A 112,191-nucleotide genomic window follows, 5' to 3' on the forward strand; every position below is an offset into this window, starting at 1 on the left:
GCCGTCGAATCCCTGCTCGGCGTCAGCGCCGCCGCCGTGGCTTCCGCCGAGCGCCTGGCCGCCCTCAACCTCAACACCGCCCGCGCCCTCATCGAGGACAGCATGAGCAGCATCAAGGCCCTGTCCGAGGCCAAGGATCCGCAGGCCTTCCTCGCCGTGCAGCAATCCCTGGTCCAGCCGGGCACCGGCAAGCTGGTCGCCTACTACCGCGGCGTGTATGAAATCGCCACGCAGAACCAGGAAGAAATCACCCGCCTGCTGGAAACCCGCTTCGCCGAGCTGAACAAGGATCTCAACGCCGCCCTGGAAGCCGCCGCCAAGTCCGCGCCGGCCGGTTCCGACGTCGCCATCGCCGCGGTCAAGAGCGCCCTGGCCGCCGCCAACGCCACCTACGACAACGTCACCAAGGCCACCCGCCAGGTCGTGGACATCACCGAGGCCAATGTGACGAACGCCACCACCGCCGCCGTCAAGGCGGTCGACGCGGTCACCAAGCAGACCCGCAAGAGCGCCTGAGCGCCCTTCCGCCGCGCCCATCCGGGCGTGGCAAAAGAAATGAATACGGGCGCCCAGCGGCGCCCGTATTCATTTCAATATCTGCGAAAACACACCGTTACCCAGCCCACAATCCACGCAACTTGGTCAGTGCCACCTGCAACCAGGACGCCCCATCGGGCGACAGCAACCATGCCAGCGCCGCACAGTTGAGCGCCACGGTGATCCAGAATGTCACCTGGAACGAGGTCTTCGCGGACTTGTGCCTCAGCATCTGCTGCGCCACCAAGGCCCCAGGCCAGCCGCCCAGCAGTCCGAACAGATGCAGCGTGCTCTCCTGCGTTCGCCACTGATTGCGCACTGCGGCAGACTTATCCAGCGCATACGCCAGAAACGCAACGACACTGGCCGCCAGGTAGAACCACAACCCCTCGATCGGCAAGCGCCCCATCCGCACCGCCAGCAGCACGAACAGCAGAAAACCGAGCGCAACGCCCAGCGCGAGCAGCTTGGGCCCCGAAAGGCGCCTCACACGATGCCTGCCGGCATAAGCCACCGCGCGTGCCCGCGCTCGCCCTTCGGCATCCTGGACGAGTTCATAGCTCACCACTTCGCCTCCTTCCGGCCGGAAACGTCGGTCCGTGAAGGCGCTGATATGCGCGAATACCTGCTCACCGCCACCTTCCGGCGTGATGAAGCCGAATCCTCTATCGTCGTTCCAGTTACTGACCTGACCTTGCCTGCGCATGTGGAGAGCCGTGGAAACCCGAAGTGGCTTTTATATATGCATGACACGCACCGGACAATGCTGCGGCCCGGGTAAACGAAAAAAAAGCGGGGCACCGATTGGTGCCCCGCTTTGCGAATCTGGCGCGCCCGGAAGGATTCGAACCTCCTACCCCCTGGTTCGTAGCCAGGTACTCTATCCAGATGAGCTACGGGCGCTCTCGAAAGAAGCGAGATTTTAGCAGCTGTTTTTGCCTCGTCAAGCTTTTTCGTTACTGGCGGAGAGGGGGGGATTCGAACCCCCGTGCCAGGTTTCCCTGACCATCCGATTTCGAGTCGGCGCCGTTATGACCGCTTCGGTACCTCTCCGCTTTCCCGGCAACTCGATGTTTCCGGGAGGGCGCATTATACGCACAAGTATCGCGCTTTGCACCAGCCCGAGGCGCTCAGGCGACGCTTGCCGGACGGGCGGTACGGGGCAGCAACTCTTCGTAGGCGCGCACCGCTTCGGCCGCGTACATGAGGGTCGGACCGCCGCCCATGTAGGCGCACACGGACAGGGTTTCCATCAGTTGTTCGCGGGTGACGCCGAGACGGATCAGCGCCTTCACATGGAAACCGATGCAGCCATCGCAGCGCGAGGCCACGCCGATGGCCAGGGCGATGAGCTCCTTGTGCAACGCCGAAAGACTGCCCTCGGCCAGCGCGCCCTTGGCCATCGCGCCGAATCCTTTCATCGTTTCGGGCGCCTCGCTTCTCAAGACTTCCAGGGCCTTGGAAAGGTCGTTGGTGATCTGCGCGAAGGATTTACCGGACATGCTTCCACTCTCAATATGTTAGAAATTACTAATATACAGATAAATGCAGAGGCAGCCTACTTCCACACGCTCTTTTGCCGCCGAAATTGATCCACGCGGTTGCCGGCCTGCCCGCGCTCGACCACAATCACCACGCCCGAATCGAACGGAACTGCTTGTGCGCCTAGCCATCGCCGCTCTCCTGGCCTCTGCCCTGCTCGCCGGCTGTACGCCGGAAGAGCCGGCGCAGCGCATCACGAACTACCGCGAGCTGGGCGAGCTCCGCGTGGCGACCCGCCACGACGCGATCTCCTTTCGTGCGGACGGGGAAAGCGCCTCGGGCTTCGAGCACGACCTGATCCTGCTGCTTGGCGAGCGGCTCGACGTACCGGTGAGTTTCGTCGTGTACCCGGACGTTCCGCGCATGCTGGCCGCGGTGATGAACGGCGAGGTGCATATGGCCGCCGCCGGGCTGGCGCGCAACGAGCGCCTGCCGCTGAAGTGGTCCGCCGCGCTGCGCGACGTGGATTACGTGCTGGTGGGCCGCGACGATACCCCCGCGCTGCGCGCCGAAAGCGACTTCAGCGGACGCATGGTGAGCGCCCGACGCGGCTCGCTGGTACTGGAAAAGGTCGAACGCCTGCGCAAGCGGGAACCCGGACTGAATCTCCATGTACCGGTCACCGAAGGCGACCAGACCCTGCTGGAGCACGTCGCCGAAGGCAGACTCGACCTGGTGGCCACCGACCGCCTGCACTTCGCCCTGGCCAAGCGCATCTTTCCCGACCTGCAGGTGGCCTGGGACCTGCCGCTGAAATCCGAGATCGCCTGGGCGCTGCCGCTCGACGAACACGATCCGCTGGCCGCCGAGGTGGACGCCTTCCTGAGGGAATCGACCGGCAGCGGACTGCTCGCACGCGTGGCCGACCGCTACTTCGGCCACGTGCAACGTCTGCGCGACCAGGACATCAACGCCTTCCTGCAGCGCACCCGCGAGTTGCTGCCGCGCTATCGCCGCCATTTCCAGGAAGCCCAGGCGCGCACCGGCATCGACTGGCGCATGCTGGCCGCGCTAGCCTACCAGGAATCGCAGTGGGACCCGCTGGCCACCTCGCGCACCGGCGTGCGCGGGATGATGATGCTGACCGCCGAAACCGCCGACCGCCTGCGCGTGCAGGATCGCCTGGATGCGCGCGAGAGCATCCTGGGCGGTGCGCGCTACCTCGCCATGCTGCGCGATGAACTGCCGGACGAGATCCACGAACCCGACCGCCTGTGGATGGCCACTGCGGCCTACAACCTGGGCATGGGCCATCTGCGCGGCGCGCGCGCCATCGCGCGCAGCATGGAACGCGACAACACTTCGTGGTGGGGCATGAAGAGCGTGCTGCCGCTGCTGTCGCGGCCGGAATACGCCTCACGCCTGAAGGCCGGCGCGGCGCGCGGCGGCGAGGCGGTGATCATGACCGAACGCATCCGCAACTACTACGACATCCTCAGCCGCATCGAACCACCCTACGTGCCGCCGCTGCAGCCGCGCAACATCGTGCTCGGGCGCGCCGCCGACTGAGCGGCGCGTCCGCACGCGGATCAGCCCGCGCGCAGCACCTCGACGCCGCCCATGTAGGGCACCAGCGCCGCCGGCACGGTGATCGAGCCGTCGGCCTGCTGGTAGTTCTCCAGCACGGCGACCAAGGTGCGCCCCACCGCAAGGCCGGAGCCGTTGAGGGTGTGCACCAGTTCGTTCTTGCCCTGCGCGTTCTTGAAGCGCGCCTGCATGCGGCGCGCCTGGAAGTCCTCGCAGTTGGAGCAGCTGGAGATTTCGCGGTAGGTGTTCTGCGCCGGCAGCCAGACCTCCAGGTCGTAGGTCTTGGCCGCGGAAAAACCCATGTCGCCGGTGCACAGGGTGATCACCCGGTACGGCAGACCAAGCTTCTGCAGGATGGCCTCGGCGTGGCCGACCATGCTCTCCAGCGCCTCGTAGCTCTTTTCCGGGTGGGTGATCTGCACCATCTCCACCTTGTCGAACTGGTGCTGGCGGATCATCCCGCGCGTGTCGCGCCCGGCGCTGCCCGCCTCGGAGCGGAAGCACGGGCTGTGCGCGGTCAGGCGGATCGGCAGATCGTCCAGCGCCAGTACCTGCTCGCGCACGGTGTTGGTCAGCGGGATCTCGGACGTGGAGATCAGGTACTGCTCCAGCCCGCTCTCGTCACCGCCGCGCAGCACCCAGAACATGTCCTCCTTGAACTTGGGCAGTTGGCCGGTACCGACCAGCACTTCGCGGTTGACGATGTAGGGCGCGTAGCACTCGGTGTAGCCGTGCTCGCCGGTCTGCACGTCGAGCATGAACTGCGCGAGCGCGCGGTGCAGGCGGGCGATCTGCCCGCGCAGGAAGGTGAAGCGCGCGCCCGACAGGCGGGCACCGGTCTCGAAGTCCAGCCCCAGCGGCGCGCCGAGGTCGACATGGTCGCGCACCTCGAAATCGAAGGCGCGCGGCGTGCCCCAGCGGCGCACTTCCACGTTGCCCGCCTCGTCCTCGCCCACCGGCACGCTTGCGTGCGGCAGGTTGGGCAGGCCGGCGGTGAATTCGCCGATGCGCTCCAGCAGCGCCGGCAGGGCCTGTTCGCAGGCCTTCAGCTCATCGCCCAGTTGACCGACCTCGGCCATCACCGCCGAGGCGTCCTCGCCACGGCTCTTGAGCTTGCCGATTTCCTTGGACAGCGCGTTGCGGCGCGCCTGCAATTCCTGCGTGCGGGTCTGCAGACGCTTGCGTTCCTCTTCCAGGGCCTGGAAGGCGGCGGCGTCCAGCGTCAGCCCGCGCGTGGCGAGGCGGGCAGCGACCTGGTCGAACTGGGAGCGAAGGAGCTGGATGTCGAGCATGAGCGTTTTCCGATCTACGTTTCAGTTCATTGGGATAGGGCCGGAAGTTGAGAGCGGGCATCAAGGAATGCCGCCATACCCCTGCCTCCAAACCACTTTCCAATGCCGCCGGCAAAATGCCGCACAGCACAATTAGCTACATGAAATCAAATATTTAAGAACAAAAATCGAGTGAAACTTTTCTTGCAATCCGTTTTCGGACGATTAATCTGAAGATATCGACGGAACCGCGCAGACGGCCCATGCAAAGGAGGAGTACCGCATGCTTTCCATTCGCGACTGCCTAGACTACTGCGACCTCACCGAAGACGAAGTTGCCCTGATCGCCGAGCACGAGGGCATCCCCGACGTTGCCGCCGCCCAAGTGGCCTGCGGGCTGGTCCAGACCCCGGAAGGGGTGCTGGTACTCACCCACTACATGCTCGACCTGATCGAACTGGCCACCGAGCGCGGCGACCTGCGCAAGGCCGAAGAGGCGCGCCGCCTGTGCGCCCGCTTCATGGCCGATCATCCCCTGCCCCACTGAGCACGCACAGCCGGCCTCAACCGGGTTTGCCCGCATCGTCCGCCTTGCCCGCCGCATTCCTCGCGGAGGGGGCGGACGCTTGCCCGCCTGCGGCGGCATCCAGACCGCGCAGCCAGGCCAGCTTTTCCGCGATGCGCGCTTCCATGCCACGCCCGGTGGGCTGGTACCAGTGCGGCTCGTCCATGCCCTCCGGCAGATAGGTCTCGCCGGCAGCGTAGGCATCCGGTTCGTCGTGCGCGTAGCGGTAGGTCTTGCCGTAGCCCAGTTCCTTCATCAGTTTGGTCGGCGCGTTGCGCAGGTGCAGCGGCACCGGGCGCGACGCGTCGGCGCCGACGAAGGCCCGGGCGGCATTATAGGCCTTGTACACCGCGTTGGATTTGGCTGCGCAGGCCATGAACACCGCCGCCTGCGCCAGGGCCAGTTCGCCCTCCGGGGAGCCCAGGCGCTCGTAGGTGGCGCAGGCATTCAGCGCGATCTCGTGCGCGCGCGGATCGGCCAGGCCGATGTCCTCCACTGCCATGCGCAGCAGGCGGCGGCCCAGGTAGTGCGGGTCGGCGCCGCCGTCGAGCATGCGGCACAGCCAGTACAGTGCGGCATCCGGATGCGAGCCGCGCACCGCCTTGTGCAAGGCGGAAATCTGGTCGTAGAAGGCCTCGCCGCCCTTGTCGAAACGGCGCAGGTTGCGCGACAGCGCCTGGTCGATGAACTCGGCGGTGACCGTGTCCGCACCGGCGGTCTCGGCGGCCACCTGGACCTGCTCGACCAGATTCATCAGGCGGCGCGCATCGCCGTCGGCGAAGCCGATCAGGCGGTCGCGCGCATCGTCGTCGAAGGCCAGCGCCGGGCAGGCCAGCCCGCGTGCGCGTTCGAACAGGCTGGCCATCGCTTCGCTGTCGAGGGCTTCCAGCACATACACCGCCGCGCGCGAGAGCAGCGCGGAATTGACTTCGAAGGACGGATTCTCGGTGGTGGCGCCGATCAGCGTCACCAGCCCCTGCTCCACATAGGGCAGGAAGGCGTCCTGCTGGGCCTTGTTGAAGCGATGCACCTCGTCGACGAACAGGATGGTGTGGCGTCCGCGAGCCTTGGCGGCCTGCGCCTGGGCGATGGCCTCGCGGATTTCCTTGACCCCGGAGAACACCGCCGAAAGCGCGACGAATTCGGCGTCGAAGCCCTTGGCCATCAGCCGCGCCAGCGTGGTCTTGCCCACGCCCGGCGGGCCCCACAGGATCATCGAATGCGGCTTGCCGGATTCGAAGGCCAGCCGCAGCGGCTTGCCGGGGCCGAGCAGATGGCGCTGCCCGGCCACCTCGTCCAGGCTCTGCGGGCGCAGGCGCTCGGCCAGCGGCACACGCGGCGGTTCGATGGCCTCGAACAGGTCGCCCATCGCCGGCCGGCGCCTATTGGCCGATCACGTCGGCGCCGGGCGGCGGGGTGAACTGGAACAGCGTGTCGTCCAGCCGCGCAGCGGTTTCCAGGCGGGTGAACACGATCACCGTGTTCTGCCCGAAGCTGTCGCGCATCTCCATGCGCTGCAGGCGGTTGCCGGCCAGGCCGAGACGCATGGATTCGAAGCCGCTGTCGGCCTGGCGCGGACGGGCGACCACCCAGGACAAGCCATCGGCGGCACCGCCGTCGCTGAGTTCGAAGGCGTCGTCCAGATCGCCGGCGCCGACCAGCACCGCCGCCGGCGTGCTGCCCAGCGCGTCGCCGAGCGCGCGCACGGTGACCTGGGCCAGATCGCGGTCCCACGACCACAGGCGTTCGCCGTCGCCCACCAGCAGTTGCTGGTAGGGCGTGTCGTAGCTCCAGCGGAAGCGCCCGGGCCGCGAGAAGGCGAACTCGCCGGCGGCCTCCTGCGGCTTGCGCCCGGAAGCCGAATGGACGATCTGCGTGAAGCTGCCCTGCGCCTGCCGGGTGTCGGCCACGAAGCGGCGCAGTTGCTCGATGCCGTCGGCCGCCAGCGCGGCGGGCGCATGCAGCGCCGGCGCCAGCACCAGCGCGGCGCAGGCCGCCAAGCGCAGCAGCGCGAAACGTCGCGGAAGATTCATGTCAATCGCCCTCCTTCGGCGGCACGATGACTTCGCGGTTGCCATTGCCGCCCATCGCGCTGACCAGCCCGGCGCGCTCCATCTGCTCGATGAGGCGGGCGGCGCGGTTGTAGCCGATGCGCAGATGGCGCTGGACCAGGGAGATGGACGGCCGGCGGGTCTTGATGACCACCTCGACGGCCTGGTCGTAGAGCGGGTCGGCCTCGTCGCCGCCCTCGCCGCCGCCACCGCCCAGCGCGGCATCCATGTCGTCCTCGGGGGCGGACAGGATGCCTTCCACGTAGTCCGGCGGCCCCAGGCTCTTCAGGTGCTCGACCACCTTGTGCACCTCTTCGTCGGCGACGAAGGCGCCATGCACACGCACCGGCAGGCCGGTGCCCGGCGGCAGGTAGAGCATGTCGCCCATGCCGAGCAGGTTCTCCGCGCCCATCTGGTCGAGGATAGTGCGCGAGTCGATCTTGCTGGACACCTGGAAGGCGATGCGGGTCGGCACGTTGGCCTTGATCAGCCCGGTGATCACATCCACCGACGGGCGCTGGGTGGCGAGGATCAGGTGGATGCCGGCGGCGCGCGCCTTCTGCGCGAGGCGGGCGATGAGCTCTTCCACCTTCTTGCCGACCACCATCATCATGTCGGCCAGCTCATCCACCACCACCACGATGTGCGGCAGCGCTTCGAGCGGTTCGGGGCTTTCCGGGGTGATCGAGAACGGATTGCCGAGCGGCGCGCCGGCCCTGGCGGCCTCGGCCACGGCCTTGTTGAAGCCCGCCAGGTTGCGCACGCCCACGGCGGCCATCAGCTTGTAGCGCTTGTCCATCTCCACCACGCACCAGTTCAGCGCGTTGGCGGCGTGCTTCATGTCGGTGACCACCGGCGCGAGCAGGTGCGGAATGCCCTCGTAGATGGACAGTTCCAGCATCTTCGGGTCGACCATGATCAGCCGCACCTTGTCCGGCTCACTCTTGTAGAGCAGCGACAGGATCATCGCGTTGATGCCCACCGACTTGCCCGAGCCGGTGGTGCCGGCCACCAGCAGGTGGGGCATCTTGGCCAGGTCGGCGACCACCGGCTGGCCGCCGATGTCCTTGCCAAGCACCACGGTGAGCGCCGAGTGCATGTCGTTGAACACCTTGGAGCCGACGATTTCCGACAGGCGCACGGTCTGCCGCTTGGGGTTGGGCAGTTCCAGCGCCATGCACGACTTGCCCGGCACAGTCTCCACCACGCGGATGGAGATCAGCGACAGGGCGCGCGCCAGATCCTTGGCCAGATTGACCACCTGGCTGCCCTTCACGCCGACGGCCGGCTCGATTTCGTAGCGCGTGATCACCGGGCCGGGATAGGCGGCCAGCACTTTCACTTCCACGCCGAATTCGCCGAGCTTGGATTCGATCAGCCGCGAGGTGAATTCCAGCGCCTCGGCCGACGGCGGCTCGCCGTCTCCACTGGGTTCGTCGAGCAGCGCGAGCGGCGGCAGCCCGCCCTGCGCCGGATCGGCGAACAGGGTCTGCTGGCGCTCCTTGTGCACGCGCTCGGATTTCTGCACTTCCACCACCGCGGGTTCGATGCGCAACTGCGGCGGCGGCGCCTCCACCGATTTGCGCCGCCTGGTTTCCACCACCGCCTCGCGTTTCTGCGCGAGCTCGCGGCCCGCGCGGCGGTCCTGCCAGGTGGCGTAGCCGCGCTGCGCGGCGAACCAGGCCTGCTCCAGCCCGAGACCGATGCGCTCGATCACGGTCAGCCAGGAGATGCCCGAGAACAGCGACAGACCGCCGGCCAGCAGGGCGAGCAGCAGCAGCGTGCCGCCGGTGAAGCCCAGGTAGCGCTGCACCGCGTTGCCCAGTTCCACGCCGATCAGCCCGCCGGGGCCGAGCGGCACGCTGGCGCCATGGGAATGGAAGCGCAGCGCTTCCAGCGCGCTGGAGCCCAGCAGGACGACGAAGAAACCGGCCAGCACGATGAAGAAGGAGCGCCGGTCGGCGAGGAATTCATGGCGCAGGCGGCGGAAACCCCAGACCAGCCCGTAGCCCAGGAAGACCACCCACCACCACGCCGAGACGCCGAACAGATACAGCAGCAGATCCGCCAGCCAGGCGCCGAAGCGCCCGCCGGGGTTGCTCACGCGGGCCACTTCGGCGGCGTGCGACCAGCCCGGATCGGCCTGGTTGTAGCCGAGCAGGATCAGCCCGACATACAGTGACATCACCCCCAGCACCAGCCACTTGGCTTCGTGCAGGAGGTGCGAGATCTTTTCGGGAAGCGGTTGGGAACGGGAGGTGGAACGAGGCAACATCGAACGGCGCGCGGCGCTTCCGGTGGCTGGATGGAGACCGATTATATGCGAAGCGTCGAGCCCCCCGCCGGCATGCTTGCCGGCGGTAACACAAAGCCGGCACGCGCGGACCTGTCAGACGTCGTTGAGGCGCTCGCGCAGCACCACGCCGCGCTCGGTTTCCTCGATCAGCCCCTGCACGCTGAGATCCTTCATCACCCGGCTGACCATCTCGCGCGAGGCGCCGATCATCTTGGCGATGTCCTGCTTGGAGATCTTGCGCACCACGATGGTCTGGCCGCCGTGTTCCTCGGCCATCTCCAGCAACAGGCGGGCCACCCGGCCGTAAACGTCCATCAGCGCCAGGCTCTCGATCTTGCGGTCGGCGTTGCGCAGGCGCTCGGCGAGGTTGCACATGATGCGCCAGGCCACCTCGAAGTTGTCCTTCATGATCTGGCGGAAGTCCTGCTTGGGGATCATCACCAGATCGGCCGGCGTCACCGCCACCACCGAGGCCGAGCGCGGCTGCTCGCCGAAGATGGCCATCTCGCCGAACAGTTCGCCCTGGCCGAGGATGGACAGGATGACCTCGCGGCCATCCTCGTCGCTGACCACCACCTTCAGGCTGCCGGTGAGCACGAAGTACACGAAATCGCTGCGATCCCCGGCGAGCACCACCGCCTGGCCACGCGGAAAGCGCCGCATCATCGAACAATGCGCCACCGAGGCGAGCACCTCGTCGGACAGGCCGTGGAACAGGGGGAAAGTCTTCAGCGCGATGGTGGAAACGGCGGTGGGCTGGCTCATGGGCACTCCGGCGGCAAAGGGTCGCGGGGACCGAGTTTGCGCAGTATAGACCAGAGCCCGTTTCGTTTCATGACACACGGCATGCGGAATACCCTATCGGCGCCCCCGGAGCACACTGGTGTCGCGACACTGGACATTGCGTCGCGCTATCGCGGCCATTGGCAGGCACCCCGGATGGGCTCGGCTATAATCCGCGCTGACTTCAATCAGACGGAAGGCCCCGCAGATCATGACCACCCAGCACTCCCGACTGCTCATCCTCGGTTCCGGCCCGGCCGGCTATACCGCCGCCGTATATGCCGCGCGTGCCAACCTCGATCCGGTGCTGATCACCGGGCTGGCCCAGGGCGGCCAGTTGATGACCACCACCGAGGTGGACAACTGGCCGGCGGATGCCGACGGCGTGATGGGCCCCGACCTGATGGCACGCTTCCAGAAGCACGCCGAGCGCTTCAACACCGAGATGATCTTCGATCACATCCACACCGCGAAGCTGCAGGAGCGCCCGTTCCGCCTGATCGGCGATGCCGGCGAGTACACCTGCGACGCGCTGATCATCGCCACCGGCGCCACCGCCAAGTACCTCGGCCTGCCGTCCGAAGAGGAATTTTCCGGGCGCGGCGTGTCGGCCTGCGCGACCTGCGACGGCTTCTTCTACAAGAACCAGGACGTCGCCGTGGTCGGCGGCGGCAACACCGCCGTGGAAGAAGCGCTGTACCTGGCCAACATCGCCAAGAAGGTCACCCTGATCCACCGCCGCGACAAGTTCCGCGCCGAGAAGATCATGATCGACAAGCTGATGTCGCGCGTGGCCGAGGGCAAGATCGAACTGGTGCTCGACAGCGAACTGGCCGAAGTGCTGGGCGACGACAGCGGCGTCACCGGCGTGCGCGTGCGCAACCTGAAGACCGGACAGCAAGGCGACATCGCCGTGCATGGCGTGTTCATCGCCATCGGCCACAAGCCCAACACCGACATCTTCGAAGGCCAGTTGGAGATGGAAGGTGGCTACCTGGTGACCCAGGGCGGGCGCGAGGGCAACGCCACCCAGACCAGCATCCCCGGCGTGTTCGCCGCCGGCGACGTGCAGGACCACATCTACCGCCAGGCGGTCACCTCGGCGGGCACCGGCTGCATGGCCGCGCTCGACGCCGAACGCTACCTGGACGCGCTCGGCAGCGCGGACTGACCCCATGCCGCGCCGGCGCGACCGTTCATCCAGACGGCCGCCCGGCGCGGACGGCGGCGCCGCTTCGCCGTTCGACGCCCTTGCCGAACTGCGCGCCAAGCCGCTGAACCCCCTGCTGCGCGCCTGGGAAGCCGCCCGCGCGCCCCGCACCGCTTCCACCGCCACCGCGCCCCAAGCCGCGGAAGCCGCGCCGAAAATCCCGCAGATCACCCCGGCCGACCTCGCCCTGCTGCACAACGCGATGGCCGACGTGCGCCCGCTGCCCGCCCGTCACGCGCGCGTCGAAAGCGCCGCCCCGCGCCCCGCGCCGGAGCCGCTGGCATTGAAACGGCGCGCCGACGAAGACGCCACGCTGCACGAATCGCTGCACACCCCGCTGAGTTTCGAGGACCGCCTGGACATCGGCGAGGAAGCCGCCTTCCTGCGCCCCGGCCTGCCGCGCCGCGTGCTCGCCGATCTGCGGCGCGGGCGCTGGGTGCTGCAGGGCGAGGTGGATCTGCACGGTCTGAACCGCGAACAGGCGCGCGAGGAACTCGCGCGCTTCCTGCACGCCAGCCTGCAGCGCGGGCGGCGCTGCGTACGGGTGATTCACGGCAAGGGATTGGGTTCGCCCGGCCGGGTGCCGGTGCTCAAGCAGCTATCGCGCGGCTGGCTCGCGCAGCGCGAGGAAATCCTGGCGTTCTGCCAGGCCGGCCCGCACGCGGGCGGATCGGGGGCGCTGCTGGTGTTGCTGCGGGCGCCGAACGGCGCCCGCGACAGAGGCTGAAGCGAGTCAGATCGGGCTCAGATCGCCGCTTCGTTGGTTTCGCCGGTACGGATGCGCACCACCTGCTCCACCGGCATCACGAAGATCTTGCCGTCGCCGATCTTGCCGGTGTGCGCGGCCTTGATGATGGCTTCGGTGGCCTGCTCGACCAGGTCGTCGCCCACCACCACCTCCACCTTGATCTTGGGCAGGAAATCCACCACGTATTCGGCGCCGCGATACAGTTCGGTATGGCCCTTCTGCCGGCCGAAGCCCTTCACCTCGGTGACGGTCAGGCCGGCGATGCCGACTTCCGACAGCGCCTCGCGCACTTCATCGAGCTTGAACGGTTTGATGATGGCTTCGATCTTTTTCATCGGATTCTCCAGTGTTGATCGGCTCGCGGCATGCCCGGACGGCACGCCGGTTCAATATTCGTCGCGGTAACGCGATGTTATCGGATAACGCCAGTCCCTGCCGAACCCGCGCGGGGTCACGCGGATGCCCACCGGGGCCTGGCGGCGCTTGTATTCGTTGCGCCGCAGCAGTTGCACGGTACGCCGCACGTCGGCTTCCGGCAGGCCGGCGGCGATGATCTCGCGCGGCGACAGGTCGCGCTCCATGTAGGCCTCGATGACCGCGTCAAGAATCTCGTAGGGCGGCAGGCTGTCCTGGTCCTTCTGGTCGGGCTTGAGCTCGGCGGACGGCGGGCGGGTGATGATGTTCTCCGGGATCACCTCGCCCTGCGTGTTGCGCCAGCGCGCCAGGCGGAACACCAGCGTCTTGTACAGGTCCTTGAGCACCGCGAAGCCGCCCGCCATGTCACCGTACAGCGTAGCGTAGCCGGTGGCCATCTCGCTTTTGTTGCCGGTGGTCAGCACGATCGCACCGGTCTTGTTGGACAGCGCCATCAGGATCATCCCGCGGATGCGGCTCTGCAGATTCTCCTCGGTGGCATCCTCGGGCAGCCCGGCGAACTGTTCGGCGAGCAGCCCGGCAAAGGTGCGCATGGCCGGTTCGATGGCGATCTCGTCGTAGCGCACGCCCAGCCCGCGCACCATCTCGCGCGAATCGTCCAGGCTCATCTGCGCGGTGTAGGGCGAGGGCATCATCACCGCGCGTACCTTGTCCGCACCCAGCGCATCCACCGCCACCGCCAGGGTCAGCGCCGAGTCGATGCCGCCCGACAGGCCGACGATCGCACCGGGGAAGCCGTTCTTGTCCAGATAGTCGCGCACGCCGAGCTTGAGCGCCTCATACACCTCGGCTTCCACGGCGCGCGGCGCGCTCACCGAAACATCCTGCCAGCCCCCGTCGCGGTAGCGCACGATGTCTACGCACTCGACGAAGGACGGCGCCTCATGGACCGGCTCGCCCGCGGCGGACAGCGCGAAGGACGCGCCGTCGAACACCAGTTCGTCCTGTCCGCCCACCAGATTGCAGTACAGCGCGGGGATGCCGGTGCTGCACGCGCGGGCACGCAGCACGTCCTGCCGGCTGACCTGCTTGTTGATGTGGAAGGGCGAGGCGTTGAGGGTCAGCAGCACTTCCGCGCCCGCCTCGCGCGCCTGCTCCGCCGGGCCCGGCTCCCAGACATCCTCGCAGATGTTGATGCCCACGCGCACGCCGTTCAACTCCACCACGCAGGGCGCCGAACCGGCATCGAAGTAGCGCACCTCGTCGAACACTTCGTAATTGGGCAGTAACTGCTTGTGGTACACCGCCACCACCCGGCCGTCGCGGATCACCGAAGCGGCGTTGTAGCGCCACCCGTCCTGCGCCTGCGGATGCCCCAGCACCAGCGCGATGCCCTGCACCTGCGGCAGGATGCGGGCGATCTCGCGTTCACAGGCGCGATAGAAATCCGGACGCAGCAGCAGATCCTCGGGCGGATAGCCGGACAGCGCGAGTTCCGGCGTGAGCAGCACGTCGGCGCCAGCGGCACGCGCGCGCGCCAGCGCGTCGAGCACGCGGTCGGCGTTCGCGGCGAGGTCGCCGACGGTGAAATTCAACTGTGCGACGGCAATGGAAAGCGTGGTATTCATGGGGCGCAACTATACCGCGTGATCCCCCGCACCGGCGCCCCCGTGTTGCACTGCAATCGTTCACAGCTTGCGTGGGCAAGCCTGTGGACAAGTGCTGGAAAGACGACCCAAGCACCTGAGGTGGAAACGATTTTCATCATCGCCTAAAAAATGAGCAACCGCCCCGCCCCCGACCGCTTGCTGCACCTGCTCGACTCGCTCGCGGAAATCGATCCAGCACGCTGGGACCACCTCGCCGGCGACGAACCCGGCCTCTCGCACGCCTATCTGCACAGCCTGGAAAGCAGCGGCTGCGTGGACGCACACAGCGGCTGGCAAACGCGCCACGCCACGCTGTGGCACGGTGGCGAACTGGTGGCCGCCATGCCCTTGTACGAGAAGCAGCACTCCTGGGGCGAGTACGTGTTCGACTGGGCCTGGGCCGAGGCCTACACGCGCCACGGCCTGGCCTACTACCCCAAGTGGCTGGCTGCCGTACCCTTCACCCCGGTGCCGGGCCGCCGCCTGCTCGGCAACTGCGCGGAAGATCGCCGGGCGCTGCTGCACGCCGTGCTGGCGATGGTGCGGGCCAGCGGACATTCCTCCTTCCATCTACTGTTTCCGGCCGACGACGAAATCCCCTGGCTGGCCGAGGCCGGGCTGATGCTGCGCCAGGGCGTGCAGTTCCACTGGCGCAACCGGGGCTACCGCGATTTCGACGGTTTCCTCGCCCTGCTGAACCACGACAAACGCAAGAAGATCCGCCAGGAACGCCGCCGCGCCGCCGCCCACGGGCTGAACACACGCTGGCTGGACGGCCATACGGCCAGCGCGGAGGACTGGGCCTTCTTTCACCGCTGCTATCGCGGCACCTACGCCCTGCACCGCTCCACGCCCTATCTGAACCTGGATTTCTTCACCATGCTGGCGAGCCGCGCGCCCGATTCGGTGCGCCTGCTGATCGCCGAGCGAACCGGCCAGCCGGTGGCCGCCGCCTTCTTCCTGCACGCGCGCGGCACGCTGCACGGACGCTACTGGGGCGCGCTGGAGGCGCTGCCCTTCCTGCACTTCGAGCTGTGTTACTACCAGGCCATCGAATACTGCATCGCCCACGGGCTGCAACGCTTCGAAGGCGGCGCGCAGGGCGAGCACAAGCTCTCGCGGGGTCTGGAGCCGGTCGCCACCTGCTCGGCACACTGGATCGCCGATCCACGCTTCCGCCGCGCGCTGGATGATTTCCTCGCACGCGAGCGCGCCGGGGTCGGCTTCTATCTGGACGAACTGGCCGAGCGCACCCCCTTCCGCTCCGCCCCATGAATGCAAAGGGCCCGCGCATGGCGGGCCCCTGCTGCGCGGGCGGCACGCGGCCGCCCGGCGCGGAGCGAATTACTTCTTGGCGTTGGCCAGACCGTCGAGGATTTCCTGACGCGCCTCGTCCACCGTGCCCCAGCCCAGCACCTTGACCCACTTGCCCGGCTCCAGGTCCTTGTAGTGCTCGAAGAAATGCACGGTCTGCTGCATCAGCAGTTCCGGCAGATCGTCGGTGGTCTGCACCTTGTTGTACAGCGGGGTCAGCTTGGACACCGGCACGGCGACGACCTTGGCGTCGGTGCCCGATTCGTCTTCCATCTTCAGCACGCCCACCGGACGGCAGCGCACCACCACGCCGGGCAGCAGCGGGAAGGGGGTGATCACCAGCACGTCCACCGGGTCACCGTCGCCGGCGACGGTATGCGGCACGTAGCCGTAGTTGATCGGGTAGCGCATCGAGGTGCCCATGAAGCGGTCGACGAAGACGGCGCCGCTGTCCTTGTCCACCTCGAACTTGATCGGATCGGCCTGCGCCGGAATCTCGATGATGACGTTGATGTCGTTCGGCACATCCTTGCCCGCAGGCACGCTCTCGAAGCCCATGTCCCTACCCTCCGGTGAAAAAAGTGGCGGGAATTATACGGGAAAGCGTCCGCCGCAAGCGGTCGTGCACCACAGCCAGCAGGCGGCGTTCATGGCCATGGCCGCCGGCCGGTGCAAGGGCGCTCCTCCTTGCGAAGAGAGCGCCATGCAGCATCACACGGGCGAATCGAACCCCGCGCCCTCCACCGCCGCGCGCAGTTGCGCCGGTTCGACGCGCGCCGGGTCGTAGCGCACCTGCGCGCTCGCGCTTTCCAGCGAAACCTGCGCGTCCTCGACGCCGGGCAGCGCCTTCAGCACGCCGGTGACGTTGCGCACGCAACCGCCGCAACTCATGCCCTCGACCTTGATCGTCACTTCCGCCATTGCCAACACTCCTGTCCGACTGGGTTGAAAAACACGCTCATCCGCGCCGCGGCCGCCAGCGCCGCAGCAGCAGGGAATTGCTCACCACCGATACCGAACTCATCGCCATCGCCGCGCCGGCCACCACCGGATTGAGGAAGCCCAGCGCCGCCAGCGGAATGCCCAGCACGTTGTAGATGAAGGCGAAGAACAGATTCTGGCGGATCTTCGCCAGCGTGGCACGCGACAGGTCGATGGCGTCGGCCACGCCCTCCAGGCTGTTGCGCACCAGGGTGATGTCGGCCGCCTCCACCGCCACGTCGGCACCCACGCCGATGGCGAAGGACACGTCGGCGGCGGCCAGCGCCGGCGCGTCGTTGATGCCGTCACCGGCCATGCCCACGCGCAGGCCGCCCGCGCCCAGGGCCTTGACCGCCTCCGCCTTGCCGTCCGGCAGCACACCGGCGCGGTATTCATCGATGCCCACCTGGCGGGCGATGGCCGCCGCGGTCACTTCATGGTCGCCGGTGAGCATCACCACGCGCAGCCCCAGCGCATGCAGGCGGGCCACCGCGCGCGGAGAATCCTCGCGCAGCGGATCGGCCACGCCGAGCAGCCCAGCGTAGGCGCCATCCACGCCCACCGCCACCAGGCTCTGCCCGGCGGCCGCCAGTTCGGCGACTGCCTCGGCCGGCACGGCCACGCCCTGTTCGGCCAGGAAGGCGGGCGCGCCCAGCACCAGCGCACGCCCTTCCACCCGGCCCTCGATGCCCTTGCCGCCGTGGCTGCGTACCGCATCGACCGCCGGCAGCGTAAGCCCGGCATGGTGCGCCTCGTCCACCACCGCACGCGCGATCGGGTGCGCGCTGCCCTGTTCGAGCGCGCCGGCCAGGCGCAGCACTTCCTCGCGCGACCAGCCGGGCGCCGGACGCACCTCGGCCACCGCCGGCTCGCCGCGGGTCAGCGTGCCGGTCTTGTCCACCGCCAGCACGCGCAGCTTCTCGGCCAGTTCCAGCGCCTCGGCGTTCTTCACCAGCATGCCGGCGCGCGCGCCCTGGCCGGTGCCGACCATGATCGCCGTGGGCGTGGCCAGCCCGAGCGCGCACGGGCAGGCGATCACCAGCACCGCCACGGCGTTGATCAGCGCCTGGGCGAAATCGCCCGACCACAGCCACCAGCCCGCCAGGGTCAGCACCGCCAGCCCCACCACCACCGGTACGAACACCGCCGAGATGCGGTCGGCCAGACGCTGCACCGGCGCCTTCGAACCCTGGGCCTGCGCCACCAGCCGGATGATGCCGGCCAGCAGCGTGGCACCGCCCACGCCGGTGGCCCGGCAGCGCAGCAGGCCCTCGCCATTGAGCGTGGCGGCGAACACGCGGTCGCCCGCCGTCTTGTCCACCGGCAGACTCTCGCCGGTGAGCATGGCCTCGTTGAGCGCGGACTGGCCGGACTCCACCATCCCATCCACCGGCACCGCATCGCCCGGGCGCACGACGAACAGATCACCCGGACGCAGCGTGGCCACCGGCACCTCGACCAGTTTGCCGTCGCGCTCCACGCGCGCCATCCTGGGCTGCAGGCGCACCAGCGCGTCGAGCGCGGCGCCGGTGCGCGCCTTGGCGCGCGCCTCCATCAGCTTGCCGAGCAGCACCAAGGTGATGATCATCGCCGAGGCTTCGAAATACACGTGCTGGTCGTGCAGGCCGAACAGCGTGACCACTGCGCTGAAGACCCAGGCCATGCTGGTCCCCAGCACCACCAGCACGTCCATGTTGGCCCCGCCGCCGCGCAGCGCCGCCCAGGCGCCGCGATAGAAACGCGCGCCGATCCAGAACTGCACCGGCGTGGCGAGCAGCAGCTGCAGCCAGCGCGGGATCAGATCGTGATGCGCTTCGCCTCCCCAGCCGCCGGCCAGCATGCCGGGCATCTGCGCGGCGAGCGGCAGCGTGAGCAGTGCAGCGATCCAGAACCGGCGCAGGTCGCGCCGCCAGGTTTCGGCATGGCGGGCGCGCTCCTGCTCGCGAATGTCCAGTCCGGCCTCGACGGCAGCGAAGCCGGCGCGCGCCACCGCCGCGATGGCGGCCTGCGGCGACGACAGCCCCGGCTGGTAGTGCAGATGCGCGCGTTCGGTGGCCAAGTTGACCGTGGCCTGCACGCCGGGCAGGCGGTTCAGCACCTTCTCCAGGCGGGTCGAGCAGGCCGCGCAGGTCATGCCGGAGATGGACAGTTCCAGTTCGGCCGGCGGCACGTCGAAGCCTGCCTTGCGGATGGCCTCCACCACGGCCTCCGGCGCGGTCTCGCCGGACAGGGCCACATGCGCGTGCTCGGCGGCCAGGTTCACGCTGGCGTCGACGCCGGGCAGGCGGTTCAATACCTTCTCGATGCGGGTGGCGCAGGCCGCGCAGGTCATGCCGGCGATCGGCAGATCCAGCTCGGCGGCGGGCAGCGCGGGCACGGGGGAACGGTCGTTCATCGGGCTTCGGCTTGCGGTCACGGTTGCAATGGTGGCAGTCTAGACCCTGTACCCAGGTACGGAGTCAACCCCGAAATGAAACCGGCCATCCCCACCCCCACCGCAGGGCTCACCATCGGCCGCCTGGCCGCCGCCGCAGGCGTCGGCGTCGAAACGGTGCGCTACTATCAGCGCCGCGGCCTGATCGGCGCCCCGGTGCGCCACAAGGGCGCCTTCGGGCTGTATGGCGACGACACACTGCAGCGCCTGCGTTTCATCCGCCGCGCCCAGACGCTGGGTTTCAGTCTCGAGGAAATCGACGGTCTGCTGGCGCTCGACGAGGAGCGCGACCGCGACAAGGCACGTGCATTGGCGCAGGCCAAGATCGCCGACATCGAAGCGCGTCTCCGGCAACTGGAGGACGTGCGCGGCGCCCTGCTCGGCCTGGTGCATTGCTGCGAGCACAGCAGCGCGCCGGCACCGTGCCCGATCCTGCAGGCGCTGGGCGAAGGCCCCGGCTCAGCAGATCACCCCGTTCCACAGCATGCCGCCCAGTGACGGAGCGTGGAACAGGCCGAACACGCCGAAGCCCATCACCACCAGACCGGCGGCGAAGCGCACCTTGCCGTTGCGCGTGACGTCGCGGAAACGCTTGAACACCAGACCGGCGAGCAGCAGGTTGGGCAGCGTGCCCAGGCCGAAGGCCAGCATCAGCCCCGCGCCGCGCGTAGCCGAACCGGTGACCAACGCGGTGGCCAGCACGCTATAGACCAGTCCACAGGGCAGGAAACCCCACAGCAGGCCGAGCGGATAGCCCTGGGCGACCGAGCGCGCCGGCAGAAAGCGCCTGGTGAGCGGCTGGATGCGCCGCCACAGGTGATGCCCGGCGCGCTCCACCGGCGCGAGCAGCCGGGTGAAGCCGGTCAGATACAGCCCCAGCGCGATCAGCATCAGGTTGGCCAGCACGTACAGGCCGAGCTGGATCGGCAGCACGCCTTCGTACAGCATGCCCACCGTGCCCAGCGCGCCGAGCAGGCCGCCGACGACGGTATAGGTGGTGATGCGCCCGAGGTTGTAGGCCAGGTGGATCGGCCACTGCCGGCGGGTCTGCCCCGGCACCTGCACGGTGAGCGCGCCGACGATGCCGCCGCACATGCCCACGCAGTGCGTGCCGCCGAGCAGGCCGATGAGGAAGACCGCGAGATAACCGGTTTCAGGCATTCGAGGACAGCCGGGGGTGTTGTCTCCAGGCGCGCATTCTACGCCTCGCGGCCAACGGGCGCCGGTCAGATCACCTTGGAGTAGCGCTTGCGCTCGCGGTCGGCACGCAGGAAGCGGTCGAACACCATGGCGATGCCGCGCACCAGCATGCGTCCCGGCGGCAGCACGGTGATCCACTCGTCGTCGACCTTGAGCAGGCCGGCCTTTTCCATTTCGCGCAGATCGGCGAGCTCTTCCGCGAAGTATTCACGGAAGTTGATCAGATGGGCGATCTGGATGGACTCGATGGACAGCTCGAAGTGGCACATCAGCGCCTGGATGATCGAGCGGCGCAGCAGGTCGTCGGCGGTCAACTCGATGCCGCGCAGCACCGGCAGCTCGTCCTGGTCGAGGATGTCGTAGTACTCGTCCAGCGTCTTGACGTTCTGCGCGTAGGTCGGCCCCACCTTGCTGATCGCCGACACGCCGAAGGCCAGCAGGTCGCACTCGGCGTGGGTGGAGTAGCCCTGGAAGTTGCGGTGCAGGCGGCCCTGGCGCTGGGCGATGGTGAGTTCGTCGTCCGGCTTGGCGAAGTGGTCCATGCCGATGTACACATAGCCCGCCTCGGTGAGCCGGCGGATGGCCAGTTGCAGGATCTGCAGCTTGGTGTCGGCGGTGGGCATGTCCACCGAGTTGATGCGGCGCTGCGGCTTGAACAGCTGCGGCAGGTGCGCGTAACTGTACAGCGAGACGCGGTCCGGAGAAATCTGCAGCACCTGCTCCAGCGTGCGGTTGAAGCTGATGATGTTCTGCTTGGGCAGGCCGTAGATCAGGTCCATCGACACGGACTTGAAGCCGGTAGCGCGCGCGGCGTCCACCACCAGCTTGGTCTCCTCGAAGCTCTGCACGCGGTTGACCGCCACCTGCACGTCGTGGGCGAAGTCCTGCACACCCACGCTCATGCGATTGAAGCCGAGGTTGGAGAGCAGTTCGACGGTGTCGAAATCGACCTTGCGCGGATCGACTTCGATGGAATACTCGCCATTGGGCACCAGGGTGAAGTGCTCGCGCACCGAATCCATCAGCTGATGCATTTCCTCGTGGGACAGGAAGGTCGGCGTGCCACCGCCCAGATGCAACTGGGTGACCTGCCGGCTTCCGCCCAGACAGGAGGCCTGCATCTCGATTTCCTTGGCCAGGTATTTCAGGTACTTGGCCGAGCGCCCGTGATCCTTGGTGATGATCTTGTTGCAGGCGCAGTAGTAACAGATCGTGTTACAAAAAGGGATGTGGAAGTATAATGACAGCGGTCGGCCCAGTCCGCCCACGGCGCGCTTCGCGAGCCAGTCGCGCAGCGATTTGGCGTTGAAGGCCTCGATGAAACGGTCCGCTGTCGGATAGGACGTGTAGCGCGGTCCGTTGATGTCGAAGCGGCGGATCAGTTGGGGGTCGAAGACGAGTTCTTTCTGGTTGCTCATGGTCGTACGGCGGCAGTCTGTTCCGTAAGATCGCAGAAAGCCGGAGTTTTGTGGTTGACGTGGATCAACGAGGCCCCGCCGATCCCGTTAGGAGACGGAGCTGATTATCGTGCAAATGAAGGCGACAGTGCCGGTCTCGATGGCCAGTCTGAAGGCCGCCTGTTCGCAGTGTAACCTCCAGGAGCTGTGCCTGCCGTTCGGGATGTCGGAGAACGAGATCGACCGCCTGGACGAACTGGTGGGCGCCCGCCGCAAGATCAAGCGCCAGCACCACCTGTACCGCGCGGGAGACCTGTTCGAGGCCATCTACGCGATCCGCGCCGGCTCGTTCAAGACCGATGTGCTGCTGGAGGACGGGCGCGAGCAGGTCACCGGCTTCCAGATGACCGGCGAGATCATCGGCCTGGACGGCATCAGCACCGAGTTCCACACCTGTAACGCGATCGCGCTGGAGGACAGCGAGGTGTGCGTGATCCCCTACGCCAAGCTGGAAGAGCTCTCGCGCGAGGTGGAGGGCCTGCAGCACCAGTTCCACAAGGTGATGAGCCGCGAGATCGTGCGCGACCACGGCGTGATGATGCTGCTCGGCTCGATGCGCGCGGAAGAACGCCTGGCGGCCTTCCTGCTCAACATGTCGCAGCGTTTCACCGCGCGCGGCTTCTCCGCCGCCGAATTCCACCTGCGCATGACCCGCGAGGAGATCGGCTCCTACCTCGGACTCAAGCTGGAAACCGTTTCACGCGCGTTCTCGCGCTTCCAGGAAGACGGGCTGGTGGCCGTGCAGCAGAAGCACATCCGCATCCTCAGCATTCCCGGGCTGAAGAAGCTGCTGCACCATCAGCCGGCCGGCTGACGCCGGCGCTCGGTCATCGAACCGCCCAGCGCGGCCATGTCCGCGGCGCTGAGCAGTTCGCGCGCCCAGGGCAGCAGTTCGCCCTCCTCGCGCTCGATATGGTGCTGGTAGCGCGCGGCGAATTCCTCCACCTGCGCGGCATCGAGCACGGCCGCTTCTCCTGCGGCAATGCGCTGCAGGACCGCGCGCAACTGCGCCCAGGCGGCGAACATGCGCTGGTGGTCCGCCAGGATCCAGTCGATCAGCGCCTGCAATGGAGCGCGCCGTCCGGTTTCCACGCGGGCGAGCAACGCCGGGAACAGATCCTCTTCCTCGTCCATGTGGTGATGCACCGCAGCCACATCGAAGTAGCGCATCACCGCCGCCGCGGCCTGGCGTGCCTGCTCGTCGGCGCCATGCGCCGGCAGCCAGGCGGCGAGCCGGGCCAGGGTCTTGAGCTGGGCCTGCACCCGCCCGTGACAGGCTTCGAGCATTTCCAGCGGCGAATCGAAACTCGGGGCGACCGAAATCAGTGAATCGTTCATGCGAACACTCCTGCGACGGCCAGGAATCCGGCCGGGTTCTTGCTGACCGCCACCGAGACGATCCAGCCGAAGACCGCCAGGGCACCGAGCAGCGCGGCGACACGCTGCACCCGGCTGCGCCCGCGGCGCAGCGCCACCATGCCCAGGGCGATGTAGAGCAGCAGGCCGAGCACCTTGGCGGTCACCCAGCCGGCGGAGAAGGGGTATTGCTGGATCAGCACGGCCAGGCCGATGGCGCTCGCCAGCAGCACGCTGTCGATCACGTGCGGCAGCACGCGCACCAGACGCGCACGCGCCAGCCGGTGGTCGCCCAGCACCCAGATGCCGCGCAGCAGGAAACCGGTGATGCTAAGCACCACGCAGGTCACGTGCAGATGTTTCAGGGCGAGGTAGAGCATGGGGTCACCCCGGACGGCCATCGGCGCGCGGTTTGAGATAGATCGGCAGGTAGCGCGCGGCCCAGGCGACGAACACCGCCAGCCAGCCGGCCACCGCCGCCAGCATCAGCCAGGACGACCATGCTCCGGGCAGCAGATCGGCAAGGATGCGCGTACCGACGACCGCCTGCAGGCACAGGAACAGCGCCCAGGTCAGCTGGTCCGCTTCCAGCGCGCGGCCGGAATGGCCCAGCGTGACCCGCGACACCATGGCGAGCAGGATGGAACCGAAGAAGCCGATGCCCAGCGCGTGCAGCGGCGCCAGCCCCAGTCCGTGCCAGCCCAGTTGGGCGCCGATGCCGCGCACGGCGAACAGCAGCAGCGCCACGCCGAGCCAGGCGAAGCCGATGTGCAGCATGCCGAGCAGACGCACGCGCTGGGCCGCCAGCGGACGCCAGTTCACGCACAGCCACAGCGCCAGCGCGCCGGCCGGCGCATCGACCAGCCAGGTCCAGGCGCTCCAGCCGGCCGCCGCCAGCGCGCCGTGCGCCAGGCTGGCGCCCAGCATCGCGCGCAGCGCCCAGGTCGGACGCACCATCACGTAGTTCGGCACGATGTTGCTGGAGAAGAACGGCACCATGCGGTGGCAGACCGAGAAGAACACCGGCAACAGGAAAGCCCAGATGCCCGCCTCGATGCCCAGCCGCGCCCAGAACGCGCCGCCGCCCAGGGCGAACACCAGCCATGCGGCGACCGACAGCCCGCCACCCGCCACCCCCAGCCAGGCGGCACGCGCGTGCAGCGGATCAGGACGCGAACGGAAGGCCACCCTCCACAATACCCGGGCGAGCAGGCCCCAGCCCACCAGCACCAGGAACAGGCCGGCAGCCAGCAGCGGCAGCCACCACAGGCCGATCGCCACCAGCACCCAGCCGGCCACCAGCAGCCGCCAGGCCGGCAGCCAGGACGCCGGTGCGATGTCGGGCATGCTCTGCCAGCGCGGCATCGCGGTGAACAGAAAGCCGAAGATGTAGAACGGAAACACCCCGCCCACCGTCAGCAGCGCATGTGCCCAGCCGGGCGGCAGGCTCCAGCCCGGGTGCGGGGCCAGCCCGGTGCGCGCGGCCAGTTCCAGCGCCCACAGCGCAAAGACCAGCAACAGCATGCAGCCGCCCGAGAGAAACATCGCCCGGTGCGGCGCGAAAAACAACGGCATGCCCGTGGCCGATGCCTGATTCGATGCCATGTTCGCTCCGCTCCTCCAAGCGCCTGCACCACCATGGGGCAGGCTAGAATACCCATCAAAAACAGGAGACCCCCATGCCCGATCCGAACATGAGCATCCCCCAACTGCTGCGTCAGATGCCGCTGTTCAGCGAACTGTCCGACGACGACATCGAACGCGTCGCGCACTACACCCGCGACCGCCATCTGGCCAAGGGCGAGATGCTGTTCCAGCGCGGCGATCCGGCACACGGCTTCTACTTCGTCGTGGACGGCCAGATCAAGCTGGCGTTCTCGTCCGCCCAGGGCAACGAGAAGGTGGTCGAGGTGATCGGCCCGCGGCAGAGCTTCGGCGAGGCGGTGATGTTCATGGACCGCCCCTACCCGGTGTTCGCCGAGGCGCTGGTCGATACCTCGCTGCTGCACGTCGGCCAGCGCGTGGTCTCCGACCTGCTCGACCAGGACGCCGCGTTCGCCCGCAAGCTGCTCGCCGGCATGGCGATCCGCCTGCACGGCATGGTGCGCGACGTGGAAACCTATTCGCTGCGCTCCAGCACCCAGCGGGTGATCGGCTACCTGCTCCAGCAGTCCGACGAGACCGCCGGCAGCGGCACCGAATTCGACCTGGCGATCAGCAAGCAGGTCATCGCCTCGCGCCTGAACCTCACCCCGGAAACGCTTTCGCGCATCTTCCACGACCTGTCCAGCGCCGGGCTGATCAGCGTGCGCGGCAAGCACATCACCCTGCACGACCCCGCCCGCCTGGCGCGCCACCAAGGCTGAAACGGCGACGCCCCGTGGCCGCCATTGTCCGCGGCCACGGGGCGCCGGCCTTGATTCGGCTCAAGCGGCCCAGGGCGTGTTCAGTGCTCCACCACGTAGCGCCCGGGCGCCGCGCCCAGGCTGGGGAAGGACTTGGTGGCCGCCGGACGTGCCTCGACCAGTTCACCGCAGCGCGGCTTCAGCCAGGCCATCCAGTCTTCCCACCAGCTTCCCGGGCGCGCCTCGGCGCGCTCGCGCCAGGCTTCGGCGGTTTCGTTGCCCGGCGTGTCGGCCACCCAGAATCTGCGCTTGGGCGGATTGACCGGCGGGTTGACGATGCCCAGGATGTGCCCGGAACTGGACAGCACGTAGCGCTTGGGCCCGGCGACGTGGCGGGTGACCAGGTGGGTCTGCTGCCACGGCGCGATGTGGTCGTCCTCGGCGGACACGGCGTACAGCGGCTGCACGATGCGCCCGAGGTCGAGCGGCTGGCCGGCCACGGTCAGCGCGTCCTTGTGCACCAGGTGGTTGTTCAGGTACAGCTCGCGCAGGTACCAGGCGTGCATGCGGTAGGGCATGCGCGTGGTGTCCATGTTCCAGTACAGCACGTCGAACGGCGGCGGCTTCTCGCCGTACAGCCAGCCGTACACTACGTAGTGCCAGATCAGGCTGTTGGAGCGCAGCAGGCGGAACGAGGCGGCCATGTCCTTGCCGTCCAGGAAGCCGGTACGCGCCATCTTGTCGGTGAGGTAGCGGATGCTGGCTTCATCGACGAACACCTCGATGTCGCCCGGCTTGTGGAAATCCACCAGGGTGGTGAACAAGGTCCAGTCCGCCACCGGCATCTCTTCCGGCCTGAAGCGCCGGTTGGCCCAGGCCATGTACATCGCCAGCGCGGTGCCGCCGATGCAGTAGCCTGCCGCATGCACGCGCGCCGCGCCGGTGAACTTGCGCGCAGTGTCGATGATGGCGTGCACGCCATCGACCAGATAATCGTCGAAGCCCACGTCGCGCATCGAGGCATCGGGGTTCTTCCAACTGGTGATGAACACGTCCAGCCCCTGGTCGAGCAGGTAGCGGATCATGCTTTTCCTCGGCACCAGATCGAGGATGTAGAACTTGTTGATCCACGGCGTGACGATGACCACCGGCTCGGCATGCACGCGCGCCTGCGTGGGCGCGTAGTGGATGACCTCCAGCAAGCGGTTGCGGAACACCACCTCGCCCGGCGTGGTGGCGAGGTTCTCGCCGACCTTGAAATCCTCCGGCGAGGTCATGCGCACATTGCCGGCCTTCATGTCCTCGAGGAAATTGCGCAAGCCCTTCACCAGGCTTTCGCCCCCGCTTTCGGCGGCCTTGCGCATGGCCACCGGGTTGGTCCAGAAGAAATTGGTGGGCGCCACCATGTTGAGCCACTTGCGCCACCAGAAGGCCGCGCGCCGACGCTCCTTGTCGGACAGCCCCGGGGTGTCGTAGAGCATGTCCTGCAGGTGGTGGGTGAAGGCCAGGTACCACTCCTTGACCAGATCCCAGCTGGGCGAATCCGTCCATACCGGGTCGGCAAAGCGCGTGTCGTCGGCATGCGGGGTCACCGGGTCCTCGCTCGGCAGGCCCAGCGCCCGCCGCCAGGTGTGCGCCTGCAGGCGCCACAGGTCGGCGGACAGGCTGGCCATGCGCACGGACAGTTCCTGCGGGTGCGCCAGCCAGGCAAGCTTGGCGTGCACGATGGGGGCGGTCATGCCCAGCGGATCGATACCACCTTCGACCGTATCGTGAATCTCGCGCAAGGCCTTGCGGATGGTTTCGGGCGGGGTCGGACTCGTGGAATGCTTCATCGGCTCACCTCCTTGCGGACCAGGGACGGCGCTCGGGCCATCCGGCCGATCATGCGCTACGCACGAGGGGGATGGCAATCGGCGCATGTCACGGTAATTCGTAGATTTCTCCGGCCACCGGCACTTCGACCCCGTTCCAGCCGAGCGTCCCGCCGATGGCGCCGGCCAGGGCCTCGGCGACGCTCTGTTCGCCATGCACGACGAAAGTGCGGCGCGGCGGCGGGCCGAAGTTGCGCAGCCAGTCGAGCAGCGCGGGCTGGTCGGCATGCGCCGACAGGCCGCCGATGGTGTAGATGTCCGCACGCACCGGAAAACGCTCGCCGAACAGGGTCACCTGCCGCGCGCCATCGACCAGCCGGCGGCCGAGCGAACCGCCGGCCTGGAAGCCGGCGATGACCACCGAACATTCCGGGCGCGGCAGGTTGTTGCGCAGGTGGTACTTGATGCGCCCGGCGTCGCACATGCCGCTGGCGGACAGGATCACCAGCCCGCCGCGCCGCTCGTTGAGGGCGATGGATTCCTCCACGTCCTGCACGAAACGCACGTTGATCCGGCCGGGGTGCTGGCGCGCCCAGGCCATCAGTTCGCCCGTCTCGCGATCCCACAGTTCATCGTGGCGCATGGTCAGTGCAGTGGCGGCGGAAGCCATCGGCGAATCAACGACGATCTCCAGCGGCCCCACCCTGCCCTGCCGCACCAGGTTGGCGAGCACGAAGATGACTTCCTGCGTGCGCCCCACGGCAAAGGCCGGAATGATCACATTGCCGCCCTTGTCGCGCAGCGTGCGGTTGAGGGCGCGGCACAATTCGTTCTCGGTTTCGGCCATCGAGCGGTGCGCCCGATTGCCGTAGGTCGACTCCACGCACAGGTAATCCGCCTGGTGGAGCACCGCCGGATCGCGCACCACGGGGCGCATCGGCTGCCCGAGGTCGCCGGAGAACACCAGGGTGCGCGGCCGGCCGCCGGTGCGCAACTCCAGTTCGATGATCGCCGAGCCGAGGATGTGCCCGGCCTCGTGGAACGTGCAGCGCACGCCGGGCGCGGGCTCGAAGGTCTTGCCGTAGGGCTGCGGGCGCAGCCGCTTCAGGCTGTCGAGCGCCTGGGCCACGGTATACAGCGGCGCGGCATCCCAGCCCCTGCGCAGGTGGCGGGCACGCTCGTGGCGGTTGGCCCATTCGGCTTCCTTCTCCTGGATATGCGCCGAATCCAGCAGCATGATTTCCAGCAGATCCACCGTGGCCTCGGTGGCATGCACCGGCCCGCGATAACCCAGCGCCACCAGGCGCGGCAGCAGGCCGGCGTGGTCGAGGTGGGCATGGGTGAGCAGCACGAAATCCAGCTCGCGCAGGTTGAAATCGAGCGCGTGCAGATTCTTGCGCGCCGCGCTGCGTCCGCCCTGGAACAAGCCACAGTCGATCAACCCGACGCCACCGTCGTACCACAGCTGGGCGCAGGAACCGGTCACCTCGCCCGCCGCCCCATGGAAGCTCAATCTCATCCAGGCCTCTCCCGCAACGCGCGCCGGGCCTCGGTCGCCCGGCGGCCGGCACGCTCGGTATAATGAATCACCACAGTCAGCGTAAGGATACACCGCCATGTTCAAACACCTGCTCGTACCCACCGACGGTTCTCCGCTGTCGGACAGCACCGTGGCGCGGGCCGTGGCTTTCGCCCGTGACGCCGGCGCGCGGATCACCTTCTTCTATGCCCAGCCGGACTTCCCCATGCCGATCTACGGCGAAGGCGCGCTGATCGACCCGACCACGCCCGAACAATTCGCCAAATCCACGGAGGAAGAGGCGCAGCGCATCCTGGCCCAGGCCAAGGCCGCCGCCGAGGCCGAAGGCGTCACCGCGGGCACCGACACGGTGGTCAATGAGGTGCCCTACGAGGCCATCATCGACGCCGCCGACCGCCTCGGCTGCGACCTGATCTTCATGGCCTCGCACGGCCGTCGCGGCATCGCCGGGCTGTTGCTGGGCAGCGAGACCCAGAAGGTGCTCACCCACAGCAAGACGCCGGTGCTGGTCTACCGCTGAGCATCACCGCGACGCCTGCATTGCGGTGCGTGGACAAGGCCTCCCCGAGCGGGAGGCCTTGTCGTTTTCGGGGGACGGTTCAGCCGCGCAGCAGCGCCGTGAGCCAGTTCCCCAGATCGCGCAGCTCCGGCAGGCATACCTGATGTCCCATCGGATAGGTGTGCCACGCCGGCCGCAATCCGCCCGCCTCCAGGCAATCCCTGGCGGCCCGGCCGAGGGCCGGCGAGACGACTTCATCCTCGTCGCCGTGTGCGGCGAACACCGGCAGGGCCGCGTGCTGCGCGAGGCAGGTCAGCAGCCCCGGACTGGGGATGTAGGTGGATAAGGCCACCACGCCCGCCACCGCTTCCGGCCGGCGCAACGCGGCCGTGTAGGCCACCGCGCCGCCCTGCGAGAAGCCGGCGAGAACGATCCGCGCGGCGGGGATGCCGCGCTCCGCTTCGCGGGCGATCAAGGCTTCCACCGTGGCGCACGATTCCAGCAGCCCGGCATTGTCGATGCGGCGCTCCTGCGGGCTGAGGCTGAGGATGTCGTACCACGCGCGCATCACGTAACCGCCATTGCAGCTCACCGGCCGCAGCGGCGCGTGGGGAAAGATGCAGCGCAGGGCCGTGCCCGCCGGCAGGCCCAGTTCATCAATGACCGGCACGAAATCGCTGCCGTCCGCGCCCAGTCCGTGCAGCCAGATCAACGCGTGGGTCGGCTCACCGGCGGTTTCCAGTTCGATACGGTCGGGCAGGAATTCGGGACGCATGTGGACTCGGTTGTATTGGGCGGATATTGCTGAAATAGGAGACCGTCTGGCACAAGGCCTCGTGGCCGGCGTCGGGCGGTCGTTCTCACTGGGCGCCGTAAGCATAGCTCTCGCCTGCGCGCTTGCGCCACATCACCCGCCTCGACAACCGCGGGGGCATTGCCTGCGGAACGCTTGCAAAGCTGCGCAGACCTGCGAACCTCATCCCGCCCGGAAAGACAAAACCCCCGGAGACCGGGGGTTTGTCATCGACTCAAGGCCCCGATGCCAGCGGGCCGTCGCCGTTCAGCAGAGCGTACCGCGAGAACTCACGGTGCGCACCGCCATGCCTTGAAGCTTAGTTGCTCTCCGCGTTCTTGGCGTCTTCGGCCATCTTGCGCACCGCGTAGCGGTAGATGTACGCACCCATCACCACCACAAAACCGATGGTGAACAGGCTCAGCAGGCCGATGTCCGTGGTCAGCAATTCATTCAATGCCATGGCGAATCTCCTTTAACAAAGGACGGTTAGGAACTGGTTGGATCGATCCTGATTTCCGTCTCTGTCGGGAGGTACGCGGCCCCGTTCATTCTCCAGCTGCGGGACTCATCTTCTATCTGGAACAGCCATCGCCCCTTGCTCAGGGGTTCGATGACCCCGGCGAATACGCCGCCGTGGCGGCGCAGCACCAGTTCCTGGTCCATCCCGCCCCGGGTGGGATGGGAAATGGTCAGGCGGATCACATCCGGCACACTGGCCGCATCCGTGGCGTTCAACTCGACGCGCAGCACGTCATCACGAATCGTCATGGCGGCATTCAGCCCGAGCGTGCCGGCGAGCGCCAGACGGTCGATGGTCATGACGATCGCCCGCCCTTCCTTGTAGTAATCATCGACCACCAGACCATCCCAGGTCTTGATCGACACGGTGAGAAAGGCCACCCCGACGATGATGGAGGTACCCGGAATGGCCAGCAGGAACCAGGGCCAGAACTGCTTGTACCAGGGCTCGGGCTTGGTGGGGGAGGAAGTGGAAGTGGCGAGCGTGTTCATGGGTCAGTGAGGCATCAGGAAGGTGGTTTCTTCACGGACGGCGACCGAGGCATCGTCGGTGGCCTGGACGTCGAAATGCAGCTTGTTGGCTCCCGGCTTGCCGGAACTCGGCGGCACCGCCACCTGCACGGTGACGGCCTGGGTGGTGGCGGGCGCCACCTCGACCCGGCCGGTGCCGCGGATGACCGCGCCATCCAGGCCACCCACGCGCACTTCGAAACTGCGCGGCCCTTCGGTCATGTTCATGACCTGCAGGCGATAGACGTTCTCGATGGTGCCGTCGGCCAGTTCGGTGGCCAGTGCGGCACGGTCGCGGATGATGTCGACCCGCAGCGTGGAGCGGGTTGCCAGCCCCCAGGCCAGGGCCACGCAGAATGCCGCCAGGATACCACCATAGATCAGTGTACGCGGACGCAGCACGTGCAGCAGGATCTCGCGCATGCCCCAGTGCTTCTTCAGGGCATTCTCGGTGGAATAGCGGATCAGTCCGCGCGGGTACTGCATCTTGTCCATGACCTGGTCACAGGCGTCGATACAGGCCGCACAGCCGATGCATTCGTACTGCAGCCCGTCGCGGATGTCGATGCCCGTGGGACAGACCTGCACGCAGATGCCGCAATCGACACAGTCGCCCTTGCCCTCGGCCCGGGGATCGATGCCCTTCTTGCGCGTGCCGCGCGGCTCTCCGCGCTCCTCGTCGTAGGTGATGACCAGCGTATCGGGGTCGAACATCACCCCCTGGAAGCGCGCGTACGGGCACATGTACTTGCATACCTGTTCGCGCAGGAGGCCGGCGAACAGGTAGGTGAAGCCGCCGTAGAACAGGATCCAGAACAGTTCCCACGGACCGAAGCTGAACGTCACGGCCGACTGCAGCAGTTCGCGCAGCGGAGAGAAATAGGCCACGAAGGTGAAGCCGGTCCACAGCGCGAACAATGCCCAGACCGCGTATTTGGAGCCGCGCCGGAACAGCTTCTGCCCGCTCATCGGCGCCTTGTCGAGCTTCATGCGGGCATTGCGATCGCCTTCGATCTTCTCCTCGATCCACATGAAGATCTCGGTATAGACCGTCTGCGGACAGGCGTAGCCGCACCACAGGCGCCCAGCGATCGCGGTGAAGAAGAACAGCGCGTAGGCCGAGATGATCAGGATGATGGCGAGGTAGAACACGTCCTGCGGCCAGAACACCCAGCCAAAGACGTAGAACTTGCGCTCCACCAAATGGAACAGGACTGCCTGTCGGTCATTCCAGACCAGCCACGGCAGCCCGTAGAAAAGCAGTTGAGTGATCCACACCAGCGCCCAGCGCCAGTTGGCGAACATGCCACTGACCGAGCGGACCTGCAGTTTCTTGCGTGCGGCGTAGAAGGTGTCGTTGCTATTGTCGGGCGGTTTGGGGGAACCGGCCGATTGGGGCTTGGGGTTTGTGCTGTTCATGATCGCTTTATTAGTAGATTCTTATTGTTCTACTTTGAAATATCCCCGGGGTTTCCCCCGGGGATGGAAGCTTCTAGCACTGACTAGGCCTTACTGGCCCTTGCTGAGGCTGATCACGTAGGCAGCCAGGATGTGCACCTTGGCTTCGCCGAGGAAGTCGGCAAAGGCGGGCATCTGGTTCTGGCGACCGTTGGTGATGGTCTCGATGATGGTAGCTTCGGACGAACCGTACAGCCACGCGCTGTCGGTCAGATCGGGCGCGCCGAGCAGGGTGTTGCCGGTGCCGTCGGCCTGGTGGCAGACCACGCACTGCTGGTCGAACAGTTCCTTGCCGCGCTGGGCGCGCAGGGAATCATTCGCCAGACCGGAGAGGGAACGCACGTAGTTGGCGACGTCCTTGATCTCCTCGCCGCTCAGAATCGAGCCGAAAGGCGTCATGACGCCGATGCGCCCGTGCAGGATGGTGGTCTTGATGGTTTCCGGCTCACCGCCCCAGTTCCACGCGCTGTCGGTCAGGTTCGGGAAGCCTTTGGCCCCCGTACCGGCAGAACCGTGGCACTGCGCGCAGTAGGTCAGGAACATGCGTTGACCCATGGCGTTGGCTTCCGGATCGGCGGCGACCGCCAGCAGATCCTGCTCCTGGAAGCGGGCGAAGATCGGACCATACAGCTGGTCGGCGCGGGCCACTTCAGCCTCGTACTGGGCAATCTGCCCACGGTGCTGGTTGGTGGTGCCGAAGCCCGGGAAGATCGCCAGATACACCACGGAGAAGATCAGGGTGGCCCAGAACAGGTACAACCACCAACGCGGCAGCGGGTTGTTGTACTCCTGCAGCGTCTCATCCCACACGTGGCCCTGCACCTCGACCTTCTCGGGGCGCTTGGTCATGTTGGCGACCAGGACAACTACACAGAACAGCAGGCTCAGGGCGACGAGGCCCATCACATACACGTTCCAGAAACCGCTAACAAAGTCAGCCATTTGTATTTCCTTCCTTGCCTTGCCGGTCCTCTTGGACCGGCGGATCGTCATCGGTCAGAGGCAGCCGCGCCGCTTCGTCGAACCCCGCCTTGGCATGCTTGCTCCAGGCCCAGATGCAGATGCCCACGAAGCAGACAAAGCCGACGACGGTGACCAGAATGCGAAAATCGTTCAGTTCCACGGCGCTTCCTCAACCCCTTACCTTACGTTCTGCAGCGCGGTGCCCAGACCCTGCAGGTAGGCCACCACAGCGTCCAGCTCGGTGAGGCCTTCCACCGCGGCCGGGGCGGCGGCGATCTCTTCCTCGCTGTACTTGTGCAGGCCGACCAGATTGAGCGCGCGCATCTTGGCCTGGATGTCGGCGACCTTGGCCGGGCGGTCCAGCCAGTAGTAGGCCGGCATGTTGGATTCCGGCACCACGTCGCGCGGGTTCAGCAGGTGGATGCGCTGCCACTCGTCGGAGTAGCGGCCACCGACGCGGGCCAGATCCGGACCGGTACGCTTGGAGCCCCACTGGAACGGATGGTCGTAGATGAACTCACCCGCCACCGAGTAGTGGCCATAGCGCTCGGTTTCGGCGCGGAACGGACGGATCATCTGCGAATGGCAGTTGTAGCAGCCTTCGCGGATGTAGATGTCGCGACCGACCAGGCGGACCGGATCGTAGGGCTTCACGTTGAGCGTGTTGCCCTTCTGGTCGATCGCCTGGGTGGTGGACTTCTGGAAGAACAGCGGAACGATTTCCACCAGACCGCCCACGCTGACGGTGAGCAGCGTGAGGACGATCATCAGGAATACGCTGCGCTCGATTTTCTCGTGCTTCGATTGAGCCATGTTGGTATCTCCGATTAGGCGTGAGCGGCAGCGGGAGCCACGACCGGGGCGTTGTATGCCTTCTGGCCGGCGATCGTCTTCACCATGTTGTAGAACATGATGAGCATGCCGACGAGGAACAGGGCGCCGCCGACCAGACGGATGGTCCAGAACGGATAGCTGGCCTTCACGCTTTCGACGAAGGAGTAGGTCAGGGTGCCGTCGGCGTTGGTGGCACGCCACATCAGGCCTTGCATCACGCCGGCGATCCACATGGAGGCGATGTAGAGCACCACGCCGATGGTCGCCACCCAGAAGTGGGTGTTGATCAGCTTGACGCTGTACATCTCGGCCTTGCCGTACAGGCGCGGCAGCAGGAAGTAGATGGAACCGATGGAGATCATCGCCACCCAGCCCAGCGCGCCGGAGTGCACGTGGCCGACGGTCCAGTCGGTGTAGTGCGACAGGGCGTTGACCGTCTTCACGGACATCATCGGGCCTTCGAAGGTCGACATGCCGTAGAACGACAGGGAGGTGATCAGGAACTTCAGGATCGGATCGGTACGCAGCTTATGCCAGGCGCCCGACAGGGTCATGATGCCGTTGATCATGCCGCCCCAGGACGGTGCCAGCAGGATCAGCGAGAACAGCATGCCGAGGGACTGGGTCCAGTCCGGCAGCGCGGTGTAGTGCAGGTGGTGCGGACCGGCCCACATGTAGGTGAAGATCAGCGCCCAGAAGTGCACCACCGACAGGCGATAGGAATACACCGGACGATCGGCCTGCTTCGGCACGAAGTAGTACATCATGCCCAGGAAGCCGGCGGTCAGGAAGAAGCCCACCGCGTTGTGGCCGTACCACCACTGCACCATGGCGTCCTGCACGCCGGCATAGGCGGAGTAGGACTTGGTCAGGCTGACCGGAATGGCGGCGCTATTGACGATGTGCAGCAGCGCGACGGTCAGGATGAACGCGCCCAGGAACCAGTTGGCGACGTAGATGTGCGAGACCTTGCGCTTGACGATGGTGCCGAAGAACACGATGGCGTAGGACACCCACACCACGGCGATCAGCAGGTCGATCGGCCATTCCAGTTCGGCGTATTCCTTGCCGGAGGTAAAGCCGAGCGGCAGCGTGACGGCCGCGAGCACGATGATCAGCTGCCAGCCCCAGAACGTGAACGCAGCGAGGCCGGGGGCGAACAGCGGAGTGTGACAGGTCCGTTGGACGATGTAGTACGACGTGGCGAACAGCGCACAACCGCCGAACGCAAAGATCACCGCATTGGTATGCAGCGGACGGAGCCGTCCATAGGACAGCCATTCGTGAACGCTCAATTCGGGCCATACGAGCTGTGCTGCGACGATCACGCCGACCAGCATGCCCACAATGCCCCACACCACCGTCATGATGGCGAACTGGCGCACGACTTTGTAGTTATAAGTCGCTTGCGATTGCATGAGTCACCTCTTTGATTGAAAACCCCTTGTAGATCCCTCCGACTTCGCGGCACCTACCCGGAAATCGACCGGGGGAAGGATACGCCGCGAACGGAACCTGAACTTGATGCAGATCAACATTGTATTGCACCACGATGGGTCATGAAAGCGCGCTCACTTGCGCGAGCCGGCGGGGCCGTGGACGAAAAAAAAGGGTGCGTGTCAAACGCACCCCCAACCCCAACAGAGAGACAAAAATCCGGTAAAACAGACCCGCCGCCCGAGGGCCGCGTGCCGTGAATAACCATGCGCCCAGTGTGCCTTAATCCTCGCCCCCCGCGTTGACCTAGATCAAATGCGCGGAGGTTCCCACCTTTGCGGCGGATTTCGTCTATTTGTCTTTCGGCGGATCCTCCGGATTTCCGTCGTCCTGCGGAGGCGGATCGCGATCGTCCATCAGCAGCCGGTACGCAGGCCCCTCCATATCGTCGAACTGCCCGGAACGCACCGACCACCAGAAAATCAGGCCGATGACGAACACCAGCAGCACCGACAGCGGGATCAGGATATAGAGACTGCCGATCAAGCCTTCCATCTGTATTCCTCAGCGCGGCGGATTGCCAGGCACGCGTTGCAGGCGCAGCGCATTGACCACCACCAGCAGCGAACTCGCGGCCATGCCGATGCCGGCCATCCACGGCGTGATCAGCCCCATCATCGCCAGCGGCACCGAAGTGAAGTTGTAGGTGAACGACCACCACAGGTTCTGGCGGATCACCGCCAGGGTGCGCCGCGACAGCCCGATGGCGCGCGACAGGCCGCTCAGGCTTTCGGAGAGCAGCACCACGTCGGCCTGGTTGCGCGCCAGATCGGTGCCGCCGCCCATCGCCACGGACACATGGGCCTGGGCCAGCACCGGCGCATCGTTCACCCCGTCGCCGACCATCGCCACCAACGCCCCGGGTTCGCGCTGGCGCGCTTCCACCCAGGCCTGCTTGTCCTGCGGCGTCATGCCGGCATGCGCCTCAACGGCGCCCACCCGCTTCGCCACCGCGCCCACTGCTGCGGGCGCGTCGCCCGACAGGATCGCGGTCGGGATGCCCTCCTGGGCGAAACGCTGGAACACCATCGGCGCGTCCTCGCGCAGCACGTCGGCCAGCCGGAACAGCGCGATCCAGCCCTGCACGGAGCCCAGCGCCACCACGGTGCCGCCGCCGGCCTCCAACCTGCCCACCAAGTCGGGCACCGGCACGCCGCTCAATTCGGCGACGAAGGACGGCCGGCCGATGCGCAGCACCTGCCCTTCCACGCGCCCTTCCACCCCCTGCCCCGTGACCGCGCGCGCCTCCGCCACCGCTGGCAGTTCGAGGCCTTCGGCGGCCAGCCGCACCCCGGCGGCCACCGCGTGCTCGGAAGCCTGTTCGAGCGCGGCGGCCAGTGCGCGCGCGCGCGGCTCGCCGCCCGCATCCAGCACCTCGACCGCGTCGACCTGCATATGCCCGTACGTCAGCGTGCCGGTCTTGTCGAACACATAGCGGTTGGCGCCGGCGAGCGCCTCGATGGCGTGCCCGCGGGTGATCAGCACGCCGGTGCGCGCCAGCGCGTCGGTGGCCACGGTGAGCGCGGTCGGCGTGGCCAGCGACAGGGCGCACGGGCAGGCCACCACCAGCACGGAGACGAACACCCACAATGCGCGCTCCGGATCGATGAACTGCCAGCCCACGTAGGTGACCGCCGCCAGCACCAGCAGCGCAACGATGAACACGCGCGCGACGCGGTCGGACTGCGTGGCGATGCGCGGCTTTTCCGCCGCCGCGCGGTCCATCAGTTGGCGGATGGCCGCCAGACGGGTGGAGTCGCCCACCTTGCGCACCTCGATCAGCAGCGGGCTGGCCACGTTGATGCTGCCGCCAGTGACTTCCACGCCCGGGCGCTTCGCCACCGGACGGCTCTCGCCGGTGAGCAATGCCTCATTGGCCTGGCTCTCGCCCTCGGCCACCACCCCGTCGGCGGGAATGACCTCGCCCGGACGCACGCGCACGCGGTCGCCGGGCACCAGTTGCGACACCGGCACCTTGTCGACCTCGCCGCCGGCGCCGATGCGTTCGGCAAACACCGGCAGCACCTTGCCCATTTCCTCCACGCCGCGCACCGCCTTCTGGCGCGCCAGCATTTCCAGGTAGCGCCCGCACAGCAGGAAGAACACGAACATGGTGACCGAGTCGAAATACACTTCCGGCCCGTTGGACAGCGTTGCCCACACACTGGCCAGGAAGGCACTGCCCACGCCGATGGCCACCGGTACGTCCATGCCCAGGCGGCGCAGGCGGAAGTCGCGCAGCGCGCGCTGGAAGAAGGGCGCGGCGGAATAGAGCACCACCGGCAGGGTAAGGATCAGGCTGGCCCAGCGCATCAGCAGCTCGATGTCGCCGGTCATCTCGCCCTCGCCCGCCATGTATACCGGCACGGCGTACATCATCACCTGCATCATGCCGAAGCCGGCGACGAACACCCGCCACAGCATGGAGCGGCGCTCGCGGTGGGCGACCTGCTCGGAGCGCTCGGCGTCGTACGGATAGGCACGGTAGCCGATGGCCTGCACCGCCGCGAGGATGTCGGAGAGCTTGATCTCGCGCTCGTCCCAGCGCACCCGCGCGCGCCGCGTGGCGTAGTTGATGTCGATGGCGCGCACGCCGGGCTGGCGCGCCACGTGCTGCTCGTTGAGCCACACGCAGGCCGCGCAGGTGATGCCTTCGAGGATCAGCGAGGCCTCGCGCTCGTGCTCGCCCACCGGGCGCACGAAGCTTTTCTGGAAATCGGGGTGGTCGAACAGGCCGAGTTCCTGCAATTCCTCGGGCATCGCCTCGCGGCGCGACTCGGGCATCGCGTCGCGATGGCGGTAGTACTCGGTGAGCTGGTTATCGACGATGGACTGCGCCACCGCCTCGCAGCCCGTGCAGCACATGCGGCGCGGTTGGCCGTCGATGCGCACGTAGTGCCGGGTTTCCTGGGGAATCGGCAGACCGCAGTGGTAACAGTCGGGATCTTCCCCGGCGGCAGCGGCGGGGTCGGCAGGCGGAACGGTTTCGCTGGCTGTGTTCATTGAGGGGGAAGATGCGCCCGGACCGGCACGAGGCAAAAAACCGGGTCGGGAAAATGGAGAAGCGCACTTTTAGCACATTTCCAAACCCTGACCAATGTGCGGCCGCAAAGGTTCGCGCAATCCGGCGCGGTGCGCGCATGCCCCTCCCCGCCATACCACCCTCGACGCACCGGCACGCCGGGTGCAATGCGCCCGTCTGTTATTTGGCGGCCATACGGATCGCGCCATCCAGGCGGATGGTTTCGCCGTTCAGATAGGCATTCTCGACGATGTGGCGCACCAGCGCGGCGAACTCCGCCGGCCGCCCCAGGCGCGAGGGGAAGGGCACCATCCTGCCGAGCGAGTCCTGCACCTCGGCGGGCATGCCGGCGAGCATGGGCGTTTCCATGATGCCCGGCGCGATGGTCATCACGCGGATGCCGTAGCGCGCCAGTTCGCGCGCCACCGGCAGGGTCAGGCCGACGATGCCGGCCTTGGAGGCGGCATAGGCGGCCTGGCCGATCTGCCCGTCGAAGGCCGCCACCGAGGCGGTGCTGATGATCACCCCGCGCTCGCCGCCCTCGTCCGGTTCCGCCTTGCTCATCGCCTCGGCGGCCAGACGCAGCATGTTGAAGCTGCCCACCAGGTTGATCTGGATGGTGCGCACGAAGGATTCCAGGCGGTGCGCGCCCTCGCGCCCCACCACCTTCTCGGCCGGCGCCACCCCGGCGCAGTTGACCAAACCATGCAGGCCGCCGAAGGCGTCCTGGGCACGTTCGACGGCTGCCCTGGCGCTGGCCTCGTCGCTCACGTCGGTGCGCACGAACAGCGCGGCCGCGCCCAGTTCGCCGGCCAGCCGCTCGCCCGCTTCCACGTTGACGTCGGCCAGCACCACCTTGCCGCCCGCCTCCACCAGCATGCGCGCGCTGGCCGCGCCCAGCCCGGAGCCACCGCCGGTGACCACGAAAATTCTGTCTTGAATCTGCATTGCCCGCTCCTCTCTTGCCGGCAGCCGGAATCGGCCGCTGCACGGACATTATGTGACGTTGACGTAAACGTCAAATAGCGTTCCCGAAAATCCTCCGACCCGAGTACGCACGATCAACCGCCGGACGATGGCTCCAGCGACCCGTCGATGCCCGCGAGGGCCTCCTCCAGCCTGCCCGCCACGCGCTCGACGAGCACCCGGCGCTCCCCATTCGCTTCGACGCGCCCGTCGAGCGCGGACCATTCCGGATGCGCGCGGGCATCCTCAAGTTCCATGCGAATCCCCTCACCGGCTTCCCCATCCAGGGCATCGCCGAAACGGCGGATCGGCGTCATCGCCGCATGGCCGCGCCGCTCCAGCGCGGCGACCAGGCACAGCCCGCGCACTGCGAGCAGCGCGACCACCGCGTCGGCCACCGTCAGGGTCCGACGGCCGCCGAGGCGGTCGGCGATCCGCCCGCCGAACTGGCGCAGGGCCTGCACGCCGCCGCCGGCCAGCGCCCCCACTGCGGTGGCCGTGCCCAGCGTCAGCCCACCGACCAGCAGGTCGACGCCGAAGCCCGCCGCCGCACCGGCCGCCACGCCGCCACCCACGCGCACGCCCGCCAGGCGCAGCGTCTCGGGGTGGAACAGATCCTCTTCCCAGCGCCCTTCGGCGAGCGGCAGGCCGGCTTCCTCCAGCGCCGTTCCGGAAAAACGGTAGAGTGCCAGCAGCGCATCCACGCAGCCTTGCTCGCGCGCCCGCACGGCCTGGTTGAGCGCGCCCACCGCCGTGTCCACCGCCACCGCGGAAGCGCGCTCCACGCTCACCCGGGCGGCCGCCACGTCCACCAGCAGTTCAGCCACCCGCAGCAGGGCGGCGGCCCTGCGCGCGCCGGCCTCGCGCGCGCGGCTGGCCGCCAGGCGGTCGAAATGGGCGCGACGCGCGTCGAGCAGCGTCGCCAGTTTGGCGTACAGCAAGGCTTCCCCGTCGCGCTCGGGGGCCACGGTGTCGAAGCGCACCACGGCATGCAGGCCCAGGCGGGCCAGCGCGGCGCGCCAGGCCGCCTCGTCGGCCACCGGCGAACCGACGAAGTTGAGCACCGGCAGCAGCGGACGCGCACACATGGCGAGAATCGCCAGTTCGTCGCGGTGCTTGGCCAGCACCGGGTCGCGCGCATCGACGACGTACAGCGCGGCATCGCTGGCCAGCATCTGGCGCAGCACTTTGGCTTCCTGCTCGAAACGCCGGTGCGCCTGCTCCAGGCCGAGAAAGCGTTCGATGCGCGCCGGGCCGTCCAGGCGCGCACCACGCGCATCGGTTTCCAGCGTTTCAAGTTCATCGAACAATGCGCTGGCGTCCTCCATGCCCGGCGTGTCGTACAGTTCCACCATCGGCACCCCGTCGGCGAGCAGGCGGGCGCCTTCCACATGACGGGTGGTGCTCGGCCGGCTGGACACCTCGCCGAAACCGCCGTCGCGGGTCAGCGTACGCATCAGGGAAGTCTTGCCGGTATTGGTATGCCCGACCAGGGCGATGCGCACCGGCGCCTGGCTTGCCGAATCAGACATCGCCGTGCTCCAGCCAGCCGAGCGCCGCGTCCGCCCCGGCGAAAATCTGCCCGGCTTCGAAGCCGGCCTCGCACAGGCCCGTCCGCCAATGTGCCGCGCGCTCCGCGTGTTCCCCGGCGGCATCGAGCAGCACACGCACCTCGCCCGCCAGGCGGGACAGTTCGGCCACCAGCCCGAGGCTTCCCCGGTCCGGCGACAGCGCCGCGCTGCACACCACCAGCAGACGCACCGGCGCCAGCGCCTCCAGCTCGGCCAATGCCTGCCTGCGCGCCTCGCGGCCGTCGATCACGCCCCAAGCCCGCGCGGGCGAGGCCGCCGGCAGCCGCGGCAGACGCTGCTCGGCAAGTTCCACGCCGAGCAGCAGCGGCGCGCCCCGTCCGTGCGCGTGCGCTGCCGCCCGCCTGGGGAAATCGAGCTCGGCCGGCGCCGCATCGCGCACACCCAGGCGTTCGCTCGGCGGCGCGATGCGCGCCACGATGCCGGCGAACTCCGCACGCAGGGGATCGAGCCGCAGCCTTTGCCGACCCAGGCGCAGACGCAATACACAGAACAGCCACAGCAGCACGCGCGGCAGTACGCCATACACCAGCACGCAACCCAGCATCCAGCCGGCCCAGGCCTGCCGCCCGGCTTCATCGGCGACCATGCCCAGACCGCTGCGCCCGATCACCGACGCATCCGGCACAGCGAAGCCGAGCAGCGCCGGCAGCGCGCCCAGCACGTCCACCAGGCGCTCCATGACCGCACCGGGCAGCACCGTGGTCTCCCAGACGAAGCCATAGCGCCGCACCGAAAAACTCATCAGCAGGCCGGCCAGCACGCCGAGCAGCAAGGCAGCCCAGGCCAGATGCACGAGCGCGCCGAGCGCCCAGCGCGTCAGGCCGTGGCGGGCATGCAGGGCAAGCTGCGCGCCCGCCAGTTCGGCCGCATCATGACCGGCCACGCACGCCATCAGCCACTGCCAGCCGCGTCCGCGCAGGCCGCCGGAAGGCGGCGCGGGCAGCCAGAACCCCGCCACCCACAGCAGCAGGCTGAACCCATGCACCCCCAGCAGCCCGCCCAGTGCCCACACCACGTTGACCGCCCGCGAGCCGTCGCCCAGCACCGCCAGCGCGCCGCCGAACCCGGTGATCGCGCACAACAGCACCACGCCCGGCAGCAACACGCGCCGCAGCGCCTGCATGCGCGCCAGGGCGTCCGCCAACCCGGTGTCCTGCGCGCGCCGCAGCATCCAGGCCCGCAAGCGCTGCCGCGCATCGCCCGGCACGGCCTGCGCGTGGGCGATGGCGGCTTCGGCATCCCGCCCACCCTGCGCGCGCGCCAGCCCGCTCAAGGCCAGTGTTTCGGCCAGCCAGACTTCTTCGAAAGGGGTCGGATTCGCGGGCAAAACAGCGGGCTCACGGCGCGGGATGGGAAAGCGCGCAGATTACCACCGATGCAGGGGGGCTATCCCACAGGCGCCGGGGCTTACCGGGCCGTCGGATGAATACGGGGGAGGCATTCGTACGATCCGTAGGCAGGGGAGGAGTTCATGAGCATGGCCGTCGGCTCATACGCTCCCGCCCTTCGGGTTCCCGCGCCGGAGGCCGCACTGCCGGCCGGGCCGGAACTCGGGCGCTGCGCGCCCTCAGACAGGCGGCCCGGACTGCCCCGGCAGAGCGGCTCCCGGCGCGGCGGTCGCGAAATCGCCGACGGCCATGCTCATGAACTCCGGAACCGGCTGCGGCCCCTACCCGCCCGCAAATGCCTGTTCATGCCCGGCAAGCCCGCTCCCACAGCAAGCAACCTGCAAAGAGAGGGCAATTGCCCGGTGGCCGCTCATGACACCACCCGCCCCACCGCCTGCCCGGCCTGCACGAGCGTGCCGGCGGCGACCTGCTGGCGCAGCACGCCGTCGGCCGGTGCGCTGAGCTGGGTTTCCATCTTCATCGCCTCCATCACGGCGATCACCTCTCCGGCCTTCACGGTGGCGCCGTCTTCCGCCTTCCAGGCCAGCAGGGAACCGGTGATCGGCGCATGCACCGCACCTGCCTGCGGCGCTTCATTGGCGGTCGCGGGCGCACTGGCCCCGGCAGGCGGTGCCACGGCCGCAGCCCCCAGCCCCTGCGCGAAACTGGCAGGCAGGCCGAGCGCCACGCGCCGGCCGTCGACTTCGATGAAGGTGCGCAGCAGCGGCACATCCTCGGCGGAATCGGGGCGCGGGGCCAGGGCGACGCGCCGGGCGAACTCGCTTTCGATCCAGCGCGTGTGCACGCGGAAGCCGTCCTCGCCGGTGAAGTCGCGTTCCTCCAGCACGGCGCGGTGGAAAGGCAGCACGCTGGCCACGCCTTCGATGCGGAATTCCGCCAAGGCGCGGCGCGCGCGCGCCAGCGCCTGCTCGCGCGTGTGGCCGGTGACGACGAGCTTGGCCATCATCGAATCGAACAGGCCGGGAATGGTGGAGCCGCTCTCCACCCCGGTATCCAGGCGTACCCCCGGCCCGGAAGGCGCGGCGAATTCGCGCACCAGGCCCGGCGTGGGCAGGTAGCCGCGCCCCGGATCTTCGGCGTTGATGCGGAATTCGATGCTGTGCCTGCTGGGCGCCGGGGTTTCCGCGATGCCCAGCGGCAGGCCGTCGGCCACGCGCAACTGCTCCACCACCAGATCGACGCCGGTGGTTTCCTCGGTGACCGGGTGCTCCACCTGCAGGCGCGTGTTGACCTCCAGGAAGGAGATCTGCCCGCCGCGGCTGAGCAGGAATTCCACCGTGCCCGCGCTGACGTAGCCGGCGGCGGCGCAGATGGCGCGCGCGGCGTCGTGGATGCGCTGGCGCTGCGCGTCGCTGAGGAAGGGCGCGGGTGCTTCTTCCACCAGTTTCTGGTTGCGCCGCTGCAGCGAGCAGTCGCGCGTGCCGAGCACCACCACCTGGCCGTGGGTGTCGGCGATGACCTGCGCTTCCACGTGGCGCGGCGCGTCGAGGAATTGCTCGATGAAGCATTCGCCGCGCCCGAAGGCGGCGGTGGCCTCGCGCACGGCGGATTCGTACAGTTCTGCCACCTCGTCCAGGCGCCAGGCCACTTTCAGGCCGCGTCCGCCGCCGCCGTGGGCCGCCTTGATGGCGATGGGCAGGCCGTGCCGTTCGGCGAAGGCCCGCGCCTCGGCTGCGCTGCCCACCGGCCCGTCGGTGCCGGCCACCAGCGGCGCGCCGACCTGCTGGGCGATGCGCCGCGCGGCCACCTTGTCGCCCAGCGCCGCGATGGTCTCGGGGCGCGGGCCGATCCAGGTCAGCCCGGCGTCGAGCACCGCGCGGGCGAACTCGGCGCGTTCGGAGAGGAAGCCGTAGCCCGGATGCACCGCATCCGCGCCGCTGCGCCGCGCCACGTCGAGCAGCTTGGCGATGTCCAGGTAGGTTTCCGCCGCGCGCTGGCCGTGCAGCGCCCAGGCTTCGTCCGCGCGGCGCACGTGCAGCGCGTCGGCATCGGCGTCGGCATACACCGCCACGGAGCGCACGCCGTAGTCGGCGCAGGCGCGGGCGATGCGGATGGCGATTTCGCCGCGGTTGGCGATCAGGACTTTCTTCATCGTTGTTTCCGTCTCACGAAACGGCCGCTGGCGGAACGATTTCCGCGAACGGCTCCAGCACATTGAAACGCAGGCGCGCGCCCACCGGGATCTGCGCGCACAGGTCGAGATGGTGGCCGGCCACCGCGCCGATCACCGGGTAGCCGCCGGTGAGCGGATGGTCGGCGAGGAACAGCACCGGCTGCCCGCTGGCGGGTACCTGCAGGGCGCCCCGCACGGTGCCTTCGCTGGGCAGTTCGGCAGCGTGCAAGGTTTCCGTGCGCAGCAGCGGCCGCTCGCCGGCCAGGCGGATGCCGACGCGGTTGGACTGCGGGGTGACGGTCCACTCCTGTTCTTGCAGCACGGCCAGGGTTTCCGGGGGGAACCAGTCCGTGCGCGGCCCGAGCACCACGTCCAGGACGAGCGCTTCGCCCGCGCGGGGCAAGGCGCGCCGGGTTGCCATGTCCTCGCCGGGCTGCACCGCATGCAGTTCGCCCGGACCGAACAGCGTGCCCACATTCAGGACGTCACCCAGGCGCAGCGGCGGCGGGCCGACGGCGGCCAGCGTGTCGGTGGCCCGGCTGCCGAGCACCGGCGCCACGTCCAGCCCGCCGCGCACGGCGACGTAGCAGCGCACGCCGGCGGATGGCGCGCCGATGTCCAGCGTGTCGCCGGCATCCAGTGCCAGCGGCCGGTGCGTGCCGGCGACGATGCGCCGGCCGCTGGCGGTCAGCACCTGCACGGGGATGTCGGCGCCGGTCACGGCGACCACGGCGGCGCCCTGCTCGCAGTGCAGGCGCAGGTGGCCGAGGGCGTTCTCCAGCACGGCGGCGTCGCCCGGGTTGCCCACCAGGCGGTTGGCGGCGCGCAGCGCGCAGCGGTCCAGCGCGCCGGAGGCGGACACGCCCATGCCGGTCTGCCCGCGGCGGCCGAGATCCTGCACCAGCGTCTGCACGCCGGCGGACTGCACTTTCAGCCTTGTGCCATCGTCCGCTGCCGTCGGGACCTCGCCGGTGGCGCCGGTCGCCGGGGCATCCTGCACCTCGCCGGGGATGTGGATGCTGCGCGCCGCGCGCGCCATGTCCACGAAGCGTACGCGCAGGCCGGGCTGCAGCAGGGCGGGCGGCGCGCGGCGCATGTCCCACATGCTGCACGGGGTGGTGCCGAGCAGTTGCCAGCCGCCGGGGCTGTCCTGCGGATAGACGGCGCCGAAATCGCCGGCCACGGCCACCGAGCTGGCCGGCACGCGGGTGCGCGGCGTGTTCAGGCGGGGGACCGGCGCGCCGAAGGGGTTGCCCGCCAGGTAGACGAAGCCGGGCGCGAAGCCGGCGAAGGCGGCGTGGTACTCGTGGCCGGTGTGCAGTTCGATGAGCTGCGCGGCGGAGATGCCCAGATGCTCTGCGAGCGCCTCCAGATCCTGCCCGTCGTAGCGTACCGGCAGTTCGATCAGGCGCCCGGCGGCGTCCAGCCCGCCGCCGCGCAGCAGATCGGCCACCCGCGCGCGGCGCTGCCACAGGGCGGCGGCCAGTTGGCGCGCGGAAACGGCGTGCGGCTGGAATTCGAGCAGGATGGTGCGCGCCGCCGGCACGGCTTCCAGCACGCCGGGCACGGGGTCGTCCCGCAGGGTGTCGAACAGCGCCAGGGTCTCGCGCAGGCCGTCGAGTTCGATCAGCAGCGCGCGGTCGCTGGCGGGCAGAAAGCGCATGCTCACGTCCGCTGCATCGGCGCGGCTGCCGAGGCATTCACAAAAGGCCGCAGTTCCACACCCGCGGCCTGCAGGCGTTCGCGCACGTGACGAGCCATGGCCACGGCGTCCGGGCTGTCGCCATGCACGCAGATGGAGTCGGCAGACAGGCGCACGCGCTTGCCGGAGACGGTTTCGATCTCGCCGGTTTCCACCAGGCGCAGCATGCGCTCGGCGACCTGCGCGGGGTCGTGCAGCACGGCGCCTGGCTCGCGGCGCGACACCAGCGTGCCCGCGTCGGTGTAGGCACGGTCGGCGAAGGCCTCGGCGGCGGTGCGCAGGCCGCGCTCCTGCGCCCATTGCAGGATGGACGAGCCGGCCAGCCCCATCAGTACCAGGCCGGGGTCGAGCTCCAGGATGGCGCTGATCACGTCGGCGGCCTGCCGCGCATCGTGCACGATGGTGTTGTACAGCGCGCCGTGCGGCTTCACGTACCCCACGTGCGTGCCGGCGGCGGCGGCCAGGCCCTGCAACGCGCCGATCTGGTAGATCACGTCGGCGATCAGTTCGCGGCTGGTCGGGTCCATGTTGCGCCGGCCGAAGCCGACCAGGTCGCGGTAGCCCACGTGCGCGCCCACGGCCACGCCGTTGGCGGCGGCGCCGCGCAGCGTCTGCAAGATGCCCACCGGGTCGCCGGCGTGGAAGCCGCAGGCCACGTTGGCGCTGGTGACGATCTCCAGCAGGGCCGCATCGTCGCCCATCGGCCAGGGGCCGAAGCTCTCGCCCAGGTCACTGTTCAGATCCATACCGCTTCCCTATCATTGAAAACGACTACGCGGATTGTTGAGCAATCCGCATGCCAGAAAGAGCAGATTGAACTTCTTCCCGGAGCCCACATGCCGCCCCGCCACTTCCCCCACCCCGGTGTCGCGTCCAGCCTGCCCGACAGCGTCGCCGAGGCCATCCGGCAGAAACTCATCCACGGCGAACTGTGCGCCGGGCAACGGCTTTCCGAGGCGCAGCTGGCCGAGCAGCTGGACGTGTCGCGCAACACCCTGCGCGAGGCCTTCCGCATCCTCAGCAAGGAGGGCCTGGTGCACCATGCGCCCAACCGCGGCGTGTCGGTGGTGATCCCCAGCATCGCCGACATCATCGACATCTACCGCATCCGCCGGCTGATCGAATGCCAGGCACTGGCACAGTCCTGGCCGCGCCACCCGGCGCACAAGCGCATGCGGCAGGCCGTGGAGCAGGCCCGCCAGGCCCGCGCGGCGGGCGACTGGCTGCAGGTCGGCTCGGCCAACATGGCCTTTCACGGCGCTATCGTCGCGCTGGCCGACAGCGAGCGCCTCTCGGCGATGTTCTCCGACATCGCCGCCGAACTGCGCCTGGCCTTCGGCCTGCTGAACGATCCGGAATACCTGCATGCGCCCTACGTCGATCAAAACGCCCACCTGTTGCAGCTCTTCGAGGACGGCCGGATCGCCGAGGCGGCCGTCGAGCTGGAGAATTATCTGGTCCAGTCCGAACGCATGGTGCTGGCGGTATACGCCCGCCGCGTGGAATGAGTCCGGAACACCTTCGGATGCACCATGAAGAGGCACAGCACCCCACAATGGAGCGCGCATTGTTGAACAATCAATCGGTACAGTAACGACGATACGCCATTTTTTGAACTACATCACGGCAAACATTGTTGGTTTACAAGACGGCCAATGTTCTCAAATAATGACTCCCGCGGGCACGTGTATTGCTAACCCATGAACGAGCCTGTGCTTGCATGGGGTTCTCGCTGAGCGCTTGTTCCTTCACTGCTTCAAGGAGTCAACATGAAACGTCGTACCTTCCTTGCCGCCACCGTGCTGGCCGTTGGCGCCAGTGTGGCGTCCAGCGCCTTTGCCCAGACCCGCTGGGATCTGACCTCCGCCTACCCGGCCTTCAACTTCCACTCGCAGAACCTCGCCGAGTTCGCCAAGGACGTGGATGCGGCCACCAACGGGGCGCTGAAGATCACCGCGCACACCGGGGCCTCGCTGTTCAAGGCGCCGGAGATCAAGCGCGCCGTGCAGGGCGGCCAGGCCCAGGCCGGCGAGTTCTTCATGGTGAGCTTCCAGAACGAATGGCCGCTGTTCGGCCTGGACGGCCTGCCCTTCCTGGTGTCCAGCTACGACGAGGCCTACAAGCTGTACCAGGCGCAGAAGCCCTTTTTGCAGAAGAAGCTGGACCAGCAGGGCATGGTGCTGCTGTACGCGGTGGCCTGGCCGCCGCAGGGCATCTATACCAAGAAGCCGATCGCCTCGGCGGCCGACCTGAAGGGCATGAAGTGGCGGGTCTACAGCCCGACCACCGCGCGCATCGGCGAACTGCTGGGCGCCCAGCCCGTCACCGTGCAGGAAGCCGAATTGTCCCAGGCGCTGGCCACCGGCGTCGTCGAAGGGCTGATCACCTCCAGTGCCACCGGCGCCGACAACAAGCTGTTCGAACAGCTGCAGTACTACTACAACGTGCAGGCCTGGATTCCCAAGAATGCCGTGGTGGCCAACAAGCGTGCGTTCAACGCGCTGGACAAGGTCACCCAGGAGGCCGTGCTGAAGGCCGCCGCCGAGGCCGAGGCGCGCGGCTGGCAGCGTTCGCAGGAAGTGGACGCGCAGTCGATCGCCAAGCTCAAGGAAGGCGGTATCAAGGTCGAGGCGCCGTCCGAGCAGCTCAAGGCCGATCTGGCCAGGATCGGCGAGACCGTGGTCAAGGAATGGACCGACAAGGCCGGCGACGAAGGCCGCGCCGTGCTGAAGGCCTACGCGGACGGCAAGTAAGCCGCGCCGGGCGGATCGCGCCCGCCGCATGCCTGCCCGCGAGGGCCTGGCATGCGGGCGGGGCGGTTCCGCCGATACACCCGGATTCCCCGTTTTCCATTTTTCCGTCCTGATCCTTCCCCGAGGGAGCGCAGACCATGCGTAATTTTCTCGACGGCCTGTACGCCAGCTGCGCCTGGCTGGCGGGCCTGTCCATGATCGGCGTGCTGGCCATGGTGCTGCTGAGCATCGTCAGCCGCCAGATGGGTTTTTCCGCCCCCGGGGTGGATGCCTATGCCGGCTATGCGATGGCCGGCGCCGGCTTCTTCGCCCTGGCCGCCACACTGCAAAGAAACGAGCACATCCGCGTCACGCTGGTGCTGGGCATGCTCAAGGGCAAGGCCCACAAGGCACTGGACGTCGCTGCCCTGCTGATCGCTACCCTGCTGTCGGCCTTCCTGGCCTTCTATTCCGCCCGGCTGGTCTGGCAGTCCTGGCTGTACGAGGACATCTCCGTGGGCATCGACGCCACGCCGCTGTGGATTCCGCAGATTCCCATGGCCATCGGCACGGCGGTGTTCTGTATCGCCTTCGTGGACAGGCTGCTCGTCACCCTGTTGACCAGGCACGAACCCGCCCACCGGGAGATCGGCCATCATGAATGAAGTGATCGTCAGCATCACGCTGGTCGCCGTGCTGTTCGCACTGCTGGCCGGCAGCGTGTGGGTGGGCCTGACGCTGTGCGGGGTCGCGCTGTTCGGCATGGAGCTGTTCTCCGCCCGCCCGGCCGGCGACGCCATGGCGATGACCATCTGGGGCTCGGCGAGCGGCTGGACGCTCACCGCGCTGCCGCTGTTCGTGTGGATGGGCGAGATCCTCTACCGCACCAATCTGTCCGAGAACATGTTCCGCGGCCTGTCGCCCTGGGTGAACGCGCTGCCCGGCCGCCTGCTGCACACCAACGTGATCGGCTGCACCATCTTCGCCTCGGTATCCGGTTCGTCCGCGGCCACCTGCGCCACGGTGGGCAAGATGAACATCCCGGAACTGCGCAAGCGCGGCTATCCGGAGGCGCAGATCATCGGCTCGCTGGGCGGTCCGGCCACCCTGGGCCTGCTGATTCCGCCGTCGATCATCCTGATCGTCTACGGCGTGGCGGCGGAAACCTCCATCGCCAAGCTGTTCATGGCCGGGGTGCTGCCGGGCCTGATGCTGGCTGCGCTGTTCTCCGGCTGGCTGATGGTGTGGGCGCTGCTCAATCCGGACCAGGTGCCCAAGGCCGACGCCGAACACAGCCTGAAGTGGAAGCTGTACGAATCGCGCCACCTGATTCCGGTGGTGCTGCTGATCGCCAGCGTGGTGGCGAGCATCTACACCGGCATCGCCACGGCCACCGAGGCCGCCGCGATCGGCGTGGTGGGCGCCTTCATCCTGTCCGCCGCGCAGGGCGCGCTGACCTGGGCGACCTTCAAGGAATCGCTGCTGGGCGCCACGCGGCTGTACTGCATGATCTCGCTGATCCTGTGCGGCGCCGCGTTCATGACCCTGTCGATGGGCTACATCGGCCTGCCGCGCCAGCTGGCGGAATTCGTCGGCAGCCTGAACCTGTCGCCGGCCATGCTGATCCTGGCGCTGGGCGTGTTCTACATCCTGATCGGCTGCTTCCTCGACGGCATCTCGGTGATCGTGCTGACCATGGGCGTGGTGCTGCCCATCATCAAGGCCGCCGGCATCGATCCGATCTGGTTCGGCATCTTCCTGGTGATCACCGTGGAAACCGCGCAGATCACCCCGCCGGTGGGCTTCAACCTGTTCGTGCTGCAGAGCATGACCGGCAAGCAGATCACCTACATCGCCCGCGTGTGCGCCCCCTACTTCTTCCTGATGGTGGCCGCGCTGGTGATCCTGTGGCTCTTCCCGGAAGTGGCGACCTGGCTGCCGTCGAACATGTAGGCACACAGCGCGCCGCCGCCAGCAAAAAGGGCAACCCGACCGGGTTGCCCTTTTCACTTCGACTGGTGCCGGCAAGAGGAGTCGAACCCCCGACCTTCGCATTACGAATGCGCTGCTCTACCAACTGAGCTATGCCGGCCTGCCGCCACGGGCGCGGGCCCTCGGCGAAGGGCTGCGACTATAACGGATCGCGCCGGAATCTTCAATCGCCCCCGGCTGCCGTCCAGTAGCCCGGTTGGCCGTAGGTATCGCGGAAATGGTCGACCAGCAGGCGCACGCGCAGGGCCAGGTGGCGGCGCTGTGGAAACACCGCGTAAATGCCCAGCGGCGCGGCGGCCCAGCGCTCCAGCACCGGCACCAGACGGCCGGCGCGCAGGTCCTCGCCGACTTCCCACAAGGAGCGCCAGGCCAGCCCCAGGCCGGCCAAGGTCCAGTCGCGCAGCACCGCGCCGTCGTTGCATTCCAGATTGCCGGCCACGCGCAGCAGACGCGCAGTGCCGTCCTCGCCGATGAACTGCCAGCCGCGCTGCTGGGCCAGGCTCAGGCAGTTGTGCGCGAGCAGGTCGTCGGGGGTCTGCGGCGTGCCGTGGCGCGCCAGATAGTCGCGGCTGGCGACCACCACGCGGCGGTTTTCCGCCAGGCGCACCGAGACCAGGCTGGAGTCCGGCAGATCACCGATGCGGATCGCACAGTCGAAGCCTTCGTTGAGCAGATCCACCATGCGGTCGGACAACTCCAGCGTGCAACTCACCTCCGGGTTGTCGCGCAGAAACCCCATCACCAGTGGTGCCACGTGCCGGCGCCCGAAACCCGCCGGCGCGGTGAGGCGCAGGTGCCCGCTGGGCTTGACGCCGCCTAGGCTGACCGAGGCCTCGGCATTGGCCAGTTCGTTGAGGATGCGCTGGCAGTCCTCCAGGAAGGCGCTGCCCTCGAAGGTCAGCGTGATGCGCCGGGTGGTGCGCAGCAGCAGCTTCACCCCCAGGCGCGCCTCCAGCGCATCGAGCCGGCGGCCGATCACCGCCGGGGTCAGCCCGGCCTCCCGTGCAGCAGCGGACAGGGAGCCGCGCGTGGCGACGCTGACGAAGCTCTCGATCTGCTTGAGATGGTCCATTTTTTAATAAAAGTAAAAGATCAATTGATTTCACCTTATCTTCTATTTTGTTTTGTAGCGCAATAGACTCGATACAAACCCATGCCGGGTGGAGGAGACTCCGGCCGAAGGCCCGCACGCATCCAGACGGGAACATCCCGCACGCGGCGGCAGGCCGGCCCCGGCGCCCGCTTCACGAACCGCCTTTTCGGAAATCGCTCGTATACAGGAGTTGTCATGAGTCTCGACCTGCCCCAGGGCATGCAGATCAACGCCCCGCTGCACCCGCGTTTCGAACAGATTCTCAGCCGTGAGGCGCTGGAACTCGTGGCCAAGCTGCACCGCGCCTTCGAACCGCGCCGCCAGGAACTGCTGAAGGCCCGCGTGGCCCGCCAGGCACGCATCGACGCCGGCGAACTGCCCGGTTTCCTGCCCGAGACCAAGGCCATCCGCGAAGGCGACTGGAAGGTCGCGCCGCTGCCCAAGGCGCTGGAATGCCGCCGCGTGGAAATCACCGGGCCGGTGGAACGCAAGATGATCATCAACGCGTTCAACTCCGGCGCGGATTCCTACATGACCGACTTCGAGGATTCCAACAGTCCCAACTGGTACAACCAGATCCAGGGCCAGGTGAATCTCTTCGACGCCATCCGCCGCCGGATCGACTTCACCGCCGAGAACGGCAAGGAATACAAGCTCAACGACAAGATCGCCACCCTGCAGGTGCGCCCGCGCGGCTGGCACCTGGACGAGAAGCACGTGCTGGTGGACGGCGCGCGCGTGTCCGGCGGCATCTTCGACTTCGCGCTGTTCTTCTTCCACAACGCCAGGGAGCAGATCGCCCGCGGCGCCGGCCCGTTCTTCTACCTGCCGAAGATGGAAAGCCATCTGGAAGCCCGCCTGTGGAACGACCTCTTCGTGATGGCGCAGGACGCGCTGGGCATCCCGCAAGGCACCATCAAGGCCACCGTGCTGGTGGAGACCATCCTCGCCACCTTCGAGATGGAAGAAATCCTCTTCGAGCTGCGCGAGCACTCCGCCGGGCTGAACGCCGGGCGCTGGGACTACATCTTCTCCTGCATCAAGAAGTTCAAGAAGAACAAGGATTTTTGCCTGGCCAACCGTGGCGCGATCACCATGGAAGTGCCCTTCATGCGTTCCTATGCGCTGGCCCTGGTGCAGGCCTGCCACAAGCGCGGCGCCCCCGCGATGGGCGGCATGAGCGCGCTGATCCCCATCAAGAACGACCCGGTGGCCAACGAAAAGGCCCTGGCCGGCATCCGCCACGACAAGACGCGCGACGCCAACGACGGCTACGACGGCGGCTGGGTGGCCCACCCTGGGCTGGTGCCCATCGCCATGGAGGAGTTCGTCAAGGTGCTGGGCGACAAGCCCAACCAGTGGGGCAAGCGGGTGGAAGGCAGCTACGGCCCCAAGGACTGGCTGAACTTCCAGCCCGAGCAGCCGATCACCGAGGCCGGCGTGCGCAACAACATCAACGTGGGCATCCACTACCTCGGGTCATGGTTCGCCGGCAACGGCTGCGTGCCCATCCACAACCTAATGGAAGACGCCGCCACCGCGGAAATCTCCCGCTCGCAGATCTGGCAGTGGGTGGTCAGCCCCAAGGGCAAGCTCGACGACGGCCGCAAGGTCACCGCCGAGATGGTGCGCGCGCTGATCCCCGAGGAGCTCGCCAAGGTCAAGGCCGTGGTGAGCGCGCAGGGTGAAGCCACCGCCACCTACGATCAGGCAGCGAAGATCTTCGAAGAGATGTCGCTGTCCGACAACTTCCCCGAGTTCCTCACCCTGCCGCTGTACGAGGCGATGGACTGACGACCACCCCCGCCCCGGCACTCCTCGCCCGTGCTCACGGGCATGGAGCACCGGCGGGGCGGCCCCGCGCATCGACCGGACGGTCGTCGGCCAGCGAGTAGTACGGATCGCAGGCCGGCGCCGCCCGGGCGGTGCGCACCTGTAATGCCGCCGCGGCGCCGATGGGCGCACCGCCGGCATCGAGCGCATGCAGCACGTAGCGATACGCCCGCTCCGGCGCCAGGCCGTGGTCGGCCACCGGCGGCGCGGACACATGGAACACATGGGCCGCCGCCGCACCTTCCACCTCTTCCCGCTCGATGCGGTACGACGCCGCGCCCGGCACCGGCGCCCAGGTCAGCGCCGCCGCCTCGGCGGTCACGTCGGCCAGACGCAGCATGAGCTCAGCCGCCGGTTCGGCCGCGAGCGGCGCATCGCCCCCGGCACGCAGGCGCTCCACCATGCGCCACACGGCGGAAACCTGCAGGCCTTCGCGGGTGGCGTAGCGCCCGGGGGCGTCGAACAGGAAATCGTTGTAGCCCCACCAGTCCCAGCAGCCTTGCGGGTTGAGCGGCGTGATCGGCACCGCGCGGGTTGCCGTGGCCTGCGGATAGAGCACCACGATGCGGTTGGCGTCCGCCCACTCGTTGAAACCCGCGCCCCGGACGAAATCCAGCCCGATGCGTTCGGCCTGCTGCTGGCAGCCGTGAAAGGCCACATGCAGCCTGCACGCTTCCCCCGCCGCACAGGCCGCCGGCACGTAGGCGTAGCCCGTCTCGGCGAGCGCGGCGCGCAACGCGGGCAGCGGCAGATAATCGCGGCGCACGTAGGGACGCTGATCGAAGGCCACCACGCTTCCGCTCAATCCGCTGGTTTCCACGCGGCCTTCGAGCGGCCCGTAGAACCACTGCAGCGCGGCGCCCGCTGCGTCGTAGCGCTCGGCGCCGGTCGCTGGATCGGCGCAGGTGTTGATGAAATTGCCGCCGGCCTGGGCGCAGGGGTTGCACTGCGCGCCCTCCTGTCCGGATGCGGCGCACGATGCCGAAATCTGCGCATGCGCCGCGCGCAGGTCGTTGCGGAAGAACACCTGCCCGGCCGGCACGAACTGCCCGTACCAGTCGCGCAGCGCCTCGACCACCGGACGCTTGACGATGCCGTCGTTGTAGCCATGGAACAGCCAGACCCGCTGCTCGGCCAGCGCGGCGAGCGGATCGATGCGCCCCTGCGCCGCCCAGGCGCGCGTGGCGGCAGCCATCTCGGCCTGCTCTGCGCGGCCGATCGGCACGGCGGGCATGGCCGGATCGCCCTGCATGCAGCGCGCGATGACCCGCCCCACCGCCATCCCGCCGCGCGCATCGCGTCCCGCGCAGAAATACGGACCACCCGCCGTGGCCGCCACCCCGCTCACCGTGGCGGAATGCGCCACGCCGAACTGCACCGCCATGTAGGCGCCCGAAGAAATGCCGGAGGTGGTGATCTGCGTGGGGTCGATGCGCAGCGCGGGCAGTTCCTGCGCCAGCGCCGGCACGGCCCCGAGAACCAGGGCCACGCCCCACCCGCAGCGCCTCACGAAACGAATCAAAGCGTTCATCATGAATCCCCATGGCATTCATCCAGAATACTGCGACCATAATCCCGCTCCGCACGCCCGGCAAGCGCCGCGACACATCCTCGCGCGACGGGCGGCGGCACGCTAGCATGCGGCGCATTCCCTGATCCTTGCCCACCGATGGAACTGTTCACCGAAATCATCCTGCGCGCCGGCCGCTCGGCGGTGGAACTGGCACTGTTCATCCTGCTGCCGGTCATGGTGGTGATGCTCTCGCTGATGCGCCTGCTCGAAGCGCGCGGCGTGCTCGACTGGGTGGTGCGCCACACCGCGCCGCTGTTGCGCCCGGCCGGATTGACCGGGCTGGGGGTATTCGCCGCACTGCAGATCAACTTCGTCAGCTTCGCCGCGCCGGTGGCCACGCTCGCCATGATGGAAGGGCGCGGCGCCTCCGACCGCCATCTGGCCGCCACGCTGGCGATGGTGCTGACCATGGCGCAGGCCAACGTGACCTTTCCGATGGCCGCGCTGGGGCTGAATTTCGGCTTCACACTGCTGTTCTCGCTGATCGGCGGGCTGGCCGCCGCGGCGGCCACCTGGCATCTGTTCGGGCGCGGCCTGTCGGCCGCCGAGGGCCCCGTGGACGAAACCCTGCACCACCGCAGCGCGGACGGCGCCCGGGGCGTGCTGGAGGTCATCAACCAGGCCGGCGCGGAAGCCTTCAAGATTTCCGTGAGCGCCATTCCCATGCTGGTGCTGGCGCTGGTGGTAGTGATGGCGCTGCGCGCCACTGGCGCCATCGACCTGCTCACCGCCGTGCTCGCGCCGGGGCTGACGCTGCTGTCCATCGACCCCGCACTGATCCTGCCCACGCTCACCAAGTACATTGCCGGCGGCACCGCGATGCTCGGGGTGATGGACGACATGCTGCGCGCAGGCAGCGCCACGCCCGCACTGCTCAACGCCAGCGCCGGCTTCCTGACCCATCCGCTGGACGTGGCCGGCGTGGCCATCCTGATCTCCGCCGGCCGGCGGGTGGCGCGCGTGCTGACCCCGGCCCTGGCCGGCGCGCTGGTGGGCATCGCGCTGCGCACCGCGGCGCACGCGCTGCTGTGATGCCTGCTGCGCCCGTTCAACACCTATAATCCGCGTTTTACTCAAGGCCCCGCCACCGTGAGCACTCCCCTGTTCGAATCCACCATCCAGAGCCTGCCGCTGCTCGGCCGCGGCAAGGTGCGCGACATCTACGCCATCGACGACGAGCGCCTGCTGATCGTCACCAGCGACCGCCTGTCGGCCTTCGACGTGATCCTGCCGGACCCGATCACCGACAAGGGCCGCGTGCTCACCGCGCTGGCCAATTTCTGGTTCGACCGCCTGGGCCACGTGGTGCCCAACCAGCTCACCGGCATCGACCCCGAGAGCGTGGTGGCCCCCGCCGAGCGCGACCAGGTGCGCGGCCGCGCACTGGTGGTCAAGCGCCTCAAGCCGCTGCCCATCGAAGCCGTGGTGCGTGGCTACGTGATCGGCTCGGGCTGGAAGGACTATCAGGCCACCGGCGCCATCTGCGGCATCGCGCTGCCCGCCGGCCTGCAACAGGCGGCCCGGCTGCCGGCGCCCATCTTCACCCCGGCGACCAAGGCCGAGGTGGGCGACCACGACGAGAACGTCTCCTTCGAAGTGGCCCAGGCCAACTGCGACGCGGTGCTGGCCGACGCGCTCGCCGGCACCGGCAAGAACGGCGCGGAACTGGCGGCCGAGGCCCGCGACGCCGCATTGGCGCTGTACAGCGAAGCGGCCGGATACGCGCTGGGGCGCGGCATCATCATCGCCGACACCAAGTTCGAGTTCGGCATCGACGCAGCCGGCACCCTGCACCTCATCGACGAGGCGCTGACCCCCGACTCCTCGCGCTTCTGGCCGGCCGACGGCTACCGCGAGGGCATCAGCCCACCGTCCTTCGACAAGCAGTACGTGCGCGACTACCTGGAAACCCTGGACTGGAACAAGCAGGCCCCCGGCCCGCGCCTGCCGGCCGAGGTCATCGAGCGCACCGCCGCCAAGTACCGCGAGGCCTACGAGCGCCTCACCGGCAAGACGCTGGACTGACGGCCACACGCGCCGCCCCGCCTGGCGAAGGGGCGGCGCGCAGCATGCATAAACAACGATAAGGGCGGCACGCACGCCCGACAGGAGACATTCGCCATGCAGATCACCGCCCGTGGGCGCGGGATGGCTATGGCCGTGGTCATCGCGGCCTACATCCTTTCCTTCTTCCACCGCTTCGCGCCCGCCGGCATCGCGCAGGACCTGGCGCTGGCCTTCCACACCAGTGCCGCCTCGCTCGGCGTGCTGGCGGCCACCTACTTCTACGTCTACACGGTGATGCAGGTGCCCACCGGCATCCTGGTCGATACCCTGGGACCGCGCCGCATCCTGGTGGCCGGCGCGCTGGTGGCGGCCGCCGGCAGCCTGCTGTTCGCCCTGGCGCCCGACCTCCATGTCGCGCTGGCCGGCCGCACGCTGACCGGCCTGGGCGTGTCGGTGGTGTTCATCGCCATGCTCAAGCTCATCGCCGTGTGGTTCGACGAAGGCCGCTTCGCCACCCTGGTGGGCCTGGCGATGCTGCTCGGCAACCTCGGCTCGATGCTCGCCGGCACGCCGCTCGCCGCGCTCACCGAGATCACTTCGTGGCGCGGGGTGTTCGTCGGCGCCGCACTGTTCTCGGTCGTGCTCGCGGTGGGCAGCTGGCTGTTCATCGCGGACGGGCGCGGCGACGGCGACGCGCGTCCGCGTTTTGATCGCGGCGTGGTGCTCGGCGGCCTCGCCGGCGTGCTGAAGAACCCGGCCACCTGGCCGGCGGTGTGGGTGAACGCCGGCATCGCCGGCAGCTTCTTCGCCTTCGCCGGGTTGTGGGCCACGCCCTATCTGATGCAGGTGCATCAACTCGGCCGGGTGGAGGCGGCAAGCCATCTGTCGCTCTACTTCGCCGGCTTCGCGCTCGGCTGCGTCACCGTGGGCACACTGTCCGACCGGCTGGAGCGCCGCCGGCCGGTGCTCATCGCCGCCAGCCTGGTCTATGCCGCGTTGTGGCTGGTGTGGCTGTCGGCGGTACGCATGCCCGTCACGCTGTCCTACGCGCTGTTCGCGCTGATGGGCGCGGCCACCTCGGCCTTCTCGCTGACCTGGGCGTGCGCCAAGGAGGTCAATCCGCCGCAGTTGTCCGGCATGAGCACCAGCGTGGTCAACATGGGCGGCTTCCTCGCCGGCGCGCTACTGCAGCCGGCGGTCGGGCTGGTCATGGACCTGAGCTGGGACGGCACGCTGGCCGACGGCGTGCGGGTGTATGCGGTGGCCGACTTCCGCTTCGGCATCGGCCTGCTCACCGTGGTCGCGCTCTCCGGCGCGCTGGGCAGCTTCCTGGTGCGCGAAACCGGCTGCCGCAACATCTGGCGCAGCACACGCCCGGCAGGCTGAAGCGTCTTCCGTAGGGCCGCAGGTCTGGATCGCGCATACACTACGCGCTGCTTGCGCAGTTCCGCCGCTTTCGTGAATCTGCCTTCCGACCAATACTTCGCCCTGATCGTCCCGGCCGGCATGATCCTGCTCGGCCTGGCGCTGCTCGCCTGCTGGTGGGTGCTGCGCCAGCAGCATTACCTGCCCTGGCTCGCTGCCGGCTTCATCCTGCCCTCGCTGGCCCTCGGGGCGCAGAGCCTGATGAGCAACGACGAGCTGGCACGCTGGTCGGTGACCACCGGCATCCTCTACCTGGGTGGTGCCTGGGCGCTCGCCCACGGCCTGGCACAGCGCCACGGCGGCAGCGCCCACCCCCGCGTCGCGCTGCTGATCGGCGTGGTGACGCTGGCCGTGCTGTACCGCTACTCGGTGCTCAGCGATGAACTGTGGATCCGCATCTACGCCCTCAACACCGGACTGGCGCTGATGTATCTGCTGCCGGCGCGCTGCCTGCTCCGCCGGGCGGAACGGCACGACCGGCTGGAACGCCTGCTGCGCATGTCCTACCTGCTGTCCGCCGTCTATGCGGTGCTGCGCCCGGTGGTCATCGCCATCATGATGCCCAGCGGGGAAATCGCCATGCTGTCGCGCTCCGGCTACTGGCTGCTGACGCTCGCCGGCGCCCTGCTGCTGAGCATGTGGTTCATGCTGGTGCTGCTCGCATGCACCACGCGCGACGTGCTGCACACCCTGCGCCAAGAGCGCGACCGCGACCCGCTCACCCACCTGCTCAACCGCCGCGCGTTCTTCGAATCCGCCGAGAGCACGCTGCGCGACCCGCGCAAGGCCCCCTGGGCCCTGCTGGTGTGCGACATCGACCACTTCAAGCGGGTCAATGACACCTGGGGCCATGCGGCGGGCGACCAGGTCCTGCAGAGCGTGGCGCGGGTGCTGCTGGCACAGGTGCGGCACGACGATCTGGTAGCGCGCTTCGGCGGCGAGGAATTCATGCTGCTGCTCAGCCGCGCCGACCTGGCACAGGCGCAGGCCATTGCCCGGCGCATCCAGCTGCAGCTGGCCCATACGCGGCCCAGCGCCATCGAGGGCACGGTGACCGCCAGCTTCGGCCTCACCCCGCTGGCCTCGCACGAAGACCTGCTGCACGCACTCGACCGCGCCGATCGCCTGCTGTACCAGGCCAAGCGCAGCGGACGCGACCGCATCTGCACGGCGCTGGCCGAGGCCGCGCGGTAAGGCCCTGCGCGCCGGCGCCCCGCCGATTGAGCGGGCCCATCGGGCGGATAGCCGGCCGCCGCGCTCACCCCCGCCACTTTTTCGGCACAATAGATGGCTGTGAATCATCCCGATGGAAAGCGCCATGAGCAATCCGCTGCTGAATCTCGCCGCCCTCCCCGACTTCGACGCCATCCGCCCGAAGCACGTCGCCCCGGCGATCCGCCGGCTCATCGACGACAACCGCGCGCTGATCGCCGAACTGACCGCCCGGCCCGGCACGCCCGACTGGGACGGCTTCGTGGTGCCGCTCACCGAGGCCGGCGAACGCCTGGGCCGCGCCTGGGGCGTGGTCGGCCACCTGCACAGCGTCCATGACGTGCCCGAATGGCGCGAGGCCTACAACGAACTGCTGCCGGAAATCTCGCGCTTCTATGCCGAGGTCGGGCAGAACCTGGCGCTGTTCGCCCGCTACAAGGCGCTCGCCGAAAGCCCCGCCTTCGCCGCCCTGCCGCCGGTGCGCCGGCGCATCGTCGAGCATGAATTGCGCGACTTCCGCCTCTCCGGCGCCGAACTGGCGGAAGAACTCAAACCGCGCTTCCAGGCCATCCAGGAAGAACAATCGCAGCTCGCCGCGAAGTTCTCCGAAAACCTGCTGGACGCCACCAACGCCCACGCCGAGTACGTCGAGGACACCGCCACCCTGGCCGGCATCCCCGCCGACGCGCTGGAAGCCGCGCGCGCCGCCGCCGAGGCAGAAGGCAAGGCGGGCTGGAAGTTCACCCTGCAAATGCCCTCCTACCTGCCGGTGCTGCAATACGCCGACGACCGCGAACTGCGCGCGCGCATGTACCGCGCCTACGCCACGCGCGCCGCCGAATCCGGCCCGGCGGAATGGGACAACGGCCCGCTGATCGGCCGCATCCTCGCGCTACGCGACGAAGAGGCGCGCATGCTGGGCTACCGCAACTTCGCCGAAGTCTCGCTGGTGCCCAAGATGGCCGACAGCCCGGCCCAGGTGCTCGACTTCCTGCGCGAACTGGCGGCCAAGGCCAAGCCCTTCGCGGAACGCGATCTGGCCGAACTGCGGGCCTTCGCGCGCGACGAACTGGGCCTGGACGATCTGCAGCCCTGGGACGTGGCCTGGGCCTCGGAAAAACTGCGCGAGCGGCGCTATGCCTACTCCGACCAGGAAGTGAAACAGTACTTCCCCGAGCCCAAGGTGCTCGACGGCCTGTTCGGCGTCATCCGCGCGCTCTACGGCGTGGACATCCTGCCCGACGAAGCGCCGCGCTGGCATCCGGACGTGCGCTTCTTCCGCATCGAGCGCGACGGCGAAACCCTCGGCCACTTCTACCTCGACCTGCACGCGCGCAGCACCAAGCGCGGCGGCGCGTGGATGGATTCGGCGCGCAGCCGTCACCGCGCGCCGGACGGCCTGAGCACCCCGGTGGCCTATCTGGTGTGCAACTTCCCCGGCCCGGTGGGCGGCAAACCGGCCACCTTCACCCACGACGACGTGCTCACCCTGTTCCACGAAGCCGGGCACGGCCTGCACCACCTGCTCACCCGCGTCGATGAACTGGCGGTATCCGGCATTCACGGCGTGGAATGGGACGCGGTGGAACTGCCCAGCCAGTTCATGGAGAACTTCTGCTGGGAGTGGGACGTACTCTCCGCGATGACCGCCCATGTGGACACCGGCGAACCGCTGCCGCGCGCGCTGTACGACAAGATGATCGCCGCGAAGAACTTCCAGAGCGGCCTGCAGACCGTGCGCCAGCTGGAATTCTCGCTGTTCGACCTGCGCCTGCACGGCGAGGTGGATGCCTCCGCCGGCCCGGTGCCGTTCGACGCCGTGCTGAAGCTGCTCGACGAAGTACGCCGGGAAGTCGCGGTGATCGTGCCGCCGGCCTGGCACCGCTTCCCCAACAGTTTCTCGCACATCTTCGCGGGCGGCTACGCGGCCGGCTACTACAGCTACAAATGGGCCGAGGTGCTGTCCGCCGACGCCTTCGCCGCCTTCGAGGAAGCCGGCGCGGGACGCGGCAGCCTGCTCGACCCGGAAACCGGGCAGCGCTTCTGGCGCGAAATCCTCGCGGTCGGCGGCAGCCGTCCGGCGCTGGAATCCTTCAAGGCCTTCCGCGGCCGGGAGCCCAGCGTGGATGCGCTGCTGCGCCACAGCGGCATGGTGCAGGCATGAAGCCCGCGCTGCTGCTCGCCGCCGCGCTGCTCGCCGCCGCCCAGGGCGCGCAGGCGCAGGGCACCGCCTACCGCTGGGTGGACGACCAGGGCCAGGTGCATTACTCCGACCAGCCCCCGCCGCCCAGCATCCGCCAGACCGAACGGCGCGACTTCACCCCGGGCCAGGTCGACGCCAGCCTGCCCTACGAGGTGCGCGTGGCCGCCGAGAACTTTCCGGTGACCCTGTACGTATCGGAAGACTGCGGCAATCCGTGCGCGCTGGCCCGCGCCCTGCTCGACCGGCGCGGCGTACCCTACACCGAAAGGGATCTGCGCACTCCGGAAGACGTCGCCGCCTACCGCACGGCGCTGGGAGAGCCGGTCGAGGTACCGGCGATGCGCATGGGGCGCTATCCGCTCAAGGGCTATCAGGAAAGCGGCTGGAACCGCCTGCTCGACGACGGCGGCTACCCCGCCAGCGCGCCGCCGGCGCCCTGAACGCGCAAACCGCAGGCCGCGCGCAGGGCCTGGGCGAACCGCTCATCCGCTTCGCCCCCGGAAGGCAGCGCGCGGCGGAACAGGGTCACCGGTGGCAGCGTCCAGGCGAAGCGGTGCGCCACCACCCCCACCCCGGCGCTGCGCGCCAGCTCTTCCGCCACATCCGCCGGCACGATGGACACCGCGCGCTCGTTGACGCCAAGCAGTTCGCCGATCAGCTTGGCGGACAGGCTTTCCACCACCGGCAGCGGCGGAACCGCCCCGGCGCGCAGGAAAAAATCGTTGATCTGCTCGCGCATCGGCGTATTGCGCTGGCCGAGCACCCACTCCAGCCCGGCCAGGTCCGCCCACGCCAGCGCCTTGCGGCCCAGCCGCGCGGCCAGCCGGCGGTGCGCCACCAGGCGTGGTTCCTGCTCGTAGAGCACCTCGTGCGCCAGCCCCTCCAGATCCAGCACGGCGGAAAGACGGCCGATCACGCAATCCAGCTCATGGCCGCGCAAGCGGGCCAGCAGATGGTCGCTGGAACCCTCGTGGAGAGTCACCGTCACCGGCCGCCCGCCGGAGCGCGCGCCGCCGATCGCGGCGGCCAGCAGACGCCCGGAGATGAACGGAATGACGCCGACGTGCAGATGCGCCGCGTGCCCCGCCGCCGCGGCCTCCATATCGCCCACCCAGTGCCCGAGGTCCTGCAGCATGGCGCGTGCACGCCGCAACGCTACCTCCCCCAGCGCGGTCGGCGCCATGCCGCGCGCCGAGCGCACGAACAGCGGCGCGCCGAACATGGCCTCCAGCTCGGCCAGCGCATGGGTCACCGCCGGCTGGCTGGTGGCCATGCGCTCGGCCACCCGGGTCAGCGAACCATATTGCTCGATGCGGCACAGCAGGAGCAGGTGGCGCATCTTCAGGCGCGAGATCAGGCGGGCAAGGAGTCGATCGGACACAGCGGCACGACTCATGAGGAAATGGACATGCCCCGATACTAAACCCGAATGATCTGCTTATGCCCCGCGGCGACAATCCCCTCAACGGGAGGGCAGGGCGTGGATTCGGTGATCTGGGTGGTGATCCTGGGGGCGGGGCTGGCCGGCTTCGTGCAGGGCCTTTCGGGTTTCGGCTTCGGCCTGGTCGCCGTGTCGGTCTGGGCCTGGGTGCTGGAACCGCGCCTGGCCGCCGCGCTGGCGGTGTTCGGCGCCCTCACCGGCCAGCTCATCGCAGCCGCCGCGGTGCGCCGCGCCTTCGATCCGCGCCTGCTGGGGCCCTTCGTGCTCGGCGGGCTGTGCGGCCTGCCCCTGGGCGTCCTGCTGCTGCCCCACCTGGACATGCTCTGGTTCAGGACCCTCCTGGGCACGCTGCTGGTGCTGTGGTGCCCCGCCATGCTGATGGCCCGCCACCTGCCGCGCATTACGCGCGGCGGCGTGCTGGCCGATGCCGCCGTGGGCCTGGGCGGCGGCGTGCTGGCCGGCCTGGGCGGGTTCACCGGCACGCTGCCCACGCTGTGGGGCACGCTGCGCGGCTTCGACAAGCATGCGCTGCGCACGGTGGTGCAGAACTTCAACCTGGCGATGCTGCTGGCCGCCATGGCGGCCTATCTGGCAACCGGCATGGTCACCCGCGACATGCTGCCCCACTTCGCCGTCGTCGCGCCCGCCCTGCTGCTGCCCGCCCTGCTCGGCACGCGCGTCTACAACGGCCTCGGCGAAACGCGCTTCCGGCAGATCGTCCTCGGCCTGCTCACCGTCTCCGGCCTGGCCTTGCTGGCCTCCTCGCTGCCGCGCCTGCTCACCGGCCTGGCAGCGCCGCGGCTCTGACTCCGGGACGGCACAGCAGAACCGCCAGTGCCAGGGCGCTGAACAGCGCGCCGGCGTGGAAAGTCATCGACGCCCCCAGGGTGTCCCACAGCACACCGGCGATCACGCTGGCCAGCAGCAAGGCCACCCCGCTGAGCAGATTGAAGAAACCAAAGGCCGTGCCGCGCAGATCGGCCGGTGCGCTGTCGGCCACCATGGCCGCCAGCAGACCCTGGGTCATGCCCATGTGCACGCCCCACAGCCCCACGCCGACCAGCAGCAAAGGCCAGCCGTCGCTCGCGGCCAGCACCAGATCCGCCACAATCAGCACCACCAGCCCCCAGGCCAGCAGCGCGCGCCGGCTGATGCGGTCCGACAGCCAGCCGAACGGGTAGGCGCACAGCGCATACACCAGATTCATCGCCACCATGACCAGCGGCACCACAGCCAACGCAATGCCCAGTTGCTCGGCGCGCAGCACCAGGAAGGCCTCGGAGAAACGCGCCAGGGTGAACACCGCGCCCAGCGCCACCACCCACCAGTACGCGGCCGGCAGGCGGCGCAGGTTCTCGCGGCGGATCGGATTGGTGCGCGGCTTGGCGGGATCGCGCACCGGCGGCTCGCGCAGGCCGAAGACCAGCAGGGCCACCGACAGCACCGCGGGAATCACCGCGACCCAGAAGATCAGGCGGAAATCGTTGGCCCACAGCAGCATCAGCCCCACGGCGAGCAGCGGTCCGGCGAACGCGCCGACGGTATCCAGCGACTGCCGCAGCCCGTAGGCCTCGCCACGCAGATGGCGCGGCGTCACGTCGGCCACCAGGGCATCGCGCGGCGCCCCCCGGATGCCCTTGCCGATGCGGTCGATGAAGCGCGCGGTGAACACCAGCCCGACGCCCTGGGCCAGTGCGAACAGCGGCTTGCTCAGCGCCCCCAGGCCATAGCCGGCCACGGCCAGCCATTTGCGCTTGCCGAGATAGTCGCTCAACACGCCGGAGAACACCTTGACGATCTGCGCGGTGGCCTCGGCCACCCCCTCGATCAAGCCGATCACCAGCGCGCTGGCGCCCAGCCCGGCGACCATGAACAGCGGCAGCAGGCTGTGGATCATCTCGGACGAAATGTCCATCAGCAGGCTCACGCCGCCGAGGATCCACACCCCGCGCGGAATACGCGAGTCCGTCTTGTCGTTCATCGCGGGTATCGGTTCGGTTGGATGGCCGCCGATCCGGCACGGCGGAAGACCACGTGGGAGGCACAAGGATGCCGACGAGGCACGCACCAGGCACGTTCCCGTGGCATCCTGCACAATTCGAAGCGCCGGTAGGATGCCACAGAAGCCGCCCGCCCGACGCGCGCGCGCCGGATCAAAAATTGTGTTCGACGCCCCGGCCTACAGCCAGGACGATGCGAACTTCAGGCGAGCGCGCAGCGATGAAACTGCACAGGGCTGATAGCGCAGCACTAAGCAGCACTAAGCAGCGAAGCATCCACCCTGACCACTACGTCCGCCCACGGTACCACGACACGCCCGTCCGCCTGCTTTTCCACCAAGCCATGCCCGACCAGCTTCTGCACGTCGGCATGCACGTTCGAGTAATTGCGCCCGAGCGCCTTGGCCACGGCATAGATGGATGCCGGCCCCAGGTGCTTGATGGCACGCAGCGTATCAAGCCGGCGCGGCGGCAACTCGGCCAACAGCTGCGCCGCATCGGCAAAGCCCAGGTAGTAATCGCCCTCCGGCAGGTTCTCGCAGGCATCGACGCAGCGCGCCACGTCGCGCACCCGCGTCTGCGTGGCCGCCCAGTCGGTGATTCCGATGATCGCCAGATTTGCCATGATTCATTCCCCCGTCAAACGCGCCACGTCCGCCAGGAAGTCGGACACCGCTTGCTGCATGGACACGAAGCGGAACGGCACTTCCGCTTCATCCGCACCGACGTGCTTGTGGTCGCCCTTGCCCGCCTCGTTGTCGTAGCGCACCAGCGTACGACCCGCCCGACCCGCATAGAGCCGATACTTGTATTCGTGCGCGGAGCCCGCTACCGCCGGGTCCACCGACCAGATGACCATTTCGATGGTCACGCCATCGGCCCTGGTTTCCTTGCTGCGGTGAATGAGTGTCGCACCCATATATTGCATCATACAGATATATCCGAAACAGGCAATATGGAATAGTTTCAGATGCGCCCAATCGAAGCCAAGCCGGTATGTCCCGCTCGACGATTTACAGGATGGCCAGGGACGGCATGCTGGAGCCAGTGAAGATCGGCAGATGATTCAGCGGCCAGCGTGCAGGCCATGATCGAGCGGAACAAGTCCGCTCGCTGATACCATGGTTGCATCTGCGCAACACGGACTCCACGCTCACAGTGCCCCGAAAGTGGGTAGCTAGATGGGTAGCCAGAGTGAAAAATCAGGCAAGATACCCGCACAAGCACCTGAAATTAAAAGAAATCGCCCATACCATGAAAATCGCCACCTGGAACGTCAATTCCCTCAAGGTCCGCCTGCCCCACGTGCTCGACTGGCTGGCCGCCAACCAGCCCGACGCGCTGTGCCTGCAGGAACTCAAGATGGAGGACCATGCCTTCCCCGCCGCGGAGCTGGAAGCCGCCGGCTACCAGGCGGTGTTCAACGGACAGAAGACCTACAACGGCGTGGCCATCCTCACCCGTGAAACGCCGCAGGACGTCGTGCGCGACATCCCGGGCTTCGCGGACGCGCAGAAGCGCATCATCACCGCCAGCGTGGGCGGCATCCGCGTGGTGTGCGGCTATTTCCCCAACGGCCAGGCGGTAGGCTCCGACAAGTTCGCCTACAAGATGGACTGGCTGGCGGCGCTGACCGCCTGGCTGCGCGATGAGCTCGCCCGCCATCCGCGCCTGGTGCTGGCCGGCGACTTCAACATCGCACCGGAAGCGCGGGACGCCCACCCGGACTGGAAGGACGAGATCCACGTTTCCGCCGATGAACGCGCGGCCTTCGCGGCGCTGCTCGATCTGGGCCTGCACGACGCCTTCCGCCTGTTCGAGCAGCCCGAGCGCAGCTACTCGTGGTGGGACTACCGCATGGGCGCGTTCCGCCGCAATTTCGGCCTGCGCATCGACCATCTGCTGGTATCCACCGCCTTGCGTGAGCGTGTCCGGCAATGCATGGTGGACAAGACGCCACGCAAGCTGGAGCGCCCCTCGGACCACGCCCCGGTGATCCTCGATCTGCAAGCCTGAGCCATGCCGATACTCGACGCCGATCAACTCGCCACGCGCTACCCGGTACTCGACGCGTTGCCCGCCGAGGCCCGCGCACGTCTGCTGGGTGCGGCGAGCTGGGTGCGCCTGCCCGCCGGGCAGTTGCTGTTCGACGATCTGCAGGCCTGCGAGGGTTTCCCGTTCGTGGTGGAAGGCTCGGTACGCGTGCTGAAGGCCGCGCCCAGCGGGCGCGAACTGCCGCTGTACCGCGTGGCCGCGGGCGAGACCTGCGTGATCTCCTCGTCCTGCCTGCTGGCGCACAGCGCCTATAACGCGCGCGGCATCACCGAGACGGAAACCCTGCTGATGCTGCTGCCCGGTGCGGTGTTCGACGAACTGCTCGGCGAGCCGGCCTTCCGCACCTTCGTCTTCAACCTGTTCGCCGAACGCATCGCCGACCTGATGCAGTTGATCGAGGCGGTCGCCTTCCAGCGTCTCGACCAGCGCCTCGCCGCGCTGCTGCTCGGCAAGGGCCGCATGCTGCGCACCACCCACCAGCAACTGGCCGACGAACTGGGCAGCGTACGCGAGATCGTCAGCCGCCTGCTGAAGGGGTTTGCGGAGCAGGGGCTGGTGCGCCTGGGGCGCGAACAGGTGGAAGTGCTCGACGCCGCCGGCCTGCGCGAACTGGCCACCGGCACCCGCTAGGGCGACGTACAGACTCCCCCGCGCCCCGCACGCGCCATCCGGCACGATGTCCCCGGCGGGCAAGATTCCGTCCTGCCTTCGCCGGCTCCTTCCCCGGCAGCCGTGCGACAGCCGACCGTCCTGTCCGCATGAATCGAATACACCGCGCGCGCCCCGGTCCGTCCCGGAACCCACTCGCGCAGCAGCAGACCGGCCAGGGTCAGCTCGTGCAAGGTGCGGTGTGCCGACGAGGAACTGGTTGAAGCGCCCTCGGCGAACAGCAGCCGGATGATGTCGTCCGCCGCGATCGGCACCGGCGAAGCCGCAACCAGGCTGAACACGCGGGTCTGCACCCGGGTCGCCCGGAACCCGGCGGCCTGGAGCGTGGCCACCACGCAGACCGGCACGGAGCCCTGTCCGCGCGTTGTGCCCCCACCCATCACCCGCGGCCCTGCGGGCATCGGACAGAGCCGGCCCCGGATAGGCCGGAACAGCGCGCGATTCCTGCCCGTGGGTATCGATCCTCCAATAGGGCATATGCACTATGCCGGCATGCGGACCGCACGGTACGTCGCCTCCCTGCTATTGCCATTGCGTTGGCAATTGATCGGGGTAGACTTCCCCTGCGTGCGCATGCCGCGCAGCCCGCGCAGACGGGGCGTGCCGTCCGGGTAGTACCGGCTCGGCCAGATCTTCTGCACGGGCACGCCGATGGCCTCGGCGATGCGCTTCTCGTTCAGCGGGTAGCTGCGCAGAAAGGTGTGTGACAGCGGGGAAGAGGACGAAAGGCCGTGGTGCGCGGCAAGGGCGCGCAGCGTCCAACCCTTCTTCTCCAAGGCTGCCTTGATGTCGGCCGGGTGCCAGTCTCGACTGGCTTTTTTCACGAGTGCGGTTGCCATCGTTCGCTGCTCTTGGTCGGGTTGCGATGGATGGCATGTTAGGAATAAATCTTCGAACATGTCAACTCTTCCGAACATGCCGTATATGGCAAGAGCCGTAAATTCTGCATGTTTAGCTGAAAATCGACGGATTGCCGCTTTCCGTTCTCGTTCAGAAACCGCCGCACTCAATTTCCGTACATGAGACTGAAGTATGGAAGTTGAACTATGGCTGTCCGCCGAGGACATGGCGCAACTGAGTGCGAGAGGCATTCCTGGTCTTCCAGGAACCGCCAGAGGGTGCCGCGACAAGGCTCAGCGCGAGGGCTGGCCGTCCAGGCAGGTGCAGGGAAGAGGCGGCCCGGGAGGCATCAAGACGCTCTTCCGGCCGCCGCCGGCCATCGCAGCAGCCGTAAACGCGCTGCCCTCCGGGCAAGAGGCGGAGCAAACACCGGATCAGTCCCGCGCGGCGTCGGACATCCTGCTGCCCGAAGACGACTATCAGGCGTGGGCCGCAACGATCCGCATCGCCGAAGAGTTCGTGCCGATCCGCCACTACCGTCATGCGCGCGCGTCCGCCGGCCACGGCGCCGCGAACCGGGATGCGCAACCGGACGCCCTGCTGTTCTCGAAGGCCTTCCTCCGTACCATCGGCGCCAGGCCGGCCAACCTGTTCCTCGTGCGCGTCAAGGGAGACTCGATGTCCCCGACCCTGCAGGCCGGCTGGACCGTCGTGCTGGACGCCTCGCGCACCGCGGTGTCGAGCGGCATCTACGTGGTGCGCCTGGGCGAAGAGGAAGTGTGCAAACGCCTGGAGGCCCTGCCCGGCGGCATCGTGAAGGTGATCTCGGACAACCGCCTCTACCGCGAGTACGAGATCGACACCACCCAGCCCGGCACCGACTTCGCCGTGCTCGGCCAGGTCATCTGGTTCGCCGGGCTCGTTCAATAAGCGCGGAGCCAAAACGACCGCCTCCCCACACACGGCCGCACGCTATGTGACCGGGGTTACAGACCGGGCCGGGGCGGAATGCTCCAATCGCCCTCACTCGATCATTCCTGAGGAGGGAGCATCATGAAAGCCAACGTGGGGGGCATCGACAAGATCCTGCGCATCGTGGTCGGCATCGCGCTGATCGCCTGGGCGCTGCTGGGTGGCCCGGTATGGGCGTGGATCGGCGTACTGCCGCTGGCCACCGGCCTGATGGGCTGGTGCCCGGCCTATCTGCTGATCGGCCTGAACACCTGCCCGCTGAAAAAGGACTGAGCCCGGAGGGCGCCGGACGGCGTGTGGGCCGGGGCAACCCGGCCCTTTTTCGTTGACGCCTGCGCCCGCGCTCAGCGACGCGCGACGTGGTTGGCGATGGCCACGTAGTCGGCTACACCGAGGCGCTCGGCGCGCAGGCCGGCATCCAGGCCCAGGGCGGCAAAGTCCGCTTCGCCGAGATAGTCGCGCAAGGTGTTGCGCAGGGTCTTGCGGCGCTGGCCGAAGGCCGCCGCGACGATCCTGCCGAGCAGTTCCTCATCGTCCGCCAGCAGTGCCTCGGGCGGCAGCGGCACCATGCGCACGATGCTGCTCATGACCTTGGGCGCCGGCCGGAAGGCGCCCGGCGGCACGTCGAACAGGCGGCCCATGCGGAAACGGTACTGCAGCATCACCGACAGGCGGCCATACTCGTCGCTGCCCGGCTCGGCGACCATGCGCATCACCACTTCCTTCTGCAGCATGAAAGTCATGTCGCGCACCGCGCCGGCAAAGCCGGCCAGATGGAACAGCAGCGGCGTGGAGATGTTGTAGGGCAGATTGCCCACTACGCGCAGCGCTTTCCCGCCGTCCGCCAGCGCGCCGAAATCAAACTTGAGGGCATCGCCCTCGTGCACCGTGACACGTTCGGCCGGCCAGCGTTCGTGCAGGCGGGCGATCAGGTCGCGGTCGATCTCCACCACGTGCAGGTGGGCGAGGCGTTCGAGCAGCGGCTCGGTGAGCGCGCCCAGGCCGGGGCCGATCTCGACGACCCGATCGTCGGCCTGCGGACGGATGGCTTCGACGATCTTGCGGATGATGTTGGGATCGGACAGGAAGTTCTGCCCGAAACGCTTGCGTGCGCGGTGTTCCATGTACGAACCGGAAAAGAAGTGGAGAACTCAGGCGCGCGCCATGCGCGCCGCCAGTTCGACGGCGGCGAACAGGCTGCCCGGATCGGCCCGCCCGCTGCCGGCCAGATCGAGCGCGGTGCCGTGGTCCACCGAGGTGCGCACGATGGGCAGCCCGAGGGTGACGTTCACCCCGCCGCCGAAGCTGGCGTGCTTGAGCACGGGCAGGCCCTGGTCGTGGTACATGGCGAGCACCGCATCGCCCTGTTCGAGCGCGTGCGGCACGAACAGCGTGTCCGCCGGCAGGGGGCCGAGCAACTGCATGCCCTCGGCGCGCAGGCGGTCGAGCACCGGCACGATCACGTCGATTTCCTCGCGCCCCATGTGCCCGCCTTCACCCGCATGCGGGTTGAGCCCGGCGACCAGGATACGCGGCGCCGGCAGGCCGAAGCGCGTGCGCAGGTCGTGGTGCAGGATGCGCAGGGTTTCCTCGAGCACTGCGGGGGTGATGGCGTCCGCCACCGCGCGCAGCGGCAGGTGGGTGGTGGCCAGTGCGACGCGCAGGCCGCCGCCGACCAGCATCATCACCACCCGCGCGGTGCCGGTGTGCTCGGCGAGATATTCGGTATGCCCGGAAAATGGCACGCCGCCGTCGTTGATCACCCCTTTGTGCACCGGGGCGGTGACCATGCCGGCGAATTCGCCGGAACGGCAGCCGGCCAGCGCGCGGTCGAGCAGGGCAAGCACGTAGCGCGCATTGGCAGGATCGACCACCCCGGCACGCGCGGGCACCGCCAGCGGACAGTGCAGCACGTCGAGCACATCGGTGCGCGGGGCCTGCCCCGGGCGGTATTCGCGCAGGCGGACGGCGATGCCGGCGCAGGCGGCACGCTGTTCGATCAGCGTGGCATCGCCCAGCACCACCAGGTTTGCCGGCCAGGCGCGCCCCGCCAGGCGGGCACACAATTCCGGACCGATACCCGCCGGCTCGCCGCTGGTCACGGCGAGCACGGGAAGATCATTCCTGCTCTTCGAGCCGGTATTCGACATAGGTACTGTCGCGCAACTGGCGGACCCAGTCCTCGAAGGCATCCTCCGCCTTGCGCTCGCGCAGCGCGCCCCGCGCCACCGCGCGGCGGCGCTCTTCGGAAACATCCTGCACCCGGCGCTCATACACCTTGATCAGGTGCCAACCGAACGGCGAGCGCACCGGCTCGCTGACCTCGCCCGGCGCCAGGGCATTCATCGCGCGCTCGAATTCCGGCACGGTATCGCCGGGATAGATCCACCCCAGTTCCCCGCCCTTGGCCGCGGACAGATCGGCGGAATGGGCACGCGCCAGTTCCGCGAAATCCGCGCTGCCATGAACGATGCGTTCGCGCAGGCCGCGCAGGCGGTTCTCGGCATCCTCGTCGGACACCACTTCGGAGGTGCGGATGAGAATGTGGCTGACCCGCGTCTGTTCCACGTTGTCCGCGCCACTGGCCGATCCGCCGCGCTCGTCGAGCAGCTTGACCAGGTGCAGGCCGGCAGCGCTGCGCAGCACCGGGGAAACCTGTCCGGGGCTCAGTTCGCCAACGATTTCGGCGAACAGCGCCGGCATGCGGTCCGGCGTACGCCAGCCGAAATCGCCGCCGTTCATGGCGTCCGGTGCGTCGGACAGTTCGGCCGCCACGCTGCCGAAATCCTCGCCGCCTTCCAGACGGCGGACGACCTCTTCGGCGCGCGCGACCAGGGCATCGATCTGCTCCGGGGAGGCGCCTTCGGGCGCGCGCAGCAGGATGTGCGCGACATGGTATTCGCGCCCGGACAGTGCTTCCGGGTTGTTGGCGAGGAAGTTGTCCACCTCCGCCTCGGTCACCACGATGCGGCTGTCGACCTCCCGTTCGCGCAAACGGGTGATCAGCAGTTCAGTGCGCACTTCTTCGCTGAAGCGCTGCCAGGACACGCCGTCCCTGGCCAGGGCTTCACGCAGGCCCTCGATGGTCAGCCCGTTGCTCTGCGCGATGCGCTCCATCGCACGCTCCAGCGTGGCTTCATCCACGCGGATGGCGTTTTCCCGGGCAAGCTGGAGCTGCGCCCGCTCGATGATCAGGCGTTCGAGCATCTGCCGCTCCAGCACTTCGCGCGGCGGCAGTTGCGTGCCCTGGCGCTCCAGGCGGCGAACCGCCTGATCGAGCCGTTCGCGCAGCTGCAGCGCGGTGATCACTTCGTTATTGACCACCGCGACGATGCGGTCGACCTCGACCGGGCGCGGCGCGGCGGCCAGTGGCTGGGCCAGGCCGGCGGAGCAGGCGAGCAGGAAAAATCCGAATCGGAAAATCAGTCGTTTCATGAGTGTCGATGTGGTTTCAGTCTGTACCGAAGATGCGCCCGGAACCGGGTTCGTTGATCTTGCCATAGCCCGATACGCTGCGTTTGAGCAGACCCACCGGATTGGAGCCGATGCTCGCCAGGCCGTTCAGTTCGAGCTGGAAGAAGAGGGATTGGGTGACGCGGTCTTCCGTCGTGGCAAAACGGTGTGCGACGGTACGGAACACCCAGCAGCCACCGTTGTACTCGAAGCCGGCAATGGCCTCGGTCACGCGTCGATCCTTGATCGACCGGGTCAGCCGGCCGACCCCGTACCAGTTGCCGCCCAGCGGCCATTGTGCGGAAACATCGACATCGCGCAGTACATCACGCGTCCAGCGGTAATTGAGGTTGAGCGCTTTGCCGAACTCCGGCTGCCATCTGGCGCCCACCGTAAACCGTTCGGTCTGGCTTTCGCGGGGGTTGTACTGCCAGGCACTGCTCAGCGCAGTACTGGCGCTGATCTGCCCCCCCAGTGCAGCAAGGATGTCGGTACGGCGATCAACCCGCAACGTTTCTCCCGGCAGCCCCACTTCCTGATCGGAAAAATAATGACGCTGGCCGATCGCCGCATACAGCCGCTCTGCGCCCGTCCGCGGATCGATCAGGCGCGAGGTAAGCGCTACCGTGACCTGGTCGTTGTCGGCGATCCGGTCATGTCCGCTATACGGCATCTCCGAGAACATCTGCGCGAAGCTGAAGTCGTAGCGATACGTGTCGAACAGTGGAATTGCATCCTGGTCACGCCCCGGCGATCTGACATAGAACACCCGCGGCTCGAGAGTCTGGACATAATCATTGCCAAACAGCGTGGCTTCCCGCTCGAAGTTCAGGCCGCTATCCACGGAAAAGATCGGCACCGACCGGGTAATCGAAGTCTTGCCCTTGGCGATGTCGTATGGCTCGTCCAGCTTGTAGCGCGTGTAATGCAAACCGATCTTCGGTGTAATGTAAAAGCCGGCGCGCTCGATCGGCAGCGCAACCTGCGGGTACAGCACCAGACGGTTTCCGGGGGTATAAACCCGATATCCGCCCCGGATCAGGTCCTTGTCGGGGTGGTCGAAATCCGTGTATTGCCCATTGAACGTCCATACCGTGCCCCACGGCATATCTGCGCGGTTGGCGTTCAAAGCCAGCTGTGGAAGCTTGCGATAGGGTTCAGTACCGGAAAGCGTCTGGTAACGCTGCCAGAGCGCCGAGGCAGACCACCAGTCCGCGCCTTGATAATCCAGCCGCCCCTGGCGCAGCAGGTTGACTTTCGAGGCCACTGAAACCCGCGAGCTGAGATCCTCGAAATAGTCGTCGTCCGATACGGAATTCAGGTCCAGCGAAGCGCGCAGACGAGGCGTGATCCGGTGCTGGTGCTGAAGCGAGCCCAGTCGCCGCTCGATACCCGCCACCCGGTCCTTGGGTAACCATTCAGCGCGCAGTTCGCCCTGATAGTCCGCGTTCAGGTAGCGAAACTCTCCACCCAGCTGCAATCCACGCCGGCTCATGAAGCGCGGGGAAATGGTTGCATCGTAATTGGGTGCAATGTTCCAGTAGTACGGCTGGGTGAAATCCACCCCGGTGCGGTTCGAGGTCCCGAAGGTCGGCGCCAGCAGGCCGGACTGGCGGCGCGCGGTGAGCGGAAAGTCCGCCCACGGCAGCCAGAGGATCGGCACATCCTTGAAAACCACCGTGCCGTCGCGCAGCGTACCGACCTCGGTGTCGTAATCGAGGTGCAGATCGCGCGCCTTCACGTACCAATCCGGGTCGGCTGGACTGCAACTGGTCCAGGTCGCGTTGCGCAAACGGTACTGGTTCTCGCCTTCGAACTGCAGCGCCTCGGCCTGCCCGCTGCCGACGATCTCGCGCGGCACCTCGCCGGGCTCGGGTTCGGAGCGGCGGGTCAACGAATAGCTCGGTGATTCGAACTCGCCGGTACGCTCCCCGACGACGATGCGCGCGGCCGGGCCGGACACCTCGTCGGTGCCCTGGACCAGGCGCACATTGCCTTCGGCGACTGCCTCGTCGGTCAGTTCGCGATACGTCAGCCGGTCGGCAGTCAGCGTCAAGGCGCCGCGCTGAAGCTCGGCCTCGCCTTCGGCGGCCAGTTCGACGGCACGTGTCCCACGGATGCGCAGCGCCGAAACTTCCGTGGCCTCGCGCCCGTCGCCCGTCGAAGCGCCGGGCACCGGGACGATGTCCACGGTGGGCGCCGCACGCGCAGGGACAACCGCCGCAGGACTGGCGGCGGCAGGCGCCGGAGCAGAGCTTGCCGGAGGGGTCGGCGCGACGGTCGGTGCATCGCTCGGCTCGCCATGCCCGGTCACTGGCCGTACTTCGGTTCCTGGCGCCGCCGGGGCGGGCGCAAGGCCAGGACCGGCCGTACCGGCGGCAGGACGGCTGGCAGGCGGCTGCACGGACGGTGCTGGTGCGGGAGCAGGGGTTTGCGTTGCAGCGGGGCGCACCACCGGCGTCTTGCCGGGCCGCTCCCTCACCAGATCGGGCGAGACCACCAGGGCCGGAAGACCACTTGCCAATGCGCCGCCGGACACCCAGCACAGCAGCAGCGGAATCACCTTCATCCGTGTCTTCAAACCAAAGTCCGGCAAAGCGCTCCCCGTCCGAAAAAAGTGGCCCGCGCGCGCGGCGCGCACCATGCCTTTGATAAACTCGGCGATTCTACACGAACGTTCGCGGAGAACCGGTTTGCATCGAATCGAACAACTGCGCCAGTGGCTCGCGGCGCAACTGCCGGATCGCGCCTTCGACATCACCCCGGCCTCGGCCGATGCCAGCTTCCGCCGCTACTTCCGCGTGCAGTTCGCCGACGGCGCGCCGGCGCGCATCGTCATGGACGCTCCGCCGGAACACGAAGACTGCCGCCCCTGGCTCGCCGTCGCCGAACTGTTCGGCGCCACCGGGGCACACGTCCCGGAAGTGCTCGCGCGCGACGCGGAGCAAGGCTTCCTGCTGCTCTCCGACCTCGGCAGCCGCACCTACCTGGACGTGCTCGACCCAACAGACGCGGGCCGCGCACACAGCCTGTACGCCGACGCCCTGGGCAGCCTGGCGGCCATCCAGGCGGCCAGCCGGCCGGGCGTGCTGCCCGAGTACTCACGCGAACTGCTCGCCCGCGAACTCGCGCTGTTCCCCGAATGGTACGTGGCCCGCCACAAGGGCCATGCCCTCGGCGGCGACGAACGCGCCCAGCTCGACCGTGCCTTCGAGCGCATCCTCGCGGTCAACCTCGCCGAACCGCGCGTCTTCGTGCACCGCGACTACCACTCGCGCAACCTGATGTACCTGGAAGACGGCCGCAACCCCGGCATCATCGACTTCCAGGATGCCGTCTACGGCCCCATCACCTACGATCTCGCATCGCTGTTCAAGGATGCCTACATCCACTGGGAAGAAGGCTTCGTCCTCGACCTGCTGGCGCGCTACTGGGACACCGCGCGCAAGATCGGCCTGCCGGTGCGCGAGCACTTCGCCGACTTCCACCGCGACTTCGAGTGGATGGGCGTGCAGCGCCACCTCAAGGTGCTGGGCATCTTCGCCCGCCTCTACCACCGCGACAGCAAGGACGGCTACCTGAAGGACATGCCGCGGGTGTTCGCCTACCTGCGCGCAAGCTGCAAGCGCTATGGCGAACTCACGCCGCTGCTCAGGCTGCTCGACCGCCTGGAACCCGAACCGGTCGAGTTCGGCTACACCTTCTGAGCCCCCGCCGATGCGCGCGATGATCCTGGCCGCCGGGCGCGGCGAGCGCATGCGCCCGCTCACCGACACCTGCCCCAAACCCCTGCTGGCGGCCGGCGGCAAGCCCCTGATCGTGTGGCAGATCGAAGCCCTGGCCCGCGCCGGCCTGCGCGACATCGTCATCAACCACGCCTGGCTGGGCGAGAAGATCGAAGCCGCCCTCGGCGACGGCACCCGGTTCGGCGTCCGGCTGCACTACTCCGCCGAAACGGAAGCCCTGGAAACCGCCGGCGGCATCGCCCAGGCCCTGCCGCTGCTGGCCGAAGGCACCACGGGCGCCGGCAGCGTCTTCCTGGTCGTCTCCGGCGACATCCACTGCGGCTACGACTACCGCAGGCTGCTGCCGCTGGCGGCCCGCATGGCGGACGCCCCGGAGCCGAGGATGCACCTCGTCATGGTGCCCAACCCGGCCTTCCACCCCGACGGCGACTTCGCCCTGGACGATGCGGGCCGGCTGCACGGCGACGGCGCCGACAAGCTCACCTTTGGCAACATCGGCCTCTACGACAGCCGCAGCTTCGCCCACCTCGCGCCCGGCGCCAGAGCCGCCATGGGCCCGCTCTACCGCCGCGCCATCGCCGCCGGCCTCGCCACCGGCGAACGCTACGACGGCCTATGGGAAAACATCGGCACGCCCGCCCAGTTGCAGGCGCTGGACCAGCGCCTGCGCGCCGGCGACCTCGCCGGAGCGCCGTGACATAATCAGCCCCATGAACGCACCCGCCGAACCCCGCCTGGACATCGCCCCCTTCCAAGCCCGCCGCGTGCGCCTGCTGGCGCGCATGCACGAGCAGGGCGGCGGCATCGCCATCCTGCCCACCGCGCCGGAGCGCATCCGCAACCGCGATGCCCACTACCCCTACCGGCACGACAGCTATTTCTACTACCTCACCGCCTTCCGCGAACCCGAGGCGGTCGCCGTGCTGATCGCCGGCCAAGAGGACCGCTGCATCCTGTTCTGCCGCGCCAAGGACGAAGAACGCGAAATCTGGGACGGCTTCCGCCACGGCCCCGAGGCCGCCCGCGAACACTTCGGCTTCGACGAAGCCTTCACCATCGGCGACCTGGAGCGCCGCCTGCCCGACCTGCTCGCCGACCAGCCCGCGCTGTGGTGCGCGCTGGGCCACGACAGCGACTGGGATACCCGCCTGCTCGGCGCCCTCAACACCGTGCGCGCCAACAGCCGCGCCGGCACCGTGCCGCCGCGCACCCTGCGCGACCTGCGCGCCGAACTGGACGAGATGCGCCTGGTTAAGGACGCCGCCGAACTCGCCGTGATGCGCCGCGCCGCCAGCATTTCCGCGCACGCCCACCGCCGCGCCATGCTGGCCAGCCGTCCGGGCCGTTTCGAATACGAGATCGAAGCCGAACTGCTGCACGCCTTCCGCGCGGCCGGCGCCCAGGCCCCGGCCTACACCAGCATCGTCGCCAGCGGCGCCAACGCCTGCGTGCTGCACTACGTGGAAAACGACCGCCGCATGGCCGACGGCGAACTGCTGCTGATCGACGCCGGCTGCGAACTCGACGGCTACGCCGCCGACATCACCCGGACCTTCCCGATCAACGGCCGCTTCAGCGCCCCGCAGCGCGACGTCTATGAAGTGGTGCTGGCCGCCCAGGCCGCCGCGCGCGCGGCGACCCGCCCCGACGCCAGTTGGGACGCCCCCCACGAGGCCGCCGTGCGCGTGCTCGCCCAGGGCATGCTGGACCTCAAGCTGCTCGCCGGCAGCCTCGACGGCGTGCTGGAAAGCGGCGACTACCGGCGCTTCTACATGCACCGCACCGGCCACTGGCTGGGCATGGACGTGCACGACGCCGGCGAATACAAGCTGGACGGCACCTGGCGTGCGCTGGTGCCGGGCATGGTGCTCACCGTGGAACCGGGCTGCTACATCCGCCCCGCCGACGACGTGCCGGAAGCCTTCTGGAACATCGGCATCCGCATCGAGGACGACGCCGTGGTCACCGCCGACGGCTGCGAATTCATCACCGGCGAAGTCCCGCGCGAAGTCGCCGACATCGAAGCGCTGATGCGCGAGGCGCGCGCATGACGCAACACGACCTGCTCATCGTCGGCGCCGGCCCGGTCGGCATGGCGCTCGCCCTCGCACTCAGGGACAGCGGGCTGGACACCGTGCTCGCCGACACCCGCCCGCGCGAAGCCACCGCTGCCGATCCGCGCGTGCTCGCGCTGGCCCACGGCACCCGGCTCACCCTCGAACGCCTGGGCGTGTGGCATGCATTGCCGGCCACCGCCATCGACACCATCCACGTCTCCCAGCGCGGCGGCTTCGGCCGCACGCTGATCCGCGCCGCCGACCACGGCCTGCCGGCGCTCGGCCACGTCGCCTCGGCCGGTGCGCTGGCCGGCGCGCTGCGCAGCGCGCTCGACGCCGCCGACATCCCGGTGCTCGACGAAACCGAGGTCGGCGCCCTGGAAACCGGGGATGACGGCATCACCGCCCAACTCGCCGGACAACACGCCGGGCCCCGCCGCGCGCGCCTCGTCGTACGCGCCGAAGGCAGCGTGGGTGCGGAAGAAAGCGAACTGCTGATCCGCGACTATCACCAGCACGCCCTGATCGCCCTGGTCGAAGCCGAAGGCGCCGCGCGCGGTACCGCCTTCGAACGCTTCACCCCGGCCGGCCCGGTGGCCCTGCTGCCCTACGGCACGGCCTACGCGCTGGTTCATGTGGCCGCGCCGCAACAGGCCGACGAACTGCTCGCCCTCGACGACGCCGACTACCTCGCCCGCCTGCAGGAACACCTCGGCGGCCGCCTGCGCCTGACCTCGGTGAGCGAACGCCTGCGCTACCCGCTGGGCCTGCGCGCCCGGCGCAAGCCGGTGGGCCCGCGCACCGTGTGGCTGGGCAACGCCGCGCAGACCCTGCACCCGGTCGCCGGCCAGGGCTTCAACCTGGCACTGCGCGACGTCTGGACGCTGGCCGACACCCTGCTGCGCCACCCCGGCGATCCCGGCGCCCCCGCCACGCTGGACGCCTACGCGCGCCGCCGCGCGCCCGACCGCTTCGGCACCATCCGTTTCACCGACACCCTGGTGCACCTGTTCAGCAACGACCAGCCCGCGCTGCGCCACCTGCGCGGCGCCGGCCTGTTCGCGCTGGATCTGGTCGGCCCGCTGCGCCATTTCGTCGCCAAGCGCATGATGTTCGGCGCACGCGCCTGGCCCTGAAACCAGGTCACGGTACTGCGCAGGGGCGCAAGCGGACTGTGACTTCCTGTGATACCCCGGACGGGGCGCTGCGGTACGCCCCCACCCTCGGCCGCATGGGGTAAAATCTCGCCTTTCCCCCCCTGGCTGTCCTCCCGATGCAGTTTGCCGGCTTCACCCTGCGCAACAATCTGTTCGTCGCCCCGATGGCCGGCGTGACCGATCGTCCCTTCCGCCAGCTTTGCAAGAAGCTGGGGGCCGGGCTCGCGGTCAGCGAGATGGTGACCTCCAACTCGCTGCTGTACGGCAGCGCGAAGACCCGCCGGCGGGCCAATCACGAGGGCGAGGTGGCGCCCATCTCCGTGCAGATCGCCGGCGCCGATCCGGCGATGATGGCCGAGGCCGCGCGCTACAACGCCGAGCACGGCGCGCAGATCATCGACATCAACATGGGCTGTCCGGCCAAGAAGGTGTGCAACGTGATGGCCGGCTCCGCGCTGATGCAGGACGAAGCGCTGGTCGCGCGCATCCTCGAAGCCGTGGTCAAAGCCGTGCCGGAAACCCCGGTCACGCTGAAGTTCCGCACCGGCTGGAACCGCGACAACAAGAACGCCCCGGCCATCGCGCGCATCGCCGAATCCTCGGGCATCCGCGCCGTCGCCATCCACGGGCGCACGCGCGCCGACCAGTACATGGGCCAGGCCGAATACGACACCATCGCCCAGGTGAAGACCCTGGTGAACATCCCGGTGATCGCCAACGGCGACATCGACAGCCCGCAGAAGGCCAAGCACGTGCTCGACCATACCGGCGCCGACGGCGTGATGATCGGCCGCGCCGCACAGGGCCGGCCGTGGATCTTCCGCGAGATCGAGCACTACCTGAGCACCGGCGAGCTGCTCGCCCCGCCGCTGGTCAGCGAAATCCACCAGGTCTGCCGCGAACATCTGGCCGATCTCTACGCCTTCTACGGCGAGGAAACCGGGGTCAAGATCGCGCGCAAGCACATCTCCTGGTACACCAAGGGCCTGGTCGGCTCGGCGGCCTTCCGCCGGGCGATGAACCAGTTGCCCGACATCGACGCACAACTCGACGCGGTGGATGCCTTCTTCGGCCAGCTGGCCGAGGCCGACGCACGTCTGCGCTATGAAGAAGACTACCCGCGGGAGCTCGCAGCATGAGCCGTTCCAACGAAATCGCCGATTCCATCCAGCGCACCCTGGACCAGTACTTCCGCGACCTGGATGGCGAACAGCCCGCGGCCATCTACGACATGGTGATCCGCAACGTCGAACGCCCGATGCTCGAATTCGTCCTGCGCCAGGCCGGCGGCAATCAGACCGCCGCGGCCGAGATGCTGGGCATCAACCGCAACACCCTGCGCCGCAAGCTCACCGAGTACGACCTGCTCTGACCCTCCGCGTGCCGCCTCCGGCCCGCACGCCTTCTTCCTTCATCCGTCGCCCGATTCTCCCCATGACCGTCACCCAAGCCCTGATCAGCGTTTCCGACAAACGCGGCGCACTCGATTTCGCCCGTGAACTGGCCGGCCTCGGCGTCAAGCTGCTGTCGACCGGCGGCACCGCCGCGCTGCTGCGCGACGCCGGACTCGCCGTCACCGATGTCTCCGAGCACACCGGCTTCCCCGAAATGCTCGACGGCCGGGTGAAGACCCTGCACCCCAAGGTGCATGGCGGCATCCTCGCGCGCCGCGACCTGGCCGAGCACATGGACACCATCGCCGCGCACGGCATCGGCCGCATCGACCTGGTGGTGGTCAATCTCTATCCCTTCCAGCAGACCGTGGCGCGCCCCGACTGTACGCTGGAAGACGCCATCGAGAACATCGACATCGGCGGCCCGGCCATGGTGCGCGCCGCCGCCAAGAACCACGGCAACGAAGCCGGCGGCGTGGGCATCGTCACCGACCCGGAAGACTACGCCGGCATCATCGCCGAACTGAAGGCCAACGCCGGCGCGCTGTCGTACAAGACCCGCTTCGCGCTCGCGGTGAAGGCCTTCACCCACACCGCGCGCTACGATTCGGCGATCTCCAATCACCTCACCGCGCTGGTCGGCAACGACGCCGGCGAGATTTCCAAACAGGCCTATCCGGAACGCCTGCAACTGGCCTTCGACAAGGTGCAGAACCTGCGCTACGGTGAAAACCCGCACCAGAGCGCGGCGTTCTACAAGGAACCCGGCGCACCGGAAGGCGGCATCGCCGGCTACGCGCAACTGCAGGGCAAGGAACTCTCCTACAACAACATCGCCGACGCCGACGCCGCGTGGGAATGCGTGAAAGCCTTCGCAGACAGCCAGGGCCCCGCCTGCGTCATCGTCAAGCACGCCAACCCCTGCGGCGTGGCACTCGGCGCCAGCCCGCTGGAAGCCTACAGAAAGGCCTTCTCCACCGATCCCACCTCGGCCTTCGGCGGCATCATCGCCTTCAACACCGAAGTCGACCGCGCCGCCGCCGAGGCGGTCTCCGCGCAGTTCCTCGAAGTGCTGATCGCCCCGTCCTACAGCGCCGAGGCCCTGGCCCTGCTGGCCGCCAAGCAGAACGTGCGCGTGCTGGTCTGCGCCCTCGGCCAGCCCGCCGGTGCCCTCGACTACAAGCGCGTGGGCGGCGGCCTGCTGGTGCAGAGCGCCGACGAGGCGCGCATCCAGCTCGCCGATGTCGGCACGCAACTGAGGGTGGTCACCAAGCGCGCGCCCACCGAGGCCGAACTGCGCGACCTGCTGTTCGCCTGGCGGGTGGCCAAGTACGTCAAGTCCAACGCCATCGTGTATTGCAAGGACGGCCTGACCATCGGCGTGGGCGCCGGGCAGATGAGCCGCGTGGATTCCGCGCGCATCGCCAAGATCAAGGCCGAAAACGCCGGCCTGCAGATCGCCGGCTGCGTGGTCGCCTCGGATGCCTTCTTCCCGTTCCGCGACGGCCTGGACGTGCTCGCCCAGGCCGGCGCCACCGCGGTGATCCAACCGGGCGGTTCGATGCGCGACGCCGAGGTGATCGCCGCCGCCGACGAGCAGAACGTCGCCATGGTGTTCACCGGCTTCCGCCACTTCCGCCACTGATCGGAGCGCGTACATGAAAGTCCTCGTCATCGGCTCGGGCGGACGCGAACACGCCATCGCCTGGAAGCTCGCCCAGTCGCCCAAGGTCACCCGCGTGCTGGTCGCGCCGGGCAACGCCGGCACCGCGCGCGAGCCGCTGCTGGAAAACGTGCCGCTGATCGCCATCGACGATCTGGTCGATCTCGCCCACCGCGAGCGCGTGGTGTTCACCGTGGTCGGCCCGGAAGCCCCGCTGGCCGCCGGCGTGGTCGACGCCTTCCGCGCCGCCGGGCTGCCGATCTTCGGCCCGGCGCAGGCCGCCGCCCGGCTGGAAAGCTCCAAGGACTTCGCCAAGCAGTTTCTGGTCCGCCACGGCATCCCGACCGCCAAGTACCAGACCTTCGCCGATGCCGCCCAGGCGCATGCCTACATCGATGCCGAGGGCGCGCCCATCGTCATCAAGGCCGACGGCCTGGCCGCCGGCAAGGGCGTGGTGGTGGCGATGACGCTGGAAGAAGCGCATGCCGCCATCGACATGATGCTGCTCGACAACAAGATGGGCGACGCGGGCGCGCGCGTGGTCATCGAAGAATTCATGCAGGGCGAGGAAGCCAGCTTCATCGTCATGGCCGACGGCAAGAACGCCCTGGCGCTGGCCACCAGCCAGGACCACAAACGCCTGCAGGACGGCGACCAGGGCCCCAACACCGGCGGCATGGGTGCCTACTCGCCCGCCCCGGTGGTCACCCCGGAAGTGCACGCCCGCGTGATGCGCGAGATCATCCAGCCCACGCTGGCCGGCATGGCCGCCGACGGCACGCCCTACACCGGCTTCCTGTACGCCGGCCTGATGATCGACGAGGCCGGCCGCCCGCGCGTGGTCGAATTCAACTGCCGCCTGGGCGACCCGGAAACCCAGCCCATCCTGCTGCGCCTGAAGACCGACCTGGCCGATCTGGTGGAAGCCGCCATCGCCGGCAGGCTCGACCAGACCGAGGCCGAATGGGACCGCCGCGTCGCCCTCGGCGTGGTGCTCGCCGCCGCCGGCTACCCCGAAGCGCCGCGCAAGGGCGACGCCATCACCGGCCTGCCGGCCGACACCGACGACCTGCACGTCTTCCACGCCGGCACGGCCGAACAGGATGGGCGGATCGTCACCGCCGGCGGACGCGTGCTGTGCGTCACCGCGCTGGGCGACAACGTGCGCACTGCGCAGAAGCTCGCCTACGAGGCTGCCGACCAGATCCAGTTCGACGGCCGCCAGTATCGCCGCGACATCGGTCACCGCGCCGTTGCCCGCAAGAGCTGAGGCATGACCGGCGACACGCCCGATCTGGCGCGGATCAAGCAGTATCTCACCGGCCTGCAGGCACGCATCGTCGAACGCTTGGAAGCCTTCGACGGCCAGCCCTTCCACGCCGACGGCTGGGAGCGCCCCGGCGGGGGCGGCGGGCTTACCCGCGTCATCGAGGACGGTGGCTTCTTCGAACGCGGCGGCGTCAATTTCTCCCATGTCATGGGTGACGGCATGCCCGCCTCGGCCACCGCGCACCGCCCCGAACTCGCCGGCCGGCGTTTCGAGGCCATGGGCGTCTCGCTGGTACTGCACCCGCGCAACCCGTACTGCCCCACCGCGCACATGAACGTGCGCTGCTTCGTCGCGCTGGCCGAAGGCAAGACCCCGGTATGGTGGTTCGGCGGCGGGCTGGACCTCACGCCCTACTATCCTTTCGAAGAGGACGTGCGCCACTTCCACGCCACCTGCAAGGCCGCCGTGCTGCCCTATGGCGGCGAGGCCGAATACCGCCGGCTGAAGGAATGGTGCGACCGCTACTTCCACCTCAAGCACCGCAACGAAGCGCGCGGCGTGGGCGGGCTGTTCTTCGACGACCTGGGCGCCGACGGCAAGACCGGTTTCGACGCCGCCTTCGGCCTCACCCGTTCGGTGGGCGATGCGTTCCTGGAGGCCTACCTGCCCCTCCTCGAACGCCGCCGCGACACGCCCTACGGCGAACGTGAACGCGACTTCCAGGCCTACCGGCGCGGGCGCTACGTGGAATTCAACCTGGTGTTCGACCGCGGCACGCTGTTCGGCCTGCAATCGGGCGGGCGCACCGAATCCATCCTGATGTCGCTGCCGCCCATCGTCAAATGGCGCTACGACTGGCACCCCGAGCCGGGCAGCCCCGAGGCCGAACTGTACGAACGCTATCTGAAGCCCCAAGACTGGGCCTGAAGCGCGCCAAGCACCAATAAAAAACCGCCACACATGCTGGCGGTTTTTTGTTTTCCGCGGAACCCCACGCGCCAGGCCCCACAGGACTAATCGGCGAGCGCGACACTCCCCGCCGGCTCGGCCGACACCCTGGCCGCCGCACGGTAATGCGCCTGCGCCTCCTCGGCGCGCCCCAACTGCTCCAGCAGGCCGGCCAGCGCCAAGTGGGTTTCCACGTCTTCCTCGATCTTCAGCGAAACGTCCAGATAGCTTTCCGCCTTGCCCCACAGCTGTGCCTGCAGGCACAGGCGGCCCAGCGCCAGCAGCAGGCCGGCATCCTTGGGGTGCTGCTTGAGCCAGCTTTCCGCCTTGGCCAGGCAGGCCACCGCGTCGTCCTGGCCGCACAGCGCATACAGGCGCGCCAGGCCGGAATCCCATTCGGCGTCGAGCAACTGTTCCAGCTTGCGGCGCGCCAGCGCGCCCTGCCCGCCGGCCACCAGGATCGGCACGGCACGCTCGACCATGCGCCGGTCCTTCAACTCACCGGCGGGAATGCTCTTCCAGTAGTCGGCCAGTGCCTGTCCGTCGCCGGAGAGCTGGCGCAGACGCTCGACGTGGGCGCGGCGGATCACCGGCTCGACCTGCTCGTCGGACAAGGCCTTGTGCTTGTACAACTGGCGGGCCAGCTTGAGCACCTCGTCCCAGTGGCGCAGCGCCGAAGCCACGCGCAGCGACAGGCGCAGCGCGGCGATCTGCCGGTGGCCGAGCAGGCGCAGGGTTTCCAGGCGCTCGGCGGCCAGATCGAAATGGCGGTCTTCCACCGCCAGTTCGGCCTCGGTCATCAGGCGCGCGGCGCGGGCCTCGTCGCCCTGCTCCGCCACCCGCGCCATCCAGGTCTTGTAGCGCGTCTCGTCGCGCATCGCATGGGCGGCGCGTGCCGCCACCAGCGCGGCCATCGCCGGGCTCTCGCCATGCGTATAGGCCTTGTCGGCGAATTTCACCGACTGGGCGAAGCGCCCTTCGAACAGCGTGCGCAGCGCGTCGCGCAGCGCACGCCCGGCCTTGTCGCGCCGACGGCGCTCGCGGAAGGCGCCCACTGCACCCGGCAGCGCCAGGGTACGGCGCACCACGCGGACCAGCAGATAGGCGATGACGAACGCGGCCAGCAGGCCGATGACCACCAGGTTGAGGGAAAGCTGCACGCGGTACGGCGGCACCACCAGCAGCACGTAGCCGGTATTGATGCTCGCCACGGTGGCCAGGCCGGCCGCCAGCGCGAAGATGCCGATGAGCCAGATCAATGCACGCATGTCGGCCTCCGCGTCACTCGCCGGCCGCCGGCGCAGCACTCTCCGGTGCCGGCGCGGCGGGGCGCGCGCCCAGCGGGTTGCCACCGCGGGCCTGCAGCAGACGCAGGGCGCCGACGCTGTCGAGCGTGGCGCCGTGTTCGATGACCACCGGCGTGGCTTCCAGTGCCTTCAGTTCGGCCACCACGGCCGCCACGCGCTCGTCGCGCGCATCGAAGAAGCGCTCGATCCAGCCGCGCGCCTGGGCCAGATCGGCCTCGAAGCCGCGCCCGTCGCGCGCCAGCAGGGCGAGCCGCGCGGTGAGCAGGCGGATCTTGACGTTCTCGCGCAGGAAGGCGCTCTGCGCCGGCGCGAGCAGCACCGGGTCGGACTGGTCCAGGCGCTCCACGCGCACCAGGGTCTTGAGTTCCTGCCACAGGTCGTTCGCCAGGGCCTGGGAGAAATCGAGCACCGCCGCAGCGACACCCGGCGTGGCCTCACCACTCGTCTCCACCGGCTCAACCGCCACGCGTTCGGCCGGCAGTTCGCCAGCGTAGGCCAGCGGAAGCGCATCCACGCGCTCCAGCACGCCTTCCAGGCGCCCGGCGATACCCTGCACGTCCACCTGCGGCTGGGCACGCAGCTGCTCGATGTCATGTGCCAGGGCACGGCGCAGCGGCGCAAGCTGGCCGCGATCCAGGCTGGCCAGACGGGCGTCCGCGCCCTGCAGGGCGATCAGCGCGGCCTCGACGTTGCCGGCGAGCATGAGTTGCTGCCCGGCGATGGTCACGGCCTGTTCGACCTCGGCCATCACCCGGTCTTCGCGCGAACGCGAGAATTCCTGGTAGAGCGCCTCCAGCGCGGTGGCCTGGCCCTCAGTGTCGGCCACCTTGGCCTCCAGCGCGCCCAGCTTGCCCTGCAGCGTGGCGATGGCGTCCTGCTGCTGGCGCGACAGGGTGCGCGATTCGGTGGCGACGGTATCGGCGCCGGCCAGCCGGCGGGCCAGTTCGTCGCGCAGTTCACCGACCTGCGCACGGGTCTGCCAGGCTTGCCACCCAGCCAGCGCCGCCGCGCCAGCCGCGAGTACGGCGAGCAGGAATGCAAGCCCGGACGCAGCACTGCGCGGCGGACGGGCAACGGGAGTAGGAGGCGCCTCGGCGGCGGACGTGCCGGGCTGCTCCGGCGCGGAATCTTCCGGGGCTTGGGCGGCCGTCTGCGCGGACGGCGACGGCTGAGTCAGCGCGGGGAGTTCTTCTTTCATGCGTTCAGTTTAACCGAGGCGGCCGCCGAAGTGCGCTGCCAGCGCGTCGAGCAGGGCGGCATCGCCGGGCGGTGTGTCGATGACCCTGGCAAATCCGGCCTCGCATGCAGCGTCGGCGATGCGCGGATGGGAGGCGAACGCCGGCACGCCGGCCAGCGCGGCGGGCAGTGCGCCGCCCAGCAGATCGAGCAGGTTGCGCACGCCTTCGCTGCTGGTCAGGCTGATCGCGTCGAGCTCGCCACGCACGGCTGCACTGCGCAGCGTATCCGCATCGACCTTGGGCAGCACCCGCCGGTAGCAGGTCACGTACTCCACCCGCGCGCCACGCGCACGCAAGGTGTCGCCCAGCAGATCGCGCCCGCCGTCGCCACGCAGCACCAGGACTGCACGGCCGCGCACGGCTTGCTCGGCAAAGGCCGGCAGGGCCAGCACCGCCTCGCTGTCGAAACCGCTATCCGGCGCAATCACCTGCTGGAAACCGTATTCCGCCAGCGTCCGCTCGCTGCCCTTGCCGACCGTGGACACGATTACGCCGGACGGCCAGGCGCGCCGCGCGAGGATCGCACCCAACGCATGGCGAACCGCGTTGGGGCTGACGAAGAAGGCCAGATCGAATTCATCAAGGCGGTCGGCGACCGCGTGCAACGCGGCCGGATCGGCCAGCCCCTCGATAGCCATCACCGGAAAGCGCAGGGCGGTGCCGCCGCGCGCCGCGATGGCCTCGCACAGCGCCCCTGCCTGTTCTTCGGGGCGCGTGACGGCGATGCGACGCCCCGCCAGCGGCAAAGGCTCAGACACGTTCATCTGCTCGGCAAACGCTCAACCCAGCGTGGCGAGGATGTCTTCCGCGCCCTGGGCACGCAGCTCATCGGCCAGTTGCTTGCCGAGCGCTTCGGCCTGGGCCGGGTCGCCTTCGAGCTCGGCGCGCACCATGCGGCTGCCGTCCGGCAATGCGACGAAGCCACGCAGCCACAGACGGCCGGCACGGATTTCGGCGTAGGCGCCCAGGGGCACTTCGCAACTGCCGGCCAGCGCGCGCGCCACGGTGCGCTCGGCGCGCACGCAGGCGGAGGTGTCCGGATCGTTGAGCGGGGCCAGCCAGGCGGCGACCTCGGGGCGGCTGGCCAGGCATTCGATGCCCAACGCGCCCTGCCCGGCGGCCGGCAGCGAGACTTCCGACGGCAGCACCGCGCGGATGCGCTCGCCCAGACCCAGGCGCTTGAGGCCGGCGGCGGCGAGGATGATCGCATCGTACTGGCCCTCGTCGAGCTTGCGCAGGCGGGTATCCAGGTTGCCGCGCAGACTGGTGACGGCAAGATAGGGGTAGTTCATGTGCAGTTGCGATTCGCGGCGCAGCGAAGAGGTGCCGACCACCGCGCCCGGCGGCATGTCCTCCAGGCTGGCGTAGCGGCTGGAGACGAAGGCGTCCAGCGGCACTTCGCGCGCGGAGATGCACGGCAGGGCAAAGGGCTCGCCCAGCTCCATCGGCACGTCCTTCATCGAATGCACGGCGATGTCGGCACGGCCGTCGAGCAGCGCGGTTTCCAGTTCCTTGACGAACAGGCCCTTGCCGCCCACCTTGGCGAGCGGGCGGTCGAGAATCTGGTCGCCGCGCGTGGTCATGCCCAGCAGTTCGACCTGGCAGGCCGGATACAATGCCTCCAGCCGGGCCTTGACGTGCTCGGCCTGCCACAAGGCCAGACGGCTTTCTCGGGTGGCGATGACGATGCGCTCGGGCGCGCGGACGGTGGCACTGCCGGGTTCGATTTGGGTCACAGTCGGAAAACTCTTGCAAGGAAAACGGAATACATGCCGGGGGCAGTTCTTTGCCGCAGCGCAGCATCAGGGTTGACTCGCATGGCGCGCAGACTGGGCGCGATTCTAGCATGCGTGCCGCTCGCCCTTTCCGCCGCGCCCGGTGTGCTCAGGGCAGCCGGATGAACATGCCGGGCCGCCTCGCAGCGACTGCGTGCCGCGCGCGATCGCACCGACCCGTGAGAAGATGGCGGAGCCCATCCCCGATCAACCCACAATCCAGAAAGCGACCGACATGGCCGACACCCCGACCACTCCCGACAAGGACGCGCCGCTGCGCGAGGACATCCGCCTGCTTGGCCGCCTGCTGGGCGACACCGTGCGCGACCAGCAAGGCGAAGCCACTTTCGCGCTGATCGAACGGATCCGCCAGACCTCGGTGCGCTTCCGCCGCGACGAAGACCTCGACGCGCGCCGCGAGCTGGAAGATACGCTCGATGCCCTCGCGCGCGAACAGACCATCCAGGTGGTGCGCGCATTCAGCTATTTCTCGCATCTGGCCAACATCGCCGAGGACCAGCACCACATCCGCCGCACCCGCGCCCACCTGCTCGCCGGCTCCACGCCGCGCGAGGGCAGCCTGGCCCACGCGCTGGACAGCGCCACCGCCACACTCGGCGAGCGCGCGCCGGAAGCGCTGGCCGAATTCTTCGCCGGCGCCTTCGTTTCCCCGGTGCTCACCGCCCACCCCACCGAAGTACAGCGCCGCAGCATCCTCAACTGCCAGACCATCATTGCCCGCCTGCTCGACGAGCGCGACCGCATCCAGCTCACCCCGGAAGAACGCGAGGCCAGCGAGGAAGCGCTGCGCCGCGCCGTGCTCACCCTGTGGCAGACCCGCATGCTGCGCCGGACACGCCTGTCGGTGATCGACGAAGTGAACAACGGCCTGTCCTACTTCGAAACCACCTTCCTGCGCGAAGTGCCGCGCCTCTACGCCAGCCTGGAAGACCGCCTCGGCAGCGCGGCGGCGGCGGAACTGCCGGCCTTCCTGCAGGTGGGCAGCTGGATCGGCGGCGACCGCGACGGCAACCCCTTCGTCACCGCCGAAGTGCTCGAACGCGCGCTGTCGCTGCAGGCCGCCGCCGCGCTCAGCTTCTACCTGGGGGAACTACAGGCGCTCGGCTCCCAGCTGTCGCTCGCCCTCGGCCTGGTGGACGCCTCCGATGCCCTGCTGGCACTGGCCGAACGTTCCGCCGACCCCTCACCGCACCGCAGCGACGAACCCTACCGTCGCGCCATCGCCGGCATGCATGCACGCCTGGCCGCCACCTGGAACATCCTGCTGGGCAACCCACCGCCCAGTTCCCCCATCATCAGTGCCGAGCCGTATCACGGCCCCGCCGAACTGGCGGAGGACCTGGACGTCGTCCATCGCTCGCTGCTCACCAACGGCTCCGCCGCGCTTGCCCGCGGCCGCCTGCGCCACCTGCGCCGCGCCCTGCAGGTGTTCGGCTTCCATCTGGCCCCCATCGACCTGCGCCAGAACGCCGACGTGCATGAACGCGTGGTGGCCGAACTGCTCGCCACCGCCCATCCGGGCATCGACTATCTGGCACTCGGCGAGGACGCGCGCGTCGAGCTGTTGCTCGCCGAACTGGGCACCGCCCGCCCACTGACCTCGCCCCATCTGCAGTACGGCGAGGAAACCGAGGGCGAACTGGCGATCTTCCGCGCCGCGCGCGCCGCGCACCTGCGCTTTGGCCCGGCGGTCATCCAGAACTGCATCATCTCCAAGACCGACAACGTCTCCGACCTGCTCGAACTCGCCGTACTGCTCAAGGAAGCCGGACTGCTGCGCCCGCATGAAGGCGCGCTGGACGTCAACATCGTCCCGCTGCTGGAAACCATCGACGACCTGCGCAACGGCCCGGGCATCATGGACCGCCTGTTCTCCCTGCCCGCCTACCGTGGCCTGGTCGCGGCGCGCGGCGAATTGCAGGAAGTCATGCTGGGCTACTCGGACAGCAACAAGGACGGCGGCTTCCTGACCTCCGGCTGGGAACTGTACAAGGCCGAGATCGGCCTGGCGGAAACCTTCGCCCGCCACGGCGTGCGCCTGCGCCTGTTCCACGGCCGCGGCGGCTCGGTCGGGCGCGGCGGCGGCCCCAGCTACCAGGCCATCCTCGCCCAGCCCGGCGGCGCCGTGCAGGGGCAGATCCGCCTCACCGAGCAGGGCGAAGTCATCGCCGCCAAATACGGCAACCCGGAAGTCGGCCGGCGCAACCTGGAAGTACTGGTGGCTGCCACGCTGGAAGCCACCCTGCTGACCAGCGACGCCCCGGCGCCCGATCCGGCCTTCCTCGACACCGTGCAGGAACTGTCCGATGCGGCCTTCGCCGCCTATCGCGGCCTGGTCTATGAAACCGAAGGCTTCGAGGACTACTTCTGGCAATCCACGGTGATCAGCGAAATCGCCGAACTCAACATCGGTTCGCGCCCCGCCTCGCGCAAGAAAGGCACCCGCATCGAGGATCTGCGCGCCATCCCGTGGGTGTTCTCGTGGGCGCAATGCCGCCTGATGCTGCCCGGCTGGTACGGCTTCGGCACCGCCGTGCGCAACTGGCTGGCCGCGCACCCGCAGGACGGTCTGGAACGCCTGCGCCGCATGCATCGGGAGTGGTCCTTCTTCGCCTCCCTGCTGTCGAACATGGACATGGTGCTGGCCAAGAGCGATCTGGCGATCGCCTCGCGCTACGCCGAACTGGTGCGCGACGTCGCCCTGCGCGACACCATCTTCGAACGCATCCGCGCAGAGCACCAGGCCACCGTGGAAGCCCTGCTGGCAATCAGCGGGCAACAGGAACTGCTGGACGGCAACCCGCTGCTGAAACGCTCGATCCGCAACCGCTTCCCCTACCTCGACCCGCTCAACCACGTGCAGGTGGAACTGCTGCGTCGCCATCGCGAAGCGCACGACGACGAACGCATCCGCCTGGGACTGCTCATCTCGATCAACGGGATTGCGGCGGGGTTGCGGAACAGCGGGTGAAACGGCGGGCAAAACGCATTGCCCGCCCTGTCTCCGCGCATTACAATCCACGAAAATGAAAGGAGGCGAGGCCATGGCAGAATCCACCATCACCGCAAAGGGACAAACCACGGTCCCTGCCCGCATCCGGGCGCTCATCGACGCCGCACCCGGCACCCGGCTGGTGTGGCACGTCATGCCCGACGGAGGGCTTATCGTACGCGCCAAGACCAAGTCGATCCTGGACCTTGCCGGAACGCTGCAAGCGCCTGCAGGCAGGCACGTTGCCATCGAAGACATGAATGCCTGGCGCTGATGGCGGCGCTTGACACCAACGTTCTGGTCCGCCTGCTCGTCGAAGACGACGTAGCGCAGCTTGCAGCCGCCAAAAAGCTGATCAGCCAATGCATGAACGCCGGCGAAACGCTCCATGTCCCGGTAACCGTCATGCTTGAGCTTGAATGGGTGCTGCGCTCCAGCTTCGGTTTTGCCAAAGCCACCGTGGTGCACACCCTCGCGCAGTTGCTGTCGTCCGCGGAACTGACCTTCGAATCAGAAGGGGCCGTGGAACTGGCCCTGGCCCACTACAGCCAGGGCACCGCCGACTATTCCGACTGCCTGCACGTCGCACTGGCCGGCCAGGCAGGGGAACAACCCTTATGGACCTTCGACAAAGCAGCAGCAAAAGTAGACGGGGCGCGGCTGTTGCCCGCATAGACGAAGAAAAGAATCCGGAACCGGGCAACTCGCCGGATCGATCCGCCAAATCGCAGCACCAGTTCGGCCAGTCGCCGACCTGCCAGATGCAGCGCTTTTCTCCGCTTTCCATGCGGAGATTGAGCGACCGATTCGCCGCAAGGGCCAATCATTCTCCGCGTGACGTGCGGTGGATCATTTGGTGGCGCGACACACTACAGCCTTGAGCAGCTACACCGAAGGGGGCAGCCTCGACCCGCTCAGCCACGTTCAGGTGGAACTGCTGCGCCGCCACTGCGAAGCGCACGACGACGAACGCATCCGCCTGGGACTGCTCATCTCGATCAACAACGGGATTGCGGCGGGGTCGCGGAACAGCGGCTGAGGCGTAAAGAAGATCGGGGCGAACTCACTTGTTCGCCCCGATGAATGTTTACCTGCTTACCAGCACTCGGCTACCGATCCTGTACCGCCCTCGGTTCGGGTGCCCGTATGGTTCAGGCCGAGCGTGCCACACAGAGTGTCACGCTGCTGTGCTCCCTGCGGCACGGCATTAATGAGATAAGTCGTGGCAGTCGGCTGATTTGCGGCGAACTGAAACGTATAGAAATTGCCAAGGTCCCCTCTGCAAGAGGTGTTTGGCAAGGCGGCCCCGGCGTAGCTCATGTTGGTCGTGTAGTAACGCTCCATGAACTGGGACAGCTCCAGCAAGCACCCTGTTGCCAATGCCCGTCGTGTTTTCAGAACGTGTTGCTGATAGCTGGGGTAGGCGATCGAGGCCAGAATACCGACGATGACCACCACGATCATCACTTCGATCAACGTAAAACCACGCGAACGCGTCATCTCGGTTACCTCACGGTTTCACGCCAGAATACGCGGCCCGTATCGGGGAGCGTGATCTGCGCCTTGCACGCGGCAAGATCAGGATATTCGTTGCAATCCGGCACTTCTGGTTCGGGGCAATCCTCTCCCTCGCAGGGCGGTTCGCAGTCCTCGCCTTCACAAGGAGGGGTCTCGCCGCCTCCGCTGTCACCGCCAGTACCACCAGAACCACCCACCACGATGCGCCCGCCTACCATGATCGGCGTACTCGGTATGCCAATACCAAAATCAACTGAACTGAAATCACCGCCAAGATCGAATGGCGGATACACCAGGCGCCCGCCCGTGAATGGGTTGATGGCGTTCAGATACCCGCTTCCCCCCGCCACGCAGGGATCTGCGCTGGGTACAAGACTGCTGGCGAGCAAGGTGGCTTCCTGCAGGAAGTACAGCACCGAACGGCTCGTAATCCGTTCTCCACTGGTTACATCGAAATCGAGGAACCAGCCTTTTCGGTTCACCATGTCTCCAGCGGTTGCGCTCGCCAGCAGCCGTGCCGCCTTGCCGTCGACGGTGAGCGAACTATCCGCCCAGGTCCGCTCGACAAGGATGTTGTTTTCCGTGCGGTGATTGCCGATACGATTCGTGCCGTCGTCGATCAGGCCGTACCAGGATTGCACCTGCGTGCTGACCGGGTCGGAGGCATAGATATAGCGACCGGTGCCGAACAAAACGAAGCGTTTGCCATAGTGTGTGCTGCCTGGCACGGTATTGAGCGCCGTGGTGAGCTGGGCACTGATCGGCTGTGCAGCCCCATCCGGATCCCGGGCAGTAAAAAGCGGAAGAGGGCTGCCACCACTGTTCCGATAATGCGAACGCCATGAATCGACACTGCCGCTCAGGTCGAAACGCCACACATTGCCGAGTTCATCGCCGGCATACACGGTATCAATCCGGCCATTGAGATTACGGTCGACAAGCGTGGGAGCGGACAGGCCGTTGCTGCCATTGACCCCGGTGTCGAGCTTTTTCAGGAGCGCGCCGCTCGACAGATCGAAGACATACAATACCGCACCGGCATTGGGGCTGTTGTTGCCGTTCCCCACGATCACGACGGCGTTGCCGTTCTCCAGTTGCGCGATCTGCGGAACCCCCAGGACGAAACCCAGGTCGTTATCCGCCGCGCCGCTGTATTCCCACAGCACGTCATCCTCGTCAAAATCATCTGGATCCGTCACATCCAGCGCGAACAACCCACGCGCACCACGCCCGGTAGAGCCGACCAGGATGTTCCTGTCGCCGCTCCATGTGCGCTTTGGAGAAACGGCAATCTCCCCATCCACGAACCAGGTGTGTACATACTCGGGATCGGCAAGTCGCGGAAGCTTCGAAAAAATGTGGCTGGGAATGTATGCAAAGTGCTCAACCCCGGTTTCAGCATCGAACGCATGCAGCATGCCGTCATTCGCGCCGATGTATACCGTGTTGGAATCGGCGACATAGTACGGCGACGAATGCACCATATCCCCCAGTGGCCGACCGCTGCCGGCCAATAGCGGCAGGCGGCTGCGCAGGGCGCCGCCATTACGGATCTCCTGGCTGGTGTCTCCGCGCAAATAGTTCAGCACACTCTCGCTACCGAGGACGTTCTGCTGCGCGGTCGACAATCCGCTCCAGAGAAACTGGACGGCGCCATCGCCCGCGCTATTGCGTGTATAGATCGTGCGTGAGTTGGCGGCGGGAAGCTGCTCGGAGGCGTGCCAAAGCGGCGTTTCCACAACGCCGCTCGCATCCACCGTGTAAGCGGTCAACTCGCCGTTCCAGCTGTCGCTGAAACGAGCTCGGAAAATCCGGCTGTCACTACGCAGTTCCTGGCCATTCGCGGCGATATTGCTGATGCTGGTGGTGCGGGAAATGATGCTTTCGAAACTCGCCCGGAGCGCATCGTAAAGACCCAGTGGGTTCTGGACGAGGAAATAGGTATCCGGCACGCCATCTCCATCGGAATCCCATTCGACCAGTTGGTCGGGCCGGCTGTTGTTGTTGCGGTCGACGAATCCGCCCCATTTCGCGGCATACCACAAGGGGTCCTTGAGCAAACTGGCGGAAGAAGAGCCGGGCCCGAAGAAACGTTCGCTGTATGCTCTATCCCCCACGCAAACATCGTAACTTCCGTGCCCTGATTGTTTCCGGACGCAGGGCAGGCGGCTGCAAGCCGCCGGAGGGCTGGTAACGTCGCAGGCACCGGGGTCCATGTCCGGCGGTACGTTCAGGTAGTAATACTGGTCGTTGTGTTCATCCTGCACGACTAGATAGACCCCATCCTTGGTCGTACCGGAGATCACGTAACCCATGCTGTGCTTGATGCCGCCCTCCTCGTACTCGGGCGTCAGCCTGACACGCAAGCGGCCATCCGCCTCCACGGCAATCTCATAAACCACGATTGCATCCATGTCGTGGTCCGCACCCTGTTCGACGTCCTCGAAGTTGACGCGGAAGCGGGCGTAGTACCGGCCATCATTCACCGATGCATCGGCATCCTCAGCGGAGGAATTGGCAATCGTATCAACGTAGAAGTCGACGATCTGGTTGGTCGGCTGGAAGTTCCCCTTGGCGTTCGAAATGGAACTCCCGCCAACCGATTTCGCAAAAGGCACCAACGTAATGGTCGTGCCTCCCAGGGGCACTTCGATCTTCGGCAGCGGAGAACTGAGCACGACCGCATAGGTATCCACCGTCTGCCTGCCGCTGAGATCCGGGCGCAAATCGGTGGATTTGCCAAAATAGGCAACGGCGGCGGAATAATAGCTGCCCTGCTTTGTCGGCTCCTCCGGTGCGAGTCCTCGAATCGTTCCAAGCGAGGTGACATCCTTCGCGGTCGGTGCGCCGTCATAAACATCCTCGGATTGGCCGATATAACGCAGGCCCGCGATGTCGCCCTCGTAACCCGTGATGGTCGCGGCGATCTGCGAAACACTCAAGCCGCTAAGATCGCCGGAGAAACTACCAAACGCGGACCCCGGCAATTGATCCGAATCGAAGGACGGATTGATCCCGGAAACCACCAGCATGTTCGGCCGCGCGCACCAATGCGCACTGGCCGCACTGCCCGTCTCATAAGGGTCATCCCAGGTGGCGACGGGCAAACCGATGTGCTGATCGTGGCTGCCCGATGTCGCATATGCCGAGGTGGCGGATTTCTTGCCGGCGAAATACCTGAGGGTCTCGTACATCATCTCACCGATCGGATTACCCCAGTCGACGAACTCACCCTCCTGCATCGCCCGGGTCGTGACCCACCCGCCTCGGTAGGAGTTATCGGTACGGCCGTTATTGAAATCCCTGATGCGCAGACTGTTCAAAGTTTTGACAATCGTTGCATTATCCGTAAACACCCCCGTGCTCTGATTCACTTCAGAACGGAATGAGGACACCACCTTGCGCAGCACGCCCCCGGACATATTCTTGTTATAGCTGCCGGTCAACAGGCCAAAGTACATCGCCTCGTTCTCGCCATACTCGTGCAGCAGCCCGGTCGGCTTGTAATTCCCGTTGGGATAGCGTTTGCATCCAGCATTGAAGCTTGCGGTACACACCTCTACGCGTACGGTATAGTCTGCCCGCGTACCATTATGGTTGCTTGAAGCAGCAAGAACGGGACGCTCGGACGAGGCCCACTGCCACACGCGTGTATTTTGGCTGTTGGTGATAACCCGCAGCAGTGGCGCACGGTCACTACAATCGCTTAGCGTGCTGCAATCGACACCATCGGTTGCAGTCAAACTGCCAAAGAAATGCCTGCGCGTACCACTACCGCTCGGCTGGGAAAGCGGCGTGTAGTCACTGATCAGATAACCGTCCACCGCGAGACTGGTGTATTCCTTGGCCCAGGAATGGGCATCCTGCGGGATGTAAGCGCGGCGCAGCACGGTCTGGGTCGACGTATCGACCTCGCGCATACCCCCGTAGAAAACCTTGCGCAACGCATCGATCCGGCTTGTGGTGACATAGTTCAGCCAGTTCCCGGACCATTTCCCCGGACATTTCCCAAGCTCTCCAGCGGCGGAATCAGGACTGAACAAGTCGGTCGTGGCACGTCCACCGGAATGGGTGTAGCACAGATCGGAATCAAACAGGCCGTAGTACGTGATATTCGGTTTGAAGCGGACATCCAGAATGCCATCCCCATCGAGATCGCTCGCGTCGTTATACGCCTCATAGAACAGCGTATGGTCCCGTCCAACCGTGAGCATGGTCATCGGCACGGAAACCTGCGAGGTAATCAGCGGCGTCTCCGGAATTACCTGTGCATTCACGGAGGTCTGTGCCGCGCACAAGGCCGACGTGGCAGCGCAAAGCACCGCGATCCGCTTGAACGGACTGAGTATTTGGCGAGAAACAGGATGTGTTGCCATGATGGCTCTCGGCGAGAATACGGGGGGTTGGCCCGGATAGTTTGTTTTCAGGGTCTGGTGACGTAAATCGTCTGCAACTCGACACTGGCCCGGTCATTATCGGAACTGCGCGCGGTAATGCGGTAACGCTTGCAGTTTGCTTCTTCGGTGTTTCCCTGCCGTATGTCGCCCGAGCAAGGGAAATACCCATCGTGCTCATCATCCTCGGAATCCAGCCACTCGACCCGGTACGTCAGATTCGCAGGCGGCGTGGCATTCCCAGCATTGCCCGCCGCCAAAAGCAGAGCCCCCACATCGACGGCCTGCCAGTTAACGTCGTCATAGACATCATTTCTGGCGTCAGCCTCTCCAAGCCGCAGCGCGGCCTCCGCCGCCTGGAATGCCAGGGCCCGGTCAAAGGTATTCGCGGTCATGCGCTCCTCCATTGTCACGGTACGCACGCTGGAGAGGCCGAGCAGGGTCAATACGACGAGAATGATCAGTGCGACGATGAGCGCGATGCCACGCTGTGCGGAAGAAGATAGGCGCATGCAGTTCCTTCTAGTCATTGACCCACTCCCTGTGGCGCAGGCTGACGACCTGGGTCAGCGTACGCTGCAGATTGTTCCCGTCCGCACCCACCGCATCCAGTGATTCGAGCGTGAGATCGACACGCACGGCGGTGACCAATCTACCTTCGGGGCCATTGGCCCAGACTTCCGTACCGTTCGCGGTCGCGTGCAGTTGAGCGATATCGCGGTAGGTTTCGGCAGCAACGTTCCCCGAGCGCGTCAGGTACGTGATCTGCATATTCACCACCCCTTCCGCTATCTCCTGCATCCCGCCTTGAACGGTGGTTCCTGCAGTTGCATCGTTCGTGCTGATGATGCGGTACAGGGAGCGCCCACCACGGCCGTTGTCACGAACCAGCCATACGGAAGTCGAAAGTTTTCCGATCAGCCCGTCATCGTCGAGTCCATCCGAAAACGCGCCATCAAATACCGAGGACAGATCGACACCATTGGCATATCCCATTTGGTTTCCATTGACGTTCGCCACTTCGAAGAGCATGGAGCGTTTGTGATCGCAAGCCATCAGTACATCACCGACTGCGAAACCATGCGCAGCACCCAGGTCGAAGATCCGCCCGGCAACATCCTGGCTCGCATAGCCGAGGGTTTCGTGCAGCGATGCGGTGCGCAGCATGAGCGCATCGCTGCCATTGACCTGCTGGGCAGCCGCGACTCCCGCCGGCAGGGGGTAATCCGGATCGCCGAGTCGATAGCCCACCAGGCCACCTTCGGTAATCCCATGTTCGCCCGGCCACCTCATCCAGACCGATTGCGGGTTGCCCGTAACGATTTGATTTGTGAAGTAACCGCTTCGACCGCAGGGCATGCCCCCGGCCTCGCGGATATCCCGCGCCATCAACTCGAAGGCAATCCGCACGCTGTCCTGCATGCGGGCGAGGTTTTCAGTCAGTCTGTAGGTTTGACGCTGGGCGACATAGACGCTGCTGACCCCGAGCACCAGCAGCAAGCCAAGCGCCAACGCGACCATGAGCTCCACCAGGGTGAAACCATTGCGGGGAGAGCGGACAAGATGGGCCATGAGCTTTACAGTCGGCTGGTAAATGAAAAGGTCTGCGCATTACCACCCGCCATGGCGCGTTCATCGTTCCATTGGATGTAGATGGTGCAGACATTGTTGGCCACGCAGGCAATCCGGGCGCATGTGGAGTCGACATTGCCCAGTTGATCCTTGAGTGACTGGAACCATATATTTAGATCCCTGGAGCGGCGGTCGCCCCCGGCACCGGGTACCGCGCAGGTCATGTTATTGCCGGTGTCGTAGCTTGCCGCCCGATTGGCTCGCATGGCATCGAGCATCAGATAACTCAGCATGACGGCCTGCGTGCGCTGGTAGCTGCTCTGATTGTTCTTGGTCGCGTTGATCTGCAACGCCGCCATGCCCAGCAGGCCCACGGACAGCACGACGACCGCTATCAGCACCTCCAGCAGACTGAAACCACCTTCGCCCTGTCCAGCATTGCGGGCCCGCGAGAACCTATTCGACACGAATACCTCCAGCGGTAATGACGATGGTTCTGGTTATTCCATCTTGAGTGAGTTCAAGCTCCCCATCGTTATTCAAGGCAGACAGCCCTCCTGCACGAAAACTCAGGCAATCATGGTCCGCCAGATCAGCGCCATCCAGACCGTCGGTATCAGTATCGATGCCGTTGCGCACCTCCCCTTCCCGGAAGTTGTTCATGGGCACCGCAGTGTCCCCGACCACCCATGCGCCTGAATCTGCGATGCAGAAGCGTGTTGTTGCATTGCGCCGAATGGCTTCGCTCCTGGCAAAATGCAGCGCCGCCACCAGTTCGTTGGTGGACGCACTGAGCCGGTTGCGTGCCACCATGCCCTGGAAGGACGGGACGGCAATTGCTGCAAGAATGGCCAGCACGACGAGCGTCACCATAAGCTCGATGAGCGTGAAACCTCGAATACCGGTTTGCGCCGGGCAACAAAAAAGTATGGGTTTGGCTGACATCGCGGTTCGTTCTACCATGGCATTCGGATGGAACTTAACGCACAGGGCAAAGCCAGAACAGGCGAACATGGACGGGCGGTCGTTTTTCTCCGACAGACGGCAGGCGGTGATCTGGCAGCGTGGCTGTCGGGTGGAGGGGCTGCTGCTATGCATCGCCCTGGGCATCGGTGTTGCCGCCCTGCTGGCGGTGGCGCCTGGGGCGCCGGGCAACCGCTTGGAACGCTTCGGTCTGTTCGGCTTTTTTGCGTTGTGGGTGGTATTACCCTGGTACCTCGTTTCCTGTGCTTTGCTGCGCACCTGGCGCGTACACCCGGCACTGAAAGCGGGCACGGCTCTGCTCATACTGTTTGCTTGGTCCCTGTCCGTGGGGGCAGCCACCTTCGCACTGATTGAACCGCTGGGACTCATCGATACGACTTTCCAGCAATTTCTCGGCGATGTCGCCATACTCGGCGTCATCCTGGTGGCAATCCTGTTTCTGGTCGGCTGGCAGGCCGCGTGGCTGTGGCACTGGCGCTTGCGCTCTTCCGCAGCCGAGGCACAGGCACTGGGCGCACGCCTGCAGCCACACTTTCTGTTCAACAGCCTCAACGGCATCAGCGAACTGGTCGCTACCGACGCGGCCCGCGCGGAAAGCATGATCGAGGCCCTCTCCCGCATGCTGCGCGCCCATCTTGATAGCGGTTCGATCGTGCTGCTATCACAGGAACTTGCCTTGGTGCGTGACTATCTGGCGCTGGAGTCGATGCGCCTCGGTGACCGCCTGCAAGTCGCCTGGAAAGTCGCCGGCGGTCTACCCGATCCAGCCGTGCCCTCATTCTGCGTACAGACGTTGGTCGAGAATGCGGTACGCCATGGCGTCGCACACATGCCCAATGGAGGAGAGCTCCGCATCGAGTTGAGCACGGACTCCCGGCAACTGCATGTCGAGATTGACAACGATCTGCCCGAACACGGCGCTGACCGAGTTGCCCAGGGCGCCGTCGGAATTGGCCTGCCGAGCGCGCGAGCGCGTCTGGCCGAATTCTTCGGCACCACGGCGACGCTCGAAACCCGCCAGGCTGACGGGCGGTTCCTGGCGCGGCTCAGCCTGCCCTTGGCCAAGGACAAGTAGCCCGAGATGCTGGAAATACTCATCGTCGACGACGAACCCCTCGCCCGCGCCCGTCTGCGCCGCTTGCTCGCCACCTATCCCGATGCCCGGCTGGCCGGCGAAGCCGACAGCGCCGCGGGGCTGCGCGAGCAGATCGCGCGCCATGCCCCCGACCTGGTCATCCTGGACATCGAAATGCCCGGCGAGGATGGCTTGTCCGCCGCGCACTGGCTGGCCGGCCGGGCCGATCCGCCGGCGGTCATCTTCGTCACCGCGCATCCGAACTTCGCACTGGAAGCCTTCTCCACCCATGCCGACGGCTACCTGCTGAAGCCGGTTTCCACCGAACAGCTGCACGCCGCGATCGATGCCGCCCGTCGCCCGACGCGCGCGGCACGCGCCGGCACGCCGGCCTCCGCGCCCGACGATCCGCTGGTGGCGGTCGCCGCGGGGCGGCGCACCCGGCTGCTGCACCCCGGGGAAATCATCGCCCTGCGTGCCGAGGACAAGGGCGTTACGGTATTCACCCGGAACGGCCCGTACTTCGTCGATGGCAGCCTGAAGGAGCTTGAAGTCCGTCTGGACGCGGCCGGCTTTCTGCGCGTGCATCGCGCCTGGCTGGTGGCCCGTGCGTCGATCCGCGCGCTGGAGCGCGACGCCATCGGCCGGCACTGGCTGGAAGTAAACGGCCTGCCGGAACCCGTACCCGTCAGCCGCCGCCAGCTTCCCGGCCTGCAGGAACGCCTGCGCCACTGAGCCCGCCCTCCCGTCCAGGGTTTATACTGCGCAGCGCCCGCGCCCGGCATGCCGCCGGCTGCGCCCCCGGCCCGCTTTCCGGCCGCAACACCGTACGCTTTCATCACCATGACCGATCATTCCTCCTCCCAGCCGGCCAAGGCCTGGTCCGGCCGTTTTTCCGAACCCGTCTCCGACCTCGTCAAGCGCTACACCGCCTCGGTGTTCTTCGACCAGCGCATGGCGCGCCAGGACATCCGCGGCTCGCTTGCACACGCCAAAATGCTCGCCCGCCAGGGCATCATCGGTGCGCAGGATCTGGCCGACATCGAGCGCGGCATGGAGAGAATCGCCGGCGAGGTCGAGCGCGGCGAGTTCGTCTGGAGCCTGGACGACGAAGACGTCCACCTCAACATCGAAAAGCGCCTGACCGCGCTGGTCGGCGATGCCGGCAAACGCCTGCACACCGGGCGCAGCCGCAACGACCAGGTGGCCACCGACATCCGCCTGTGGCTGCGCGACGCCATCGATGAAATCCTGGTGCTGATCGGCGAATTCCAGCGCAATCTGCTCGACGTGGCCGAAGCCCACGCGGCCACGCCCATGCCCGGCTTCACCCATCTGCAGGTCGCCCAGCCGGTGACCTTCGGCCACCACCTGATGGCCTACTACGAGATGAGCCGGCGCGATGCCGAGCGCTTCGCCGACTGCCGCCGCCGGGTCAACCGCCTGCCGCTGGGCAGCGCCGCGCTGGCCGGCACCAGCTACCCCATCGACCGCGAATTCGTCGCCGCCGAACTGGGTTTCGACGAGGTCTGCCAGAATTCGCTGGACGCGGTGAGCGACCGCGACTTCGCCATCGAGTTCTGCGCCGCCTCGGCGCTGCTGATGACCCATTTGTCGCGCCTGTCCGAAGAGCTGATCCTGTGGATGAGCCCGCGCGTGGGCTTCATCGACCTGGCCGACCGTTTCTGCACCGGCTCTTCCATCATGCCGCAGAAGAAGAACCCCGACGTGCCCGAACTGGTGCGCGGCAAGACCGGCCGCGTCAACGGCAGCCTGATCGCGCTGCTGACGCTGATGAAGGGCCAGCCGCTGGCCTACAACAAGGACAACCAGGAAGACAAGGAACCGCTGTTCGACACCGCCGACACGGTGATCGACACCCTGCGCATCTACGCCGACATGATCGGCGGCATCCGCGTCAAGGCCGATGCCATGCGCGCCGCGCTCACCCAGGGCTACGCCACCGCCACCGATCTGGCCGACTATCTGGTCAAGAAAGGCCTGACCTTCCGCGATGCGCACGAAGCCGTAGCGCTCGCCGTGCGCGCGGCCGACGGCCACGGGCGCGACCTGCCGCAGTTCAGCCTGATTGAGCTGCGCGCGGCCATGGCCGAGGTGCCCGGTGCTGCCGAACGCCTGGGCGAAGACGTATTCGCCGTGCTCACCGTCGACGGCTCGCTGGCCTCGCGCAAGCACGTCGGCGGTACCGCGCCGGACCAGGTACGCGCCGCCGTGGCACGCGCCCGCGCCCGGCTCGGCTGAAACATCCGCCATGCTCGCCCACCCCGCCCGCGGCCCCATCGAAACGGCGTTGCGCGCGGCCTGTGGCGAGGACGTGCGCATCACCGGCCTGGAGCCGGTGGGCGGCGGATGCAGCCATGAAGCCCTGTCCATCCACAGCACGCGCGGGCGCTTCTTCGTCAAGATCGACGCCCGCGAGCGCGGCCCGGTCTTCGCGGCCGAGGCCGACGGGCTGGCCGCCATTGCCGCCACCCGCACCTTCCGCACCCCGGCGGTGGTCGCCTGTACCGAAGATGAACAGCATGCCTTCCTGATCCTCGAACACCTCGACCTGCATCCGGTGCAGGACGCCGCCCATGCCACGCGCTACGGCGAAACCCTGGCCGCACTGCACGGCCACCAAGGCGAGCAGTTCGGCTGGCCCGCCGACAACTTCCTCGGCGCCAGCCCGCAGGCCAATACGCCCACCGACAACTGGGCGCGCTTCGTCGTCGAACAGCGTTTGCGCCCGCAGTTCGCCCGCGCGCGCGCCAACGGCTTCATCGGCGACCTGCAGAAACAGGGGGCGCGCCTGTACGAACGCGTGCCCGCGCTGTTCCTCGACTACCGCCCGCGCCCCAGCCTGCTGCACGGCGACCTGTGGCACGGCAACGCCGCGGTGCTCGCCGACGGCACGCCGGTGGCGTTCGACCCGGCAGTCCATCACGGCGACCGCGAGGCCGATCTGGCCATGTGCGAACTGTTCGGCGGCTTCCCCGGCGCCTTCTACGCGGCCTACCGCAGTGCCGCGCCGCTCAACGAGGGGTTCGAGCAGCGCAAGCAGCTCTACAGCCTGTACCACATCCTCAACCACCTGAACCTGTTCGGCCGCGGCTACCTCGGCGAGGCGCTGCGCCTGGCCACGCGCCTCAACGACACCCTGGGCGCCCGGCGCGGCTGAGGTTCCACCGGCGATCGCGCCCCACCAGTGTCGGCATTCTTGACACCCGCGTCTGGAAGCGCTCCGGCGCCCAGCACAGATCGCAGCGTACACGGGCGCTTCCGGCCGTCGGCACTCAATTTGCTTGAAGATGGCGCACAGCTTGCCCGTGCGCTGAGTCACGCTTCCCCGCGTACCCGGCGACTAGAATCCAAACCAGGCATCAGGCGAAACCATCAGGCCATGAGCACACCCGACCCCTCCAGCGAAACCCCGCGTACGAACGCCCCAGAACCGTCGGGCGTGCGTCGCCGGCTGCTGCGCGGCGGCCTGTCCTCCGCGCCCCTGCTGGTGACCCTGGCCAGCCGGCCGGTACTCGCGCAGACCTGCTTCAGCCCGTCCGAGACGCTCTCCGGCACGATGAGCCACAAGGCGGGCGATCTGCCCGTCTGCAACGGGCGCTCGCCCGGCATGTGGAAGACCCTCGGGCAGGGCAAGTCCAACCCCAAGCTTCCCGGCGGCGGCGCGGGGCAGTGGCCCATTCCCGCCAACACCCCGTTTCACTCGGTGTTCCGGCGCGGCAATTTCGCCAACTTCGTCAAGGTACAGCGCAACGGCACCACCACCGACCTGACGATGCTGGAAGTCATGGAGCTGCGGCGCGGGCAGGACCCGTCGAAGATCGGCTTCCACTTCATCGGCGCATACCTGAACATCCTCACCGGGCTGATCGACCCGCGCGCAATGACCGCCGCGCGTCTGTCCACACTGTGGTCCGAATGGGTCACCAAGGGCTACTACACGCCCTATGCTGGCGCCCGCCCCTGGTATGCCGAGGATATCGTGGCCTACCTGGTGCGCACCGGCATCGCCTCGGATTGACCCTCCTGCCCACGCAAACACCGCGCTTCCGCGAAGCCGTCTGGGACGACGGTGCGGCGCTGTATGACCGGCGCTCGGGCGATACCCACCTGCTCGACCGCTTCGTCCTCGCGGTTCTGCACGCCGCGCAGGCCGCCGGGACGGACCTTCCCGGTATTACCGCACGCCTGGCCGCCGAAGGCGCGGACACGAGCGATCCAGCACGCATAGAATCGGCGCTGGACCAGTTGCTCGCCGCGCGCCTGCTTTGACCGCCCAGCCCTTCGCCCCGCTCGCCAGCTTCGCTCCCGCCCCCCTGCGCCGCCTGCTCGCCGAAGGCCGGCTGGCCCTGCGCAGCGGGCCGCTCACCGTGCGCATCACCTCCAGTGAGGCCATCGTCGCGCGCAATCTTGCACTGCTCTATCGCCAGCATCCGGCCGCCGACGCGCCGCCGTTCGCCGATTTCCACGTACAGATTGCGCGTCCCGCCGGCCCGCGCCGCTGGCTGCGCCCGCAGGTGGAATTCCGCCTGGACGGCCACGCGCCCTTTCTCTCGCTGCCCGCCGCGCAGGCCTTCGCGCTGCTCGAATGGGGCATGAACTGGTGCATCGCCAGCCATTGCCATCAGTACCTCGTCCTGCACGCCGCCGTGCTGGCGCGCGGCGAGGACGCCGTGCTGCTGCCCGCCCCACCGGGCGCCGGCAAGAGCACGCTGTGCGCCTTCCTGGCGCATCGCGGCTGGCGCCTGCTGTCCGACGAACTGGCGCTGCTCGAACCGGGCAGCGCACGCGTCTGGGGCCTGGCGCGGCCGATCAACGTCAAGAACGCCTCCATCGGTCTGCTGCGCACCGCCTTGCCGGAGGCCGTGTTCGCCGACGCCGTACCGGACACCAAGAAGGGCACCGTGGCACACATCGCCCCACCGCCCGAATCCGTCGCCGAGGCCGCCCTGCCCGCCCGCCTGCGCTGGATCGTCACCCCGCGCTACCAGGCCGGCGCACCACTGTCGGCCACGCCGATCGGCCGCCCCGAGGCCATGGCCATGCTGATCGACAACGCCTTCAACTACGACGTGCTGGGCGAGCAGGCCTTCGTCACGCTCACCGACCTGCTTGCCGACGTGCCCTGTGTGGATCTGCATTACGCCCGGCTGGAAGACGCCCAGGGCTGGTTCGAGGCGCTGGGCCGATGAGCACCGGCCAGGGCTGGACGCCCGCCGTGCTCGCCTTGCTGCTGAGAGAGCCCCAAGGCCTGGCGGCCCTCGGCGAGCACGACTGGGACACCCTGCTCCGTCTGGCGCGCAAGGCCAACCTGCTCGGCCGCCTGAGTTGTGCCGTGGACCAACTGCCGCCCGACGCCCTGCCCGCCTGCGTGCAGCCGCACATCACGGCGGGCCGGGCGCTCGCCGCCCGCCAGGCGCGCGCGGTGCGCTGGGAAATCGACTGCCTGCGCACCGCGCTGGAAGAGCTCGACCTGCCGCTGGTGTTGCTCAAGGGCGCCGCCTATCTGGCCGCCGACCTGCCTTTCGCGCGCGGGCGCTTCTTTTCCGACTTGGACATCCTGGTGCCGCGCGCGCGCATCGGCGAAGTGGAAGGCGTGTTGACCAAACACGGCTGGGCCGCCACCCACCACGACGCCTACGATCAGCGCTACTACCGCCAGTGGATGCACGAATTGCCGCCGATGCGCCACCTGCGGCGCGGCACGGTGGTGGATGTGCACCACCGCATCCTGCCGCTCACCGCGCGCTTCGACCCCGACCCGGCCTCCATGCTGGAGCACGCCCGCCCGGTGGAAGGCCTGCCCGGCGTGCGGGTGCTGGCCCCGGCGGACATGCTGCTGCACAGCGCCACCCATCTGTTCCACGAAGGCGAACTGCCCAACGGCTATCGCGACCTGCTGGACCTGGACGGCCTGTTCCGCCATTTCTCCGCCACCGAAGCGGATTTCGCCGGAACGCTCGACGCCCGTACCCGCGCCCTGCACCTGGACGCCCCGCTGGCCTTCGCGCGCCGCCAGTGCGCCCGCCTGCTCGGCACACCTGGTCTGCCCGCCCCAGCGCCGGCCGGCATGCGCCAGCATCTGCTGGATGCGCTGTACGGCCACGCTCTGCGCCCGCAGCACCCGCTACTCGACAACGCTTTGAGCGACGCCGCGCGCGCATTGCTCTATCTGCGCGCCCACTGGCTGCGCATGCCGCCGTGGCTGCTGGCCCGCCACCTCGCCCGCAAGGCGGTGATGCGCGCGCGGCCGGACGAGGCCGACGCCGCCGCATGAAAAACGCCCCGTCGGGGCGTTTCAGGGCGGCGCGGATGCGGCGGAAAAACTCAGGCAGCCGGCTTGGCAGCCCCCGCATCGACCAGCAGTTGCTGCAGTTCGCCGCTCTCGAACATCTCGCGCATGATGTCCGAACCGCCGACAAACTCGCCCTTGATGTAAAGCTGCGGGATGGTCGGCCAGTTAGAGAATTCCTTGATGCCCTGGCGGATGGCGTCGTTTTCCAGCACGTTGACCGCGGCCACCGCGCTCACGCCACAGCCCTTGAGGATCTGCACCGCGGCGGAGGAAAAACCGCACTGCGGAAACTGCGGCGTACCCTTCATGTACAGCACGACCGGGTTGGTGGTGACTTGCTCGCGGATGACTTCCTGGATGTCCATGGTTCTCGCCGTAAAAGTTGAGTGAAACAGTCGGAAAAGTCTAGGGTGCGACGCGGCCGCCGTCAATATCGCCAGCGCGGCGGAGACTCAGTGCCGCCCCGGCCAGCGTCCGCCGGTGACGCGCTCGATGCCGGCCAGATCCGCCCACGAGGTGATGGCGCTGAAGCCCGCATCGGTGAGCAGGCCGCGCACCGCCGCCGCCTGGTCATGGCCGTGTTCGAGCAGCAGCCAGCCGTCGTCCTCCAGATGATGCGACGCCTCGGCGACGATGTGCTGCAGGTCGTCCAGCCCGTCCGGGCCGGCAGCCAGCGCGCCGCGCGGTTCGAAGCGCACGTCGCCTTCGGCCAGATGGGGGTCGTCGGCGGCCACGTAGGGCGGATTGGCGGCGATGAGCTGGAAGCGCTCGCCTTCCAGTTCGTCGAACCAATTGCCCTGCACGAAGGACACGCTGGCGCCCAGGCGCGCAGCGTTGGCCATGGCCACCCAGAGCGCCTCGCGCGAGGCATCGACGGCGGTGACGTCGGCGGCGTCCAGTTCCAGCGCCAGGGTGAGCGCGATGGCACCGCTGCCGGTGCCCAGATCGAGCACGCGCGGGCGTGGGCGGCTGCCGAAATGCGCGAGTGCCAGTTCGATCAGCAGTTCGGTTTCCGGGCGCGGGATGAGCACCGCCGGGGTGACCAGAAAGCCGCGCCCGAAGAATTCGCGCTCACCCACCAGATAGGCCACCGGTTCGCCGGCCACGCGGCGTTCGACCAGTTCGCGGTAAGCCTGCCAGTCGGCGTCGTCCAGACGCTGCTCGGGGTGGGAAACCAGCCGCGCGGGCGGGCATTGCAGCACGTGGCGCAGCAGCACGCGGGCATCCATGACGGCGATGCGCGCGCGCGCCCAGGCCAGCGCGCCGGCCACGTCCGGCTTTTCCGGGGCGACGGTGGCGGACGGTTCGCTCATTTCATTCCCCCGCCAGTTCGGCCAGTTGGGCGGCCTGGTGCTCCAGGGTGAGCGCGCCGATCAGTTCGTCCAGGTCGCCATCCATCACCGCGTCCAGCTTGTACAGCGTGAGGTTGATGCGGTGGTCGGTGACCCGGCCCTGCGGGAAGTTGTAGGTGCGGATGCGCTCGGAGCGGTCGCCGCTGCCCACCAGGCTCTTGCGCGTGGCAGCCTCCCTGGCCTGCTGTTCGCGCACCTGCGCGTCGCGGATGCGCGCGGCGAGCACGGACATGGCCTGGGCGCGGTTCTTGTGCTGCGAGCGGTCGTCCTGGCATTCCACGACGATGCCGGTGGGCAGGTGGGTGATGCGCACCGCCGAATCGGTCTTGTTGATGTGCTGGCCGCCCGCGCCGCTGGCGCGGAAGGTGTCGATGCGCAGTTCGGCCGGGTTGATGTTCACCTCGGCCAGTTCGTCGGCCTCTGGCATCACCGCCACGGTGCACGCGGAGGTGTGGATGCGCCCCTGGGTTTCGGTGACCGGCACGCGCTGCACGCGATGCCCGCCGGATTCGAACTTGAGGCGGGAGTAGGCCCCGGCGCCGCTCACCCGGGCGATCACTTCCTTGTAGCCGCCCAGTTCGGCTTCGCTGGCCGAGACGATCTCCACCCGCCAGCGCTGGCGTTCGGCGTAGCGTGCATACATGCGCAGCAGGTCGCCGGCGAACAGCGCGGCTTCGTCGCCACCGGTGCCGGCGCGCACTTCCAGGAACAGATTGCGCTCGTCGTTGGGGTCGCGTGGCAGCAGGGCGCGCTGCAGGGCGTCCTCCAGTTCGGCGATGCGCGTTTCACTGGCTTCCAGTTCGCTCTCCGCCAGTTCGCGCATCTCCGGGTCGGCAAGCATCTCGTGTGCGGTGCGGCCGTCTTCCTCGGCGCGCTGGTAGTCCTGGTACAGCGCCACCACCGGTTCGATCTCGGCACGCTCGCGCGACAGCGCGCGGAAGGCGCCAAGGTCGCGTGCAGCGTCTTCGGCGGCCAGTTCGCGGTCGACTTCGGCGAGGCGGCCGGCGAGGTGTTCGAGTTTGTCGCGGATGCTCTGC

Annotated in this window: 106 protein-coding genes, 3 tRNA genes and 1 pseudogene (2 of these 110 only partly in view); 47 read left to right on the top strand and 63 right to left on the bottom strand. The window is 67.7% G+C overall.

The annotated features are described in order from the left end of the window. Positions 1-516, top strand: partial view of a phasin family protein gene (locus E6C76_RS09690; protein WP_136348011.1) — the 3' portion only. Its footprint begins 42 nt before the window's first position; the window shows 516 of its 558 coding nt (coding positions 43-558); the start codon falls outside the window, past its left edge; it ends in the stop codon at positions 514-516. A gap of 97 nt (positions 517-613) precedes the next feature. Here the strand turns inward: E6C76_RS09690 and E6C76_RS09695 are convergent, their stop codons facing one another. The 4 genes from E6C76_RS09695 to E6C76_RS09710 form a co-directional block, all read right to left on the bottom strand. After that, positions 614-1,243 (bottom strand): DUF1294 domain-containing protein, encoded by a 630-nt coding sequence (locus E6C76_RS09695; protein WP_136348012.1) that lies wholly within the window; start codon positions 1,241-1,243, stop codon positions 614-616. Positions 1,244-1,363: 120 nt separating this feature from the next. Further along, a tRNA-Arg gene (locus tag E6C76_RS09700) sits at positions 1,364-1,440 on the bottom strand. 57 nt (positions 1,441-1,497) lie between these two features. Further along, positions 1,498-1,590: transfer RNA gene (locus E6C76_RS09705), tRNA-Ser, on the bottom strand. A 77-nt stretch (positions 1,591-1,667) separates the two neighbouring features. Then, complete coding sequence (locus E6C76_RS09710; RefSeq protein WP_136348013.1) at positions 1,668-2,039, bottom strand: carboxymuconolactone decarboxylase family protein; 372 nt, start codon at positions 2,037-2,039, stop codon at positions 1,668-1,670. 157 nt (positions 2,040-2,196) lie between these two features. Here E6C76_RS09710 and mltF point away from each other — a divergent pair, with 157 nt between their 5' ends. Further along, positions 2,197-3,588, top strand: coding sequence for a membrane-bound lytic murein transglycosylase MltF (gene mltF, locus E6C76_RS09715; protein WP_230976218.1), 1,392 nt, complete (start codon positions 2,197-2,199; stop codon positions 3,586-3,588). Between the two features lie 20 nt (positions 3,589-3,608). Here the strand turns inward: mltF and serS are convergent, their stop codons facing one another. Further along, positions 3,609-4,898, bottom strand: a complete 1,290-nt coding sequence (serS, locus tag E6C76_RS09720) for a serine--tRNA ligase (protein ID WP_136348015.1) — start codon at positions 4,896-4,898, stop codon at positions 3,609-3,611. Positions 4,899-5,160: 262 nt separating this feature from the next. On the opposite strand from serS, the gene E6C76_RS09725 reads away from it, so the two are divergent. After that, complete coding sequence (locus E6C76_RS09725) at positions 5,161-5,424, top strand: hypothetical protein (protein ID WP_136348016.1); 264 nt, start codon at positions 5,161-5,163, stop codon at positions 5,422-5,424. A 16-nt stretch (positions 5,425-5,440) separates the two neighbouring features. Here the strand turns inward: E6C76_RS09725 and E6C76_RS09730 are convergent, their stop codons facing one another. The 4 genes from E6C76_RS09730 to E6C76_RS09745 form a co-directional block, all read right to left on the bottom strand. After that, positions 5,441-6,811 (bottom strand): replication-associated recombination protein A, encoded by a 1,371-nt coding sequence (locus tag E6C76_RS09730; RefSeq protein ID WP_136348017.1) that lies wholly within the window; start codon positions 6,809-6,811, stop codon positions 5,441-5,443. A gap of 13 nt (positions 6,812-6,824) precedes the next feature. Then, positions 6,825-7,475, bottom strand: coding sequence for an outer membrane lipoprotein chaperone LolA (gene lolA / locus E6C76_RS09735; protein WP_136348018.1), 651 nt, complete (start codon positions 7,473-7,475; stop codon positions 6,825-6,827). Position 7,476: 1 nt separating this feature from the next. Continuing rightward, a complete protein-coding gene (locus E6C76_RS09740; RefSeq protein ID WP_136348019.1) occupies positions 7,477-9,768 on the bottom strand; it encodes a DNA translocase FtsK in 2,292 nt (763 codons plus the stop codon). A gap of 114 nt (positions 9,769-9,882) precedes the next feature. Next, the gene (locus tag E6C76_RS09745; protein WP_136348020.1) at positions 9,883-10,554 is read right to left on the bottom strand and encodes a Crp/Fnr family transcriptional regulator; all 672 of its coding nucleotides are present in this window, start codon (positions 10,552-10,554) and stop codon (positions 9,883-9,885) included. 229 nt (positions 10,555-10,783) lie between these two features. Here E6C76_RS09745 and trxB point away from each other — a divergent pair, with 229 nt between their 5' ends. Both trxB and E6C76_RS09755 read left to right on the top strand, forming a co-directional pair. Then, positions 10,784-11,743, top strand: a complete 960-nt coding sequence (gene trxB / locus E6C76_RS09750) for a thioredoxin-disulfide reductase (RefSeq protein ID WP_136348021.1) — start codon at positions 10,784-10,786, stop codon at positions 11,741-11,743. A 4-nt stretch (positions 11,744-11,747) separates the two neighbouring features. Further along, a complete protein-coding gene (locus tag E6C76_RS09755) occupies positions 11,748-12,509 on the top strand; it encodes a Smr/MutS family protein (RefSeq protein ID WP_136348022.1) in 762 nt (253 codons plus the stop codon). Positions 12,510-12,526: 17 nt separating this feature from the next. On the opposite strand, the gene E6C76_RS09760 is transcribed toward E6C76_RS09755, so the two are convergent. Together E6C76_RS09760 and E6C76_RS09765 are read right to left on the bottom strand one after the other, a co-directional pair. After that, positions 12,527-12,865, bottom strand: a complete 339-nt coding sequence (locus E6C76_RS09760) for a P-II family nitrogen regulator (RefSeq protein ID WP_136348023.1) — start codon at positions 12,863-12,865, stop codon at positions 12,527-12,529. A gap of 51 nt (positions 12,866-12,916) precedes the next feature. After that, the gene (locus tag E6C76_RS09765; protein ID WP_136348024.1) at positions 12,917-14,533 is read right to left on the bottom strand and encodes an NAD+ synthase; all 1,617 of its coding nucleotides are present in this window, start codon (positions 14,531-14,533) and stop codon (positions 12,917-12,919) included. A 150-nt stretch (positions 14,534-14,683) separates the two neighbouring features. On the opposite strand from E6C76_RS09765, the gene E6C76_RS09770 reads away from it, so the two are divergent. Next, positions 14,684-15,829: a GNAT family N-acetyltransferase gene (locus tag E6C76_RS09770; RefSeq protein WP_136348025.1), complete on the top strand. Its 1,146-nt coding sequence runs from the start codon at positions 14,684-14,686 to the stop codon at positions 15,827-15,829. Between the two features lie 69 nt (positions 15,830-15,898). Here E6C76_RS09770 and ppa read toward each other — a convergent pair whose 3' ends face one another. From ppa to E6C76_RS09785, 3 genes are all read right to left on the bottom strand, one after another. Then, complete coding sequence (gene ppa / locus E6C76_RS09775) at positions 15,899-16,426, bottom strand: inorganic diphosphatase (protein WP_136348026.1); 528 nt, start codon at positions 16,424-16,426, stop codon at positions 15,899-15,901. Positions 16,427-16,579: 153 nt separating this feature from the next. Beyond that, complete coding sequence (locus tag E6C76_RS09780; protein WP_136348027.1) at positions 16,580-16,789, bottom strand: heavy-metal-associated domain-containing protein; 210 nt, start codon at positions 16,787-16,789, stop codon at positions 16,580-16,582. Between the two features lie 37 nt (positions 16,790-16,826). Beyond that, positions 16,827-19,244 (bottom strand): heavy metal translocating P-type ATPase, encoded by a 2,418-nt coding sequence (locus E6C76_RS09785; protein WP_136348028.1) that lies wholly within the window; start codon positions 19,242-19,244, stop codon positions 16,827-16,829. 75 nt (positions 19,245-19,319) lie between these two features. Here E6C76_RS09785 and E6C76_RS09790 point away from each other — a divergent pair, with 75 nt between their 5' ends. Next, on the top strand, positions 19,320-19,781 hold the full coding sequence (locus E6C76_RS09790) for a MerR family transcriptional regulator (RefSeq protein WP_136348029.1): 462 nt from the start codon (positions 19,320-19,322) through the stop codon (positions 19,779-19,781). Here the strand turns inward: E6C76_RS09790 and E6C76_RS09795 are convergent. Beyond that, positions 19,743-20,444, bottom strand: coding sequence for a sulfite exporter TauE/SafE family protein (locus E6C76_RS09795; RefSeq protein ID WP_136348030.1), 702 nt, complete (start codon positions 20,442-20,444; stop codon positions 19,743-19,745). The genes E6C76_RS09790 and E6C76_RS09795 overlap by 39 nt on opposite strands. A 65-nt stretch (positions 20,445-20,509) precedes the next feature. Beyond that, on the bottom strand, positions 20,510-21,901 hold the full coding sequence (gene hemN, locus E6C76_RS09800) for an oxygen-independent coproporphyrinogen III oxidase (protein WP_136348031.1): 1,392 nt from the start codon (positions 21,899-21,901) through the stop codon (positions 20,510-20,512). Positions 21,902-22,016: 115 nt separating this feature from the next. Here hemN and fnr point away from each other — a divergent pair, with 115 nt between their 5' ends. After that, on the top strand, positions 22,017-22,754 hold the full coding sequence (fnr, locus tag E6C76_RS09805) for a fumarate/nitrate reduction transcriptional regulator Fnr (protein ID WP_136348032.1): 738 nt from the start codon (positions 22,017-22,019) through the stop codon (positions 22,752-22,754). On the opposite strand, the gene E6C76_RS09810 is transcribed toward fnr, so the two are convergent. The 3 genes from E6C76_RS09810 to E6C76_RS09820 are packed head-to-tail and all read right to left on the bottom strand — an operon-like array spanning position 22,739 to position 24,901. After that, positions 22,739-23,278, bottom strand: a complete 540-nt coding sequence (locus E6C76_RS09810) for a hemerythrin domain-containing protein (protein WP_136348033.1) — start codon at positions 23,276-23,278, stop codon at positions 22,739-22,741. The genes fnr and E6C76_RS09810 overlap by 16 nt on opposite strands. Continuing rightward, the gene (locus E6C76_RS09815; RefSeq protein ID WP_136348034.1) at positions 23,275-23,676 is read right to left on the bottom strand and encodes a SirB2 family protein; all 402 of its coding nucleotides are present in this window, start codon (positions 23,674-23,676) and stop codon (positions 23,275-23,277) included. Before E6C76_RS09815 ends, E6C76_RS09810 begins: the two co-directional genes overlap by 4 nt. A gap of 4 nt (positions 23,677-23,680) precedes the next feature. Further along, positions 23,681-24,901: an NnrS family protein gene (locus E6C76_RS09820; RefSeq protein ID WP_136348035.1), complete on the bottom strand. Its 1,221-nt coding sequence runs from the start codon at positions 24,899-24,901 to the stop codon at positions 23,681-23,683. Positions 24,902-24,975: 74 nt separating this feature from the next. Here E6C76_RS09820 and E6C76_RS09825 point away from each other — a divergent pair, with 74 nt between their 5' ends. Next, on the top strand, positions 24,976-25,662 hold the full coding sequence (locus E6C76_RS09825; protein WP_136348036.1) for a Crp/Fnr family transcriptional regulator: 687 nt from the start codon (positions 24,976-24,978) through the stop codon (positions 25,660-25,662). Positions 25,663-25,742: 80 nt separating this feature from the next. Here E6C76_RS09825 and E6C76_RS09830 read toward each other — a convergent pair whose 3' ends face one another. After that, the gene (locus E6C76_RS09830) at positions 25,743-27,380 is read right to left on the bottom strand and encodes a PHA/PHB synthase family protein (RefSeq protein WP_136348187.1); all 1,638 of its coding nucleotides are present in this window, start codon (positions 27,378-27,380) and stop codon (positions 25,743-25,745) included. A 184-nt stretch (positions 27,381-27,564) separates the two neighbouring features. After that, a complete protein-coding gene (locus E6C76_RS09835; RefSeq protein WP_136348037.1) occupies positions 27,565-28,974 on the bottom strand; it encodes an MBL fold metallo-hydrolase RNA specificity domain-containing protein in 1,410 nt (469 codons plus the stop codon). 97 nt (positions 28,975-29,071) lie between these two features. On the opposite strand from E6C76_RS09835, the gene E6C76_RS09840 reads away from it, so the two are divergent. Then, positions 29,072-29,515 (top strand): universal stress protein, encoded by a 444-nt coding sequence (locus tag E6C76_RS09840; RefSeq protein ID WP_136348038.1) that lies wholly within the window; start codon positions 29,072-29,074, stop codon positions 29,513-29,515. A gap of 79 nt (positions 29,516-29,594) precedes the next feature. On the opposite strand, the gene E6C76_RS09845 is transcribed toward E6C76_RS09840, so the two are convergent. The 16 genes from E6C76_RS09845 to E6C76_RS09920 form a co-directional block, all read right to left on the bottom strand. Then, positions 29,595-30,269, bottom strand: a complete 675-nt coding sequence (locus E6C76_RS09845) for an alpha/beta hydrolase (RefSeq protein WP_136348039.1) — start codon at positions 30,267-30,269, stop codon at positions 29,595-29,597. Positions 30,270-30,606: 337 nt separating this feature from the next. After that, a complete protein-coding gene (locus tag E6C76_RS09850) occupies positions 30,607-30,750 on the bottom strand; it encodes a DUF3149 domain-containing protein (RefSeq protein WP_136348040.1) in 144 nt (47 codons plus the stop codon). A 26-nt stretch (positions 30,751-30,776) separates the two neighbouring features. After that, positions 30,777-31,301, bottom strand: a complete 525-nt coding sequence (locus E6C76_RS09855; protein ID WP_136348041.1) for a FixH family protein — start codon at positions 31,299-31,301, stop codon at positions 30,777-30,779. A gap of 3 nt (positions 31,302-31,304) precedes the next feature. Next, entirely contained in the window at positions 31,305-32,738 is a 1,434-nt protein-coding gene (ccoG, locus tag E6C76_RS09860) for a cytochrome c oxidase accessory protein CcoG (RefSeq protein ID WP_136348042.1), read from the bottom strand. A 90-nt stretch (positions 32,739-32,828) separates the two neighbouring features. Next, the gene (gene ccoP, locus E6C76_RS09865; protein WP_136348043.1) at positions 32,829-33,719 is read right to left on the bottom strand and encodes a cytochrome-c oxidase, cbb3-type subunit III; all 891 of its coding nucleotides are present in this window, start codon (positions 33,717-33,719) and stop codon (positions 32,829-32,831) included. Next, entirely contained in the window at positions 33,712-33,900 is a 189-nt protein-coding gene (locus E6C76_RS09870) for a cbb3-type cytochrome oxidase subunit 3 (RefSeq protein ID WP_136348044.1), read from the bottom strand. Before E6C76_RS09870 ends, ccoP begins: the two co-directional genes overlap by 8 nt. A 17-nt stretch (positions 33,901-33,917) precedes the next feature. Continuing rightward, entirely contained in the window at positions 33,918-34,553 is a 636-nt protein-coding gene (gene ccoO / locus E6C76_RS09875) for a cytochrome-c oxidase, cbb3-type subunit II (RefSeq protein ID WP_136348045.1), read from the bottom strand. A gap of 14 nt (positions 34,554-34,567) precedes the next feature. Next, positions 34,568-35,992: a cytochrome-c oxidase, cbb3-type subunit I gene (ccoN, locus tag E6C76_RS09880; protein ID WP_136348046.1), complete on the bottom strand. Its 1,425-nt coding sequence runs from the start codon at positions 35,990-35,992 to the stop codon at positions 34,568-34,570. Between the two features lie 370 nt (positions 35,993-36,362). Beyond that, positions 36,363-36,554: a cbb3-type cytochrome oxidase assembly protein CcoS gene (gene ccoS / locus E6C76_RS09885; RefSeq protein ID WP_136348188.1), complete on the bottom strand. Its 192-nt coding sequence runs from the start codon at positions 36,552-36,554 to the stop codon at positions 36,363-36,365. 21 nt (positions 36,555-36,575) lie between these two features. Then, positions 36,576-39,074, bottom strand: a complete 2,499-nt coding sequence (locus E6C76_RS09890; RefSeq protein ID WP_136348047.1) for a heavy metal translocating P-type ATPase — start codon at positions 39,072-39,074, stop codon at positions 36,576-36,578. Positions 39,075-39,273: 199 nt separating this feature from the next. Beyond that, positions 39,274-40,041 carry an SDR family NAD(P)-dependent oxidoreductase gene (locus E6C76_RS09895; RefSeq protein ID WP_136348048.1) on the bottom strand — a complete coding sequence of 256 codons (768 nt, stop codon included), beginning with the start codon at positions 40,039-40,041 and terminating at the stop codon, positions 39,274-39,276. A 113-nt stretch (positions 40,042-40,154) separates the two neighbouring features. Further along, the gene (locus tag E6C76_RS09900; protein WP_136348049.1) at positions 40,155-41,591 is read right to left on the bottom strand and encodes a GTPase/DUF3482 domain-containing protein; all 1,437 of its coding nucleotides are present in this window, start codon (positions 41,589-41,591) and stop codon (positions 40,155-40,157) included. Then, positions 41,584-42,978: a DUF2868 domain-containing protein gene (locus E6C76_RS09905; RefSeq protein ID WP_136348050.1), complete on the bottom strand. Its 1,395-nt coding sequence runs from the start codon at positions 42,976-42,978 to the stop codon at positions 41,584-41,586. The genes E6C76_RS09900 and E6C76_RS09905 overlap by 8 nt, the downstream gene beginning before the upstream one ends. A 431-nt stretch (positions 42,979-43,409) precedes the next feature. Beyond that, positions 43,410-45,152: an acetyl/propionyl/methylcrotonyl-CoA carboxylase subunit alpha gene (locus E6C76_RS09910; RefSeq protein WP_136348051.1), complete on the bottom strand. Its 1,743-nt coding sequence runs from the start codon at positions 45,150-45,152 to the stop codon at positions 43,410-43,412. A gap of 13 nt (positions 45,153-45,165) precedes the next feature. Further along, positions 45,166-46,836, bottom strand: a complete 1,671-nt coding sequence (locus E6C76_RS09915; RefSeq protein WP_136348052.1) for a 5-oxoprolinase subunit B/C family protein — start codon at positions 46,834-46,836, stop codon at positions 45,166-45,168. A 2-nt stretch (positions 46,837-46,838) separates the two neighbouring features. After that, the gene (locus E6C76_RS09920) at positions 46,839-47,621 is read right to left on the bottom strand and encodes a LamB/YcsF family protein (RefSeq protein ID WP_136348053.1); all 783 of its coding nucleotides are present in this window, start codon (positions 47,619-47,621) and stop codon (positions 46,839-46,841) included. 90 nt (positions 47,622-47,711) lie between these two features. Here E6C76_RS09920 and E6C76_RS09925 point away from each other — a divergent pair, with 90 nt between their 5' ends. From E6C76_RS09925 to E6C76_RS09940, 4 genes are all read left to right on the top strand, one after another. Beyond that, positions 47,712-48,383 (top strand): GntR family transcriptional regulator, encoded by a 672-nt coding sequence (locus tag E6C76_RS09925; protein WP_136348054.1) that lies wholly within the window; start codon positions 47,712-47,714, stop codon positions 48,381-48,383. A 261-nt stretch (positions 48,384-48,644) separates the two neighbouring features. Further along, complete coding sequence (locus E6C76_RS09930) at positions 48,645-49,628, top strand: TRAP transporter substrate-binding protein (protein WP_136348055.1); 984 nt, start codon at positions 48,645-48,647, stop codon at positions 49,626-49,628. 137 nt (positions 49,629-49,765) lie between these two features. Continuing rightward, positions 49,766-50,272: a TRAP transporter small permease gene (locus tag E6C76_RS09935; RefSeq protein ID WP_136348056.1), complete on the top strand. Its 507-nt coding sequence runs from the start codon at positions 49,766-49,768 to the stop codon at positions 50,270-50,272. Further along, a complete protein-coding gene (locus E6C76_RS09940; RefSeq protein WP_136348057.1) occupies positions 50,265-51,560 on the top strand; it encodes a TRAP transporter large permease in 1,296 nt (431 codons plus the stop codon). The genes E6C76_RS09935 and E6C76_RS09940 overlap by 8 nt, the downstream gene beginning before the upstream one ends. 63 nt (positions 51,561-51,623) lie before the next feature. On the opposite strand, the gene E6C76_RS09945 is transcribed toward E6C76_RS09940, so the two are convergent. Together E6C76_RS09945 and E6C76_RS09950 are read right to left on the bottom strand one after the other, a co-directional pair. Continuing rightward, positions 51,624-51,699 (bottom strand) — tRNA-Thr (locus tag E6C76_RS09945). Between the two features lie 63 nt (positions 51,700-51,762). After that, positions 51,763-52,671 (bottom strand): LysR family transcriptional regulator, encoded by a 909-nt coding sequence (locus E6C76_RS09950; RefSeq protein ID WP_136348058.1) that lies wholly within the window; start codon positions 52,669-52,671, stop codon positions 51,763-51,765. A gap of 216 nt (positions 52,672-52,887) precedes the next feature. On the opposite strand from E6C76_RS09950, the gene aceB reads away from it, so the two are divergent. Then, positions 52,888-54,486: a malate synthase A gene (gene aceB / locus E6C76_RS09955; RefSeq protein WP_136348059.1), complete on the top strand. Its 1,599-nt coding sequence runs from the start codon at positions 52,888-52,890 to the stop codon at positions 54,484-54,486. A 34-nt stretch (positions 54,487-54,520) separates the two neighbouring features. On the opposite strand, the gene E6C76_RS09960 is transcribed toward aceB, so the two are convergent. Further along, positions 54,521-56,014: an extracellular catalytic domain type 2 short-chain-length polyhydroxyalkanoate depolymerase gene (locus E6C76_RS09960; RefSeq protein ID WP_168734305.1), complete on the bottom strand. Its 1,494-nt coding sequence runs from the start codon at positions 56,012-56,014 to the stop codon at positions 54,521-54,523. A 180-nt stretch (positions 56,015-56,194) separates the two neighbouring features. On the opposite strand from E6C76_RS09960, the gene E6C76_RS09965 reads away from it, so the two are divergent. The 6 genes from E6C76_RS09965 to E6C76_RS09990 all read left to right on the top strand — a co-directional run bounded on the left by E6C76_RS09965 (position 56,195) and on the right by E6C76_RS09990 (position 63,385). Continuing rightward, a complete protein-coding gene (locus E6C76_RS09965) occupies positions 56,195-57,130 on the top strand; it encodes a nucleoside recognition family protein (protein WP_136348061.1) in 936 nt (311 codons plus the stop codon). Positions 57,131-57,187: 57 nt separating this feature from the next. Then, a complete protein-coding gene (locus E6C76_RS09970; protein ID WP_136348062.1) occupies positions 57,188-58,123 on the top strand; it encodes a phosphoribosylaminoimidazolesuccinocarboxamide synthase in 936 nt (311 codons plus the stop codon). Between the two features lie 96 nt (positions 58,124-58,219). Next, positions 58,220-59,491, top strand: coding sequence for an MFS transporter (locus tag E6C76_RS09975; protein WP_136348063.1), 1,272 nt, complete (start codon positions 58,220-58,222; stop codon positions 59,489-59,491). A gap of 72 nt (positions 59,492-59,563) precedes the next feature. Beyond that, positions 59,564-60,724: a GGDEF domain-containing protein gene (locus tag E6C76_RS09980; RefSeq protein WP_211090172.1), complete on the top strand. Its 1,161-nt coding sequence runs from the start codon at positions 59,564-59,566 to the stop codon at positions 60,722-60,724. Positions 60,725-60,848: 124 nt separating this feature from the next. Next, complete coding sequence (locus tag E6C76_RS09985) at positions 60,849-62,906, top strand: M3 family metallopeptidase (protein WP_230976219.1); 2,058 nt, start codon at positions 60,849-60,851, stop codon at positions 62,904-62,906. Then, the gene (locus E6C76_RS09990; protein ID WP_136348065.1) at positions 62,903-63,385 is read left to right on the top strand and encodes a glutaredoxin family protein; all 483 of its coding nucleotides are present in this window, start codon (positions 62,903-62,905) and stop codon (positions 63,383-63,385) included. The genes E6C76_RS09985 and E6C76_RS09990 overlap by 4 nt, the downstream gene beginning before the upstream one ends. Here E6C76_RS09990 and E6C76_RS09995 read toward each other — a convergent pair. Continuing rightward, complete coding sequence (locus E6C76_RS09995; protein ID WP_211090173.1) at positions 63,355-64,326, bottom strand: LysR substrate-binding domain-containing protein; 972 nt, start codon at positions 64,324-64,326, stop codon at positions 63,355-63,357. The genes E6C76_RS09990 and E6C76_RS09995 overlap by 31 nt on opposite strands. Positions 64,327-64,425: 99 nt before the next feature. Between E6C76_RS09995 and E6C76_RS10000 the strand changes: the two genes are divergently transcribed. After that, positions 64,426-65,193, top strand: coding sequence for a sulfite exporter TauE/SafE family protein (locus E6C76_RS10000; RefSeq protein WP_211090174.1), 768 nt, complete (start codon positions 64,426-64,428; stop codon positions 65,191-65,193). On the opposite strand, the gene E6C76_RS10005 is transcribed toward E6C76_RS10000, so the two are convergent. The 3 genes from E6C76_RS10005 to E6C76_RS10015 form a co-directional block, all read right to left on the bottom strand. Next, positions 65,165-66,367, bottom strand: coding sequence for an MFS transporter (locus E6C76_RS10005; RefSeq protein WP_136348068.1), 1,203 nt, complete (start codon positions 66,365-66,367; stop codon positions 65,165-65,167). The genes E6C76_RS10000 and E6C76_RS10005 overlap by 29 nt on opposite strands. 269 nt (positions 66,368-66,636) lie before the next feature. Further along, positions 66,637-67,011 carry an HVO_A0114 family putative DNA-binding protein gene (locus tag E6C76_RS10010; RefSeq protein ID WP_136348069.1) on the bottom strand — a complete coding sequence of 125 codons (375 nt, stop codon included), beginning with the start codon at positions 67,009-67,011 and terminating at the stop codon, positions 66,637-66,639. Positions 67,012-67,014: 3 nt separating this feature from the next. Continuing rightward, positions 67,015-67,317 carry a toxin-antitoxin system TumE family protein gene (locus E6C76_RS10015; protein WP_230976220.1) on the bottom strand — a complete coding sequence of 101 codons (303 nt, stop codon included), beginning with the start codon at positions 67,315-67,317 and terminating at the stop codon, positions 67,015-67,017. A gap of 323 nt (positions 67,318-67,640) precedes the next feature. Here E6C76_RS10015 and xth point away from each other — a divergent pair, with 323 nt between their 5' ends. Together xth and E6C76_RS10025 are read left to right on the top strand one after the other, a co-directional pair. Then, positions 67,641-68,402 carry an exodeoxyribonuclease III gene (gene xth / locus E6C76_RS10020; protein WP_136348070.1) on the top strand — a complete coding sequence of 254 codons (762 nt, stop codon included), beginning with the start codon at positions 67,641-67,643 and terminating at the stop codon, positions 68,400-68,402. Between the two features lie 3 nt (positions 68,403-68,405). Continuing rightward, positions 68,406-69,071 (top strand): Crp/Fnr family transcriptional regulator, encoded by a 666-nt coding sequence (locus E6C76_RS10025; protein WP_136348071.1) that lies wholly within the window; start codon positions 68,406-68,408, stop codon positions 69,069-69,071. On the opposite strand, the gene E6C76_RS10030 is transcribed toward E6C76_RS10025, so the two are convergent. Together E6C76_RS10030 and E6C76_RS10035 are read right to left on the bottom strand one after the other, a co-directional pair. Next, the gene (locus E6C76_RS10030) at positions 69,068-69,457 is read right to left on the bottom strand and encodes a hypothetical protein (RefSeq protein WP_136348072.1); all 390 of its coding nucleotides are present in this window, start codon (positions 69,455-69,457) and stop codon (positions 69,068-69,070) included. The genes E6C76_RS10025 and E6C76_RS10030 overlap by 4 nt on opposite strands. Before the next feature lie 135 nt (positions 69,458-69,592). Continuing rightward, positions 69,593-69,949, bottom strand: coding sequence for a helix-turn-helix domain-containing protein (locus tag E6C76_RS10035; protein WP_136348073.1), 357 nt, complete (start codon positions 69,947-69,949; stop codon positions 69,593-69,595). 193 nt (positions 69,950-70,142) lie between these two features. On the opposite strand from E6C76_RS10035, the gene E6C76_RS10040 reads away from it, so the two are divergent. Together E6C76_RS10040 and E6C76_RS10045 are read left to right on the top strand one after the other, a co-directional pair. Then, the gene (locus E6C76_RS10040; RefSeq protein WP_136348074.1) at positions 70,143-70,880 is read left to right on the top strand and encodes a helix-turn-helix domain-containing protein; all 738 of its coding nucleotides are present in this window, start codon (positions 70,143-70,145) and stop codon (positions 70,878-70,880) included. A gap of 123 nt (positions 70,881-71,003) precedes the next feature. Then, on the top strand, positions 71,004-71,195 hold the full coding sequence (locus E6C76_RS10045) for a YgaP family membrane protein (protein WP_136348075.1): 192 nt from the start codon (positions 71,004-71,006) through the stop codon (positions 71,193-71,195). Between the two features lie 71 nt (positions 71,196-71,266). On the opposite strand, the gene rsmA is transcribed toward E6C76_RS10045, so the two are convergent. The 4 genes from rsmA to lptD are packed head-to-tail and all read right to left on the bottom strand — an operon-like array spanning position 71,267 to position 76,944. After that, positions 71,267-72,046 carry a 16S rRNA (adenine(1518)-N(6)/adenine(1519)-N(6))-dimethyltransferase RsmA gene (gene rsmA / locus E6C76_RS10050; RefSeq protein WP_136348076.1) on the bottom strand — a complete coding sequence of 260 codons (780 nt, stop codon included), beginning with the start codon at positions 72,044-72,046 and terminating at the stop codon, positions 71,267-71,269. Positions 72,047-72,073: 27 nt separating this feature from the next. Next, positions 72,074-73,072 (bottom strand): 4-hydroxythreonine-4-phosphate dehydrogenase PdxA, encoded by a 999-nt coding sequence (pdxA, locus tag E6C76_RS10055; RefSeq protein ID WP_136348077.1) that lies wholly within the window; start codon positions 73,070-73,072, stop codon positions 72,074-72,076. After that, positions 73,041-74,357 (bottom strand): peptidylprolyl isomerase, encoded by a 1,317-nt coding sequence (locus E6C76_RS10060; RefSeq protein WP_136348078.1) that lies wholly within the window; start codon positions 74,355-74,357, stop codon positions 73,041-73,043. Before E6C76_RS10060 ends, pdxA begins: the two co-directional genes overlap by 32 nt. 16 nt (positions 74,358-74,373) lie before the next feature. Then, positions 74,374-76,944 carry an LPS-assembly protein LptD gene (gene lptD / locus E6C76_RS10065; RefSeq protein WP_136348079.1) on the bottom strand — a complete coding sequence of 857 codons (2,571 nt, stop codon included), beginning with the start codon at positions 76,942-76,944 and terminating at the stop codon, positions 74,374-74,376. A 124-nt stretch (positions 76,945-77,068) separates the two neighbouring features. Here lptD and E6C76_RS10070 point away from each other — a divergent pair, with 124 nt between their 5' ends. The 9 genes from E6C76_RS10070 to hemF all read left to right on the top strand — a co-directional run bounded on the left by E6C76_RS10070 (position 77,069) and on the right by hemF (position 86,589). Further along, the gene (locus tag E6C76_RS10070) at positions 77,069-78,082 is read left to right on the top strand and encodes an aminoglycoside phosphotransferase family protein (RefSeq protein ID WP_136348080.1); all 1,014 of its coding nucleotides are present in this window, start codon (positions 77,069-77,071) and stop codon (positions 78,080-78,082) included. A 10-nt stretch (positions 78,083-78,092) separates the two neighbouring features. Next, entirely contained in the window at positions 78,093-78,818 is a 726-nt protein-coding gene (murU, locus tag E6C76_RS10075; RefSeq protein WP_136348081.1) for an N-acetylmuramate alpha-1-phosphate uridylyltransferase MurU, read from the top strand. A gap of 13 nt (positions 78,819-78,831) precedes the next feature. Beyond that, entirely contained in the window at positions 78,832-80,172 is a 1,341-nt protein-coding gene (locus E6C76_RS10080; protein ID WP_136348082.1) for an aminopeptidase P N-terminal domain-containing protein, read from the top strand. Further along, a complete protein-coding gene (locus tag E6C76_RS10085) occupies positions 80,169-81,314 on the top strand; it encodes an FAD-dependent monooxygenase (protein WP_136348083.1) in 1,146 nt (381 codons plus the stop codon). The genes E6C76_RS10080 and E6C76_RS10085 overlap by 4 nt, the downstream gene beginning before the upstream one ends. 137 nt (positions 81,315-81,451) lie before the next feature. Further along, a complete protein-coding gene (gene dusB, locus E6C76_RS10090) occupies positions 81,452-82,474 on the top strand; it encodes a tRNA dihydrouridine synthase DusB (protein WP_136348084.1) in 1,023 nt (340 codons plus the stop codon). Then, positions 82,471-82,707 carry a helix-turn-helix domain-containing protein gene (locus E6C76_RS10095; protein ID WP_136348085.1) on the top strand — a complete coding sequence of 79 codons (237 nt, stop codon included), beginning with the start codon at positions 82,471-82,473 and terminating at the stop codon, positions 82,705-82,707. The genes dusB and E6C76_RS10095 overlap by 4 nt, the downstream gene beginning before the upstream one ends. A 62-nt stretch (positions 82,708-82,769) precedes the next feature. Further along, entirely contained in the window at positions 82,770-84,374 is a 1,605-nt protein-coding gene (gene purH / locus E6C76_RS10100) for a bifunctional phosphoribosylaminoimidazolecarboxamide formyltransferase/IMP cyclohydrolase (RefSeq protein WP_136348086.1), read from the top strand. A 13-nt stretch (positions 84,375-84,387) separates the two neighbouring features. Continuing rightward, the gene (gene purD / locus E6C76_RS10105; protein ID WP_136348087.1) at positions 84,388-85,662 is read left to right on the top strand and encodes a phosphoribosylamine--glycine ligase; all 1,275 of its coding nucleotides are present in this window, start codon (positions 84,388-84,390) and stop codon (positions 85,660-85,662) included. Between the two features lie 3 nt (positions 85,663-85,665). Next, complete coding sequence (hemF, locus tag E6C76_RS10110) at positions 85,666-86,589, top strand: oxygen-dependent coproporphyrinogen oxidase (protein WP_136348088.1); 924 nt, start codon at positions 85,666-85,668, stop codon at positions 86,587-86,589. 86 nt (positions 86,590-86,675) lie between these two features. Here hemF and E6C76_RS10115 read toward each other — a convergent pair whose 3' ends face one another. The 4 genes from E6C76_RS10115 to hemC are packed head-to-tail and all read right to left on the bottom strand — an operon-like array spanning position 86,676 to position 90,891. Further along, positions 86,676-87,878 (bottom strand): heme biosynthesis HemY N-terminal domain-containing protein, encoded by a 1,203-nt coding sequence (locus E6C76_RS10115; protein ID WP_136348089.1) that lies wholly within the window; start codon positions 87,876-87,878, stop codon positions 86,676-86,678. A gap of 13 nt (positions 87,879-87,891) precedes the next feature. Continuing rightward, entirely contained in the window at positions 87,892-89,115 is a 1,224-nt protein-coding gene (locus E6C76_RS10120) for a uroporphyrinogen-III C-methyltransferase (RefSeq protein WP_136348090.1), read from the bottom strand. Between the two features lie 9 nt (positions 89,116-89,124). Beyond that, the gene (locus tag E6C76_RS10125) at positions 89,125-89,913 is read right to left on the bottom strand and encodes a uroporphyrinogen-III synthase (protein WP_408003473.1); all 789 of its coding nucleotides are present in this window, start codon (positions 89,911-89,913) and stop codon (positions 89,125-89,127) included. Between the two features lie 21 nt (positions 89,914-89,934). Beyond that, on the bottom strand, positions 89,935-90,891 hold the full coding sequence (hemC, locus tag E6C76_RS10130; protein WP_230976221.1) for a hydroxymethylbilane synthase: 957 nt from the start codon (positions 90,889-90,891) through the stop codon (positions 89,935-89,937). A gap of 274 nt (positions 90,892-91,165) precedes the next feature. Between hemC and ppc the strand changes: the two genes are divergently transcribed. The 4 genes and pseudogenes from ppc to E6C76_RS10150 form a co-directional block, all read left to right on the top strand. Next, positions 91,166-93,922 (top strand): phosphoenolpyruvate carboxylase, encoded by a 2,757-nt coding sequence (gene ppc, locus E6C76_RS10135; RefSeq protein ID WP_136348092.1) that lies wholly within the window; start codon positions 91,166-91,168, stop codon positions 93,920-93,922. Between the two features lie 73 nt (positions 93,923-93,995). Next, positions 93,996-94,217 carry an AbrB/MazE/SpoVT family DNA-binding domain-containing protein gene (locus E6C76_RS10140; RefSeq protein ID WP_136348093.1) on the top strand — a complete coding sequence of 74 codons (222 nt, stop codon included), beginning with the start codon at positions 93,996-93,998 and terminating at the stop codon, positions 94,215-94,217. Next, positions 94,217-94,618, top strand: coding sequence for a PIN domain-containing protein (locus E6C76_RS10145; RefSeq protein ID WP_136348094.1), 402 nt, complete (start codon positions 94,217-94,219; stop codon positions 94,616-94,618). Before E6C76_RS10140 ends, E6C76_RS10145 begins: the two co-directional genes overlap by 1 nt. A 229-nt stretch (positions 94,619-94,847) precedes the next feature. Continuing rightward, positions 94,848-94,982 (top strand): annotated as a pseudogene (locus E6C76_RS10150) (phosphoenolpyruvate carboxylase); the annotation flags it as partial. A gap of 56 nt (positions 94,983-95,038) precedes the next feature. Here the strand turns inward: E6C76_RS10150 and E6C76_RS10155 are convergent. From E6C76_RS10155 to E6C76_RS22050, 6 genes are read right to left on the bottom strand one after another with little or no spacing between them, the layout of a single operon-like run. Further along, the gene (locus E6C76_RS10155) at positions 95,039-95,443 is read right to left on the bottom strand and encodes a type IV pilin protein (RefSeq protein ID WP_136348096.1); all 405 of its coding nucleotides are present in this window, start codon (positions 95,441-95,443) and stop codon (positions 95,039-95,041) included. 5 nt (positions 95,444-95,448) lie between these two features. Next, positions 95,449-99,837, bottom strand: a complete 4,389-nt coding sequence (locus tag E6C76_RS10160) for a pilus assembly protein (protein ID WP_136348097.1) — start codon at positions 99,835-99,837, stop codon at positions 95,449-95,451. Positions 99,838-99,884: 47 nt separating this feature from the next. After that, positions 99,885-100,367, bottom strand: a complete 483-nt coding sequence (locus tag E6C76_RS10165) for a pilus assembly PilX family protein (protein WP_136348098.1) — start codon at positions 100,365-100,367, stop codon at positions 99,885-99,887. Between the two features lie 10 nt (positions 100,368-100,377). Further along, entirely contained in the window at positions 100,378-101,427 is a 1,050-nt protein-coding gene (locus E6C76_RS10170; RefSeq protein ID WP_136348099.1) for a PilW family protein, read from the bottom strand. Between the two features lie 5 nt (positions 101,428-101,432). Then, positions 101,433-101,894, bottom strand: a complete 462-nt coding sequence (gene pilV / locus E6C76_RS10175) for a type IV pilus modification protein PilV (protein ID WP_136348100.1) — start codon at positions 101,892-101,894, stop codon at positions 101,433-101,435. Further along, positions 101,884-102,441 carry a GspH/FimT family pseudopilin gene (locus E6C76_RS22050; protein ID WP_168734306.1) on the bottom strand — a complete coding sequence of 186 codons (558 nt, stop codon included), beginning with the start codon at positions 102,439-102,441 and terminating at the stop codon, positions 101,884-101,886. The genes pilV and E6C76_RS22050 overlap by 11 nt, the downstream gene beginning before the upstream one ends. Here E6C76_RS22050 and E6C76_RS10180 point away from each other — a divergent pair. The 8 genes from E6C76_RS10180 to E6C76_RS10215 all read left to right on the top strand — a co-directional run bounded on the left by E6C76_RS10180 (position 102,440) and on the right by E6C76_RS10215 (position 109,784). Continuing rightward, the gene (locus tag E6C76_RS10180; RefSeq protein ID WP_168734307.1) at positions 102,440-103,486 is read left to right on the top strand and encodes a sensor histidine kinase; all 1,047 of its coding nucleotides are present in this window, start codon (positions 102,440-102,442) and stop codon (positions 103,484-103,486) included. The two genes, E6C76_RS22050 and E6C76_RS10180, sit on opposite strands and share 2 nt — an antisense overlap. Positions 103,487-103,492: 6 nt before the next feature. Then, positions 103,493-104,221, top strand: coding sequence for a LytR/AlgR family response regulator transcription factor (locus E6C76_RS10185; protein ID WP_211090176.1), 729 nt, complete (start codon positions 103,493-103,495; stop codon positions 104,219-104,221). 108 nt (positions 104,222-104,329) lie between these two features. Continuing rightward, positions 104,330-105,748, top strand: a complete 1,419-nt coding sequence (gene argH, locus E6C76_RS10190; protein ID WP_136348102.1) for an argininosuccinate lyase — start codon at positions 104,330-104,332, stop codon at positions 105,746-105,748. A 10-nt stretch (positions 105,749-105,758) separates the two neighbouring features. Further along, complete coding sequence (locus E6C76_RS10195) at positions 105,759-106,667, top strand: fructosamine kinase family protein (protein ID WP_136348103.1); 909 nt, start codon at positions 105,759-105,761, stop codon at positions 106,665-106,667. Between the two features lie 222 nt (positions 106,668-106,889). Continuing rightward, positions 106,890-107,528, top strand: a complete 639-nt coding sequence (locus tag E6C76_RS10200; RefSeq protein WP_136348104.1) for a hypothetical protein — start codon at positions 106,890-106,892, stop codon at positions 107,526-107,528. Continuing rightward, positions 107,525-107,779, top strand: coding sequence for an HPr-rel-A system PqqD family peptide chaperone (locus E6C76_RS10205; RefSeq protein ID WP_168734308.1), 255 nt, complete (start codon positions 107,525-107,527; stop codon positions 107,777-107,779). The genes E6C76_RS10200 and E6C76_RS10205 overlap by 4 nt, the downstream gene beginning before the upstream one ends. Beyond that, positions 107,776-108,699, top strand: a complete 924-nt coding sequence (locus tag E6C76_RS10210; protein WP_168734309.1) for an HprK-related kinase A — start codon at positions 107,776-107,778, stop codon at positions 108,697-108,699. The genes E6C76_RS10205 and E6C76_RS10210 overlap by 4 nt, the downstream gene beginning before the upstream one ends. Further along, positions 108,696-109,784 (top strand): nucleotidyltransferase domain-containing protein, encoded by a 1,089-nt coding sequence (locus tag E6C76_RS10215; RefSeq protein WP_136348107.1) that lies wholly within the window; start codon positions 108,696-108,698, stop codon positions 109,782-109,784. The genes E6C76_RS10210 and E6C76_RS10215 overlap by 4 nt, the downstream gene beginning before the upstream one ends. Before the next feature lie 50 nt (positions 109,785-109,834). Here E6C76_RS10215 and grxD read toward each other — a convergent pair whose 3' ends face one another. The 3 genes from grxD to prfA form a co-directional block, all read right to left on the bottom strand. After that, positions 109,835-110,167: a Grx4 family monothiol glutaredoxin gene (grxD, locus tag E6C76_RS10220; protein WP_136348108.1), complete on the bottom strand. Its 333-nt coding sequence runs from the start codon at positions 110,165-110,167 to the stop codon at positions 109,835-109,837. Between the two features lie 87 nt (positions 110,168-110,254). Beyond that, complete coding sequence (prmC, locus tag E6C76_RS10225; protein ID WP_136348109.1) at positions 110,255-111,115, bottom strand: peptide chain release factor N(5)-glutamine methyltransferase; 861 nt, start codon at positions 111,113-111,115, stop codon at positions 110,255-110,257. A gap of 1 nt (position 111,116) precedes the next feature. Continuing rightward, positions 111,117-112,191, bottom strand: the 3' portion of a protein-coding gene (gene prfA, locus E6C76_RS10230; protein ID WP_136348110.1) for a peptide chain release factor 1. Its footprint extends 5 nt past the window's final position; the window shows 1,075 of its 1,080 coding nt (coding positions 6-1,080); its start codon lies beyond the right edge, outside the window; the stop codon is at positions 111,117-111,119.

The organism is Pseudothauera nasutitermitis, assembly GCF_004801295.1.
GTDB lineage: Bacteria > Pseudomonadota > Gammaproteobacteria > Burkholderiales > Rhodocyclaceae > Pseudothauera > Pseudothauera nasutitermitis.

Bases quoted from the DNA above. Each gene is read 5' to 3' on its own strand.
- E6C76_RS09855 (WP_136348041.1), bottom strand. From the start codon at position 31,301: ATGAACACGCTCGCCACTTCCACTTCCTCCCCCACCAAGCCCGAGCCC.
- E6C76_RS09810 (WP_136348033.1), bottom strand. From the start codon at position 23,278: ATGAACGATTCACTGATTTCGGTCGCCCCGAGTTTCGATTCGCCGCTG.
- E6C76_RS09845 (WP_136348039.1), bottom strand. From the start codon at position 30,269: ATGCGTCCCGAATTCCTGCCCGACCGTATCGAACTGGAAACCGCCGGT.
- E6C76_RS09915 (WP_136348052.1), bottom strand. From the start codon at position 46,836: ATGCGCTTTCTGCCCGCCAGCGACCGCGCGCTGCTGATCGAACTCGAC.
- E6C76_RS09910 (WP_136348051.1), bottom strand. From the start codon at position 45,152: ATGAAGAAAGTCCTGATCGCCAACCGCGGCGAAATCGCCATCCGCATC.
- E6C76_RS09745 (WP_136348020.1), bottom strand. From the start codon at position 10,554: ATGAGCCAGCCCACCGCCGTTTCCACCATCGCGCTGAAGACTTTCCCC.
- E6C76_RS10115 (WP_136348089.1), bottom strand. From the start codon at position 87,878: ATGCGTGCATTGATCTGGCTCATCGGCATCTTCGCGCTGGCGGCCGGC.
- ccoP (WP_136348043.1), bottom strand. From the start codon at position 33,719: ATGGCTGACTTTGTTAGCGGTTTCTGGAACGTGTATGTGATGGGCCTC.
- E6C76_RS10195 (WP_136348103.1), top strand. From the start codon at position 105,759: ATGCTCGCCCACCCCGCCCGCGGCCCCATCGAAACGGCGTTGCGCGCG.
- E6C76_RS10215 (WP_136348107.1), top strand. From the start codon at position 108,696: ATGAGCACCGGCCAGGGCTGGACGCCCGCCGTGCTCGCCTTGCTGCTG.
- lptD (WP_136348079.1), bottom strand. From the start codon at position 76,944: ATGAAGGTGATTCCGCTGCTGCTGTGCTGGGTGTCCGGCGGCGCATTG.
- E6C76_RS10140 (WP_136348093.1), top strand. From the start codon at position 93,996: ATGGCAGAATCCACCATCACCGCAAAGGGACAAACCACGGTCCCTGCC.
- E6C76_RS09895 (WP_136348048.1), bottom strand. From the start codon at position 40,041: ATGCAGATTCAAGACAGAATTTTCGTGGTCACCGGCGGTGGCTCCGGG.
- E6C76_RS09820 (WP_136348035.1), bottom strand. From the start codon at position 24,901: ATGGCATCGAATCAGGCATCGGCCACGGGCATGCCGTTGTTTTTCGCG.
- E6C76_RS10170 (WP_136348099.1), bottom strand. From the start codon at position 101,427: ATGGCCCATCTTGTCCGCTCTCCCCGCAATGGTTTCACCCTGGTGGAG.
- lolA (WP_136348018.1), bottom strand. From the start codon at position 7,475: ATGAATCTTCCGCGACGTTTCGCGCTGCTGCGCTTGGCGGCCTGCGCC.
- E6C76_RS10005 (WP_136348068.1), bottom strand. From the start codon at position 66,367: ATGAACGACAAGACGGACTCGCGTATTCCGCGCGGGGTGTGGATCCTC.
- E6C76_RS09950 (WP_136348058.1), bottom strand. From the start codon at position 52,671: ATGGACCATCTCAAGCAGATCGAGAGCTTCGTCAGCGTCGCCACGCGC.
- E6C76_RS10010 (WP_136348069.1), bottom strand. From the start codon at position 67,011: ATGGCAAATCTGGCGATCATCGGAATCACCGACTGGGCGGCCACGCAG.
- E6C76_RS10085 (WP_136348083.1), top strand. From the start codon at position 80,169: ATGACGCAACACGACCTGCTCATCGTCGGCGCCGGCCCGGTCGGCATG.
- E6C76_RS10145 (WP_136348094.1), top strand. From the start codon at position 94,217: ATGGCGGCGCTTGACACCAACGTTCTGGTCCGCCTGCTCGTCGAAGAC.
- E6C76_RS10035 (WP_136348073.1), bottom strand. From the start codon at position 69,949: ATGGCAACCGCACTCGTGAAAAAAGCCAGTCGAGACTGGCACCCGGCC.
- E6C76_RS09815 (WP_136348034.1), bottom strand. From the start codon at position 23,676: ATGCTCTACCTCGCCCTGAAACATCTGCACGTGACCTGCGTGGTGCTT.
- dusB (WP_136348084.1), top strand. From the start codon at position 81,452: ATGCAGTTTGCCGGCTTCACCCTGCGCAACAATCTGTTCGTCGCCCCG.
- E6C76_RS09835 (WP_136348037.1), bottom strand. From the start codon at position 28,974: ATGAGATTGAGCTTCCATGGGGCGGCGGGCGAGGTGACCGGTTCCTGC.
- E6C76_RS09780 (WP_136348027.1), bottom strand. From the start codon at position 16,789: ATGGCGGAAGTGACGATCAAGGTCGAGGGCATGAGTTGCGGCGGTTGC.
- E6C76_RS09920 (WP_136348053.1), bottom strand. From the start codon at position 47,621: ATGGATCTGAACAGTGACCTGGGCGAGAGCTTCGGCCCCTGGCCGATG.
- fnr (WP_136348032.1), top strand. From the start codon at position 22,017: ATGAAGGCGACAGTGCCGGTCTCGATGGCCAGTCTGAAGGCCGCCTGT.
- E6C76_RS10060 (WP_136348078.1), bottom strand. From the start codon at position 74,357: ATGAAACGACTGATTTTCCGATTCGGATTTTTCCTGCTCGCCTGCTCC.
- E6C76_RS10185 (WP_211090176.1), top strand. From the start codon at position 103,493: ATGCTGGAAATACTCATCGTCGACGACGAACCCCTCGCCCGCGCCCGT.
- grxD (WP_136348108.1), bottom strand. From the start codon at position 110,167: ATGGACATCCAGGAAGTCATCCGCGAGCAAGTCACCACCAACCCGGTC.
- E6C76_RS09840 (WP_136348038.1), top strand. From the start codon at position 29,072: ATGTTCAAACACCTGCTCGTACCCACCGACGGTTCTCCGCTGTCGGAC.
- hemN (WP_136348031.1), bottom strand. From the start codon at position 21,901: ATGAGCAACCAGAAAGAACTCGTCTTCGACCCCCAACTGATCCGCCGC.
- E6C76_RS10165 (WP_136348098.1), bottom strand. From the start codon at position 100,367: ATGCGCCTATCTTCTTCCGCACAGCGTGGCATCGCGCTCATCGTCGCA.
- E6C76_RS10200 (WP_136348104.1), top strand. From the start codon at position 106,890: ATGAGCACACCCGACCCCTCCAGCGAAACCCCGCGTACGAACGCCCCA.
- E6C76_RS10095 (WP_136348085.1), top strand. From the start codon at position 82,471: ATGAGCCGTTCCAACGAAATCGCCGATTCCATCCAGCGCACCCTGGAC.
- E6C76_RS10045 (WP_136348075.1), top strand. From the start codon at position 71,004: ATGAAAGCCAACGTGGGGGGCATCGACAAGATCCTGCGCATCGTGGTC.
- E6C76_RS09730 (WP_136348017.1), bottom strand. From the start codon at position 6,811: ATGGGCGACCTGTTCGAGGCCATCGAACCGCCGCGTGTGCCGCTGGCC.
- ccoO (WP_136348045.1), bottom strand. From the start codon at position 34,553: ATGGCTCAATCGAAGCACGAGAAAATCGAGCGCAGCGTATTCCTGATG.
- E6C76_RS09725 (WP_136348016.1), top strand. From the start codon at position 5,161: ATGCTTTCCATTCGCGACTGCCTAGACTACTGCGACCTCACCGAAGAC.
- ccoN (WP_136348046.1), bottom strand. From the start codon at position 35,992: ATGCAATCGCAAGCGACTTATAACTACAAAGTCGTGCGCCAGTTCGCC.
- ccoG (WP_136348042.1), bottom strand. From the start codon at position 32,738: ATGAACAGCACAAACCCCAAGCCCCAATCGGCCGGTTCCCCCAAACCG.
- E6C76_RS09935 (WP_136348056.1), top strand. From the start codon at position 49,766: ATGCGTAATTTTCTCGACGGCCTGTACGCCAGCTGCGCCTGGCTGGCG.
- E6C76_RS09965 (WP_136348061.1), top strand. From the start codon at position 56,195: ATGGAACTGTTCACCGAAATCATCCTGCGCGCCGGCCGCTCGGCGGTG.
- E6C76_RS09765 (WP_136348024.1), bottom strand. From the start codon at position 14,533: ATGAATACCACGCTTTCCATTGCCGTCGCACAGTTGAATTTCACCGTC.
- murU (WP_136348081.1), top strand. From the start codon at position 78,093: ATGCGCGCGATGATCCTGGCCGCCGGGCGCGGCGAGCGCATGCGCCCG.
- E6C76_RS09850 (WP_136348040.1), bottom strand. From the start codon at position 30,750: ATGGCATTGAATGAATTGCTGACCACGGACATCGGCCTGCTGAGCCTG.
- E6C76_RS10160 (WP_136348097.1), bottom strand. From the start codon at position 99,837: ATGGCAACACATCCTGTTTCTCGCCAAATACTCAGTCCGTTCAAGCGG.
- E6C76_RS09755 (WP_136348022.1), top strand. From the start codon at position 11,748: ATGCCGCGCCGGCGCGACCGTTCATCCAGACGGCCGCCCGGCGCGGAC.
- E6C76_RS10180 (WP_168734307.1), top strand. From the start codon at position 102,440: ATGGACGGGCGGTCGTTTTTCTCCGACAGACGGCAGGCGGTGATCTGG.
- E6C76_RS09830 (WP_136348187.1), bottom strand. From the start codon at position 27,380: ATGACCGCCCCCATCGTGCACGCCAAGCTTGCCTGGCTGGCGCACCCG.
- E6C76_RS09990 (WP_136348065.1), top strand. From the start codon at position 62,903: ATGAAGCCCGCGCTGCTGCTCGCCGCCGCGCTGCTCGCCGCCGCCCAG.
- E6C76_RS09785 (WP_136348028.1), bottom strand. From the start codon at position 19,244: ATGAACGACCGTTCCCCCGTGCCCGCGCTGCCCGCCGCCGAGCTGGAT.
- E6C76_RS10015 (WP_230976220.1), bottom strand. From the start codon at position 67,317: ATGATGCAATATATGGGTGCGACACTCATTCACCGCAGCAAGGAAACC.
- E6C76_RS09760 (WP_136348023.1), bottom strand. From the start codon at position 12,865: ATGAAAAAGATCGAAGCCATCATCAAACCGTTCAAGCTCGATGAAGTG.
- ppa (WP_136348026.1), bottom strand. From the start codon at position 16,426: ATGGGCTTCGAGAGCGTGCCTGCGGGCAAGGATGTGCCGAACGACATC.
- E6C76_RS09695 (WP_136348012.1), bottom strand. From the start codon at position 1,243: ATGCGCAGGCAAGGTCAGGTCAGTAACTGGAACGACGATAGAGGATTC.
- E6C76_RS10025 (WP_136348071.1), top strand. From the start codon at position 68,406: ATGCCGATACTCGACGCCGATCAACTCGCCACGCGCTACCCGGTACTC.
- ppc (WP_136348092.1), top strand. From the start codon at position 91,166: ATGGCCGACACCCCGACCACTCCCGACAAGGACGCGCCGCTGCGCGAG.
- E6C76_RS09825 (WP_136348036.1), top strand. From the start codon at position 24,976: ATGCCCGATCCGAACATGAGCATCCCCCAACTGCTGCGTCAGATGCCG.
- E6C76_RS10120 (WP_136348090.1), bottom strand. From the start codon at position 89,115: ATGAAAGAAGAACTCCCCGCGCTGACTCAGCCGTCGCCGTCCGCGCAG.
- hemF (WP_136348088.1), top strand. From the start codon at position 85,666: ATGACCGGCGACACGCCCGATCTGGCGCGGATCAAGCAGTATCTCACC.
- purH (WP_136348086.1), top strand. From the start codon at position 82,770: ATGACCGTCACCCAAGCCCTGATCAGCGTTTCCGACAAACGCGGCGCA.
- E6C76_RS10080 (WP_136348082.1), top strand. From the start codon at position 78,832: ATGAACGCACCCGCCGAACCCCGCCTGGACATCGCCCCCTTCCAAGCC.
- E6C76_RS09770 (WP_136348025.1), top strand. From the start codon at position 14,684: ATGAGCAACCGCCCCGCCCCCGACCGCTTGCTGCACCTGCTCGACTCG.
- E6C76_RS09940 (WP_136348057.1), top strand. From the start codon at position 50,265: ATGAATGAAGTGATCGTCAGCATCACGCTGGTCGCCGTGCTGTTCGCA.
- E6C76_RS09985 (WP_230976219.1), top strand. From the start codon at position 60,849: ATGAGCAATCCGCTGCTGAATCTCGCCGCCCTCCCCGACTTCGACGCC.
- E6C76_RS09795 (WP_136348030.1), bottom strand. From the start codon at position 20,444: ATGCCTGAAACCGGTTATCTCGCGGTCTTCCTCATCGGCCTGCTCGGC.
- E6C76_RS22050 (WP_168734306.1), bottom strand. From the start codon at position 102,441: ATGTTCGCCTGTTCTGGCTTTGCCCTGTGCGTTAAGTTCCATCCGAAT.
- E6C76_RS09975 (WP_136348063.1), top strand. From the start codon at position 58,220: ATGCAGATCACCGCCCGTGGGCGCGGGATGGCTATGGCCGTGGTCATC.
- argH (WP_136348102.1), top strand. From the start codon at position 104,330: ATGACCGATCATTCCTCCTCCCAGCCGGCCAAGGCCTGGTCCGGCCGT.
- E6C76_RS10155 (WP_136348096.1), bottom strand. From the start codon at position 95,443: ATGACGCGTTCGCGTGGTTTTACGTTGATCGAAGTGATGATCGTGGTG.
- rsmA (WP_136348076.1), bottom strand. From the start codon at position 72,046: ATGGAACACCGCGCACGCAAGCGTTTCGGGCAGAACTTCCTGTCCGAT.
- purD (WP_136348087.1), top strand. From the start codon at position 84,388: ATGAAAGTCCTCGTCATCGGCTCGGGCGGACGCGAACACGCCATCGCC.
- E6C76_RS09900 (WP_136348049.1), bottom strand. From the start codon at position 41,591: ATGTCTGATTCGGCAAGCCAGGCGCCGGTGCGCATCGCCCTGGTCGGG.
- prmC (WP_136348109.1), bottom strand. From the start codon at position 111,115: ATGAGCGAACCGTCCGCCACCGTCGCCCCGGAAAAGCCGGACGTGGCC.
- E6C76_RS09740 (WP_136348019.1), bottom strand. From the start codon at position 9,768: ATGTTGCCTCGTTCCACCTCCCGTTCCCAACCGCTTCCCGAAAAGATC.
- pdxA (WP_136348077.1), bottom strand. From the start codon at position 73,072: ATGTCGAATACCGGCTCGAAGAGCAGGAATGATCTTCCCGTGCTCGCC.
- serS (WP_136348015.1), bottom strand. From the start codon at position 4,898: ATGCTCGACATCCAGCTCCTTCGCTCCCAGTTCGACCAGGTCGCTGCC.
- E6C76_RS10040 (WP_136348074.1), top strand. From the start codon at position 70,143: ATGGAAGTTGAACTATGGCTGTCCGCCGAGGACATGGCGCAACTGAGT.
- E6C76_RS09930 (WP_136348055.1), top strand. From the start codon at position 48,645: ATGAAACGTCGTACCTTCCTTGCCGCCACCGTGCTGGCCGTTGGCGCC.
- trxB (WP_136348021.1), top strand. From the start codon at position 10,784: ATGACCACCCAGCACTCCCGACTGCTCATCCTCGGTTCCGGCCCGGCC.
- xth (WP_136348070.1), top strand. From the start codon at position 67,641: ATGAAAATCGCCACCTGGAACGTCAATTCCCTCAAGGTCCGCCTGCCC.
- E6C76_RS09890 (WP_136348047.1), bottom strand. From the start codon at position 39,074: ATGAACACAGCCAGCGAAACCGTTCCGCCTGCCGACCCCGCCGCTGCC.
- E6C76_RS09710 (WP_136348013.1), bottom strand. From the start codon at position 2,039: ATGTCCGGTAAATCCTTCGCGCAGATCACCAACGACCTTTCCAAGGCC.
- aceB (WP_136348059.1), top strand. From the start codon at position 52,888: ATGAGTCTCGACCTGCCCCAGGGCATGCAGATCAACGCCCCGCTGCAC.
- E6C76_RS09790 (WP_136348029.1), top strand. From the start codon at position 19,320: ATGAAACCGGCCATCCCCACCCCCACCGCAGGGCTCACCATCGGCCGC.
- E6C76_RS09925 (WP_136348054.1), top strand. From the start codon at position 47,712: ATGCCGCCCCGCCACTTCCCCCACCCCGGTGTCGCGTCCAGCCTGCCC.